Here is a 110,655-nt window from a genome sequence, read left to right on the forward strand (position 1 = left end):
CAAGGCGTAACCCATGTCCTCGGACTATTTTGTTACTGATGTCACCGACCGCTCAACACGTCCACACGTCTGTTTGGCTTCTTCCGAGCGCAGTTACCCGAGCTGTATTTCGGGCGGGACCTCTGGATTCATCAATGACGCGCCGCCGTCGGCGTAAATCACCTGTCCGGTAATCCAGCTGGCTTGCTCTGAACAAAAGAGCGTTGCAACGTTGCCGACATCTTCTGGCGTTCCCAAGCGTCCCATTGGAGTCCACCCGCGCGCGTGCCAATTCCTGATGAGATCTTGCACCTGCTGCGGCAGCGAGTTCAATACGCTGTCCTCGGTCCATCCAGGGCTGATCGCATTCACCGTGATGCCGCGTTTGGCAAGTGTCACCGCGAAGTAACGGACGAGAGATTCCACCGCCGCCTTGGCTGAACCCATGCCTACCCAGGGTTGCAGCCCGCCTGTGCGACTCCCCTGGGCGTAGGTGATAGCGAGGACTCTCCCTCCTTTACCCATGAGGGAAGCCGCCTCGCGAACCCCGACGAGAAACGCCTTCGCCTGCGAATCGAACGCCGCATCCCACTGTTCGAGCGTGATATCCATCGGCGGGTAGAAAAACGCAGCCGCCTCCGGCCGTGCGTTGCTGACGAAGATGTCGAGCTTACCGAATTCACTTTGAACCTTGCGGAACATCTGGCTGATCTGTTCTGGGCGCAACACATCGGCCTGGACTATCAGGCCATCGGCGCCAAGTCTCCGCACTTGAGCAAGCGTATCGACTGCAGCCGCCTCGTTCTGGTAGTAATGGATCGCGACCTTGACGCCGCTCGCCGCCAATTTCAGGGCGATTCCTCTGCCAATGCCACGGGAGCCCCCGGTGATCAGCGCATGTTTTCCGTTCAGAGACATATCGACCTCCTTGAGTTTGCGGTCTAACTAGAATGTATGGACTCCCCCCGTTTTGCAAGAAGATTGCCGTCGTGGCAAGCGAGGCGAGATTGCACCAATGTATCCGGCCTTTCGATGAGCATCGTGCCCTGGCCCTGATGGTAATCCGCACACCGGCGCCTCATTAGTAGATCGGTCTGTACTACGACCTTTCAAGTTATCAGGCTTGGCCGGCGTCGGTCTGACCCGTTTGCCGTTCAGTCAATCCTCTACGCAATCGCTGGTGGGGTATCCTCCGTTCGATTCGATGTTGGCCTGGCGGTTATACCGCCAAGCAATATTCCTGGTTACGCGCGAGCATCGCCCAGATGATGCGGGCATGCTTCGCGGCCAGGGCGACGGCCGCGACATTATTACAAGAACGCCGCTTGAGGGCTTCCACCCACCGACTCTTAACATCGGTTCGGTGGGCCGTGCGCAGCAGCGCCGAGCGGCTGCCGTGGATCAGGAGCGTGCGCAGATACACGTCGCCTCGTTTGCTCATCGATCCCAGGCGGGCCTTGCCGCCGGTGGAATGTTGCCGCGGGGTTAAGCCCAGCCAGGCGGCGAATTGCCGGCCGTTCCGGAAGCATTTCCCGTCATCGATGCTCGCCACGATCGCCGTGGCCGTCAGCGGGCCTATGCCTTCGAGTTTCATCAGACGCCGAGCGGGTTCGCTCTGAGCCGCCAACTGATCGACGTGCCGGTCGTAATCGGCGATCTGGCGGTCATGCTCGGTGAGCCGTGAGCGAAGTTCGGCAAAGACCGCGCGGGCGAGATCCGGCAGATTATTGTCGGCGTCCTCCAGGATGCGGGGCAGCTCCCGACGCAGCCGCACAATGCCCTGAGCCAGGACGATGCCGTATTCGGCGAGCAGGCCGCGAATCTGGTTCACCAGTGCCGTGCGCTCGGCGACGCGGAGCTGTCGTACGCGATGCACGGTCAGCACCGCCTGTTGCACCAGCGATTTAACCGGAACAAAGCGCATGTTCGGGCGTCCCGCTGCTTCACAGATGGCCTCGGCGTCGTTCTTGTCGTTCTTTTCGTTCTTCCGATACGGGCGCACAAACTGGGCAGCGATCAGACGCGCCTCGTGTCCCTGCTTGGACAACTCCCGTGCCCAATAATGCGCGCCGGCGCAGGCCTCCATGCCGATCCGACAGGGTTCAAGGTGTGCGAAGAACTCGATCACCTTGGCGCGGCTTAACTGTTTTTGCAGTACGGTCTTGCCGTGGCTGTCCACGCCGTGTACCTGAAACACGTTCTTGGCGAGGTCGATTCCGATTCGTGTCATTTTCATGGCTGACTCCTCCTTCTCGTTGAGTGGTTGAAACCACTTCCAATCTGGCACAGCACGATGCCGTTTGAGGAGGGGGAGTCCATTCCATTAGTAGACGACCTAAATGTCGGTTTGCAAAGCGACATAATACGGTGTTCCTTATCGCATAGTAATTTGGCCCCTTATGTTTCAAGTCCTTGGATATATTTAGTACGACCTAAAAGAAAATGACAAACCCGACATTATCGAATCATTCACTGCCAACATCAGTGTAAAAGGGTACTGACCCCTTTATTCGTTCGTGATCCACCATATCTCAGTCACAGCTTCCGGGCCTTGTTCGGCCATTCTCGTGAAAGCTAACGATTAAACTCACAGGCGCGCCGCTTTTTTGCGCGTCCTGTGGAGTGCATTATTATGCGGAATTCTTAGGATGCGTCCGTAATTTATTTCGTGTATTAATTGTCGATAGTTGTAATATTTCAATGCATATTCATCCTTAAATAATCAGATATGCTTTTAACTTCTGCGTCATTAAAGATTGGTTCAAAATATGTTATATATCCATTTAATTCACTTACAGATTTTACTTTTACATATTTGAATTTCTCTTTTGGTTTTTCATTAATCATGACGATTATATTTCTAATTGGTATTTGTTTATTTCCCCAGTGATGACTGTTCAAATTAATTTCCTTGTATTCTGATTCGCTATTTAATAAAACAAATAATGCATAGCTAGTTCTCATAATTTGTTTGATAGGCGATCTTAGATCAAGATTTTTAATTGATTCTTTGCTCCAATTTTTCGTTTCAAGAATAAAAATGCCAGAATTAGCAATTAATAAATGATCTATTTGAATGCTGCGTATTCTGTCATTTTCTTTTCTATTAAATATAGGAGGGTTAAGTTCTATTGAAAAATCATTGAATAAAACATAATTGTCGGATAGTTTTTGAAGTTCTTTTACAACCAAGCTTTCCCCGATTGCTCCAGCAATTAAAGTATATAGCCCTTCAACAACTTCCTTTGTAAAGGCCAACTCTTCATGGCTTGGTAAACTACGTTCTAAAATAATCTTTTCCTTGTTTTCTGAAAAATCATCTAGTTTTTGTTTAATATTAATAACTTGATGTTCTGCAACATATGTTTTCTTATGTATGATCTTTTCAAAATTCTTTTCTAGGCTCGATTTCTTTAATTTTAATATTGCAAGTTGTGGAAAAAAGAAAATTTTCTTAATTAAATTATTTTTACTTCTTTCTTCAATCAGGTTGATTTTGTCTTTTAGATTTTTTATTTTAGTATTGACTTTGTTTGTAATTTCGGCTTTTAAATTGTCGTAAACCTGTTGGTGCTTAATAAGGTCAGATTGCAGATCATTTATTTCCAAATCTAATGTATGTTCTATTTGTTTAGATATTACTTTCTTTTCAAAGTCATAGTTCTTTATAAAATTATCAATTTCACCAATTGAATTAAATCTTGTAATGCCGTTTTGATTTAATATTTCTTTTAATTTTTTAAGAGATTCTATTTGTCCATCAACTATAGTCATGATTAAAATATTAATGTAAGAGTTTATAAATTATCATTTATTAATATAAATATATGTCCTTATTGAGCGAAGGATAACCTAGTTTTTTGTGTGTGCTCGCATCAAGATGCTGCATAACTAGAATTAGACGACCTAAATGTCGGTTTGCAAAGCGACATAATGAAGTTGAGATCAGCTAGCTTGGCATCCTTCATACGTCCTCACCAGCTGTCTAAGGCCTTGTTGAGCCGCGCGGGGCACGACTATTAAACCTTGCGCCAGCGTTACACCGCGTCGGCTCGAATAAGAAGTTATGTTTTCGTTTCGCTAGGTTCTGAATCTGCTCTTGCCTCTTTATCTACGCGACTTTCAAATACGTACCAGCATCGCTCAACACAGGATATCCAATGATCCTTGTTCTTTACTTGCCCGGACGCTTCTTTGGCGTAGCTTATTACTTCACCTAATTTTCCAAAAAGGTAACCATCAATCTCCCCGCGAAGAGTCGAGGCCATGAACTCCAGCCGCTTGATTGGGTATTGTGCTTCCTTCTTCGTTGAGGCGTACATGACATCTTCAACGAGTTGTCTAAGTTCTTCCAATCTGTTCTTGTCCACGGTCATTTCCTTATAAAACATAACTAGAATTAGACGACCTAAATGTCGGTTTGCAAAGCGACATAGTACGGTTTTCCCTGTCGTATGCATTCAATGGAGTCTGAACCTATTGGTTTCATTGTGCAGCTGCAAGAATTGCGCGACGGCACGACTTGAGAAACCCGATTCTTTTCGCGTTGATCTGTTCCAGTGTTTGTAACAGCTGAGCATGCTCGATGGCATCTGCTTGTCTCCTCAACTCATCTGCCAAGGCTTGCTGCGGCGATGGTCGAAGTTTGGGATGTTTTGAATACTGCTCTTCCATAAACCTCTCATTCTGCTTAAGAATGTCTTTTGTTTTTTCATTCACCACCACCTGAGTGCTTCTAATTCTTTCTGGTAATTCCTCAAGATGCCGTACCTCGTTGTCTAGTAATTGAAGCTGTTTGACCCAAAATCGTTTACCCTGAATTATGGACTTTAGTCTTTGTATAGGTCCGGAAACCTCGCAGGAATCATTAATAGATAGTTCGCTTGCCGGCAGCAACGCGGCTATGGCTGTGGCGACAATACCGACAAGGAGGACTGCGATTGCTTTCCGTTTTCTATCGTGTAACAACTTTCTTAGCTCTGCGATCAAGATATGCGCCATTTGATTGCGCCTAACGATTGAAGTGAGCCGCGCCTGCGAAGCAGGTGTTGAGCCCGCCTGAAAGGCGGGCGTACTCGACTGATTTGTTATACGTCATCTTTCGATCACCTCAGATTGTTCTATAGCGTGCTCTATCGCGATTGCATCCCGAATAGTCTCTACAACACTGACTATCGTATTTGGGTAGTTGTTGCCTTCAGGATTATTTATCCAATAGAGAAATTCGTCAGCATGCTTACCAACGAACCCTTCTAATTGCGACATGATTTCTGAATGACGTAATGGCCTTTGGAGCTTCTTATCCCATATGTGACCAGCGACTTTGTTTCTAAAATTCTTCGCGCCTCTCTTACGTATCTCGGCGTTTAGCCGTTTCAGGTTCTCACGATGATTGTCCGGCACCAAACGTTGATAATGCTCCCAGAATTCCAATAGCTTACAGAAGGCTAGTGCTAGATGGGAAAAGCACATTTTCTGCACAGCGACCATCTGTTCGAGTCGGAAAGTACCTGACTTGTGTCTCTCTCGATACTCGATAAAAACGTTTGTTCCCGCAACAAGATCCGCTATTAAATCGTTCAGAACATCTACGGCGTCGATAGCAGTATCACGACTAACGCTCATATCTTTCCCATTGACGTATAACGCTCCGGTTGAGCGGCCGGGTTTTGCGCCGGGAAAACCGGTCCGCCTCGAACCGGTTGTTAGCCGTGTTTTGAAATGCCGGTCCCACTTGCGAGACTTCCTTCAAAGGCGTTGAAGTTCAGGTGCAGATGGTCTGAGTGTTTGCGCAACTCGACAAGCAAAGACTGACAAAACGACTTTATGTCAACCCTAGCACGCTTTACGGCTTCTACCGATAGGTAGGTGTCCCAATAATGCATGAACTGAAAATGAGTGCCGTCCTTCTTCCACTCGGCAACATACTGTGTTGCTACAACTTTTCCGTGCGAGACGATGTCTCGAAAATCTTCCAGATTCCTAATTCTTTGGTAAGGAGGCTCACCCTTTCGCCAGGAAAAATCGGGCAGTTTGGTAACGATTTTGTCCAGCTTCCCTTCTATGCCTTTGCCCTTGAAATGCTTCTTCTCATCCTTCCATAGTTCCGGAAGAAGTACGAAGCCGCAAAAGTTTACGAATGCTTCAAAAGCCATATAGCTTATTAACAGAGAAGGAAGAAGAAAATAAAACGATCCTTCAGTTTGCTTTTCTGCATGCTCAAGAAGCCGCGACGCGGACCGCCACAGATACTCGTGGGTGTATATCTCTTCCTCGATCGAACTCAGTTGTGGCAAGGCGAGCTCCTTGACGGCTAACTAGAATTAGACGACCTAAATGTCGCTTTGCAAAGCGACATAGTACGGTTTTCCCTGTCGTATGCATTCAATGGAGTCTGACCCTATTGATTCGTCTAGCAATACCTGTCGGTACGCGGCAGCATACGCCCGGATGCGACGTGGGTCACCGAGTTCTCCGCCTTCGGGTACCTCGCAGTGGGGCTCTACCCGTGCCCTAAGGGCAGCATACGTTTCCTGAAGCTCGACAACGTCACCACTTAGGTGACGATCAGCAAAGGCCTGAGCAACCTGGCTGAAGTCGACAGTCATGTTGTCATGCCCTAACGTCTCGGCTGTGCGGCGCCGGCCACTGTTGTTTCAGGAAACATGGCGTGCTGTCCCCGGCGTCCGCACGAGCCAGTAGTTAGCCGCTTTCTCACATCCGCCTGACGAGTGTGCGTACCCATGACATTGCAGTCTCGATTGCCCAATCCGTTTGCACAAGGGTAAGTTCTGGCATCGGCTCGGAACCTGGACCGTGACCAACCGAATTTCGAACCTTGCGAAAGTAGTCTTTCAGCATTTCTCCCTCCCAGACTGACAAATAACTGTCATTAGCTTTACTGACTAGGTTATCGACGTACTGTGCGGCCCCTGTCTCTGTGCCTCGAGTCCATCCCTTTGTGTCGGACACTATCTTTATGGCGCTTTCGAGTGCCTTTGCCGCAAAGATAGCGGGATCCTTGTCGTTAGAATCTCGACGATCCAGAGCCTCCTTCATATCAATATCTACGTTCTTCCAAAGTGGGTCTGCGACAAGAGCCCAAAATGGCTTTGCGATGTTCTGTTCTATTGTTTCATCCACCGCGAGTTGGATGAAACCGTTATGGTAGGTTAGCGGTGCACCTGCGCGGCGAAATCGTTCATTGAGCTCTGCGACTTGACCCTCGAAATTAGAATTTATTGTCGCGTTCCATGCTTTTATACCGTCTACTCTGCTTCCAGGAATCCGGAGCCCATTTCGCGGACCTGCATCACGCATTGCAGCTTCTTCTAAAGCCTTGGGCAGTTGAGCATTTGCTTGTGCGATCTCATCTCCTCGAAATCGCATCGCCAATTCTATGAAGCTGAGTCGCTCCTTAATGAATTGATCGGGATCGACCTGACCAGTGAAATTGGCATTCACGAACTGGCCGCACGCATGCTCCCAGGAGAACCAACCAGAGATGGGCACCTCGTGACCAAGATAGTTCTTCTGCGTATACGAGTAGTACCGCTGAGACAGTTCATTGATGCCCAATTCTCTTGCTAAGCGGTCATGTAATGCTTTCCACTTGATTTTGTTCGCTTCGGTCTCTTTACCTTCCGAGTCATAGTAAGGCAAGGCGTCCTTAACGATTCCGAAAGCTTGATTCAGTAGGCGTCTTTCGAGTTCTGTATACCCTGACCAGATAGGTCTGTCTAAGTAGCGGTGGGAAAAGATGTCTGTAAGCATGCTTTATCGTGATTCTGCGCGGCTAACGCCGAAGCTCAACCGCGTTTTCGCGCGCAGCGCAAAAACGTCGGTTGGAGCGCCTTGTTGGGCATTTTCATCTCGGTGTAATGCGCTGAATCCCTTCGGGCCCGACAAAGGGAGGAAGGAGTGCGCTGGCACTGGCGAGCTTTGGACTTCCCACCTTGACAGCGGGAGCGATTACTCCGCGCAGTTTCTCGTGAACCGAGCTGACACCGGAGAGAATGCCCTTGTAGTGGTTAAGTCTGTTCCCCCACATGGTTTGGTGGGTATGAACCTCTTTGTGAAATAGGGACTCAAGGTCCTGAAAGTGCTGCGCCACCTTTTTGATGTGAGCAATGTAAGTGCCGCCAGCTAAATACTCGTAGACCGCGCGAACAGCTACCTGTTTCTGTTCTCCCGAAACATTTAGCGCGTGAATAGCGAGGAGTCCTTCGCGAGCGGTGTGAATGAGAGGAAGAATTCCTTGTGGGCTTATCACTAAGACCTCACGTTCAACAAAATAGTACTGGCGCTTTGCAGGAAAGCGGTTTGTGACAAGGACGGCGAGATTCGCTTCGCGCTTAATACGTGCTTCGGCGGCTTGCAGGATGTTCTTGCTCTTCCACGTCTCTTCTTTCTTAACCTCATAGACAATTCGCCCTGCTCGCTGTCCCCGTGGCGCGCAAACGTCTTGAATGATGTCTCCGCCCTTTCCGACGTGCTCAAAACGATCTTCCCGGAAATGCTCTCGGAGAAATGCGAGAAGGGCACGTTCTTCTAGGAGGCCTTCCGTTTGGGCAGTCTCACCTCTACGTATCCGATCTTCGAGGACAGTAACTTTGTCGCGCAATCTTTTAGCTGTCGCTTGATACTTATGCAGTCGACCCTCCGCGCGTCGCCGTTCTTCCTCTCGAGCGCGTGCCGTTTTTGCACGTGCTCGAACCTGGATGTCGCGCACCCGCTGCCTTGCGCGAGAGACCTCCTCATCTGCGCGCTTCTGGGCTGCCTTCAGCTTCTCGATCTGCCGTTGGATGCCTCGATGCTCCTTCCATACTTTGGCGAAGCGCGCCGCACTCAATGGACTACCGCAAAGGGGGCAGGAATTAGTCATCAGTGCAGCTCCAGTCTGGAAATGCCCAACTAGAATTAGACGACCTAAATGTCGGTTTGCAAAGCGACATAATACGGTTTTCCCTGTCGCATAGTAATTTGGCCCCTTATGTTTCAAGACCTTGGATAAATTTAGTACGACCTAAAAGAAAATGACAAAGCCGACATCGGAAGTCATTCCGTCCGCACCTCAAGCGGCGAGTTGCTTGAGTTCCGCCGCGGCTTCTGCCATCGCCCGGATATCCCCCGCCCCTTCGCTGACAAAATAGGCGCGCTGAAAATATTCTTTGGCCTCATTGCGTTTCCCCTGCCGGGCAAAGCTGCGGCCCAGGCCCATCAAGTCGAGCGCAATCTTCTCGGCCGCGCCGTTTTCTGGCGTCGGCTTGATGGGCTGGTTATGCGCCGCTCTTCCAGCGACGTGGATTTCGACTACCATGCATTACCGCAATAACGACAATTGTCGCGTCCTCCAACCGAAAATAAACACTGAACGGAAAGCGATGAATGACAGCGCGTCTTGTGTTCCGATGAACGTCTGGGTACATCAGTGGGGTTTCTGCGATGCTCGTAAGCATCGTCAGCACTTCATCAAGGAACTCGTGCCCCAAACCTTGCCGCTGCTCCTCGTACCATGTTGCCGCATCCGCTAAGTCTTGCTCTGCTTCCGGCCGGAGCCGAACCTCAAGAGTCACAGCTTGCGCCGAATTTCCGTAATCGATTCGGTCGCCAAGCGACCACGGTTTCCATCGGTTTCGTAGGCGTCGAGGCGTCTGTCAAGCTCAGCCTTTTGTTCCTCGGTAAGTGGTAGCGCCTTCTGATCGGAGGCGATGCTATCCCACAATTCCTCGACGAGCTTAATGCGCTCATCGACTGGAAGTTTGCTCAGCTTCGTATTCATCGTGATGCCCTCAAAGTTCTTCTCCGCTAGTTTAGCCCAGTGAGCCTAAATCCGCACATAACGTTCGCCATAACCGGCAGTGAAAAGCGGGGCGACGAAGGCGCGCCGCTTTTCACTGTCCGCGTTCATGGCGTTGTTAGGGTGCGGTTGGATAACGCGCACGATGGTTCGCGGCCATGTTGAGAAGAACATCGAGGAGCGGTTGGCCAGCCATCTTGGCTTGTAATGATGCCGTCTTGCCATGCGTGGCAATGCCATAGGGAACGAGAATTTCGCTTGCAACAACTCCCTTGCCCGGCACTACCTCTAGCGCAAAGCCAACTGATTCGCCTTGTGCGTTTTTCCCACTACCTACAATAACGGTTGCCCCCGGATTTCTGGCTAACCCTGCTTCTTCGTAAGCATTGAACATAACGGAGCTAGAGCTGATGTTGTTTTTCAAGAACCAGGGATCGGCCTCATCGATCGCCGTGAACGACCTTACAGCTTTTGCCTTTGAGCGCATTGAAAAGAACAGCCAAAGTACCGCTACTATTGCTACACCCCACCAAAAGCCCGACATTGTTTCCTCCCACGATGTGACGCTGATTTGGGTTTTCTAACATCCGAAGTGCTGACGACAAACGCGAATGGCTTCCGCCAGAAACTCCTCTGAGATTGGAGCGCCATGGTTGTGCTCAATATCAATGCGATACCGGATGTAAGACTCAAGGCTAAGAGGATTTGGGATTCTTCCACTACCGATTGAGGACCGATGCGCTTCAATGCGTGCAAATATTTCAGACTCCGGGACGCCGTGTTTCTTGAGCGTAGCGAAGGTTTCCACGATAGTAGCAATGCCACTTTCAGGAAGCCCTGCCAGTTGCATCATTCCCAACCCATCGATCATGTTTTCGTTAAAACCCATTGCAGCCGCCATTGGGTCTTCGCGCACCCGCTGTTTCGCAAGACTTCGAACAAGATCATTCTTGCTTGGCCGCCCACCACCGAACAATGATTTCCACAATCCCATAAGAAGCCCTCCGAGCACCCTAACTAGAATTAGACGACCTAAATGTCGGTTTGCAAAGCGACATAATACGGTGTTCCTTGTCGTATAGTAATTTGGTCCCTTATGTTTCAAGACCTTGGAAAAATTTAGTACGGCCTAAAAGAAAATGATAAACCCGACATCGGAAATCATTCCGCCCTCATCTCAGGGGGCGAGTTTCTTGAGTTCCGCCGCGGCCTCACTCATGGCTTGGACATCCCCTACCCCCTCACTGACCAAGTAAGCGCGCTGAAAATATTCTTTGGCCTCGTTGCGCTTCCCCTGCCGGGCAAAGCTGCGGCCCAGGCCCATCAAGTCGAGCGCGATCTTCTCTGGCGCGCCGGTTTCCTTGTCGAGTTGCAGGGCGGCTGCATATGCCGCTTGCGCCGAGGCGTAATCGCCGGTTTGAAACGCCGCATCCGCGATCAGGCGTTGCGAATTGGCTTCTTCGGATTTGTTCCCAGCGCTGCGATTCAAGGCGAGCGCGCGCCGGGCCAGTTGCAAGCTTTCGTTTAGATTGGCCGGCAAGCTCATACGCGCTTTGAGATTGTAAATCCGGCCCTCGGCCGGACATCCCCGGCATAAGTCCAGCGCTTTACTCGCCCAGATGCGCGCGTTGGCGGCGTCGGCGTCATCGAGATAAAAACTCGCCTTGCGGTAGGCGGCTTCGGCACGCTGCTTGTCATCAAACGGCAGGCCGGGGCCGGAGAGAATCTGATCCAGTGCGGCGTGCGCGTCCGAGGGATTACCAAGCCGCCGGTACACCAGCGAAAGATTCATGAGTTCGCGCGCCACCCCCTCCTGATTTTCCACCGAGCGGTGAATCGCCAACGATTTTTGATATTCGTCCCGCGCGAGCGCAAATTCTCCCTGCCGAAACGCCGCTTCCCCGCGCTGGTTGTACTCAATCGCCGCTTCCTGCTGGGGCGTAAGCCTGGGCGCACTGCTGACGCATCCGGCCAACGCCAACGCAGCCGATATCACGGCCCACGACAGAATCCATCGCTTCATGGCAAAGTTCCCGCCTTATTTTTTCTTTTGGTTTTGACCTTCCGTATAACTGTCCACCGGCAACGTTTCCGATTTCGGCGCCTCAATGGCGCCGCTGATGGGCCAGGTCCGGCTGACGGAGTCGACGATTTTCTTGGCCCCCTCAACCGCCTCGCGGCCGCGTTTGGTTATCGCCGGCAGATCGGAGGCCGTAACCTTTTCCAGATTATCGAGCGCCCGGGTCGCGCTCAGGATCGCCGCATCCAACTTGCGCAACGTGGCCGGCACATCCGAGGCCGTGATTTTTTCGAGATTGTCGAAATTGTTCTTGGCGCTGACGAGCACGGCGTCCAGTTTCTGCTGTGTCGCCGGCAGCCCGGCCAGCAGCGTTTCGGCCCGCTGGGCGACGCGCTTTAAATCCTCGATCAGGGGGACAATCTCGGCGTAGAGTTCATCCACCACCTGTCCGAGCCCACGCTCCCGTTTGAACGCGATCTGCGTGTTGTCGGTGAGCGCGGCGGCGGTTTCCGTACCGGGCGAGATTTCAATGACGTTCGCACCGATTAAACCCTCCTTGAGCAAGCGCGCTTTCGAATCCGTCCTGACCCACTTCAGGTATTTTTTGTTAATGGCCAGCGTGACCTTGACCTTGGCCGCGTCGGTGAGTTCGAGTTTTTCAACTTTTCCAATGTTGAATCCGCTCAGCTTGACCGCCATCCCGTCGTTGATGTCCTGACCGCTCTCGGTAATGAAATTGAGATGGATTTTGGGCGAGAAGATATCGTGCTGATAACCGATGGATACGACCGTCAGCACTACGCCGAGGATGGCCACCAGGACGAACAGGCCGATTTTTTTCTCCAGTCCCTTAAAGCGCGGATCCTCGTTTTGCAAGATGGCCATGATTCCCTCGCGTCAATGGGTCAAGGTGATGGTCTGGTCGGTCGTCAGGCGCGCAGACACCGCGTCGTCGGCACACAAGTACAAGGAGATGCGACCGGGTTTTTTTCCGTGATATTCGCCCGTCACGCTCATGATTTGATCTGACGACTCGCGGTCCAGCCCCGTGAACAGCGAATCATATATCAGGATGTCCGGCTCCATCAGCATCGCCCGCACCAGCGCCACCGCCCGTTTCTCGTACATCGTCAACTGGTCCGGCAATTGTCCCATCTGCCGTCGCAGTCCCGCTTCCGTCATGCCGAGCTGCCGGAACAGATCAACCACCTTCCGCTCGGCTTGCGGGGCCGTGACGCCGCGGTGATACCAGGCCGGCAGCATCAGATTTTCCCAGGCCTTGAGATTGCTGATGAGTCCGCCGTCCGCCGGCACCACGCCGCTGCGCTCGAACAGCGTCAGGCGCTCGCTTTCTTCCAGCGCGTAGATATCCTGGCCATCCCATATCACGCTGCCCTTGGCCGGCCGACGCAATCCGGTGATCACGGAAAAAAATACATTTCTCCGCTCATCCGAATCGTAAATCGCCTTCGCGCGGGTGCCTGCGACCAGATCGAACGACAGATCCCGCATCGGGCCTTCAGTGACGTGATCGAAGGAGATCATGGGCTGGCGCTCGCGTCGTCAGACACTCATATGAAAAACACATACGAAATAATGCCATTCAGCAAAAAGACGGTGATCAGGTTGCGCATGACCGCGCCGGTCGCCGCGCGCGGCACCGCGGTGATCGAGCCCGCAGCGCGCAGCCCGTAATAACAGGACGTGATGGAGATCACCAGACCGAATACCAGCGCCTTGAACAGGGACACCGAGACTTCCGTCAGGCTCAACGTCGACAGGATGCCGGAGAGGCTCGTGACAAACGGCAAGTCGCCCGTGAGCGAAGCAAACGCGTATCCCGTCACGATGGCGGTCATCTGGAAATAAAAAGTCACCGCCACGACCGAGAGCGTGATCCCGACGACCCGCGGCACCACCAGATAATCTCCCGGCGAAATCCCCAGCAAGCGCAGACTGTTGACCTCGCCGCGGATGTTCATGTTCGCCAGTTCCGAGGCGGTGGCGGAACTGCTGCGGGCGATGATCACGATGGCGGACAGCAGCGGCCCGAGTTCGCGGACCACGGTCCAGAGCATGATCTTCGCCGTCAGCGCGATGTTCTGGCCCACGAGACTGGTGACCTGGGTGGTGATGACGATTCCGGAGAGCATCGCGATGGCCGTCACCGCGCCCAAGGCCTCGATGCCGGTGAAATAAATTTGTTTCTGGAGCACCAGGCGCACCGGCGGACGCGCGAGGGCGCGGAGGCGGCGCAGACAGTAGATAAACAATTCGCTGAAGCCCTGCCCGTAATCCGCGACGTTGAGCACTACCCTGCCGATCCGTCCCGGAATGATGGTCGCCAGACTCATAGGGGCGGGAGCTTTAGCAGGTTGTTAAAAAACTTCCTCTCCCTGTGGGAGAGGGCCGGGGTGAGGGTGCTCATATTTCATTTAGCATTTGTTTTTTAATATCCCCCTCATCCTAACCTTCTCCCGGAGGGAGAAGGAAAAAACTTTTTGTTAGACGCTGCCGGGGATCACCGGCGTGGGGGGTTTGACGTCGAGGTTTTGCGCGCGATGGCGCAGGGTTTGATCCATGAGCACGATCGCGAGCATCGCCTCGGCGATCGGCGTGGCGCGGATGCCGACGCAGGGATCGTGCCGGCCGAGGGTGGCGATATCCACGGCCTCGCCCTTGACGTTCACCGTCTGTCCCGGAAGGCGGATGCTGGAAGTCGGTTTGAGGGCAATGCTCACCAGGATGTCCTGCCCGGACGAAATGCCGCCGAGGATTCCGCCGGCGTTATTCGAGAGAAATCCCTTGGGAGTGATTTCATCGCGATGTTCCGTGCCCTTGTGCTCGACGGACCGAAATCCGGCGCCGATCTCAACGCCTTTGACCGCGTTGATGCTCATCATCGCGCTCGCGATGTCGGCATCGAGCCGGTCGAAGATAGGCTCGCCCAGACCCACGGGCACGCCGGTGGCGACTAGGTTGATCCGCGCGCCGATGGAATTGCCTTCCTTGCGCAAATCATCCATGTAGGCCTCGAGCACGGGTACTTTGGAGGCATCGGGACAGAAAAACGCGTTCCGTTCCACTTCACTCCAATCCTTGAGTTCCAGCTTGATCGGTCCCAACTGCGCGAGGTAACCGCGGATCGAGAGTCGATAGTGCTCACGCAGATATTTTTTGGCGATCGCGCCAGCGGCCACGCGCATCGCCGTCTCGCGCGCGGAGGCACGTCCGCCGCCGCGATGATCGCGCACGCCGTACTTCTGCAGATAGGTGTAATCGGCGTGGCCGGGACGGAAGCGATCCTGGATTTTGGAATAATCCTGCGGGCGCTGATCGGTATTCTCGATCAGCAACCCGATCGGCGTGCCGGTGGTCTTGCCTTCGAACACGCCCGATAGAATTTTGACCGCGTCCGATTCGCGCCGCTGCGTCGTATGCCGCGATTGGCCGGGTTTGCGACGATCGAGATCGGGTTGAATATCGGATTCGGACAATGCCAGACCGGGCGGACAACCATCGACGATGGCGACATAGGCCGGCCCGTGCGATTCGCCCGCCGTGGTGACGGTAAAAAGTTTGCCAAGGGTATTTCCGGACATGATGGCATGTTACCGGCAAACCCGTTGGCGAACAAACGCCGCACGGTCAATCAGCGCGATTTGGATTCCATCAGAATCCACGCGAAGCCGATCCCCACCATGAATGATTCCTTGTCTTTTACCAACGGGCTGTCAACGAAAGCGGCGCCCGACAGGTTGTCGTAGCGCGCGAACGCGCCGACCCAGTAGCGCGGATAGCGCCGGCTGGCGGTAATTGTCAGGCGGCTGCCGCTGTAACCGCCCTGGGCATCGAATGCCGGGCGCGTGGCGGTGGCGTGGACGGGATTAACTTCGTAGAAATAGTCGTGGTATTCCTCCGACGCGTACAACGGACCGCCGGCCACACCGACGTGCCAACCGCCGCCGAGACGGTCGACTTCGAAATTCAGGCTGGGGGCAAAAATCCATCCGATACTTTCAAAATTCGAGAAGTCGGTGGCGGCCGCCGCGCGCAACGGTAATCGCAGCGACCAGGTTCGATCGCGTGTCTCGTTGCGCGCGAGCAAAACATGCAGCGAGGGTCCGGCTTCGAAGGTCGGGTTGATATCCGGCATGTCCCGGCGTGCTTCGTTCTTCCCGCTGCGTGCCGGAGGCCCGACACTCAGGCTCAAATCGAGTTTTACGCGCTCGGTGGCAAACACATCCCCGTGCGCCCCTTCGCGGTCGATGTGCAGGAAATCGCCGTCATAGTGGAAATACGGGACGGGAATAATGTATCCGCGTTGTTGATCCGAACCGCGATAATCCGGGATGCTCAGCCCGCCGAGGCCCAGACCTATTTCCCAGCGCGGGGATTCACCGGCGCCGGCGGCGGACGCCAACAGGCAACCGATCATAACGGCCGAATTGAATAGTTGGCGCATTGGCATTCCTAATATATTCTTTGATGCATGGTAATCGGGCTTACTCCATAACACTACCCATGCGAAGCGCCGATATCCAGTCCGCGACCGCACGCCACGCAACGGGTGGCGCGCCCATTTTCACCAAGATTCTCCCGATCCTGCTTACTGCTTTTGCGCTGTTTGCCGGCACGGCGATTTCCGGCGCCCATGCCGAAAATCAAACCAGAGTCACGTCACCGGCGCCGGTCGCCCGGTCCGGCATCCCGTCCCAATTCACGCAAGGCGTGTTATGGAAAATATCGGCGCCGGGCGTCAAATCAAGCTACCTTTTCGGAACCATGCATTCCGACGATGCCCGCATCGCCGACTTGCCGCCGCCGGTCACCCGGGCGTTTGACGCCTCCGACCGTTTTGCCATGGAGGCATTGATCGATGCCGACGGACTGATCTACATGGCGCAAGCGATGTTCTTCAACGACGGCCGGACACTGGAACAAGTGATTGGCAAGGAACTGTTTGCGAAATCCGTGGAGGCCATGACGACCCATGGCGTTCCGACAGTGGCCGTGGAAAAACAGAAACCCTGGGCGGTGATGATGGCGCTTTCCATGCCACGGCCAAAAACCGGAGAATTTCTCGATTTAATCCTGGAACAGCGGGCCAAGCGCTTGAACAAACCAGTCGCCGGGCTTGAGACCATCGAGGAACAGGTGGCGGTATTCAACGATCTGCCGTTGCCGGATCAGGTCGTGCTGCTGAAAGAAACCGTGCGGTCCCATCCGCAATTTGAAACGGAAATCGAAAAGATGGTCATCGCCTACCTCGCCCGCGATCTGGTTGGATTGGAAAAAATCAGCGGGAAAAACAGTTTGGAAGATGACCGAGTCTTCCACACCGTGATGGACCGGCTGTTCACCCAACGCAACTACCGCATGGTGGAACGCATGCGACCGCTGCTCAAACAAGGCGGGAGTTTCATCGCCGTGGGAGTCGCGCATCTGACCGGGGAGCATGGTTTGTTGAATCTGGTGAAGCAAGCCGGGTATCGTGTCACACCAGTCTACTAGTCGACTAGGAAAATAGAAGGAGACGGTCATTCCCTCACGCAAGATCAAAAGCCGGAAACGGCGCCATAAACGGCCGGTGCGCCGGGCTACGTCCCTGAACTGGACGCGCATGTCCGACGCGCGTCTGCTCGATACACGACTGTGTGACTTGGGGCTTACGCTCACGGGCAGCAAGATTCGCAAAGAGCTTGAATCGCTGTGGCGGGATCTGGAAAACCGCGGCTTCGCTTTCCGGCCGCATTGCTGGCTGTCCGATTGCTGGTTTTGTCCGGATAACGTGCCGGGTTTCGCCATTCCCTTTTACCTGGTGCACCCTCGGCTCATGCGCCTGGAAAAGTCCTACATGCTGGAAATCGAGGGCAACAGCGCGGAGACGCGCATGAAATTGTTGCGTCACGAGACGGCACACGCGCTGGCAAACGCCTACCGCCTGTATCTCAAGCAAAGCTGGCGGCGGCGATTTGGCCGGGCCAGCAAGGCCTATCCGGAAAGTTACCTGCCGCGCCCCTACAGCCGCAATTACGTGCTGCACCTCGACAACTGGTATGCGCAAAGTCACCCGGCCGAGGACTGGGCCGAAACCTTCGCGGTGTGGCTCGACCCCAATTCGCGCTGGCGCGAGAAATACCGCGACTGGCCGGCGCTCAAGAAGCTCAATTACGTGGACACGCTGATGCGGGAGATCATCGGCCATACGCCGCCCGTTCGCAGTAAGAAACAGGTCGATTCCATCAACACGCTGCGCATCACCCTGCGCGAATATTTCGCGGAAAAGCAGACACGGCTGCAACAGGATCTGCCGCGTTTCCACGAACAGCAATTGCGCCAGATCTTTCCCGCCGCGATCAGCCGGAAAAACGAACGCGCGGCACATTTTGTCCGCCGGCTGCGACGCGAGGCTATCAACACCGTCGCTAAATGGACATCGGAATCGCGTTATCGCATCAATCTGACCATCGAAGACATGATCCATCGATGCGACGAGATGAATCTGCATGCCTCACGTGACAAGGAGGAAACGCGGGTCGCGCTCATCGCCTCGCTGGTCATGCTTTACATGGGTTCATTGCGCAGCGGGATGTCACGCCTCGCCATATGAAGAAACTGCGGGTCATGATGGTGGTGCACTACACGCTGGTGCCGCCGGATGACCTGCGCGACAAGTCCGATCCCCGGATGGAGAAGTTCCGCACCGAGTACGACGTCAAAAACGCTTTGATCAATCTCGGGCACGAAGTCCAGGTGGTGGGCGTCTACGACGATCTGGCGCCGATCCGCAAGACGAACGAGGGGTGGAAGCCCCACATCGCGTTCAACCTGCTGGAGGATTTCGCCGGCAACAGCGCCTTCGATTACTACGTCGTCAGTTACTTCGAGATGATGCGCATCCCCTACACCGGCTGTAATCCGCGCGGGCTACTGCTGGCGCGCGACAAGGCGCTGACCAAGATGATCCTCACCTATCACCGCATCAGTGGCCCGGATTTCGACGTATTCCGGCTCGGCCGGAAGATCAGCCGGCGGCGCAAGTTCACTTATCCCCTGATCGTAAAGTCTCTGACCGAGGAAGGCTCGGTGGGAATCGCCAAGGCCTCGTACGTCGAGAACGAAGACCAGTTGCGCGAACGCGTGGCGCTGATCCAAGACAAGCTGCATGGCGACGCCATCGCCGAGCAATATATCGACGGCCGCGAGTTATACGTCACCGTCCTCGGCAATACCAAGCTCGAGATCCTGCCGATTCGCGAACTGGTGTTCGACAATGTCGAGCCGGGGACACCGAAGATGGCGACCTACAAAGTAAAATGGGACGACAAGTACCGAGAACGCTGGGGCATCCACTACCAATTCGCCCGCAATCTCCCGGACGGCATGGAGCAGCGCATCGCCCACCTCTGCAAACGCGTCTATCACCTGCTGGACATGAATGGTTACGGTCGCGTCGACTTTCGTGTCGCAGCGGACGGCGAGCTCCACGTCCTGGAGGCCAATCCGAATCCCGGCATCGCCCGGGACGAGGATTGCAGCCAGTCCGCGATCAAATCGGGATTGAGCTATGAGGACTTTATCCAACGTATACTGCAACTGGGACTGACCTGGCGAACCACCGAGTAATAACTTTGTCCACGCCGACCCGAACCTGATCGGGTCCCGACCGTCACCGCGCTGAAAGTCCGGCTATCACGCCACCCGTGAAACCCGGTACACTGCACGCCGATTTTATGCATACAATTCACACGAATGTCACAATCTTACGTCGTTCCCGACAACGCCCGACGCACTCGCCTGTCCCGGCTTGATAGCCTGCTCCAAGAGCGAATCCTGATCCTGGACGGTGCCATGGGCACCATGATCCAGCGCTACAAGCTGGAGGAAAAAGATTATCGCGGCGAACGCTTCGCGAGCTGGGCGCACGAGCTGAAAGGGAACAACGACCTGCTGACGCTCACGCAACCCAAGATCATCCGCGACATCCACGCGGCCTATCTCGGCGCCGGCGCCGACATCCTCGAAACCAACACCTTCAATTCGCAATCCATCTCCATGGCGGATTACAAGCTGGAGGAACTCGCCTATGAATTGAACCGCGAGGGCGCGCGCCTGGCGCGCGCCACGGCCGATGAATACGAACGCCAGAACGCATCGCGCCCGCGTTTCGTGGCCGGGGTGCTCGGGCCGACCAATCGCACCGCCTCGTTGTCACCGGACGTGAACTTCCCGGAATTCCGCAACGTCAGTTTCGACGAGCTGGTCTCCGCCTACACCGAAGCCACGCGCGGACTGCTCGACGGCGGCGCCGATCTGCTGCTGGTCGAAACCGTGTTCGACACGCTGAACTGCAAGGCGGCGTTGTACGCGATCGACCGCTATTTCGTAGAACACGGAATACGGGTGCCGATCATGATCTCCGGCACCATCACCGATGCCAGCGGCCGCACCCTTTCGGGACAAACCACCGAGGCGTTCTGGAATTCCATCGCGCACGCGCGACCCTTGAGCGTGGGTTTGAATTGCGCCCTCGGCACCGCGCAATTGCGCCAGTACGTCGAGGAAATGGCGCGCGTCGCCAACGTACGCGTCAGCAGCCATCCCAACGCCGGACTGCCGAACGAATTCGGCGGTTACGACGACACGCCGGAATTCATGGCCGGCCAGATCAAGGAATGGGCCGAATCCGGCTTCATCAATATCGTGGGCGGTTGCTGCGGCACCACGCCGCCGCACATCAAGGCCATCGCCGACGCCGTGCGCGCCAGCCGTCCGCGCGCGCTGCCGGAAATCGAGCCACGGTGCCGGCTCGCGGGGCTGGAATCGCTCAACATCGGGCCGGAAAGCATTTTCGTGAACATCGGCGAACGCACCAACGTCACGGGATCGGCCGCGTTCAAGAAGCTCATTCTAAATAACGAATACGACAAGGCGCTCGACGTGGCGCGTCAGCAGGTGATCAACGGGGCCCAGATCATCGACGTCAACATGGACGAGGCGATGCTCGAAGGCGAGAAGGCCATGACGACCTTCCTGCATCTGATCGCCTCCGAGCCGGAAATTGCCCGCGTGCCGGTGATGATCGATTCGTCCAAGTGGACCGTGCTCGAGGCCGGGCTGAAATGCGTGCAGGGCAAACCGGTGGTGAATTCCATCAGCCTCAAGGAAGGCGAGGAAAAATTCATCGATCAGGCACGCACCGTACGCCGTTATGGCGCGGCGGTCGTGGTCATGGCTTTCGATGAAAAGGGCCAGGCGGATACGCGCGCGCGCAAAACCGAGATTTGCGCACGCTCGTACAAGATCCTCACGGAGCGGGCCAACATCCCGCCCCAGGACATCATATTCGACCCGAACGTCTTCGCGATCGGCACCGGCATCGAGGAGCACAACAATTACGCGGTGGACTACATCGAGGCCACGCGCGCGATCAAGAACAGCCTCCCGCACGCGCTGATCAGCGGCGGCGTGAGCAATGTGTCGTTCTCGTTTCGCGGCAATACCGCGGTGCGCGAGGCCATTCACTCGGTGTTTCTCTATCACGCCATCCAGGCGGGCATGGACATGGGCATCGTGAATGCCGGCCAACTCGCCGTCTACGCGGACATACCCGCGGAACTGCGCGAGCGGGTGGAAGACGTGGTGCTCAACCGCCGGCCCGATGCCACGGAACGACTGCTTGAAATCGCGCCCCAATTCGCCGGCGACGGCGGCCGGGTACAGACCCAGGATCTGAGCTGGCGCCAGGCGCCGGTCAAGGAGCGCCTGACGCATGCGCTGGTGCACGGCATCGACGAATACGTCGAGCAGGACACCGAGGAGACGCGCCGGATTTTCGATCGGCCGATCCAGGTGATCGAAGGCCCGCTCATGGACGGCATGAACGTGGTCGGCGACCTGTTCGGCTCCGGCAAGATGTTCCTGCCGCAGGTGGTGAAGAGCGCGCGCGTGATGAAAAAGGCCGTGGCCTATCTCATTCCGTACATCGAGGCGGAAAAGACCGCCGGCAGCCGCGCCAAGGGCAAAGTCCTCATGGCGACGGTCAAGGGCGACGTGCACGACATCGGCAAGAACATCGTCGGCGTGGTGCTGGCGTGCAATAACTACGAGGTCATCGATCTCGGCGTCATGGTGCCGGCGTCGAAGATCCTCGAAACCGCGAAACAGGAAAAGGTGGACATCATCGGGTTATCCGGCCTGATCACGCCCTCGCTCGAGGAAATGGCGCACGTGGCCAAAGAGATGCAGCGTGAACATTTCACGGTGCCACTGCTCATCGGCGGCGCCACGACTTCGCGCGTGCACACGGCGGTGAAGATCGCGCCGAATTACCCGCATCCGGTGGTGTGGGTCAAGGACGCCTCGCGCGGCGTGGGCGTGGTTTCAAATCTCCTGAGCGCCGACCTGAAAAAAGACTTCGTGGCAAGAATCCACGCCGAATACGACGAAGTCCGCACGCGCCACAAGGGCAAGCAGGCCAACGTGCGGATGCTGGGCCTGAGCGCCGCCCGCGCCAACAAATCCAAAATCGATTGGCCGGATTACGTCCCGCCGGTGCCACGCGTTTTGGGTATCCAGGCCTTTCCGAAATATGCCCTGGATGAACTGGTGCGCTATATCGACTGGACGCCGTTTTTTCAGACCTGGGAGCTCACCGGACGCTACCCGGAGATACTCAAGGATGAAACGGCGGGAACGGAGGCAACCACGCTTTTCAACGACGCCCAGTCCCTGCTCAAGCGCATCGTTCGGGAAAATCTGTTTACCGCCAACGGCGTGCTGGGCTTGTTCCCGGCCAACAGCGTGCACGACGATGATATTGAAGTGTACGCCGACGCGGCACGGACACGGGTTTTAACCACGCTGCACAGTTTGCGCCAGCAAGATGAAAAACCGCCGGGCCGTCCCAATCGCGCGCTCGCGGATTTTGTGGCGCCGAAGGAAACCGGCCTTAAGGATTTCGTCGGGGGATTTGCCGTCGGGATACACGGGGCCGAAGCGTTGGCGAAAAAATTCGAACAACAAAACGACGACTACAACGCCATCATGGTTAAAGCGCTCGCGGATCGTCTGGCGGAGGCGTTTGCCGAACGGCTGCACGAACGTTGCCGCAAGGAGTTCTGGGGATATGCCGCCGCGGAACAGCTCGATGTCGAGGCATTAATCCGTGAAGCCTATCAGGGCATTCGTCCGGCCCCCGGCTATCCGGCCTGCCCGGATCATACCGAAAAAGAACTGCTGTTCAGCCTGATCGATGCGACGAAAACCACGGAGATCAAGCTTACGGAAACCTACGCCATGTGGCCGGCGGCGGCGGTCAGCGGTTTCTATTTCTCCCATCCGGAGTCGCGGTATTTTGCCGTGGGGAAACTGGCCAAGGACCAGGTCGAGGACTACGCGCGGCGTAAGGATATGAAACTCGCCGTCATCGAGCGCTGGCTGTCGCCGAATCTCGGTTACGAACCGCAAGACTGATCGGCCTGGTTCCGTACCCACATCGAATTGGAGCACCCCCTTCAGGTGTTTCCCTGGCCGTAAGCGTGACTGATTTATCCGGCCGGAAATAATATTCCCATCCACGCCAAACACCGCGTGGATGGGAATGGTGAAGCTGGTACTCCGTCTACTGGATGTTCAGGATCTTCTCGGCTTTCCCGAGCGCATCCAGCGCCTCCTGATGCTTGCCCGCTTTGTGATGGGTCTCGCCCTCGGCACGCAGGCGCTTGACTTCGGACATCTGCGCGACGGTGATGTTGGGTTTGGCCGCGAGCGCAGCGTCAATTTTCTTCATCTCCTTGGGGCAATGGAACGCGAAGGCGTTGCCGGCCGCGAGCGCAAAAACCGTCGCGGCAACGAGTACACGAAGTTTCATGATGATCTCCTTAGTAATGATTAAAATTCGCGGAACAAACAGGTTCCGCATCCACGTAAACACCTGAGCAGGATATTTTATTCCCACCTTTTTCCTGCCGGAGTAAATAATGCGTCTGAAGGCGTTTCTCAGGCGCCGGGGGGTATATTTAAGAATCTGCTAAAACCGAACAATATCTACGTTATTTAACATGTAGCGAACCACCCGTTGCTGATAAACAACCGAAGACGCGCGCGATCCAGGGGTATCGGGTTATCTGCTTTGTCACGCTCTGAAAATCAGTTTGTTGTTCTCGACCCTGACGCGGTCACCCATTTTGACGTCCGGTGTAAAACATCAGGAACGCCTGGGTCGGGCTCTCGACGTGGCCCTGGCCACCCATGGATTGTCCGGCCAGGGATGCTTGGGGTAACGGCCCTTCAGTTCCTTTTTTACTTCCGGGTAGGTCCGTTCCCAGAATCCGCGCAGGTCTTGGGTGACCTGAATCGGGCGCCGCGCCGGCGAGAGCAGACTCAGGGTGACCGGTATTTTACCCTGTGCGACGCGCGGGGTTTCCGCAAGTCCGAACATTTCCTGAAGCTTGACCTTGAGCACCGGGGACTCGCCCGGAATATATTCCAAGCGCATGCGTGAACCGCTGGGGACGGTTAGATGCGTCGGCGCTTCCGCTTCCAGCCTCCGGGCCAGCTCCCATCCGAGCAGATTTATCAGGATGGCGTGCAGATCGAGGCGCGACAGATGTTCGCGGCGCGTCATGTCGTCCAGATACGGGCCGAGCCAGTCGTCCAGTGTCGCGAACAATGCCGTGTCTGAAACATCCGGCCAGTTTTCCTCCGGTAACCAGTGGCGCATCGAGAGGACGCGCGCCTGCCAATCGCGCGCCACGCGTGTCCACGGCAATCCCGCGATACCCATACGACGGATGCCTTCGATCATTGCCTCGCGCACATCGCTGACGCTGGTTTCGGTAATCGGCTTGCTGTCCAGTACCAACGCGCTGAAGCATTGTTCATGTCGCGAGGTCACCGCTTGCTGTTGCGGGTCCCAGCGCACCGATTCTTTGTTTTGAATGTGTGCTGCAAAATGCCGGCGCAGCTCGCTGATTGCCAGCGGTGCGGCCGTATAAATCATGCCTTCGGTTTCACCCGCGTCGAGGCTCGCCGCCACGAGGCATGGCTGTCGCAACCGGATCTCCGCCTCCGGCAACCGCGCGCCGCGCCCCGACGCCAGCAGGTAGCGACTGTCGCCCGGCGTTCGCGCCAGCGCCACCCGATCGGGATAAGCGAGCGCGAGCAGGAGCCCGACTTGGCTGGTATCGGTGGTTTGCACCGATTCGGGACAGGACATTATCCGCCGGAACTGCATGGCCACCTGATTCACCCGTGCGCAGGCGTTGACGTCGGCGTGGTGCGACTGGGCCCCCTGACGTCCATGAGCCCGGAATGCCCATAGCGACTCCAGTCGCTGGATAAAATCGGCGGAGCGCCTCGATTCGCCGGACAGGATTTCTCGTTCCGAGAGCAGCGCCGCAATATCGCAAGCCAGCGCCACCAACCCAAGATCCTTCGCCTTGAACAGCATGTGCGACAAGCGCGGATGCAGCGGCAGACTTACCATCGCGTTTCCGGTTTGCGTGATCAGCCCGTCGGTATCGAGCGCTTCGAGCTCGGTGAGCAACGCCCGCGCCTGGGTAAAGGCCGCGTCGGGCGGCGGATCGAGCCAGGCGAGCGCACCGGGTTCGCGTACCCCCCATGCCGCCAATTCCAGCGCCAGCGACGACAGGTCCGTGCTGCGGATTTCCGGCGGCAAATGCGGAATGAGCCCGTGTTGCGTCGTTTCGCTCCAGAGCCGGTAACAAATACCGGGGGACAGCCGGCCCGCACGGCCCGCCCGCTGCTCGCTGGAGGCGCGCGATAAGCGTATCGTGGTGAGCCGTGACAGGCCCGATTGGAGATTGAATTGAGGCACGCGCACATATCCCGAATCGACCACGATCCGGATACCTTCGATGGTCAGGCTGGTTTCCGCGATCGGAGTGGCTAGCACAATTTTGCGTCGCCCGGGAGCGGGTTGTATGGCGCGTTCCTGCAGTTCCCACGGCAGGTCGCCGTAAAGCGGACAGACATCCGCGTGTGAAGCTACTTTCGCGGTCAGCAATTCCTGGGTACGGCGGATTTCCCAGGCGCCGGCAAGAAATACCAGTACATCGCCTTCGTCGTTCTCAAGCGCCGTCATCACGGTGTCGCACACCAATTGTGGCAACGGACCGGCAGGTTCCCGCGTCAGATACCGGACTGCAACCGGGTGTAAGCGGCCCGCGCTGGTTATCACGGGAACATTTCCCAGCAGCTTCGACACCGAAGCGCCATCCAGCGTGGCGGACATGACAAGAATTTTCAGGTCTTCACGAACGATTTTCCGGCTGTCAAGGCAAAGCGCCATGGCCAGGTCGGCATGCAGATGCCGTTCATGAAATTCGTCGAAAATGACGAGACCCACATCCTTCAACTCGGGATCGGATTGTATGCGACGTGTCAAAATTCCCTCGGTCAGGACCTCGATGCGCGTCCGGTTGGATATCCTCGAATCAAAACGGATGCGGTATCCGACGGTTTCTCCCGGTTTCTCTCCGAGCAAATGCGCCATGCGCTGACAGGCCGCGCGCGCGGCAAGCCGGCGCGGTTCCAGCAACAGGATCGTGCGACCGGCAAGCCAGACTTCATTCAGCAACGACAGGGGAACATGGGTGGTTTTGCCGGCTCCGGGCGGTGCTTGAAGCACGGCGGATTTGTTTGTGGCCAGCGCGCGGCGCAGCAACGGCAAAACTTCGTCAACCGGGAGTTGCTCTCCGATCATGGCTAAGCGTTGAGAACCTTCAGGCCAGGGACGATGACACCGCCAGCGCGTGAGAATTACCGACTCTATACACGGGATTTCATGAATCCGTCAAGCGACTCCTGCTTGCACAGCCCTGGCATCAGATGAAATTGAACTTCGCTGGAGAAATCCGGTGTGGACCATTATCCTTTGCATATCCATGGAAGTCCTCCGCTCACTGCGAACCGTTGATGGCGCCACGCTCGGTTACCGACTTTACCGCGAGCCTGCCACAACCCGGCGGCTCATCGTGCTGCTGCACGGTGTGGCCAGCAACATGACCCGCTGGTCTGAATTCGTCGAACAGACGATTTTGACGAAAAGCTGGGATGTGCTGCGACCGGACCTGCGCGGTCACGGTGAATCCTTTTCCCGCGGCACGCTGAATCTGGAAATCTGGTGCAAGGACCTGCGGGACATACTCGACGCGGAAGGCTACGACCAGGCCCTGCTGATCGGCCACAGTCTCGGGGCCCAGGTGGCCATTCAGTTTGCGGCGCGCTATCCCGCGCGCGTCACGGCGCTCGCGATCATCGATCCGGTCTTTCACGTGGCCATGCGTGGCGGCTTGCGTGTCATGGCAAGATTGCGGTTTATTTTCCGGATACTGACCGAATGCATCCGTCTGCTGAACAAAATTGGCCTTCGACGGCGGACGATACCCGCGCGCGATTTGCAACAACTGGATCGAGAAACCAGGAAAAATCTCCTGGATACGGGAAAAAAACGGGAAATGGTCGAGCTTTACTCGTCACCGTGGCAAGATTTGAGATTTTTCCCGATTGCCAGTTATCTGAAAGAACTGCTGGAGATTACCCGTCCGCTGCCTGCGCTGGAAAAAATCAATGCCCCGATTCTGGCTTTACTCTCATCCGGCATCACTTACACCGATCCCGGGATCACGCGCAGGATACTTGACGGGCGCCCGCGGAGTGAAACCGTGACTGTCGCTGCCCACCACTGGCCGCTGACGGAAAATCCGGAGCAGGTCCGCTCGACGATTGAACAGTGGTGTGCACGGCTTCCGATTTAACGTTATTTACGCTCGCCGGACCAATTATATCCTTGCACGAAACCTTGCCGATCGAATTTGATCTGCAGTATTTTGAGGCGGGTATCGGATGAGACGGGCATTTGTCCCTCCCCGTAATAATAAATCCACTCATCAAAACGCCCGCCATTGGTATCCACCGCGATACCAGTTCCATTCGGCGGACCCAGCCAGCCGCGAACCTGCGCCTGCGTGGTCGTCCCACGCTGCACCTTCGATTCAAATGCACGCAGATCGAAATCCCGGCCAATTTGCACGGTACTGCAGGCCGCCAGCGTGATAAGCAACAGCGCGGATAAAGCTCCTACGCGTCGAAGCATGGATACATTCTCATTGGTGCGAATGGCGCTAAGCTACCGACAGCAACGCGATCCGTCAACAACAATACGCCGGGAAATTCGGTAAACCGCGGTAATGGGCCTTTTACGGATTGATGGCAACAAACAATTTTCGGCCTTGGCGATTCAGCAGCAGCAAGGTACTGTCCTGCTTCGAAAGCTTGCCGCTCAATTGCCTGAAATCGGCGATGTCACGCACCCGTTGACGGTTTATTTCGATGATGACGTCGCCTTCCCGTAAACCCGACTCTTGCGCGGCGCTACCCGGCTCCACGCCGCTGATGACGACGCCCGTCATACCGGCGGGCAATCCGAGTTGTTGCGCAATATCGGGTGTTAGATTGCGCACCTCGAGGCCCGCTAAGGCGGTTTCTTTGCTGCTTTCACCCGGTGATGTCTCGCCTTCCGCCTGCATCAGATCCTTGGGTTGCTCCGCGATTTTTACATCGATCGTCACGGGCTTCTTGTCCCGCAGCACGACAACCTTCACTTTTACACCAACCGGCGTTTGGGCGACGATATTTCTCAATATGCTCGGGCCATCGACCGTTTTGCCATTGAAGGCGGTGATGACGTCGCCGCTTTGAATTCCGGCCGCCGCGGCGGGGCTGTCCGGCAGCACTTCGCTCACCAGCGCCCCTTTGCTCTGCTTGATGCCGAACTGCTTTGCCAAGTCCGCCGTGACTTCTTGGATCGAGACACCGAGCCAGCCGCGCACCACCTTGCCGCTCTTGATCAGGCTGTCCATCACCGCCCGCGACATGTTGCTTGGCACGGCGAAACCGATGCCCATGTAACCTCCGGAACGCGAGAATATGGCGGTATTAATACCGACCAGTTGACCGCGCACATTCACGAGCGCGCCGCCTGAATTCCCGGGATTGATGGCGGCGTCGGTCTGAATGAAATCCTCGTAGTCGGCGATGCCGACATTGGCCCGCCCCACGGCACTGACGATACCCTGCGTGACGGTCTGGTTCAGCCCGAATGGGTTGCCGATGGCGAGTATGTATTCGCCCACCTCGAGTTTATCCGAATCGCCCCAGGGAATCGTCGGCAAATCTTTGGCGTTGATCTTGATGACGGCAATATCGCTCTTGGGATCGGTTCCCACGACCTTGCCGATAAATTCACGCTTGTCATTCAACAGAACCTTGATCTCGTCCGCTTTGGATATGACATGGTTGTTTGTGACGATATATCCGTCGGGCGAAACGATAACGCCGGAACCGAGGCTGGCCTCGCGCCGGTCACGCGGCATCTGGAAACGGCGAAAAAATTCATCTCCGAAGAACTGTCTGAAAAACGGATCATCCAAAAATGGCGAAGGCGCTCCGCCTGCGGGAGAGCGCACGACGCGCGTGGTGGATATATTCACCACCGCGGGCATGGCCATTTTGACGACCGGAACAAAATTCGGCGGCGCCGGGCCTGTCAGGGCCGGTATCGTAGTGGGTGCGGTCTGTGGCGTGCTGCTGTCGGCATTCGGCAACCAGCCGAGACCCGAGCTGAAGACGATGCCGACTATTACTCCGGAAACAAGGAAAACTCCGGCGATAATTCCGACTTTGAATGAGCGACGATCGAGAGACATGAAAATTACCCCAAGTTACAAGTTATGGTGTTTGTCGTTATCACCATGGACGGTTGAAATTCAATAAAGTTCAGCCGACGGCACGATCCGTCGACGCTGCCGGCTTTCCGGTCCTGCTTTTCTTGCGGAAAACCAATTCATCTCCGGCTACATCGGCCTGAATCACATCTTTCGGCCCGAACTTCCCGGACAGGATCTCCTGCGCCAGGGGATTTTCCACGTGGTTCTGGATGGCGCGTTTGAGCGGTCGCGCGCCGAACACCGGATCGAACCCCGCCTCGGCCAGTTTGTCCAGGGCGCGGGGGGTCAGTTCGAGTTCCATATCGCGCGCGCGCAGTCGTTCACGCAGGTACCGTACCTGCAGTTCGGCGATACGATGCAGCTGTTCGCGGCCGAGCGGATGGAATACCACGATATCGTCGATACGATTGACGAACTCCGGCCGGAAATGACTGCCGACAATTTGCATGACCGCGTTTTTCATCTGGTCGTAATTCTCCTCGCCCGCCAGTTCCTGGATCACGGTGGAGCCGAGGTTCGATGTCATGACGATCACCGTGTTCCTGAAATCGACGGTCCGCCCTTGCCCGTCGGTAAGGCGTCCGTCCTCCAGCACCTGCAGCAACACGTTGAATACGTCCGGGTGCGCCTTTTCGATCTCGTCGAACAGGATGACGGAATACGGTTTGCGCCGCACGGCTTCGGTAAGATATCCGCCCTCTTCGTAACCGACGTACCCCGGGGGTGCGCCGATAAGGCGCGCCACGGAATGCTTTTCCATGAACTCCGACATGTCGATGCGCACCATGGCCTCGTCGCTGTCGAACAGGAAACCGGCCAGCGCGCGCGTGAGTTCGGTCTTGCCCACGCCCGTCGGACCGAGGAACAGGAACGAACCGTACGGTCGGCGCGGATCGGACAAGCCCGCGCGCGAGCGGCGGATGGCATTCGCCACCACGCGGATGGCTTCGTCCTGGCCGATCACGCGGTTATGCAGCACTTCCTCCATGCGCAGCAGCTTTTCGCGCTCGCCTTCCATCATGCGTGACACCGGGATCCCGGTCCAGCGCGACACCACCTCGGCCACTTCGTTCTCGGTCACGGCGTTGCGCAGCAGTTTGCGCTCCTTGCCTTCGGCGGCCTGGGCGGCGGTCAGTTGTTTCTCGAGCTCGGGGATGCGCCCGTACTGCAATTCGGACATACGCGCGAGATCGCCCGCGCGTCGGGCGGTTTCAAACTCGAGCCGCGCCCGGTCGAGCGCTTCCTTGATTTGCTGGGCGCCATGCACCGCGGCCTTCTCGGATTTCCAGACTTCATCCAGATCCGAATATTCCTTTTCGAACTTTTTGATCTCGCCCTCAAGCGTGTCCAAACGCTGTCGCGAGGCTTCGTCGGTTTCCTTTTTCAGGGCTTCACGCTCGATCTTGAGCTGGATGAGTTTGCGATCGAGCCGATCCATGGATTCGGGTTTGGAATCGATCTCCATGCGGATGCGCGACGCCGCCTCGTCCACCAGGTCAATGGCCTTGTCCGGCAGTTGCCGGTCGGTGATGTAACGGTGCGACAGCGTGGTGGCGGCGACGATCGCCGGGTCGGTGATGTCGACCCCGTGATGCACTTCGTATTTTTCCTTCAGGCCGCGCAGGATGGCGACGGTGTCCTCCACCGTCGGTTCGTCCACCCGCACCTTCTGAAAACGGCGTTCGAGGGCGGCATCCTTTTCAATGTACTTACGGTACTCATCCAGCGTAGTAGCGCCAACGCAGTGCAGATCGCCACGCGCCAGCGCCGGCTTTAACATGTTGCCGGCGTCCATTGCGCCTTCGGCCTTGCCGGCGCCGACCATGGTGTGCAATTCATCGATGAATAAAATTATACGGCCTTCCTGCCTGGCAAGATCCTTCAACACCGATTTCAACCGCTCTTCGAATTCACCGCGGTATTTCGTCCCGGCAATCAGTGTACCCATGTCGAGCGCGAGCAACCGCTTGTCTTTAATTCCTTCGGGCACCTCGTGATTAATGATGCGCTGCGCAAGCCCTTCGACAATCGCGGTTTTGCCCACGCCGGGGTCGCCGATCAAAACCGGGTTGTTTTTCGTGCGCCGTTGCAGGATTTGAATGACACGGCGGATTTCTTCATCACGGCCGATGACCGGATCGAGTTTGCCCTGTTCGGCCCGTTCTGTGAGGTCGATGGTAAATCGTTCCAGTGCCTGGCGGCCCTCTTCGGCGCCTGGGTCGTCCACTTTCTGCCCGCCACGCAGGTTTTCGATCGCCTTCTCGATGCCATTTTTCGAAACTCCGGCTTCCTTGAGCAGGCGCCCGAAGTCGCCCTTGTCCTCGAGGGCCGCCAGCAGAAACAGTTCGCTGGAAATAAACCGATCACCGCGCTTTTGCGCGTATTTGTCGGTAAGGTTGAGCAACGCGGCGAGGTTATTGGAAACATGTACTTCGCCGCCGGCGTCCGCGACCGTGGGCAGGCGGTCAAGCGCCTGGGAAAGTTTCGTCCGCAGCGCATTGACGTTGACATCCGATTTCGCGAGGAGGCCGCGTGTCGTGCCGCCTTCCTGGTCAAGCAGCGCCGTCAGCAGATGCACCGGTTCGATGAACTGATGATCGCGCCCCAGCGCGAGGCTTTGTGCGTCAGCCAGTGCCTGCTGGAATTTGGTGGTTAGTTTTTCGAGTCGCATGCCACGCCGGTACTTTAGTCTATTAGGTCAATTCTGCTACTAAATTGGGGGGCACGCCATCCGTTTTCAAGTCTGCTTCAGGTAAAAACGCGGTTCTATAAGGATTGAATGCGACCAGTCACTGGTAATTTTGACCGGTTTACGTGGTATTAACGTTCGGATTCTGCGGCCGGTCCTCGTCATGCCACGCAAGGTTTTGATAATTGAAACCAGCTTCAATAGTTGGTTTGACGACGCGAAAATACGGCGATACATCGAAATCGCGCGGCGTGAACAGGCTGTAATGGCGGATGTGAAGGATTTCTTTCTCCGTATAGTGCAATTTGTCCGTTGCAAGCACCCGTTGGCGCTCGATGCGGGGCAGAATCGGATAATGCACGGATTGGAATGCCTGCGCGATCAACGTGGAACAAACCGCGCGCGTGGGATCACCGCTTCCAAACGCGATCATCCGGCGACGCCAAGTGACCGGAACCGGTGGCGTGGGGAGGAGGTAGCGCGCGAGGTCTACGACATTTTTCAAATCGTAGGCATGGCCGATCCGCTTAATCATAAAATCGACGATGCGATGCTGATCTTCCGCCGTTAAACCGACCGGCCGGCAGATGCGCGTATTGAACGCGGCATATTTTTTCAAATGGACGGCGATCACGCCGCTTTCCACATCCGCCTCGACTAATGTCGGGAATTCGTGATTGATGTCATCCCCTTTCAATGCATCACCCACAAACATGGCGGCATGTGACCAGGTCGATTGCGTCAGGTATTTGATCGCCGTGCTGATTCGGGTATTTCCATCGACAAGCAATATATCAGCCGGTTGCAGCACTGCCGCCAACACGGCTGGATTAACGACAGCATAGGGTTGATACCGGCGGATCGGCTGATTCAGATATCTCGCCAGCGCCCTGCCAACGGTTCGGACAATCCGGTTCATCGTGATCGCGCCACGTTTTCAAACGGAAAATTCACGTTGCAAAACTCATCTGATCAACTCACCAGCTGCTTAACGGCCCGGAGAAAGCGCACGGTTACCCTCCACTCGGTCAGAATGGCCAGTAAGGACTCTCCACAATACTTCGAGGCATTCAGCAACACTTAGTTTCTGGCAATCCATGGCTTCGTACTGTTGCACGCGCGCGTGGCTTCGCAGCAACAGGGCCGAGACCGTCAAACCCTGACCGCGCACCCCCGTCACCCGCACCGGCAATATCGGCACTCGGGTCATGCGTGACAGCAGGACAATACCCCGTTTGATCGGCGTGGGCGGTTGGTGATCAAGGTGAATCCGTCCTTGCGGAAACAGCGCCACCACCTCCCCCCGCGTGAGCGCCTCCCGCGCGGCATACAGGGCGGCGCGCGGATTCCGCGTGCGTTCGACGGGAATGCACCCCACGGCGCGGAACAGCCACCTGAGCCAAAACCGGTCGTATTGTTCCCGCGCAATCAAAAACCGCAACGGCCTGGAACAAGAGGCTATCAGCAGCAACGGGTCGAGTCCGGAGAGATGGTTACTCGCCACCAGAACACCGCCGGTCGGAGAAATCTTCAAGAGGTTGGGCTCAAGACGGTGAAAATGACGGCAGAAAATCCGGTTTAATCCATCCAGTCGGTTAAGCCAGCGCTTCCCCCAATCCGCACCGCTGGCGGCATCGCAAACTCGCAATAACCGGTGCCATAAAAAAACAAGGATGGCGCCCGTAATCAATATTGAAATTGCAACGGTTGTCATGGTCAAACCAGGCGAGTGAGGCATTAATCTCGATGTATTGCCACGGCACGGCCACGGCGCTCATCGACAGTGAACAGTAAAATAATACCGGCGACAAAAAACACACAGACAGACAGCAGCGCCTGACGATGGTTACCATGAGTAATAAATGTCACTATTCCGTAAACCAGCGGACCAATGACCGCGGCGAGTTTCCCGGCCAGGCCCCAAAGGCCGAAAAACTCGGCCGAGCGCTCCGGCGGCGAAAACTGGCCCACCAAGGCCCGGCCCGCCGACTGACTTGAACCGAGGGCGACTCCGACAAGGTTTGCCACCAACCAGAATGCCGCGCGGCTCTCGGTGAAAAATGCCAGCACCAGTGCCGCGATCCAGACCGTCAGCGTCACGATCAAGGTCCGTACCGAACCAAGCCGTTCCTGCACCAGACCGAAAAGCAGTGCGCCGGCCGCAGCCGTGACATTAACGACCAGTATCAGCGATATGATTTCCTGCATGCTGAAGCCCATGACCTGCTGCGCATAAATGGCGGCCAGCACCACCACCGAATTGATGCCGCAGTAGTAAACCGTCAGTGTAATCAGAAACCGGAAAAGATCTTGATAGCGGCGTGTATTGGAAAGCGTGTCGCGAACGCGCGTGAACCCCGCGCGGATGTAATTTTCTCCCGCCTTCAACGGCCGGGGCACGGCCCGCTCGCGCAGCCAGATAAAAGTGGGGAACGCCGCCAGTCCGAACATGATCGCCGTAATCCACATCGTGACCGGGACATACTGCGCCGCCGTATCTCCTTGAGACTGCGCCCAATGGATATAAAGCAGACAGATCCCAAGGACCAGCAAGCCGCCAAGATAACCGAGCGACCAACCGTAACCCGAAATACGCCCCATCTCGCTCTGGGAAGCAATTTCAGGAAGAAACGCGGCGATAAAATTTTCACCGCTGGCGAACATAAGGCTGGCGAGGATTACAAACACCATCCCGAGGGCGACGTCTCCCGGACCGACAAAACCCAGCATGGCGGTGAAAAATACGCAGCCAATCGTGGTAAACGCTAGAAACCGCTTTTTATGCGCGCCGCGGTCGGCGATGGCGCCCAACACCGGGGCGCTGACGAGCACCATGAAATTGGTAAGCGCCATGGCGATGGTCCACAGCAATGTCGCCATGCCGCCGGTATCCACCGCGTTGCCGGCAACCACGCCGACGAAATAGGCACTGAACACCGCTGTCAGCACAACCGTGGTATAGCCGGAGTTGGCAAAATCATACATCGCCCAGGCAAAGATTTCGTGCCGGGCAACCGTCAGATTACCGGGTCGGCGTAGCGTGTTGTCGGAGAAAGAGGGAATCACCCGTGGCTGATTATATTAAGACCGGTGCTCAGTCAAATCAGCATCGGGAGGACAGCATGGCAGTTTATCCGGAGGAGACCGACACGGGCGGCGATGTCTGGGCGGCCACGAAGTCATGCACGATTCGCATAACTTCGGCACAATAGGTGTGATTGACGCGGTAATAAACCTCTTTTCCCCGTTTTTCACAAAGCAGCAGTTCCGCGTTACGCAAGACCTTCAGATGATGCGAGACCGCAGGACGGCTGATTTTGAACAGCCGCGCAATGTCATTAACGCAAATTTCCTCACCGGGTTCGAATACCAGCAGGATCTGCTGGCGGGTGGTATCGCCCAATGCAAAAAAGAAGCGGGAAAAGCGCTCCCAGCCGGGAGGGAGACGGTCAGCGAACTTGGAATTCATGCGGCGGGCCGCCGGTATCCGTTCATGAATCAACCCCCGTTGACTCGCAACAATCGCGATGAGGATATCGGAAACTCGCGATATGTCAATATATTAGAACATAATGTTTTAGTATTGTTTAGTTATGCAGGATAGCCGAGTCATTTTTGTTCTCCGTAAAAGTACAAATACGGGTATCACTGTCAGACTGGCCAAATAACAAAAAACTTTATCGAAATGCATCCCGGCCCGATCGTTTGGACCGTGAGCATCCTGCTGACTCCCGTCTGAACCCGTGCCAGAGCTTGGCGGTGTTAAATCAACGAGCGTGAAAACGGCAACAAGAAATCAGTCGACGCGCAAAACAACCAAGTTGCTGTGATAATTGTCACATGGCGGAAATTCCCGCGTAATGAAATTAAAGCGGGATATTCTCATGGCGGTGCGTGATTTCAATCTTCCCGAGAGTTGAGTATAAAATGCCGCCTAAAGTCCAAAATGATACCGAGGCACCTGTCGTGGCTCCGCCGCGTCGGGAAATGGCAACCGGATAGTTTGGGAAGAGTCGATACAATAATATATTCTCACAAGGGGTCTACATGCATTTTGCGGCGTTGTTTGCGGTCTTGCTGATTGTGTGGGTTTTGCTCTCCGGACAATTCACATTCATGCATCTCGGTGCCGGAGTTTTATCCAGTATCTTTGTAACGTTTATCGCGCTCCGCAAAAAAATCTCCGAGAAAAACGGCATACCCCTGAAAATATTCCTAACGTTGTTCACGTATTGGCCGTGGTTATTGTACAAAATCATAATGGCCAATCTCGATGTGGCGTATCGTGTCTGGCATCCCCGGCTGCCCATCTCACCGAGATATGTAAAAGTGCCTTACACCACGAAGACAGATATCGGGACGGTAACCTACGCCAACTCGATTACCCTCACCCCCGGCACCATAACCGTGACAATCGACAAACGACATTTCCTGGTTCATGCGCTGACTGGAGAAAGCGCCCAGGAACTTCTTGACGGCGAGATGCATGAGCGCGTGAAAATTCTGGAGCGTCATCCATGATGTTTATTGCCGCTGGTGTTGCCATCCTGGTGGCGATATTTCTGTTCCTGTTACGAGCCCTGCTGGGTCCGACGACTTATGACCGGATACTCGCGCTTAATGCGATCGGGACAAAAACGGTCATTTTGGTTTCTTTGATGGGCTTTATCGGGGGGCGCCCGGATTTTCTCGATATCGCCTTGCTATATGCTCTGATGAATTTTATTGCCACAATCGCCATTCTCAAATTTGTCGAATACAAGCGCCTTGGATAAATCATGGATTTTACTTTAATCGTTACCGCTTTCTTCCTCTTTATGGGATGTTTCCTGGCCGTAACCGGCGGTATCGGCGTTCTGCGCATGCCGGACTTTTACACTCGTCTGCACCCGGCCGGTAAAAGCGACACACTCGCGCAAATATCCATTATGACAGGACTGATAATTTATTCCGGATTTACTCTGGTTAGCGCCAAGCTCATCCTGATAATGCTGTTCCTGCTGTTTACCGCGCCGACGGCGACTCACGCCGTCGCCAAGGCCGCACATGTGAGCGGGATAAAACCGTGGCAGTCAGGCGAACCAAGACGATGACCACGTATACATTAGACATCATCCTGCTCTTCCTGTTGGTCATTTCCGCGGTCGCCGCGATCTCGGTTCGCAGTTTGCTCGCCGCAAGCATGTTTCTGGCCATTTACAGTTTGCTGATGGCCCAGATTTGGGTTCACCTCCAAGCGGTTGACGTCGCCTTCACCGAAGCCGCCGTGGGCGCGGGCATCAGCACGGTCCTGCTGGTCGGGACGCTCGTATACATCAAAGCTGATGAAGTGCCGGCACCACTGGTCCACTGGCCGTCACTCGCGGCGGTTATGATCACGGGCGCCGTACTTATCTATGGAACACTCGATATGCCGCCGTTTGGAGATCCGACGGCACCGACAAACCTTCATGTCGCCCCCTATTATATCGCCCATTCCCTGGAGCAAACCCAGGTTCCGAATTTCGTTACCTCGGTGCTGGCGAGTTATCGCGGGTACGATACGTTGTTCGAGACAGCGGTTATTTTCACCGCCGGGATAAGTCTGATCCTGCTGCTTCGGCAGTCATCGAAACACAAGCGCAAGAAAAGATCATGAAAGAAAACCTTATTGTTCGTGAAGCGGCGCGGCTTTTAATTCCGTTCATCCTGCTTTTCGGTTTTTACGTCATCGCTCACGGTGAAATAAGCCCCGGGGGAGGGTTCCAGGGCGGAGTCATTCTGGCGTCCGCGTTTATCTTGTACACACTGGTATACGGCTCGAAGGATTCAGAACGGGTTTTGAGTTTCCGTGTGAGCGATCCGTTAGCGAGCCTTGGCGTATTGATTTATGCCGGTGTCGGGGTCGCAACCATGCTGCTGGGCGGGCTGTTTCTCGATTACAACGAATTGAACCCGGCCCACCCGCCGGCTGGACAGGCGCTGGGAATTTCCCTGGTCGAACTCGGAGTAGGAATTACCGTCTCGGCCGTAATGATTACCTTGTTTAATGAAATAACGCGCGCACTTCGCAAGTAAGAAAATGCAGTGGCTCGGACATTATAATTACTGGATTTACATCGCATTGATGATGATCGGCTTCTATGCCGTCATCGCCAAACCTAATCTCGTCAAAAAAGTCATCGGCCTGGGCCTGTTTCAGACGGCCGCATTCCTGCTGTACATCTCCATCGGCATGGTCGAAGGGGGGACAGCACCGATTGCCTGGGAGCACGCCATTCTGTATGTAAACCCCTTGCCGCACGTGTTGATATTGACCGCCATCGTGGTGGCCGTCAGCACCCTGGCGGTGGCATTGGCATTGTTGATCGCCATCAACAGGGCATACGGAACTGTTGAGTCAGATCAGATAGACGCGCAAAACATCAAATCCGGCCGATGATTGGTGACAACCTGCCTGTATTAATAGTGGTTGTGCCATTGCTGGCTGCCCTGGTGATTCCTTTGGTCAGAAAAGGAAATGTCGCCTGGTTCGTGGCAATGACGGCCTGTATCGCGGTATTCGCTGGCGCCATTGCATTGCTCGTTCGAGTAAGCGATCACGGCCCCATCAGCTATGCGTTGGGTAATTGGCCGCCACCCATCGGCATTGAGTATCGTGTAGACCGACTTAACTCATTCGTGCTGCTGATCGTATCCGGAATCAGCGTCGTGGTCACCCTATTTGCGCGCTTGAGCGTCGCGAAGGAAATCCCGGCTGATCGCATCCATTTTTTCTACAGCGCCTACCTCATGTGCATCACCGGTCTGCTCGGCATTACCATCACCGGTGACGCTTTCAATCTTTATGTCTTGCTCGAAATCTCCTCCCTGGCCACCTATACCCTGGTGGCGATGGGAACGCAACCCCACGCGTTGCGTGCCAGTTTCAATTATTTGGTGCTCGGCACGATTGGGGCGACCTTTCTCCTTATTGGCATCGGTCATCTTTACATGGCCACCGGTACGTTGAACATGCTCGATTTACAGCAGCGACTGCCTGATTTGATGGAAAGCCGCACGGTCCGATCGGGTTTCGCTTTCATCATTGTTGGCGCGAGTCTGAAATTGGCGTTGTTCCCGTTACACCTGTGGCTGCCGAATGCCTATACCCATGCGCCCTCTTCGGTAACCGCACTGCTGGCCGCCACCGCCACCAAGGTCGGGGCCTATATTCTGCTGCGCTTTCTGTTCACGATTTTTGGAATTGAATTCAGCTTCGGCACGTTACAAGCCGATAAAGTACTGCTGCTGGCGGCATCGGTTGCTGTCATCACGGGGTCTGTTATCGCCATACGCCAGGATAACATCAAGCGCATGCTCGCCTATTCCAGTATCGCGCAAATTGGTTATATCGCCCTCGGTATCGGATTGGCGTCCGTCACTGGCGTAACGGCCGGGATACTGCATCTGTTCAATCATGCCTTGATGAAGGGCGCCCTTTTTCTTGCCATCGGTTGTGTCGCCTACCGCGCGGGTCTGGTTAACATCGATTCAATCGCCGGCCTGGGTCGACGTATGCCGTGGACATTCGCCGCCTTCACGGCGGCGGGGTTGAGTCTTATCGGTATTCCATTAACTACCGGCTTCATCAGCAAGTGGTACCTGGTGCTCGCCGCTTTCGAAAAGGGCTGGTGGCCGATCGCCGTTCTCGTCTTAATCGGTTCATTGCTCGCGCTGGTCTACGTATGGCGCGTAGTCGAGTCGGCTTATTTTCGGCCGCTATTGAAAAGCGGGCGAAACATCAAAGAGGCACCGTTTCAGATGCTCGTACCTACATGGATCCTGGTACTGGCAAATATTTACTTTGGGATAAACACCGAACTCACGGTCGGCGCGGCGAATGAGTCGGCCATCATGCTGCTTGGGGCGATAACGGGTAACCCATGACACCCGATTCATTGATGATTCTGGCAACGGCGATACCGCTTGGCGGCGCCATTTTGATCGGCCTGAGCGGCCGGTGGCCCAATCTGCGTGAGGCGATAACGCTCACGACCGCGCTGGCGTTATTTGCCTGTGTCGCTGCGCTGGTTCCTGACGTCCTGGCCGGGGCACGGCCGAAATTGGAGATAGTCACGATTATGCCGGGACTGTTACTTTCGTTTGCCCTTGAACCGTTGGGAATGTTGTTTGCGATCGTTGCGTCTTTTCTCTGGATCATGAATTCCATTTACTCCATCGGTTACATGCGTGGAAACCGCGAATCGAATCAGACACGATTTTACGTTTACTTTGCCGTGGCGCTGTCCAGCACCATGGGTGTCGCCTTGTCCGGGAACTTGTTGACACTGTTTATTTTCTACGAGCTCCTGACGTTATCGACCTACCCGCTCGTTACCCATAAAGGCACTGACGAGGCGATTCGCGGTGGCCGGACTTACTTGGGTTTGCTGCTGACCACCTCGATCGGGTTTTTTCTGCTGGCCATCCTCTGGACCTGGAATCTCACCGGAACCCTTGAGTTCACGCCGGGTGGAATCCTGGCCGGACACGTCAACGACACCATGGTCGGTTTACTCCTGTTTCTGTACGTCTTCGGGATAGGAAAAGCCGCGCTGATGCCGCTGCATCGCTGGTTACCCGCAGCCATGGTGGCGCCCACACCGGTAAGCGCCCTGTTACATGCCGTGGCGGTGGTCAAGGCCGGGGTGTTCGCGGTCGTGAAAGTCATCGTCTATATCTTCGGCATCGATTTCTTGCGCGTTATTGAGAGCGACTGGCTCCTGTATATCGCCGGCGCGACCATTTTGATAGCTTCGCTCATTGCGCTGCGGCAGGACAATCTCAAGCTGAGGCTCGCGTATTCCACAGTGAGCCAGCTTTCCTATGTCATTCTGGCCGCGGCCATCCTGGCGCCGCTCTCGATCGTTGGAGCGGCGCTGCATATCGCCGTGCACGCCTTCGGCAAGATAACGTTGTTCTTCGCGGCCGGCTCGATCTATACCGCCAGCCATAAGATCCGCGTGAGCGAGCTGGACGGGATTGGCCGGCGCATGCCGTGGACCATGGGGGCGTTCGCGGTCGGCGCGCTCAGCATGATCGGCGTACCGCCGACGGCGGGGTTCGTGAGCAAATGGTACATCCTGCTGGCGGCCATGGAGACCGCCAACATGTTCGCGGTTGCCGTACTCATCGGGAGCACGCTGCTCACAGCCGCGTACTACCTGCCGATCGTTTATGCCGCCTTCTTCCGCAGTCCCGCGAAGGCTGGGCACGCCACGGCACATGGCGAGGCGCCGCTGTCGGTCGTGTTGGCAACGGTCGCCACCGCCATCCTGACGATATTGCTGTTCTGGTTTCCGGGGCTGCCGTTGCAACTGGCGGACGGGCTAACGGGAGGAAAACCATGATGCGGCGACTGCATTGGCTGGCGCGTCCCGGCAGTATTCGCAGGCTGTGGGTCGTGTTCATCGCGGTGCTGACGGCGACCGTGATCGCCGACCTCGTGATTCACCGGCATGCCTACTTCGTAACCGATGGCACGTTCGCCTTTTACGGTTGGTACGGGTTCGCGACCTGCGTGGGGCTGATCCTGATCGCGAAACTGCTTGGTGTAATGCTCAAGCGCAAGGATGATTACTATGATCAGCGCTGAGGTGGCATACCTTTTTCCTCCGGCTCTGATTTTGATTGTCGGCGCCCTCCTATTGCCAGCGGTGCGTGGTGTGGCACGCCACATCCTGGTCCTCGGGCTTCCGCTCGCCGCTCTGGCGATGATCTGGCGCGTGCCCGACGGGCCGGTGCTGTCCGCGCCGTTCCTCGATTACACCGTGGTTCCGCTCGCGGGCAGTAGCGTGGGCCGCCTGTTCGCCACCGTGTTCGCCCTCATGGCGTTCGCCGGCGGGTTGTTCGGCCTGAAACAATCGCGCCTGATCGAGCAGGTCGCGGCGCTGATCTACGCAGGCAGCGCCGTCGGCGTCGCGCTTTGCGGCGATCTGATCTCGTTGTTCGTTTACTGGGAGGTCATGGCGCTCGCCTCCACCGTGATCATCTGGTGCGCGGGAACGATCAATGCGTACCGCGCGAGCTTGCGTTACATCCTGATTCATTTGCTCGGCGGCGTGGTCCTCATGGCCGGCATCGTCGGTCATGTAGCCGATACCGGCTCCATTGCCTTCGTCGCCATGCAGCCCGACAGCACCGCGCACTGGCTGATACTGCTCGGGTTCCTGCTCAACGCCGGCGCGCCGCCGCTGTCGGCCTGGATACCCGATGCCTATCCCGAAGCCAGCCCGAGCGGCACCGTGTTCCTGTCGGCATTCACGACCAAGACGGCGGTGTTCGTGCTGTGGGTCGGCTTTCCCGGCGCGAGCGTACTAATTTACGTCGGGCTGTACATGATTTTCTACGGCATCATCTACGCGCTGCTCGAGAACGACATGCGCCGCATCCTCGCCTACAGCATCGTCAACCAGGTCGGCTTCATGGTTGCCGGCATCGGCGTTGGAACGGAGATGGCGCTCAATGGTGCTGCTGCTCACGCCTTTACCCATATTATCTACAAGGCGCTGCTGCTGATGTCCGCCGGAGCAGTGCTGTACATGACTGGCAAGCGCAAGTGCACTGATTTGGGTGGCTTGTTCCAGAACATGCCGGTCACCACCGTTTGTGGAATCATCGGCGCGTTGTCGATTTCAGCGTTTCCGTTGACATCGGGGTTCATCTCGAAAGCGATGATCTCACAGTCGGCCGCCGACGAACATCTGGTGATCACCTGGTTTCTGCTGGCCGCGGCGTCCGCCGGCGTATTTCTGCACGCGGGCATTAAGTTTCCCTGGTTCGTGTTCTTCCATAAGGATTCGGGGCTTCGACCGTCCGATCCGCCGCGTAACATGCAGTTGGCGATGCTGCTATTTTCATTCCTGTGCATCGGCATCGGGCTGTTCCCACAGTCCCTCTACGCGATTCTCCCATACGACGTTGACTACATTCCATACACGATGGATCACGTGGTATCGCATCTGCAATTGTTGCTGTTCGCCGGACTTGCCTTCTTCGTTCTGCTGCCGCAGATGCAGCGCACGCGCACGATTAGCCTCGATTTCGACTGGCTGTACCGGCGCGCGGGTTCTCTTCTAATTCACCGCGGAGATGCACTGCTGGTGTCTCTGTGCAGTGCATGGCATGCATCGGCAATGAGGCTTGGGCACAAACTATTCCCGGCACCCAACGCACGTAACACACTAAACCGTCCGAGGGCGGCGCGAAGCTCAATTGGAACGTTCGTCCTGCTAACGACGCTGATGCTGCTCGCCTACCTGATCCTCGATCTGTTCTAATACAGTGATTGTTGTCACGTGAGATGATCCTATGCAACGGGCGCTGCTCGACGAAATTCAGGAAACCGTACGCCGCGCGCTCGCGGAGGATATCGGTTCTGGCGACCTCACTGCCGGTCTGATCTCCACCGTAACGCGTATCAACGCGTGCGTTATGACACGTGAGGAAGCGGTCCTGTGCGGTCAAATGTGGTTCGACGAAGTATTTCACCAGATCGACGCGGCAATCAAGGTTCAGTGGCGCATGCACGACGGCGACTTAATTCAGGCCGGGCAGACAATATGCGACTTGGGTGGCCCGGCACGCGGTATTCTTACCGGCGAACGCACGGCGCTTAATTTTCTGCAACTGCTCTCCGCCACCGCCACGCGCACCCGTCAATACGTGGAAGCCGTTCGCGGAACCCAGGCTGTCATTCTCGATACGCGCAAAACCCTGCCTGGGTTGCGCAAAACTCAGAAGTACGCGGTTGTCTGCGGCGGCGGCCGGAATCACCGGCTTGGGCTTTATGACGGTATCCTGGTCAAGGAAAACCACATCGCCGCCGCGGGCTCCATTTCGGCGGCATTGCAGGCGGCGCGTTATTCCGCGCCGAAAGACATTGATGTCGAAATCGAAGTGGAAAGTATTTCTCGGTTGCGCGAGGCCTTGCGGGCCGGCGCGGATCACTTGCTGCTCGACAATTTTTCCCTAGAGGATCTCAGAAGCGCCGTCAAGGAAACGCGCGGCCGGGCGCGGCTGGAAGCTTCTGGCGGGATTACCCTGGCTAACATCCGCGCTGTCGCGGATTGCGGGGTCGATTACATCTCCGTCGGGGATATTACAAAAAACCTTGATGCGATAGACCTGTCTCTGCGTTTTTCTCCTGGCGCATGAAACAGAGAAAATAGGCGGGCGATATGCCGCGACAATTTATTCTTGCATCGCTGATTGCTGTATTAATCGCCTTCGCGGTTTACACCAGCCAGTCCCGGATGACGCTGGAAGCGAAAAACACGGGACCGCCATCCTCTGTCGCGACACTGACCAAGCAGGATGGCCGTTATCTATTCAATATCGTGCTGCATACCCCGGAAGAAATTGCCGGAATGCTGGCTCGTGCCGAGCAACTGGCGACCGCCGCCCCGGCGGGTAATCCGCGTGTAGGCATTGCATTGGTGCTGCACGGCCCTGAAATCGACATCTTCGCGAGAAGGAATTACGGAAAATTTCAACCGCTGGTGGATTTGGCGGCACGGCTTGATGCCGCGAACATCATCGATGTAAAGATGTGCGTCACCGAAATGCAACTGCGGGATATCGGGAAAGAGGATATTCCCGCTTTTATCGATCTCGTCCCCTTCGGACCGGATGAGGAAGAACGCTTGCGTCGCAGCGGTTATGTTTATTTATAGAATCTCCACGAGACAGAACGCGCGCGCGGGCAAAATGCCCTGATATGGCACCGCGTGCCGTGATCCGCGCTCAATCAGTGCAGCATGGCTTGCATGATTGAGATTACGCCAATACCGCATGCAATGAGCATGATTTGCTGCAACGTGGCGCTGAATTCAGGACGCTTGTGCAAGCCGGGAATGAGATCCGCGACCGAGATATAGATAAAACTGGACGCGGCGACGGCAAGCACGTACGGCACGAGCTGGTTCGCGAGTGACAGGGAAAAATATGCCACCACGCCGCCCATGACGGTCGTCAGACTGGTCAGGATGTTGTAAATCAAAGCCCGCGACCGGCTGTATCCGCTGTGGAGCAGAATGGCGAAATCCCCGAGTTCTTGCGGGATTTCGTGCGCGATCACGGCGATGCTCGTGACTACTCCCAGGCGGATGTCGGTAAGAAAAGCCGCGGCGATCAACACGCCATCCACCATATTATGAATGCCGTCTCCGATCAGAATGAGATTTCCCGTCGCCTTTCTGCGCACATCGTCCATGTCCGGCAGAGGCAAGCCTTTTGATTCCGTTCCACCTTCACCCGGAATGGCGGCGCTTCCATGGACATCGGTCGCTCCCGGCATCCCGCCTCCCGCGACATTAGTGCTTCCATGCACGTCACAATCGTCGATGTGGCAGTGCCGCCAGATCACCATTTTTTCAAGCAGGAAAAAAACCAAAATGCCGCACAACACCGTGAGCATGATCGTATGGGCGTCGATACCCGGCGTTTCAAACGCATGCGGAAGAATGGCGAGAAACGCCGCCCCGAGCAGGGTACCGATCGCGAAGCTGACCATGGGTGAGAGCAAACGGGCACGCAAGCGTTCCGGCAACAGCAAAAAGGCGGCGGCCGCAAGAACGCTGAGCACGCCGCCCAACACCGTGAAGGCGATGATCCAGAGAATCAGGGGGTTCACATTTCAGAAATTGCCTGGCAAAGAAGCGGTGATCATAGCCTAACGCTCGCTTTTATCCAGCCATATCAGTGCAGCCATCCGTCCACTAACGCCATCACGACGATGGGAGTAAAACAGGTTTTGCTCGCGAAACGCGCAGCGCAAACCCCCGTAAATTTCGCTGACTCCCTGGGCATGCAGGCGCTGCCGGGCGATGTCATACAAATCGGCAAGCCAGCGACCCCGGCGGTTGGGAACGGGCGTGAAAGCCCCCGCTAAATCCCTGTCAATGTCGACGAAGGTCTTTCGGACTTCATCACCCACTGCATATGCCGAAGGACCAATGGCCGGACCAAGCCAGGCGAGAAGATTGGCGGACGGCAACTGAAACTTCCGCAAACCTTCTTCAATTACCCCCGCCGCGAGCCCGCGCCAACCGGCATGCAGCAGGCCAATCCGCGTCGCACGCCGGTCACACAGAAATATCGGCAAACAGTCGGCGATGAGAACCGCGCAAACCACGCCTGCCGTGCTGGTGATGCAACCATCCGCCTCCTCGCCGGGACCGGCATCGAACGCGTCAATCACGCGACCGCCGTGTTTTTGATTGAGCCACAACGGCTCAGCGGGAAGCCTCAGAACTTCCCTCAACAGCGCGCGATTGCGCCGGACATTACCGGGCTCATCGCCGACACGATTGCTGAGATTAAACGAGGCGTAGGGACCGAAACTGAAACCGCCGTTGCGCGTCGTGGTTAGCGCTTTTACCTGCGCAGACGCCGGCCAGTCGGGAAATATGAATTCGAGGGTGTTGAGCACGGCAACCATAATATATCGATTACCTTTCCTCCTGCTGAAGTATTATCAACCAGAATAGCGAATGTGTCGCCGGTTGGCGCGTAGCTGTAAAATACACCGATATATCAGAGGGAATTGTTCCAGGCGACATAGGGTCATATCCAGTTGAAACTAATTGGAGCGTAGCCTCGAATCCCGCGTCAGCATCTCCATCAATTCACTCATGTCACGCGGAACCGAGGTAACCCATTGGGTCCGTTTTCCCGTTTCAGGATGAAGCAAAGACAGTTTCAGCGCATGCAGCGCCTGGCGCCTGAAGCGGTGCAGCGCATCCTTGAGTGCACCGCTGGCACCGGCCGGTATTTTGAGCCGTCCACCATACACGGGATCGCCTACCACGGGATAATGCAGGTGCGCCATATGGACGCGAATCTGGTGCGTACGCCCGGATTCAAGCTTTACCTGCACCAGCGTGTGCGCGCGGTATTTTTTCAGCACACGGTAATGACTCACCGCGGGTTTGCCGCGGCTGCTGACCGCCATGCGTACACGCTGTGTGCGATGCCGGCCAATCGGAGCATTGATCGTGCCGCCCGAGATCATCACTCCATTTACTATTGCCAGGTATACGCGTTCGACCGATCGTTCTTGAAGCTGCTTAATGAGTTTCTGGCGAACAGTCTCCTTTTTGGCAACCACCATCAATCCTGAAGTATCCTTATCCAACCGGTGAACGATTCCGGCACGCGGGAGTTCAGCCAGGCCGGGAACATGATTGAGCAGTGCATTCAGCAGGGTCCCGCTTGGGTTTCCCGCGCCCGGATGCACCACCAGTCCCGGCGGTTTGTCGATGACCAGGATATCCGGGTCTTCGTAAACGATCGCAAGGGGTATATCCTGAGCCATCCAACCGGCATCCGTCGGTGGCGGTACCTGAATCCGGATTAAATCACCCGCGATTGCCGCAGCGCGTGGTGAAAGAAGAGAAGACGGGCGTGACGCAGGCGACGGGATGCCGGCGGCGGTTGTCGGCGAATGCGAAACCTCCACACGACCTTCCCTGATCCATTTCTGCAGGCGTGATCGTGTTACCTCCGGGAACAGCCTGGCCAACGCTTTGTCGAGCCGCATGCCGGCAAATTCACGAGGAATCCGGGCTGTGAGTTCATTTTTCTTGTTCATGTCCGCCGCCGTCTATCCGGCAATGTAAAATCGGGTTAAGCTGGTCATGACTTTAAACTTTGTTTCGAGGTTAGCCAAATCATGCGCCGTGACGTTTTTTATATTGCTGTACTCTCCGTCATCGTAATTATCTCCGGTTGCGCCGGAATTACCGAAGATCCCACAAAAAAATGGTCTCAGGAGCGCTTCTACCGGGAGGCACGGGAAAAAATGATGGATGGGGCTTACGAAGATGCCATCAAGTACTTCGAAACTTTGGAGGCGCGCTTTCCCTACGGCCGCTACTCCGAACAGGCACAGCTTGAAATCGCTTATGCCTATTACAAATACGATGAACCGGCGCTGGCTATCGCCGCAGCAGACCGATTTATCCGCTTGCACCCCACCCATCCGAACGTGGATTACGCCTATTACCTCAAAGGCCTGGTGAATTTCCGCGGCGAGCGGGGTATCGTCAACTGGCTGCTCGGCAGCAGCGACGACCTCACCGATCGTGACCCGAAGTCGGCCCGCGAATCATACAATGCCTTCCGCGAAGTGGTGGATCGCTTTCCCAACAGCCGTTACGCGAAGGACGCGCAGCAACGCATGGCGTATCTGTACGATGCGCAGGCTAAATACGAAACCCAGGTGGCGCGTTTCTACTACGAACGGGATCTGCATGTCGCCGCCATTAACCGCAGTAAATACGCGTTGGAGAATTATCCGCGCACACCAGCGACAGAAGACGCGCTTGGCATCATGGCGTTGTCTTACCAAAAGATGGGTATTACCCAGTTATACGACGACACCCTGCGAATACTGAAAAAGAACTTCCCGCAAAGTCATTATCTCAAAACACTGCGCGCATCCGCGGATTAGTGAACGACCGACTGTGGATTTTCCGTGAACAACGCGACCGCGCGTTCGCGCCCATTTTTTTGACTGAGATAGCGGAACACTGTCGGATTGAGTGTGCCGAGGGACACCTCGGAGAACAACGGAAATATTAAAAATGTGGCAGCTGGCCTTGGCAACAGCCGGTATGCAACGACCATTTGCGAGAACGCCCCGGCCGACGTGGACAACCGCCGCGTATTCAAATCGCGTCAGGGCCCTGTTCACCGGTGCGAATGCGGATCACCTGCTCTATGTCGGTGACAAATATTTTCCCGTCGCCGATCTTTCCGGTACGCGCGGCGTTGGATATGGCCTCAATACACCGGTCCAGCATATTATCGGCCACAACGAGTTCAATTCTCACCTTGGGCAGGAAATCGACAACATACTCGGCCCCGCGGTAGAGTTCCGTATGGCCTTTTTGCCTACCGAAGCCTTTCACTTCGGTCACGGTTAAACCGCTCACACCCGATTCCGTTAAAGCTTCGCGGACATCATCGAGCTTGAAGGGTTTTATGATTGCTTCGATTTTTTTCATTTCTGAAACCTCAGGTTAAGTCACAAATGCCTGTTTAGAATTAGATACCGCCCCGGTCGGAACCGTCCTGTTTGGTTGTGCTTCCGTTTCTGAATCCGGATGTAATGGGGTAACGCCGGTCTCGACCAAAAGCACGCGGCGTGATGCGCACGCCGGGCGCGGCTTGCCGGCGCTTGTATTCATTGCTATCGACCAAACGGATCACTTCGTGCACGGTTTTTTCGTCAAATCCCGCCGCAATAATATCATCCGCCGAGTGGTCTAGCTCCACATAACGTTCCAGAATCGGGTCCAGCACCGGATAGGGTGGCAGGTTATCCGTGTCCTTTTGGTTCGGCGCCAGTTCCGCCGTGGGTGGGCGTTCAAATACTCGGCGAGGAATAACGTCCTGTAGCGCATTGCGGTATTCGGCAAGACGGTAAACCAGCGTTTTGGGTACATCCTTGATGGCGGAAAACCCTCCCGCCATGTCGCCGTAGAGCGTGGCATAGCCGACCGACATTTCGCTTTTATTGCCCGTTGTCAAAAGCATTTTACGTGTTTTATTGGAAATCGCCATCAGCAAGTTCCCGCGGATCCGCGCCTGGATATTTTCCTCGGTAGCGTCCCGTTTCAATCCCCTGAACTCCACTTCGAGCGCACGTAAAAAAGATTCGAACAGGTTATCGATGGGGATTAAACTGAATTTCACGCCCAACGTATTTGCCTGCGCACGCGCATCTTCGAGGCTCATCGGCGAAGTGTACTGTGAAGGCATCATAACGGCCTCGACACATGTTGCGCCGATGGCGTCCACGGCAATGCACAGCGTAAGCGCTGAATCAATTCCCCCCGAAAGTCCGACGATTGCCCTGGTGAAACCGTTCTTTCCAATATAGTCGCGGACACCGAGCACCAGCGCGGAATACACGCTCGCTTCCTCGGAAAGATCGGGCGTGATCCGTCCGGGGACGGGATTGGGCTGATCGCCCGTTTCTATTTCCACCAGATATAATCCTTCCTCGAACGCAGGTGCGCGCTGGGTCATGTTACCCCGCCCATCCACCACAAATGAATTACCGTCAAACACCAATTCATCCTGACCACCGACCAGATTCAGATACAGGATCGGCACGGAATTCGCTTGTGCTCGGAGGGCGACAATGCCGAATCGCTCCTTTCCCCTGTTTTTGTGATAGGGTGATGCATTCAAGTTGATCATGAGTTTTGCGCCCGCATTGGCCGCCTGTTCCACCGGACCCTGCTCCCACACGTCCTCGCAGATGGTGATGCCGACCGGCACATTGCCCAGTTCCATCACGCAGGAATCAACTCCCGCGGCGAAGTATCGCTTTTCATCGAATACACCGTAGTTGGGAAGACAATGCTTGAAATAGGTCGCTTCGATTTTCCCTCCACGCAGCAGTGACGCCGCGTTGTACAGTTTCCCGTATTGACGCTTGGGATATCCGACGAGCACGTCAATGCCGTGAATATTCTTGAGCATTTCTCCCAGGGCCAGTTCGACTCGCTCTGAAAGCTCGGGGCGCAATAGCAAATCTTCGGGAGGGTAACCGGTGAGGGCCAGTTCGGGAAAAACAACCAGATCTGCCTTGAGTTCGTCGCGCGCCTTTCCCGCCGCTGTGATCATCTTGGCGGCGTTGCCGTGGATATCACCCACCAGCAGGTTAAGTTGACCAAGTGCAATGCGTAGAAGCTGTCTCATCAATTTCCGCGATTCCGGCGACCAAGTAGCGCTATTGGCGAAAAAAGGCGTTGATAATTTTCCATTAATAGGAATAGCGTAAATATTACTCGGGTATGAATGCTTGACATTAAATCGAACAATAAATTTTTTAAACAGCGACAAATTGAGCGCAATTTAGCACATGATCCACCTCTGATCCCATGCGTAACACCAGGTCTCCATCGTGTTCAATTGTGCACCATGCCCGCCGCATATGCGCCGGACACAATACCGAAAGCAGCGTAAACGTGGGTGCCTGGAATGGCATGTGAAAGGTTACTGAAAGAGCCAATCCCGTAGGCTTCTATAACTAATCGTCCAGACCAGAACTCCCGCGTTGTTCGGTGTCGTGATTCACCAAAATGCCTATCAACTGAAAGGAACCCGAGATGTGTATCAAAGTCAACCGCCAGGCACGGTCTGTGCTCGCTTGTCTCTGTACCGTTGGGGGTGGTATCACCGGTTCGAGCGATAACACGATTTATACTTTTTTCCTCCAAGTTTAGAATGAATACATGCATGTCAGCGTTGTTGAATCCCTGGAGAATATTTCTCCCTCCGACTGGAATAAGCTCTCTGACGGATCAAATCCGTTTGTCCGTCATGAGTTTTTGTCAGCACTGGAATCGGCTGGTTGTGTCGGTGGAAAAACAGGCTGGGTACCACATCATCTCGTGATCCATGACAAGGGGCCTTTCACCGGCCGGCTGATCGGTGCCGCACCCGCGTATCTGAAAACACATTCCTACGGAGAATACGTATTCGACTGGGCATGGGCCGATGCCTACGAGCGATACGGGCACCAATACTATCCGAAATTGGTTATCAGTGTGCCATTCACGCCCGTGACGGGTCCTCGACTATTGGTTGCCGCCGATGCCGATAAATTGAAGGTCAAAAAAGGCTTGATAGAGGGCGCGGTTTCTCTCATGCAGAAATACGGAACCTCGTCACTGCATTGGCTCTTTATCACACGTGAAGATTCTGACCTGCTCGATGAGACCGGACACATGCTCCGCAGCGGATATCAGTTTCGCTGGAATAATCCCGGCTATCGCGATTTTGATGATTTTCTGTCCACTTTCACGGCGCAGAAACGCAAAAAAATAAAACGCGAGCGACGCCACGTGAAAGAAGCGAAAATATCCATGGAAGTGCTTACCGGTTCCGCGATCAGGAAACTCCACTGGGATACTTTCTACGAATTTTATCTTTCCACGGTTCATGCACACGGTGCGATTCCCTATCTCACACGCGAATTTTTCCTTAAGCTGGGTGACGCCATGCGCGATTCAATCGTTCTGGTACTCGCGCGCCGCGTAACACACTATGTGGCCTGTGCGCTTTATTTTAGGGGCTCGGAAACACTGTACGGGCGTTACTGGGGATGCCGGGGCGACTATCATAGCCTGCATTTTGAGACCTGCTATTATGCCGCGATCGAATACGCCATTGCGCAGGGATTCAAACATATTGAGGCCGGCGCCCAGGGCGAACACAAGCTCGCGCGCGGTTTCGAACCGGTGATCACTCGCTCGGCACATCGTTTGGCGCATCCGCAGTTTCGGGATGCTGTCGAGAATTACCTCGCCCGGGAACGTTTAAACGTTTCCGCTTACGTGGACGAATTAAATGAGCATGCGCCTTTTAGAAGGATAATAGCCGCTGAGGAATAGCGTCACATGTTCATCCTGCAACCCGGTACCGCTGACCTGCGTTTTCCGCCGGTGGAGCTGGCGTCGCCCGAAGGATTGCTTGCCGTGGGCGGAGATCTAGGGGCTGAGCGCCTGCTCGAAGCCTATCGTCACGGGATATTTCCCTGGTTCAACGCGGGACAGCCAATTCTGTGGTGGTCGCCGGACCCGCGCGTGGTCTTGTTTCCCGCGAAATTGCATGTCTCTCACAGCCTGCGTAAAACCTTGCGTCAGAAAAGCTTTGAAGTGACGCTCGACTCGGCATTCCGCGATGTCATTCAAGGCTGCGCGCATCCGCGACGCAAGTATCCCGGTGGCGGGACATGGATCACACCGGAGATGATCGAAGCTTATTGCGTTTTGCATGAGCGGAGACTGGCTCATTCCGTGGAAACCTGGCGGGAAGGAAAATTGGTCGGCGGGCTGTATGGTGTGGCGCTGGGAAATGCCTTTTTTGGTGAGTCCATGTTCAGCCAGAAGGCGGATGCATCCAAAGTGGCATTTGCGCATCTCGTGCGGCAACTCGATGACTGGGGATATGACTTTATCGATTGCCAGCTGCCTTCAAATCATCTTTTTAAATTGGGTGCCGAGGAAATACGCCGGCGTGATTTCATGTCACGCCTGGAGGCGGCGCTCCAGCGCCCTAATCGATCGGGACGCTGGTGCTTTGATACAAATGTGGTAAAACCTTAGCGTCGACCACCAGCCTTTATGCCATGACAACCCGTCACAATCCGCCGGAAATATTCCTGTCCATGCCGCATCCGTGCAGCTATCTCCCCGGACGTACGGCGACTTCGCTTTTTCTTGATCCCCGACAACCGCTCAATAGCCAGCAATACGCCGGTTTCATGCGCCTGGGTTTTCGTCGCAGTGGCGACCTTATCTACCGCCCGCATTGCCGGGAGTGCCGCGCCTGCATTCCGGTTCGTATCCCGGTAGATCGTTTTCATCCCGATCGCGGGCAGCGGCGTGTCTGGAGACGGAATCAGGATTTATCCATGGTGTCGCATCCCCCGATCTATAACCAGGAGCATTTCGATCTGTATCAGCGTTATCAAGCCATGCGCCACCCCGGCGGCGGCATGGATGACCCCGATCCCCAGAAATACATCAACTTCCTCGGTTCAAGAAGCATTCGCACTGTTTTCTATGAAATGAGACACCTGGATAAACTTCTGGGTGTGGCCGTGACCGATGTCCTTCCGGACGGACTCTCGGCGGTATATACCTTTTTTGATCCGGCAGAAAAGCGCCGCTCTCTCGGTTCATACGCCGTGTTATGGCAGATTGAACTCGCCAGGCAACAGCGATTCCCATGGTTGTACCTTGGCTACTGGATCAAGGATTGCCGGAAAATGGCCTACAAAGGCAATTACCACCCGCTAGAAATTTTGCAAGACGGCCTGTGGATCGAAGCACAATCCGCCCATAAGGGAACAGGCGCATAATCTGCTGTACCCGTCATGGCACGCTCGTTGCGACCTGCCAACTGGACGCCGGCACATCCGCAAGACCGCAACCAGATGCTCGATTTTCTATGCCGGCTTTGCGTGACATGATCGTCCGGCAAATCTGACGTCAGCCTCACCGCGAACGGGTAGGTCTCTCCAGCCTATCGTTTTGGTTATCGCCTTGAGAGGAAGGTCTTCAAGGCGCTTTACGCACACACCGGACTACGGCATGATACGCTGCCAATAATTGATCCGGCACGAATGCTATTGAAACGAAGGCAACCTATGCAAATGGCTTACTTTGGTTTTCGTGGTGCCGGATCAATAATTAAAACTCTTAAGATTGCCTGTTATTGCGGCGGCAAGGCGTCTTATAATCAAGTCCCGATCCTGTTTATCGGGGTCGGCAATTCAGATGGATTTATGCCGCCGCAATAACGGCATAGGACGGCGTGTGGCGAAAGAAGAGCATATTGAAATGGAGGGAACCATCACCGAAACCCTTCCCAACACCCTGTTTCGGGTCAAGCTCGACAACGGACACATCGTGACCGCCCACATTTCCGGAAAAATGCGCAAGAACTATATCCGCATACTCACCGGCGACCGGGTCACGGTTCAGCTCACGCCTTACGATCTCACCAAGGGCCGTATTACCTTCCGCGCCCGGTAGGCATCGTTAGAAAACCCCGCCGTAACGGCACAAGGCGCACAGCAGGTGACGTCGTAGCCGAGATAGGACGGAATCAGGCGGGTGTTTTATCGGTCGTCGGAATGAAGTCGAACTTCAGTTCGTCCTCTTTCGCCGTAATCTTGACGTGACCGCCCGAGGCCAGGCTGCCAAACAGTAACTCGTTCGCCAGTGACTTTTTGACCCGTTCCTGGATCAGTCGCGCCATCGGGCGTGCGCCCATGGACGGATCGTAACCGCGCTTGGCTAGCCAGGCGCGGGCGGCATTATCAAGTTCGACGGTGACATGCTTGTCCGCGAGTTGTGCCTCGAGCTCAAGAATAAACTTGTCTACCACATGCCCAATGGTCGTTTCATCGAGCGGCTTGAACTGGATGATCGCGTCCAGGCGATTGCGGAATTCAGGCGTGAACAGGCGTTTGATCTCCTGCATCTCGTCGCCAAGATGATCCTGCTTGGTGAAACCGATACTCGAACGGCTTAAACGATCAGCCCCGGCGTTGGTGGTCATCACCAGGATTACGTTGCGAAAGTCGGCCTTGCGACCGTTGTTATCCGTCAGCGTCCCGTGATCCATGACCTGCAACAGCAGGTTGAAGACGTCCGGATGCGCCTTCTCGACCTCATCGAGCAGCAGTACCGAATGTGGATGCTTTACGATCGCCTCGGTCAGCAATCCGCCCTGGTCGAAGCCGACGTAACCGGGTGGCGCGCCGATCAGGCGTGAAACGGTGTGCCGCTCCATGTATTCCGACATATCAAAACGGATGAGTTCCAGCCCCAGGATCCGCGCCAGCTGGCGCGTCACCTCGGTCTTGCCGACGCCCGTGGGACCCGAAAAGAGATAGGAGCCGACCGGTTTTTCCGGATGCCCCAGCCCGGAGCGCGACATTTTGATCGCGGCCGATAGCGCTTCAATCGCCTCATCCTGCCCGAACACCACCATCTTGAGATCGCGCACGAGCGTCTTCAGCGCCTCGCGGTCGGATGTCGATACGGTCTTGGGCGGAATGCGCGCCATCTTGGCGACAATTTCCTCGATGTCATGCACGCCGATTGTCTTTTTTCTCCGGCTCGGCGGGAGCAGATGCTGACCGGCGCCGGCCTCGTCGATGACATCGATCGCCTTGTCCGGCAGGTGCCGGTCATTGATATAACGGTTCGCCAATTCCACTGCGCTGCGCAGCGCCTGTAATGTGTAGCGTACGCCATGATGGCGCTCGAAGCGGTTCTTCAGGCCGCGGAGAATTTCCACGGTTTCCTCCACAGACGGTTCAGTGACATCGATCTTCTGGAATCGGCGCGAAAGCGCCCGGTCTTTCTCGAAGATATTGCGGTATTCCTGGTATGTAGTCGAACCGATGCACTTGAGATCGCCGGAAGCAAGAACCGGTTTCAGAAGATTCGATGCGTCCATGGCGCCGCCCGATGCCGCGCCCGCCCCGATGATGGTGTGGATTTCGTCAATGAATAATACCGCGTTGTCCTGCTTCTTCAGTTGATGTAATACCGCCTTCAACCGCTTTTCAAAATCGCCGCGATACTTGGTACCGGCGAGCAACGAACCCATGTCGAGCGCATAAATCGTGCTTTGTGCCAGCACGTCAGGAACTTCGCTGTCGACAATTTTCTTCGCGAGGCCCTCGGCAATGGCGGTTTTGCCCACGCCGGCTTCACCGACAAACAGCGGATTGTTCTTGCGGCGGCGGCACAGCACCTGGATGGTACGTTCCACCTCCCGGCTGCGCCCGATCAATGGATCGATTTTTCCGGCCCTGGCCTGTTCGTTGAGATTGATGCAGAACACATCCAGCGGGCTACGCTCCGCAGACGCGCCCTCCTCGCTTTCTTCCTGAGCCGGCAGCTCATTCTGACTCTCACCAGGCACTTTCGAAATGCCGTGCGATACGAAATTGACGATATCGAACCGACTGATGTTCTGCTTGTGCAGGAAATACACGGCGTGCGATTCCTTCTCGCCAAAAATCGCGATCAAAACGTTCGCGCCGGTTACTTCCTTCTTGCCCACGCCCTGAACGTGCAACACGGCACGCTGAATCACGCGTTGAAAACCAATGGTAGGCTGGGTGTCAATCTTGCTGCCGGAGGCCAGCTTGGGTACGTTCTCCTCGAGAAAAGCATTGAGGCTGCGCCGGAGTTCCTCGATGTTTCCGCCACAGGCGCGCAGCACGCGAGCCGCTGATGGATTATCGAGCAATGCCGCCAGCAGATGCTCCACGGTGATGAATTCGTGGCGCTTTTCGCGCGCGTTCTGGAACGCATTGTTTAAAGAAAACTCAAGCTCTTGGGACAACATACCACCGCCTCCGGGCATAGGCCCCTCAAATAGATAACTCCCTCTTGAAAAATATTCCCTTATTCAGGCTCCATGGTGCACTGCAGGGGATGCTGGTGTTCCTGGGCGAATGCCAGCACCTGCCTAACTTTGGTCTCCGCTATCTCTCGAGTATAGATCCCGCAGACCCCGATTCCCTTCTGGTGCACATGTAACATGATGCGGGTTGCGTCTTCGCGATTCTTGGCAAAAAAACGTTCCAAAATAATCACGACGAACTCCATAGGAGTATAGTCGTCGTTCAGCAAGATGACTTTATAAAGCTGCGGCTTCTGAAGCTTGGGCTTTACTTCCTGAACGACGGGACCTTCAAGATAATGCTGGGGTTTATCGCTCATGGGTCATATTCTATAGATTACACCATAATTTTTTCGGGGCATCCTCAATCCAACCCCGAGAAACAAGTACATTGTGCGACTGATAATCCAAAATTCAACCCCTGCGATTGTGGCATGAATTTTGAGGCCAATATGCCATTTTTTCTATTCCCCGCCTTGTTGCCGCATCACCATGACCTAGCTTGACTTGATCAAAAAAAGAAGGATGATGGCAAGGTCGCGCCTCTTATGCAGTATTAACCGGGGCACGGTCCATCGGCAACCAGAAAGACAGCGGTTTGCTGCCGCGACAGGAGGGGAATGTATGCCACTAGGTACCGTCAAGTGGTTTAACGCCAGCAAAGGGTATGGGTTCATTACACCCAGCGATGGCGGAGACGACGTCTTCGCACATTATTCCGCCATCGAAATGGAAGGATACAAAACCCTGAAAGAGGGGCAACAAGTAGAGTTCGAAGTCCAGGAAGGTCCCAAGGGCCCCCAGGCTTCCCACATACGTTCCCTAATCAAGTAAGCGGCGTTATTTTTCCACGAAGTCCATTCCAAGACCCGGCCTTTGCCGGGTTTTCTTTGTTTATATCATACTTGATTCAGGCAGACGGCGAATAATGGAAATCTAACAACCAGCATTGGATCGGCAACGACTTCCGTCTGCAACAGTTTCTGTGTTAAAAATGCCGGATAACGGCTTCACCAAATTCAGAACTGCTCACCTGTTTCGCGCCGGTCATGGCGCGGGCAAAATCGTAAGTCACCGTCTTGGCGGCGATCGCGCCATTCATGCCTTTAATAATAAGTTCGGCAGCCTCGGTCCAGCCCATGTGACGGAGCATCATTTCCGCCGATAGAATCAGCGAACCGGGATTGGCCATGTTTTTTCCGGCATATTTGGGTGCCGTGCCATGTGTGGCCTCGAACATGGCGACACGGTCAGACAAATTCGCGCCGGGTGCTATGCCAATGCCGCCCACCTGCGCCGCCAAGGCATCGGAAATATAATCGCCGTTAAGATTGAGGGTCGCGATAATGCTGTATTCATCCGGTCGCAGCAAGATCTGCTGCAGGAAGGCATCGACAATGACATCTTTGATAACGATCTCCCGTCCGCTACGCGGGTTCTTAAATCGGCACCAGGGTCCATCATCAATAAGTTGTGCGCCGAACTCACGTATGGCGAGCTCATAGCTCCAGTTTTTAAAGCCCCCTTCCGTGAACTTCATGATATTGCCCTTGTGCACCAACGTAATCGAGGTACGATCATTGGCAATGGCGTATTGGATCGCGCGACGCACAAGCCGCTCCGTCCCTTCGCGCGAAACCGGCTTGATACCGATGGCCGAAGTTCCCGGAAACCGGATATTCTTCACGCCCAACTCGCGCTGCAGAAAGGTAATCAGCTTTTGCGCTTCTGGCGAACCGGCCATCCACTCGATACCGGCATAGATGTCTTCCGAGTTTTCCCGAAAGATAACCATGTCGATCTTTTCCGGTTCTTTCACCGGGCTAGGCACACCCTTGAAATAGCGCACGGGACGCATGCAAACGTAAAGATCGAGCTCCTGACGGAGGGTCACATTCAGCGAACGAAAACCTCCGCCCACCGGTGTGGTAAGCGGACCCTTGATCGAGACGACATAGTCCCGGATGGCGTGTAAAGTTTCATCCGGCAACCAGGCGTTGTTCCCGTAAATGTTAACCGCCTTTTCGCCTGCATACACCTCCATCCATGCTACGGAACGCTTACCGCCGTAAGCCTTTTTGACGGCTGCGTCCACCACCTGGCGCATCGGCGGCGTGACATCCACGCCGATGCCATCGCCTTCGATATAGGGAATGATGGGTCGATCGGGAACATTTAATGAAAAGTCTGTATTAACAGTAATTTTTTCGCCGACGGGAACGGTGATACGGGTATTGGACATGAAAACTCCGGAGTGGGTAAAATTCGCGCGCCGATTCTATCATTAAATCATTCGCTTCCGCAGCATCGGAGCGGGGTCGTTATGTCGGCACGTCATGCCTGGTGATGCGTTGCGACATATCCACCGTTAATGATGGGGTGGCCATAGCCATTTACCCAAATCTTGATGAGACTTATTTTATTCAACAAACCTTACAGCGTTCTCACGCAATTCACGGACAGAAAAAGCCGACCAACCTTGTCGGATTACATCCCATTGTCGGGTGTCTATCCCGCAGGCCGGCTTGACCGAGACAGCGAAGGATTGCTGTTGCTTACGAACGATGGAAAACTCCAACAGCAATTCTCGAACCCGCGCTACAAACTCCCAAAAACCTATTGGGTCCAGGTAGAGGGCGAACCGGATGACACTGCCGTGGAGCAATTGCAGTGTGGCGTGATTTTGGATGGAAAGAAAACTCGGCCGGCGGAAATTCGGCGTATTGCCGAACCCTCGCTGTGGCCACGCAATCCGCCGATCCGCTTTCGCCGTTCCATACCCACCTCTTGGCTCGAAATCACCCTCACAGAAGGCCGGAACCGCCAGGTGCGTCGCATGACTGCCGCCGCAGGTTTCCCTACCCTGCGCCTGGTGCGCCGTGCCGTTGGCCCGTTCACGATAGACGGGCTCGCGTCCGGTGAATGGTGTGAAGCCGCTTCCCAAGTCTGATAAGGTTAAATCATGATCTGGAAACCAAATGTGGTGGTCGCGGCCGTCGTTGATCGTGCCGGAAAATTCCTGCTGATTGAGGAACGGGTCGAAGGTCGGCTGGTGCTTAATCAGCCGGCCGGGCATCTCGATGAAGGCGAGACTCTGATGGCTGCCGTGGTGCGCGAAACACTGGAAGAAACCGGTTGGCATTTCTCCCCGGAGGCATTGCTTGGCATCTACCGCTGGCGGCACCCGACAAAAAGTACTACTTATTTACGGTTCGCATTCATCGGATCTGTCTCGCGCCATGATTCCGGGCGAACGCTTGATCGAGGCATCACGCGGACATTGTGGCTGACCCCGGACGAAATCCACGCCGCGCGTGATCGGCACCGGAGCCCGCAAGTCGAGCTTTGCGTCAAGGATTATATCTCCGGACAGCGATACTCTCTGGAACTGCTCAAGGAGCTAGCCGGTTTGAACGCTCGCCCCTCAAGCCGTCGCGCCCGTTCATGACAATGAAAATTGTGGTCGGCATTTCCGGTGGTGTGGACTCTGCGGTTGCCGCGCTGCTGCTGAAGCGGGCCGGACATGAAGTCACGGGTCTGTTCATGAAGAATTGGGAAGAAGACGATACCGCAGATTACTGCAGTGCGGCGGAAGACCTGGGGATGGCCAGCTCGGTCTGTGACCGGTTAGGAATACCTCTCAAGACGGTAAATTTTGCCACCGAATACTGGGATCGCGTGTTCAGTTATTTCCTCACCGAGTATCGCGCAGGCCGCACTCCCAATCCGGACGTATTATGCAACAAGGAAATCAAATTCAAGGCATTTCTCGAACACGCACGCGTGCTTGACGCCGATTACATCGCCACCGGCCATTACGCGCGCGTCACCCATCAGGATGGCCGATACCACCTGCTCAAGGCGCGTGATGTAAACAAGGACCAGTCTTATTTTCTCCACTTGCTGGGACAGGAAGCCCTTGCACAGACGCTGTTTCCAATTGGTAACCTGACTAAAGCAGAAGTGCGGCAATTGGCGAAGCAGGAAGGCTTGGCTAATTTCGATCGGCCTGACTCAACAGGGATTTGTTTCATCGGCGAACGGAATTTCAAATCATTTCTCGCTCGCTATTTGGCCGCGCAACCCGGCGAGCTGCGTACACTCGCTGGGACGCTCAAAGGCCACCATGACGGCGTAATTTATTACACCATCGGTCAGCGCCACGGTCTGGGCATCGGTGGACAGGGCGAAGCGTGGTACGTGGTCGGCAAAGATGTCTCACGTAATATTCTTTATGTTGGGCAGGGCGAACAGAATCCGGCGCTGTACAGTGAAGCATTGATCTCCGGTGTTCCGCACTGGATTGGCGGCGCTTTACCGAACCGTTTAGAAAAACTATATGCCAAAACCAGATACCGTCAGCCGGATCAAAGTTGCACCGTCGCTCTGCTCGATATGGGTCTGCGAGTATCCTTCGATATGGCGCAACGCGCCATCGCGCCCGGTCAGTCGGTTGTCTTTTACGACGGCGAAGAATGTCTGGGCGGCGGAATCATTGAACAAGCGTTGGCGCTTTCACAAACTCGCGATGCGCCTTTGGCGTACCATTGAACCGGCATTTTCCCTAATAATCTGGTAAAATGCGTCGTCCCCCGGGGACCATACACCATCGCAGGCACGCATGAATAAACCGACCAAGCCCGATGCACTGCCGTTAAGTCCACTGACTGTCCTCTCGCCCCTCGACGGGCGCTACGAATCCAAAGTCGCCCCACTCCGTCCACTATTCAGTGAATACGCTCTGTTCAAACGGCGAGTTTTTGTCGAAATACACTGGCTGCTCACGCTCGGCCAAGAGAAGAGAATCAAGGAAGTTGCGCCCTTTTCTCCCCAATCAAAAAAAATTCTGGAGGGAATCGCCACGAATTTCTCAATCAAGGACGCGCAACGCGTCAAGGACATCGAGTCCAGGATCAATCACGACGTCAAAGCGATTGAGTATTTTCTGAAGGAAAAAACGAGTGGCAACGAGGAAATCAGCCGTTCGGCTGAATTCATTCACTTCGCCTGCACTTCTGAGGACATCAACAATCTGGCTTACGGATTACTGTTAAAGGAATGCAGGGAGTGCATACTGCTCGATGGCGCGGACAAACTGATCGCCGTCATTTCCGATTTGGCCACCCGTTACGCCGACCAACCCATGCTCGCGCGCACCCATGGCCAGCCCGCTTCACCTACAACGCTGGGCAAGGAATTAGCAAATGTGGCATATCGTTTAAAGCGCGTCCGTCAGCAGATTGCGGCCGTACCGATTCTGGGGAAAATTAACGGGGCCGTGGGTAATTACAACGCGCATCTGGCCGCTTATCCGGAAGTGGACTGGCCGACCCTGGGAAAATCCTTCGTCGAAAGGTTGGGACTTGCCTGGAATCCCTACACCACCCAGATCGAGCCGCACGACTACGTTGCCGAGCTGCTCGACGCGGAATCGCGTTTCAACACGATTTTAATCGATTTCAACCGGGATATTTGGGGCTATATCTCAATCGGGTATTTCAAACAGAGGGCCGTGAAGGGCGAAATCGGCTCGTCAACCATGCCGCACAAGGTTAATCCAATCGATTTTGAAAATGCTGAGGGCAACCTTGGTCTGGCCAATGCCCTGTTTCGCCACCTCGCGGAGAAACTTCCCATCTCACGTTTTCAGCGCGACCTCACCGATTCCACGGTAATGCGCAATCTGGGTGTTGCCTTCGGCTACATGTTGCTTGCGTGGGAATCGTGCCTTAAAGGCATCTCTAAGCTCGAGGCAAATCCTGACCGCATGCGTCAGGACCTTGATGAGAATTGGGAGGTTCTGGCCGAGGCGATACAGACCGTCATGCGCCGTTACGGCCTGGAACAGGCCTATGAGACACTGAAGGACCTCACTCGCGGAAAAGGCGGTACTACACAAAAGCACATGCAGGATTTTATTCGGACACTCGACCTGCCGGCTGACGCAAAAAAACACCTGCTTGCGTTAACTCCGGCCACCTATACGGGAAATGCCGCGACGCAGGCCAGAAATCTGGGCAGAACCAAAGTTTAAGATTGGTATTTTATTTTTCCCTTAGCCTTTTCTTTCCTGTGCCAATTACACGTTGTGGACTATATATATCTTGATGGCTGCAAGAATTTCCATCGAAAAGACAATTCATGGTTGACATGGAAACCGCAAAAAATCCATCCATCGAAGAAAAATCAACCACTCAAAGACGGATAATCAAAGACCGACATGAGGTTGGCGAAATCCTGGCTGGGTTGATTGAAAACGCAAGACGCGAAATTGTTATTTTCGCTCCACAGCTGGATGGCGCCCTATTCAACACGTCTCGTTTTGCGCGCGCCTTGGCCAGCTTCGTGGCCCGGCATCGTCACAATCTGGCGCGCATCGTGGTGGAAGATGCGGAACAGTCAATACGTGATAACGATCGCCTCGTTTTGCTGTTCCGTCGTTTAAGTGATTTCATTCATATGCATCAAGTCTCGGATGAACATATCGGCATTCGCGAAATGTTCGTCGTCGTGGATCACCGCAGCTACCTGTATCAGGAAGATACGTCAAAACACGAATGTATTTCGCATCTCAATGACGCCCATCAGGCTGCAATGCTCGCGCGACGCTTCAATGAATTGTGGGATCGAAGCGAGCCCATTCAGTCACTTCGTTCGGCGGGACTCTAGTACCGATGACGACGAAGTTGCTTCGTTTTCCCCGGCTATTTCTATTGTGCTTTTCGGTTCTGGTAGCGTCAGGCTGCGGACATGTCCCCTCAGATACATCATCGTCCACGTTCGGAAACCGCGCAGCCGACAAGGCGCTTACCATGGTCGGAAAACCATACCGATACGGCGGTAATACACCGGATGGTTTCGATTGCAGCGGATTGGTGCAGTACAGTTACAGGCGTGTCGGTGTGAAACTTCCACACGGTACACAAAGTTTGCGGCGTATATCACATCCCGTTGCACGCAATAATTTGCGTCGCGGAGATCTGATTTTCTTCACCCAGGAAGGAAAAAAATCATCCCACGTCGCGCTGTATATCGGAGATGACCGCTTCGTTCACGCACCCTCAAGCGGAAAGAACGTTCATATAGCCGATTTCAATGATCGCTACTGGCGCCGCCATTTCTCGGAGGCGCGGCGCTTTGATTTGGATTAATATGCCTCGCCGCCGGTCAAACATCAGATTGCTGCTTATCGGTCTTGCCGGCCTCCTGACAGCGATCAATGCTTTCTCAGATGAAGCACGCATCATTCAATTGAAACACCGCACGGCGGGGGAAATCATCCCGCTGATTCAGCCGATCCTGGGACCGTACGATGCAGTGACTGGTGCCGATTATCGTTTAATCATTCGAACATCAGAGGCAACTATCAGGGAAATTGAGCGCATTCTGGCCCAGGTGGATGTCACCCGGTGGCAGCTTCAAATCACGATAGAACAATTACCGGCGGAAAAACGCACCCAGAACAATCAATACGTCTCCGGGAGAGCAAGAATCGGTGACCAGACGCGTATTGTTCTGCCGGATAAACCGGCGAAGGAAAATGGTGTTGTAATAACAAAAGATGATCTGCGTTATTCAGCCACCAAAAGTACACAAACATCAAGCAATAACAATACGCAAACTGTTATGACGCTGGATGGACAACGCGCCTATATTCGTATCGGCCAGTCGGTTCAGCATGTGAAACGTTTTCTTGCCAACAGTCACCAAGGTGCGGCGATTGCGCAAGAGGTTGGATTCCAGAACATAATCAGCGGTTTTGAAGTGCTGCCACGCATGCGCGGGGAACATGTACGAATCGAAATTACACCCCGGCTTTCCACGCTTGAAAATCCAGAAACGGGGCTGGTGAATTTTCAGGACTTGACCACGACCGTGGAAGCAAAACTGGGGGAATGGATTGATTTGGGCGCTATTCTCGGAAGCAGAAGTGAAGTTCATCGCGCCATCCTGGAAAGTGGGACCGCACAATCCAGTGAGTACCGGATTGTCTGGCTCAAGATTGAATGATTATCACAGGCGATGAAATTCCGTTGCGATCCTGTAGAAATCGCTTCGCAAAAAAACATAAGGCTAATCTCTTCACCAAGATTCTTCCGGTCGTAAACTGATCATTTGCATCTCAGGAAAAAAGGAGAAAATATATCGGCCTAGTTCGTCGCGATATACAACACGATAATCAGCAAGAGAAGTATTAAACCGGCAAGCCTGCCCGGATAAACATCAACATTATTGTAGATTGAATTGATTATCCGCCTTGATATATATCAAGTCTGTAATTCGGCCATCGTATATCCAGAACATTCATTAACCTGGCAGACATCCCTCTATTCTATCGAACACGAAGAATGAGGCTGAAAAGACAGACCGCGGGTTGACTGCGTCAGGCAAACATTGCACAAAAAAAAGAAGCCATCTGTCGGACGGCTAACCCCATATGTCGTCACTTTATCGCGTAGGTACAGGTATCAGACCTATACTTTTTTCAGACCTTAACCTCCGCCAAAACAAACAAATGGACAGGGAAGTACCATGACATCGAGAAGTATATTTCAAAAGGTGTGTCCCAGTTGCATGGCCACTGTATCGTTGGATACCGATATGTGCGCCTGTGGTCACCAATTTGATCAAGACGACACGGACACTTCGCTTTCGTCGGAAGAGATACGTTTGAAGGCGGAGGAACTCTACGAAAATTACCTTGCAGCACGGGCAGAACAGGCTGCAAACGCCATCAGGGCTGCGCAGGCCGAATTCACGCGCGACCCGACAAACGAGGAAAAATCCAACCGCGTTACCTCGGCGATTCACGAGGCACAAGCCGCCCAGACGGCATTGGCCATGCAGTCTTCCCAAATTGCCGAATTGAAAAAAGTCTTATCGACCGTTAAACAGCCTATAAGCACCGCCCCCGCCACCCGCGGTGAGAAAAAACCGTCGCTATCTGCATCGGATCTTGTCAATGCAGAACCTGTGCAACGGCCCCTGAAAAGAAAAATGCTTGCAACAGAAAGTCCCCGTGCGCCCCTCAACGGCATGCGCCGGTCACATCAGCCTGTTGTCCAGCTGAAATCAAATCCGATTACGACACCGGTCAGCATACCGAAAGGACAGGCACCCGTACCCGCGCAGACTGCAATACCCAACTACGTTTTCCGTCAGGCACAAGCAGCCAAGGCAGAAAAAATTCTTCGCGCGGCAAATAAAACGAAACCGGATCCCACAAACGTGCAAAAGAATGCACCGGGGTCCATTCCAGAACCCAAAGTAACTGTGCAGGTTTTCTCAGCGACAAAAATTGCGCCCAGATTATATGTTTTGGAAAATAAAAAAGAATGCCCCAACTGCACAGCCAGTGTTGATTCGAAAACTATACGCTGTCGATGCGGTTATGAGTTTTCATCCAGCGAACAACTTATTCCGCCGCTTTCCTTAAGCGAGGAAGATCGGGCAGAATTTTCCAAGTTGTTCAGATAGCGGCGCGTGCGTTGCCGCGCTGATGATTTTGTCTTGGCGCCGTGCGGGGATAATCAGCAGAAAGAGATATCTTCTTTAATTGTCGATCCAAGGTAAGCAAATAAAAAATCATAATCAGCGTGGCCGTCCGAGTTTGAATCGTTCCCCCCGGAAACTCAGAACAACTCCGTCAGGGACAATCTCTTCAACCGAAATATCGCTCTCGATATGGTCACCCTTGTGATATTCCCGGTTGTTAATGAATAGAATTCTCTGCGATTCCTGCGGCGAATACACGTGAATGGTCACTGCCAAGCGAGGCAATGCGCGTTGAAATTCCGTGGGCATTTGCTGCAATAGCGGCGTGTCAACCGAACCCAGAGAGATTGGCGGTAAAGAATTCATTTGTTGATTTGAATTTACCGCCACGGCTTTTCCATCTGGTTTGATCACCATGGCTTTTTGCCGTGCTACAGCAACGGTGGGAGCAGTAACCTTGGCTTCCTCCGCCAGATCGCGAACCTGGGAAGTGCTAGTGGCAGGTTTGTCCGGAGGCACGAATCGGGGGATATCATTTTTTAATGAAACACCTGCTGGCTGAGCAACAGCTTCGCTGGTGAGCGTCTCCGGGAGTGAAACTAGCGTCTGATCCGGCGTGTTCCGCCAGAAGAGAAAAACAATGGTCGTTACACCCATCAGCATAATAATTCCCGCCGTGAACCACAAGCCGTTGTCCGACAACGACGGAGAAATTCTATGTACGCTGCCGCGGGAGATCGTCACAGAACCGCGCCGTCTTGCCTGATGGGATTTTTTTAACGCGTCAAGGATATACGACATGCTCACTGCGCCTTCACAAGGACAGATTCCGTATCAAGCATGGGTGACTTTTCCGGTAGGTAGCCGTGTAATTGCGCGATTGTGACACGTCCGGCGATGCCATCCTCCGCGAGCCGGTAGTAACTCTGGAATTCTTTCAATTGGTATTCAAGCTCCTCGTCAAAAAGATCACTCGGTTGAGCTTGAATCGGTTCCCTACGGTAGCGCGCCAAGGCGTCGCGCAACCAGACTACCGTTTCTCGTTGATCTCCGATCCGCAATGTTTCATGCTCCGGCGCACGCGGTTTCCAAAGAATAAAATATTTTCCAAACCACAGGCGCCCTACCTCGTTTATGGCAACTTCTTGTCGATGATCACCCATTTCCAGCAATACCGAGTCACCCGTCATAGACGCCACGAGCACATGGTGTTTTTGGCCGGCCACATCCCGCAGCTCAATAACTGCAGGACGATTGTAAATGCGAAGGTTGTTCCATGTCCCGGTTTGATATAAGCAGTGCAATCCGGCATACAAGGCACGCTCGCAACCGGTTGTCCCGGCCAAGGCGGTATAGTCGAGTCCCCAGAGATCAAACAGCCTTTGCATGGCCGACTCGGTATCCGTGGCCACCGCGGGATCGGCAATTTTCATCTCCAATGAAACCTTGGGGGCTTGATTAGGGACAGCCGACTTCTGGTCACTAAGTGAAGTAATAGGAATCGAGCCAGAATTACTTTTAAGATCAGCAGTAGTCGTATTTTGCGGACCAAGCAGAGAAGACTCTTTTGCTGTCGACTGGGGCGACGCTAAGGCAATAGCAACCTTGTCACCGGGTGAAATGGAGTTAAACAACGTCGGCATCTGCCAACCCGCCACGATTAGCAACAATGCCGCGGCTGATGCCGGTACAAGCGCCCGAAAAAGCAACCGCGTGCCGGTAAGCTTGCCAATCCCAACCTCCGCTGCCGCGCGTCGCACGACCGAAGGATCTACCACTGTTTTATTGCGCACATAGCATCCGAGCAACGCTCGATCGCAGATGATATTGATCAATCTTGGTATGCCTCCGGACAAGGCGTAAACACGTTCCATGGAGGTTCTGTTGAATAACAGGGATTTCGCTCCGGCAACACGGCACCGATGGAAGATATATTCGAAGGTTTCCTTTCGAGTGAGCGCTTCAAGGTGACAACGCGCCGTAATCCGCTGAGAGAGCTGCCGTAAATCCCGCTGCGCCAGCAGGCTGGAAAGTTCCGGTTGGCCGATGAGAATAATTTGCAGCAATTTCTGTTTTGTCGTTTCAAGGTTAGTCAGCAACCGGATCTGTTCCAGAACTTCTCGGTTTAGGTTTTGCGCTTCATCAATAATTAGTACTGTTCGCCTGCCGCGCGCGTGTGTCTGAAGGAGGTGGGCATTTAGCAAGTCGATTAATTGTTTGAGGCTAGACCGCTCTCCGGAGTGCCGGATGCGCAGTTCATCGCAAATGGACGCGACAAATTCGTGTACACTTAGCACCGGATACAGGACCAGCGCGACATCCAGCTCCTTGGGTACGCGTTCCATCAGTGTGCGAATAAGTAACGTCTTACCCGTGCCCACTTCACCGGTAAGTTGCACAAACCCGCCGTTCTCACTTAACCCGTATTGCAGATGAGCAAATGCTTCCTGATGACTGCGGCTCAAGTATAAATAATGGGGATCCGGCGGGATGGAAAACGGATTTTCATGCAGGCCGAAATACCGTATATACATAACTCGACCACTCCTCTAGCCTGATTGGTACTGTAAATTCGTTGCATCCATGGCGATGCCATTATTAATTTTCATCATTCGTTCTGGATATCTTTATTCTGTTCATTTCTAGAGCTATTTCTTCTGTCTTGGCGCTATACGATACCACTTTTCGTAATTAATTTGACTGTGTGCCATCGCAGGCATCCTGAGCATTCTGAATCCAGGCATATAAGGCCGAAAATAGTCAAGAATTTCATACAGCTGACCTGTACCGAGCAATATGGATTATTTAAGTCCGATCTACTCTAGTCAACAATACGACAATTTAAGTGCCGGTGTCCCGCGTTTATCCGGAATCAAATCCGCTGGTCGGACAGCTCAGGATATCGTGAACTGCACATACCCAACTCGAGGATGAAGCGCAAAGGGAATCCGGAGTTAGGAACAGCTTCCGGAAGTCGTGAGGTTCGCGTGTGAAACGAACAGATGATGTCTATTGAAGTTCGAATTAGCTAAATTGTCGTCATTGACGTCTTGTGGGCTCGATATTCCTGTCGGTAGGAACTTTTGCCGCCTGAACAATTTTGCGCAGGTCCGCGAGTTGTGTTTGCAAGGCCTTGATGGCCTCCGCCAGTTCCGCGGAATCAGCAGATACTTCGCTATGGACTGGTTTTATCGGATCCATCTTTGCGCCACGCCATGCTTCACTCATGCGACCCTCCTTGTACGACTTGCCGACAAACCCGAGGATTTCGATTTATCGTTTCCCTACGCCCGGTAAAGATGAACTGGACGCGAGCATCTATTAGGGCGGAAAACCGGGGGAATTACAAGTATAGACACGCAACGGCGTAGGTTTTATTTTGGCTCCGCCAACCAGACGGCCGTCATGCACAAGCCGATAATCTGCAGAAACCAGCCGCTGCTTTGTAAATCAGGCGCATCATCCAGGTATGTCTGTCTTTCGCGACAGGTGTGTGTTTTTTACCAAAATAATTACACGGTAACTTTGCTGCCTTGCGCTATAGATGTCCCATCATTCCTTGAACACACATTTGCGATAAATATCCTTGAACATGCCGTCCGGATCATATTTTTTCTTCAGCCGGTCATACACGGGCTTATTATAGATTTTCCAAAACTGATCTGGAGAAAAATAAGCGTCTGAATACAGCGATTTCATTCCACCCAATGAGATTACTTTTTCCTCGATCATACGATTGTAGAATCCCGGTGCTAGATTTTGTCGTCCACGTATCACATCCCAGAAACCAAAATTAATATAAAGTTTTTTCGGATCCATCCGATAAAGATCGTAAGCAACATTAGGGTTGTACGCGCGTGTAGGACATATCCAAATCGGCATAAATTTAATCTTATCGTGATAAAACGACAAGAATTCGTGCGCATGATCGACTGGTATTTCCACGTCCTGGATCACAGATTCGGCGTGCATGCCGAGCAACTTGTCAAGAACCTGTGACAGCTTCCAACGGCTGTTCCATCGCATGATCTTTGTATATGTGATCGAGTTTAATCTCGACCGGCCGTAAACCCGGCGAATGATTGGATTCTGGGCGTACAGATTTTTCGAACACCAGAACCAGTCTGTATCCCACCTCCAAATGTAATCTTCAGTTGTCAGAAAATCTTCGGAACGTTCGAGCAGAGATTTATAATAGATTTTTTTATAAGTATAGTCGCTGGTATAGGGCGCATCATCTGTAAACTGACCGATTGTCAATACCATCCTGTTCCTGTCGAACACAACCCCATCAATGAAGTCGATTTCCTTATCGTCACAATAGCGCGATAAATCCGCGAAATAGACTTGAGGATCGGAGTATTGCAGATGAGTCAGTTTTACGAATTGTTTCACCGAAACCACCATGGCTTTGAGCTTCAAAGCGTATCCCAACGTTCCATAAGAATTAGGAAACCCATAAAACAGGTCGCGATGCTCGTTATCCGGCGTGCACAAAACTGTCCGGCCATCGCTCAGGAGGATCTCCATCTCCCGCACTGTTTCGTGTACCAGACCGTAGCGGAAGGAAGACGATTCAATCCCGCAACCCGCGGTGGCCCCTCCGATCGTTATGGACTTAAGTTGCGGCACCACGGCAGGAAGCGCATTATTTTTGAGGCATTCTGCTACAAGTTTTACGTATGTCGTCATCCCTTCGACTTCGACAACGCCGTTGGCGACATCAACAGATAGTACGTCATTGAAATCCCGGACATCCAGCGTTCGCGCGGGAACTTGCCCGCGGTCACGAAACAAATTGGAGGTCGTTTTACCGAGACGAATGCCCTCTCCACGGTACACGCGTAGATTCTGCGTTAAACGCTGCTTCTTGGCTTCATACGCGTGGCTCATTGACCCTCAACTGAAAAATAATTCAAAGTGTAACCGATACCTTCGCTGCAGCGCACAGGCGTTCAGCAAGGGTGGCGTTGTTACTGATCAGGCAATATTTTGCCTCCGGGGCATGAAACTAACTGCATATTTCGCGGCCGTTTCGATGAATACGTTTACTTCCTTGCAGGCACTTGCCGGGAAGCACCGTTACAGCTTTTGAGAGGAAACGCCGGTGGAAATGTGTCGATTTGCCGAGGTGAAAATAGTCATCACGGAAACAGGTAAAAGTTAAGCGCGTTGCGGCTAGTGCCAGAATCGGGTTTGCTGCCACGGGACAGCCGCAGGTCGATCCTAAATTCATGTATAACCACGAATATTACAGCTGACCCATATCATAGGATTTAACTTATCAGGCGATAAATTTACGGGGAAAATAGGCGAATAACCCTTCCATCGGCTCGTATTTCCCGATCATCTCTGAAAACGTCATGTTGACAGCGAATTGAAATTCGGAGTCTATACTTTAAAAGCACCATATTTTAGGGAAGACTGCTCGGATCAGGATATCACATGGCCGGATACAACATTTACCAAAAACCCTGTCCGGAATGCAGCGCCGTCGTGCCTAACGATACCGCGCGTTGCAGCTGTGGACACCAGTTCGAAAACGATACCCATGATTCACAACATTCCGATGAGCAGGCATTGCAAGAAGAAGAGCTGTTTGCGGCCTATTTAGCTGCACGTATCGATCAAATCGTGGCAGCCGTTGAAGCAGCTCGCGCCGAATTAACAAGCGATACTCTCGATCTGCGAAAAACTGAACACCTGCTTCAGTCTGTTCAAGAAGCCCTCTCTTTGCGTGATGAAAGAGATGCGCAAATGGCGAAGATTGCGGTGATTCGTGAAACTATTCAGGCCTCGAATGAACAGCTGACTCCGGCAACACCGGACGGCACCGTCCAAACCAGCGAACCGACTGAAAAATTCAAGACACAGCAGGCTGAAAAAGCGGAAAAAATTATCGAAGCTTACAATAACACCGAAACCAAGGAATGCATGCATTGCAAAACCGTACTGCCTGTGACGTCCGTTTTGTGTTGTTGCGGTTATATTTTTTCCCGACACGAACTCATGCTTCCCCGAGCGGTGGACTCTACCATGCGCGGAGAATTGTATCGCCCGAAATAATAATAGGATTAAGAACTGTACAAAAGATTTACCAAGGCGGTATAGGTATTGTTATCGTAGTTCCCGAACCTCAGGGCCAGTCCTTCGCTGTTCAAGCGCACAACTTCCGCAGGTAACCGATATAAGTCAGATTGTCCATGTTCTTTCAGCAGGATCACGGCTTCAATTGGCGTGCCCGGTAAAAACTCTTCGTTTGACATTTCCAACAAAGCACCGTTCAGGCTGAGGTCGCGAATTTTCCAGCGCTTGGAATAAGTTAGATCGTGATTAATAAGGACATTGAGTGAAATTCGTTTCCTGATACTGGCGCGCTTTTCCGTATCCAATATTCTCTCCCCGGGAACTTGCGTGTCGACGAAGAATACCCTTCCCAAGCCGCTAAAATATCAATAAATATACAAAAGTGGAAAATTATTACGGGCTTTCATGGCTATTTTAGCCATTCCAGGCCGTGTTATGCCACCAATCCTCGGCTGGAAAGTGCCTTTCAAGGCGTGATAAAAACTGATTATAGCTGGAAAGCGAATCTTAAGGGATTACTAATTTATCAAACGGAGGCATTCGGATCCTGGCCCAAGGATCTCTTGATATATCTCCCGGTGGTCATCGCCACACGAGGCAAGCTGAAATAATTATTCTTCAGCGCTTGTCAAAGACACTTAACTGGTCGGTAGTGCGGCGTCCTGCAGTTGCTCGACGGGGAGATTTGCTTGGTTCCCAGCGTACTTCTTTCCGTCGATCCGCTATGAAGCGACGCGACATTTTACGGCGCTCAGTGCCTTTATAAACCGACCTGCCTGTGCCATTTTGGTTAGTCATGATTCTCGCTTCCAGTCGGGTTTTCGACAGCAGTTACCCGATTGTTTAACTTAACTGGGATATTATAGATGCAGAAAATATGCCAGCCGCTGCCCCATCCGAATAAAGGATTTTCATTAGCCAAGAAAATATGCCCATTCATGGACGGGTCAAGACTCTTGACTCAAAGGCGTAATCCGTATTTCCCGTGCCTTTGTTCGGTACCTTTCGGCAGCTATTTCATAATGGCCCTGGGAAAAATGGGGCAAACTCCGGGGCGCCACCTGTTATATAACTATTTGAATTACAAAGGTCATTAATTCTCCCTCGTCCAAGCCTGGATGCGCGGGATCGTTATTCCAAAATTGGCACGTTCAATGCATCTAAAACTGTCGGGGAGCGTATCGTTTTCGCATTGGATGTGATGAGCGGCTCTCCAAGATTGCTAATAAAGGACAAGTAAATACTGAATTTTGTGGAGACCATCAATATGCTAAGCGTGATTTTGCAAACTTTGGTGATGTTGGGACAGGCACTGGCTATCGCGGCCGTGATTTACGGGATCTATCTCGCCATCAACGCCAGCTCGTATGCTGCCAGTGACGTTGAGGCTAAATCTCAGATAAAAGTGTCAGAGAGTGATGACAGGGCCGACAACGTAACCACCCTGACTCCGGGGCACAATTCTACGAAATCTGTATCGTACAGAAGGGTTGCGTAATCCGGCAGAGTGCGGTTTCTCGGTTCATTCGTCGAGAATTCAATTCTCCCGCGGAGTATTATTTACGCACTGGGAATAAAGTATTTCAAGGAAGATCGTCGACTTGCCGGAAAGCCGGACTCACCTGGGCCAGGCACTATGGAAAATTTCACCGTGGCAACGTGATACGATACTGTCGACGAGTCAACCAAGCGGCGTCATTCATCTGTAACACAGCCTTCTGATGCGGTCTTGACGCACTTGATGTATTTATAAAGCGCTCCACGCGCCGCCTTGTATGGCGGCATCTTCCAATCCGTTTTACGCTTTGCCATTTCAGCGTCACTGACTGCGACGCTTAATTCATTTTTTGCGGCATCCATCGTAATGACGTCCCCATTGCGAACCAGCCCGATGGGCCCGCCCTCCTGCGCTTCCGGCACCACGTGGCCGATGATAAATCCGTGCGACCCACCCGAGAACCGACCATCGGTGATCAGGGCTACGTCTTTCCCCAATCCCGCTCCCATGATCGCCGAAGTCGGGGTCAACATCTCCGGCATCCCGGGTCCGCCCTTCGGACCTTCATAGCGGATCACCACCACATCGCCCTTCTTGATATCACCTCGCTCGAGGCCCCGCAGCATATCCTCTTCGCATTCGAAGATCCGTGCCGGACCGGAAAACCGCATCCCTTCCTTGCCGGTGAGTTTGGCGACGGATCCTCCCGGCGCCAGATTGCCTCTGAGTATCTGGATATGGCCGGTCGGCTTGATTGGTTTTTCAAGCGGCATGATTACATCCTGACCGGCCTTTAGCCCGGGAAGACGCGCCAGATTTTCCTCGATGGTTTTTCCGGTAACGGTAAGACACTCTCCGTGCAGCAAGCCCTTGCCAAGCAAATACTTCATCACACCGGGCGTACCGCCGACACGGTGCAGGTCTTCCATCACGTATTTTCCGGAAGGTTTGAGATCCGCAAGAAATGGAACACGATTGCTCATATTCTGGAAATCATCGATGGTCAGCGGAACATCAACCGCGCGGGCCATGGCGATGAGATGCAACACGGCGTTGGTGGAGCCGCCCAGCGCCATTACGATCGTCATGGCGTTTTCAAACGCCTTGCGAGTCATGATATCGCGCGGCTTGATGTCGTTTTCGAGCAAGTGACGAATGGCCTTCCCGGCATTGAGGCATTCATCCAGCTTGCCCGGTTCGACCGCAGGTGTGGACGAGCTGTACGGAAGTGACATTCCGAGTGCTTCGATGGCGCTCGCCATGGTATTTGCGGTGTACATGCCTCCGCAGGCCCCGGCTCCGGGACAGGCATGCTGCACGATATCCATGCGCGTTGCTTCGTCGATCTTTCCGGCGATGAATTCGCCGTAGCTCTGAAACGCGGAAATAATATCGAGGGTCTCCCGATGTCGGCTGTATCCGGGTTTGATGGTGCCGCCGTAAACCATGATCGCCGGGCGGTTCAACCGGGCCATGGCGATGAGACACCCGGGCATGTTTTTGTCGCATCCGGGCAGCGTGATCAGCGCGTCGTACCACTGCGCGCTTACGACCGTTTCAATCGAATCGGCAATGAGGTCGCGTGACTGCAAAGAATAACTCATGCCTTCCGTGCCCATGGAAATGCCATCGCTGACGCCAATGGTATTGAAGCGCAGGCCCACCATACCGGCGGCACTCACACCCTCCTTCACTTTGGCGGCAAGATCGTTCAGATGCATATTGCAGGTGTTACCTTCCCACCACATCGAAGCAATACCGACCTCGGCACGGCTCATGTCGTCTTGCGTAAGCCCGGCGCCGTAGAGCATGGCCTGGGAGGCGCCCATGGACTTGGGCTCGGTTACACGGGAACTGTAGCGGTTTAACTTCTTGGACATACCTTTTCTCCAGATCAGGGGCCGATGACGGACTCTGCCGCGCGATGGCCGGAAACTTCATTCTATTTGAAAGTTTCTACATGAACAAAATACTGTCAGAACTGGTATTCGATACCAGTGCGGCAGATTACATCGGATTGATCGACAAATTGTGGCGGGTGGCTGTCATGCGTTATTTCCAGTGAGAAACTCAGTTCAAGCCGGTCGGTCAACTTGACCTGAAGCGAGGCCTGTTCCAATGCAAGAAAATCCTGGAAATCACCGGTGGCTGGCTGGTAATACGTGGCGCTGCCCAAGCGGACGGTTTCATTCAACCGGTACTTCACAACGACATAAAAATTTCCGCGTAACAGCGTATCTACCCCGGCATTGGTTGCCCCTGGGCTTGCGTCGAGCTCTTCGCGCGGGAAAAAGCCTCCAACGCCGGTAACTGCAGCAACTCTGTCATCTTCCGTCTTATATATTACCTGGCGCAAAGTGCCCCCCCAGCAGGCCGCGAAAGGACAGGCGGGTAAATTCATTTTGTTCAGCTTGCCCAAAGGCCTCCCGCGCCCGACGTTCGGTGATTTTGCGAACATGACGCGCATGCAAAAAACTCTTATTGGTATCCCGTATCCCACTGGTCTTCCCGGAGTCGTGGTTGAACACGATAAAATTCGTGACCGGGTTTTCATGCCACTATAGGCTGGTTCCTACGCTTATGCTGGTGGCGGTTTTTTCGGTAATGCCGGATTGGTCGGTAATGGCCAAAGCGAACTGTCCGCTGAACCCGGGTTCCGGTTCCTTGATGCGGTTATCTTCAATAGTGACGATCGCTAAAGCGGGGTTTCATCATACAAGATATCAAAGCAATCACCACGTCATAGCGCTATTGACCCTTCGTTTCGCTGAACAGATGAACTCGTCCTGCACGATTCATCCCAGACTGGACCCGGGTTCTAATTCAGGTAAGGCGATTATTATTTGTTTTTTGTACAAGCGTCATGACGCGCTCCGAATATTTGGCGTAATAGAATACTGATCTTACCGTAAACCGACCGCTATCCTAATTCGGAAATGTGAAATTCGGCTGTGCCATGGTTGTGCCAAACAGGCCTCTGAATCATAATGCGCCGTCCTTTCTTCAGATCATGACCGCACCGCACTTCCAGGATTTCGATCACGGGATCAGCCTTATAGACGGCGATTATCAGCGCCGAGGGCTCGCGGCTATTTATCTTATTGTCGAGGGAAATCGGGCAGCGTTGATCGACACCGGTACCAGCCTGTCGGTGCCCGGAGTGATACGCGTGTTACGCGCCAAACGGATTCCACTTGAAAACGTCGATTTCGTCATTCCAACCCATGTACACCTTGACCATGCCGGCGGTGCGGGGGCCATGATGCGGAATTTTCCCAATGCCCGTCTCGTGGTTCATCCGCGCGGGGCGCGCCACATGATCGATCCAAGCAGACTTATTGCCGGAGTTACTGAAGTTTACGGAACTGAGTGGGTGGCAAGGTACTTCGGTGACATCCTACCGGTGGCTGCAGAGCGCGTCGTCGAGGCGCCCGATCATTTCACACTGGATTTCAATGGACGCGAATTGCTGTTTCTCGACACACCCGGACATGCACGCCACCACTTTGTGGTTGTCGACAATCAGTCTAGCGGAATCTTTGCCGGCGACACTTTTGGTGTCTCGTACCGCGAGTTTGACACGCTGAGAGGGGCGTTTATCCTTCCCGCCACGCCACCGGTGCAGTTCGATCCTCCGGCGCATCATGCCACCATCGACCGGCTGGCGGGTCTTCGCCCACGACGGATCTTCCTGACCCATTTCGGTTATGTCTCAGAAGTTGACCGTTTAGCCCGGGATATGCACGAGTTACTGGATGCCTACGTTGAACTCGCCAACCAGGTCAGGGAGGCGGGAGCCGCTCGCATCGGACAGCTCATACAGGGTCAGCGCGATATTCTATATCCCCGCCTCGCGCAGCACGGTTGCAAACTCGATGAGAACCAGATTGAAATGTTGCTGGCGGGCGACTTGAAAATAAACGCTCAAGGCCTGGCCTTTTGGCTCGATCACGATTCATCACGGAAAAATTGACTTTTTGATATACCTTGAGCAAAAAACCCGCGTGGGGTTCAATAAGGGCTTGGCGGAATTGGCATTCAGCACCGACTTGCTGTTTGAAGGGAAATAAAAAAATTTTCACCGGGTCAGGCGCTCACCAGCTGACCCGAATAATTCACGTGAGGTTGCTATGACAAGCAAATACCAAGCTACATACCTCCGTTCGCTTGCCGATCCCGAAAATTTCTGGGACGAGGCCGCGCATTCCCTCCATTGGCACAAAAAATGGGAGCGCGTCATGGACGATACGCGACAACCTTTCTATCGGTGGTTTCCCGGCGGTCTCTTCAACACGTGCTACAACGCCGTGGACCGTCATGTTGAAAACGGACGCGCCGACCAGCCGGCGTTGATTTATGACAGCCCGGTCACTCAAACCATAAAGACCTTCAGTTACCGGCAATTGCGCGATGAAGTCGCGCGCTTCGCCGGAATGCTCACCAGCCAGGGGATCGCCAAGGGAGACCGGGTCATTATCTACATGCCGATGGTCCCGGAGGCCGTCATCGCCATGCTCGGCTGCGCACGCATCGGTGCGATACACTCGGTCGTGTTTGGCGGTTTTGCCGCCCCTGAATTGGCCAAGCGCATCGACGATGCCGAACCCAAAATGATCGTTTCGGCTTCTTGCGGTATCGAACCCAACCGTGTCGTCGAATACAAACCACTGCTCGACGAGGCAATCCGCCTCGCGGCTCACAGACCGCAACGTTGCATCATCCTGCAACGACCCGAGGCCCGGGCGGCACTTATCCCCGGTCGTGATGTCGACTGGAACGAAGCCATGGCGGGGGCCAGGCCGGTTGACTGCCTCCCGGTTGCCTCGACCGATCCGCTGTATATTCTCTATACCTCCGGCTCCACCGGCGTGCCAAAAGGCGTGGTGCGCGACAACGGCGGTCATGCCGTGGCACTCGCATGGAGCATGCGGCATGTTTACGGTGTCGATCCCGGCGAGGTGTACTGGGCGGCATCGGATATCGGCTGGGTGGTCGGCCACTCTTATATTGTCTATGGGCCACTCCTGCATGGTTGCACCACCGTTCTTTATGAAGGTAAACCGGTGGGCACGCCCGACCCGGGCGCCTTCTGGCGTGTTATTTCCCAACACAAGGTTTCGACGCTATTCACCGCACCGACTGCCTTCCGTGCCATCAAGCGCGACGATCCAAATGGCGCCCATATTCATAAATACGACCGGACAGGGTTCCGCACGCTGTTTCTCGCGGGCGAGCGCTGCGATCCTGACACGCTGCATTGGGCGGAAAACCATCTCGGTGTTCCGGTGATCGATCACTGGTGGCAAACTGAAACCGGCTGGGCGATCTCCGCCAACTGTATCGGTATTGAAAAATTGCCCGTCAAGCCCGGTTCAGCCACCAAACCTGTCCCCGGATACAACGTGCAGGTACTCGACAATCACGGCAAACCCGTCAGTGACGGAAATATCGGCAGCATCGTCATCAAATTGCCCCTGCCGCCCGGCAGCTTGCCGACCATGTGGAACAACGACGCCGGATATAAAAAATACTATCTCGATCCCTTTCCCGGCTATTACCTCACGGGCGATGCCGGTTACATGGACAGTGACGGGTATCTCTGGATCATGAGTCGCACCGACGACATTATCAACGTCGCCGGTCACCGGCTTTCAACCGGCGCCATGGAAGAAGTCCTGGCTTCGCATCCCGACGTGGCCGAGTGCGCCGTGATCGGCGCCGCGGATGAATTAAAAGGGGAATCGCCGGTCGGGCTCATCGTGCTGAAAGCCGGTGTGACCCGTGCTCACAACGTCATCACGCAAGAGGTGGTGCAGCGCGTGCGTGAAAAGATCGGACCGGTCGCCGCATTCAAGCACGCGGTCGTGGTGAAACGCCTGCCGAAAACGCGATCGGGCAAGGTCCTGCGCGGAACCATGCGGAAAATCGCCGACGGCCAGCCATACCAAGTACCGCCGACCATAGACGATCCGGCCATATTGGGAGAGATCGCGGAGTCATTCCGTACTATCGGTTATCCACACAAGCAGGACTGACAAGGCCAATCATGACTGACAACCAAAGCCCCGGGGCCCGTCTGCGCGCAGCTATACGCCAGGAAAAACCGCTGCAGATCGTGGGAACAATAAATGCCTATTCCGCATTGCTGGCACAACGCGCCGGGTTCCGCGCCTTGTATCTCTCGGGTGCGGGTGTGGCCAACGCCTCTTACGGATTGCCCGATCTCGGCATGACTACCTTGGACAATGTGCTCGAGGACGTGGGCCGGATCACCGCCGTTACGCGGCTGCCGTTGCTGGTCGATGCCGACACCGGTTTCGGCGGCGCCTTCAACATCGCGCGCACCGTGCGCCGCATGACTCGCGCAGGCGCCGCCGCGATTCATATCGAGGATCAGGTGCAAGCCAAACGCTGCGGGCACCGCCCCGGCAAGGCTCTCGTCAGCCAGGAAGAAATGGCCGACCGGATCAAGGCCGCCGTCGACGCGCGCGATGACAAGGATTTCGCGATCATGGCACGAACCGATGCGCTGGCGATCGAGGGTCTTGGACCGGCCATCGAGCGCGCCGTGTGCTATCGCGACGCCGGCGCCGACATGATTTTTGCCGAGGCCGTGACGGAGCTTGATCAATACAAAAAATTCACGGCTGGGGTGGGTGTGCCGGTATTGGCCAACATCACCGAATTCGGAAAAACACCTCTGTATTCCGTGGAAGAATTGCGCGCCTCCGGCGTGGGACTCGTGCTGTACCCGTTATCCGCCTTTCGCGCCGCCGCCAAGGCGGAACTGGCTGTCTACCAGACGATTCGGCGGGAGGGGACGCAGAAGAACGTGCTCGATGCCATGCAGACGCGATCCGAATTGTACGAGCTGCTCGGATACAACGCTTACGAACGCAAACTCGATGAACTATTCGCCAAAGAGAAACCATCATGAGCAATGAAATCGCTGACGCCGCAGCAATGAAACCGAAAAAATCCGTGGCACTTTCCGGCGTGCCAGCCGGCACTACCGCGCTTTGTTCCGTGGGCCGCAGCGGAAATGACCTGCATTATCGCGGCTACAACATCCTTGATTTTGCCGAACAGGCTGAATTCGAGGAGATTGCGTTTCTGCTCGTGCATGAAAGGCTTCCTGCCGCCGGGGAACTGGCGGCCTACAAGCGCAAACTCAAATCGCTGCGCGGGCTGCCAATGAATGTCAGAACGGTGCTGGAAAACATCCCGCGCACGGCACACCCGATGGATGTTCTGCGCACCGGTTGCGCGGCGCTGGGAACCGTATTACCCGAAGATGACGAACATACTACGGAGGGCGCGTGTGACATCGCCGACCGGCTTATGGCCGCGTTCGGCTCCATGCTGCTCTACTGGTATCACTTCGCGCGGGACGGCGAACGAATTGAAACGGAAACCGATGACGATTCCATCGGAGCGCATTTTCTGCACCTGCTGCACGGCCGCCGGCCATCGGCTGAATGGGAACGGGCGATGCACATATCGCTGATCCTGTACGCCGAACATGAATTCAACGCCTCGACGTTCACCGCCCGTGTCATTGCCGGAACCGGCTCGGACATGTATTCCTGCATTACCGGTGCGATTGGCGCGCTCCGCGGCCCCAAGCACGGCGGCGCCAACGAGGTAGCGTTCGATGTGCAGCGCCGGTATTCCAGCGCCGATGAAGCCGAGGCCGACATCAGGCGACGGCTGGCCAACAAGGAAATTATTATCGGCTTCGGCCATCCGGTATACACCATCGGAGATCCGCGCAATCAGATCATCAAAAAGCTGGCGCACGATTTGTGCACCGACCGCGATGGACATCGGCTATTCGAAATTGCCGAACGCATCGAGACGGTAATGTGGAATGAAAAGAAAATGTTTCCCAATCTCGACTGGTTTTCAGCCGTGAGTTACCACCTGATGCGTATCCCGACCGCGCTGTTCACGCCCATCTTCGTGATCTCGCGCACCTCCGGGTGGTCGGCGCACGTCATTGAACAGCGTCAGGATGGCAAAATCATTCGTCCCAGCGCCGTCTACGTGGGGCCGGAACCCCGTCCCTACGTACCGCTTTCACAGCGGCGGTGAAATCATCTCCTCGCCGCAGCAATCGTTGAATTTGTCCAGATGACCTCACCGCGCGCTGATGCCAACGTCCGCCCCGCGCCCGATCCGGAGTTGGTCGCGATCGCGGATTATGTTGCCGACTACCGGATTGACAGCCGTGAAGCCTGCGACACCGCGCGCTACTGCCTGATGGACAGTCTCGGCTGTGCCTTGCTGGCATTGCGTTTCCCTGAGTGCGTCCGCCATCTGGGTCCGATCGTGCCCGGAACCACGGTTCCCAACGGCGCACGTGTTCCCGGCACTCGGTATGAACTCGACCCGGTCAAGGCCGCGTTCGATATCGGCACGCTCATCCGCTGGCTTGATTTCAACGACACCTGGCTCGCGGCCGAATGGGGCCATCCGTCCGATAACCTCGGCGCCATCCTGGCCTGTGCGGATTTTCTGAGCCGTGCGCGGCTGTCCTCAAGACAAAAATCGCTGACCATGCGTGAGGTACTGACATACATGATCAAGGCGCACGAGATTCAGGGGGTGATGGCGCTGGAAAACAGCTTTAACCGCGTCGGGCTCGATCACGTTGTGCTGGTCAAGGTTGCCTCCACGGCGGTGGTCACGCACATGCTGGGGGGCACCAAACCACAAATCATGGACGCCCTGTCACAAGCGTGGGTGGACGGGCAGGCGCTCAGAACCTATCGCCACGCACCGAACACGGGACCGCGCAAATCCTGGGCGGCGGGTGACGCCACGAGCCGTGCGGTGCGGCTTGCCCTGATCACGCTCAAGGGAGAATCCGGATATCCCAGCGCCCTTACCGCCAAAACCTGGGGTTTTTACGATGTGGCTTTCAAGGGCCAGCGTTTCAAGTTCCAGCGTCCCTACACCTCATACGTCATGGAGCACGTGCTGTTCAAGATTGCCTACCCCGCCGAATTTCACGCCCAAACGGCGGTGGAATGCGCGGTGATACTGCATCCGCTGGTTAAGAATCGCCTGGATGAAATTGAACGGATCTTGATCACCACGCACGAATCGGCCATTCGCATCATCAGCAAGACCGGGCCGCTCTATAACTACGCCGATCGCGATCATTGCCTGCAGTACATGGTCGCGATCGGACTTATCCATGGCCATCTGACTGCCGAGCAGTATGAGGATCGGGCAGCAGCCGACACGCGCGTTGATCGGCTGCGCGCGAGGATGGACGTGGTCGAAGACGAACGCTACAGCCGCGATTACCACGACCCGGGCAAGCGCTCCATTGCCAACGCCATTCAGGTCTTCTTCAATGACGGCGGCTACACGGACAAAATCGAGATCGAGTATCCGATCGGCCACCGGCGTCGGCGATCAGACGGAATGCCGCTGCTCATCGAGAAATTTCGCGCCAGTCTCGACACCCGTTTCCCTGAAGCACAATCGAAAAGAATCCTCGATCTCTGCCTCAACCACGACCAATTGGTGGCAACACCGGTGCCTGAGTTTATAGAAATGTTCGTGGCATAGACCGGCTACTTCGCGTGCAGCGCCTTGGCTGCTTTATTCACGTCCTCGGCCTTGACCCACAAAATAGCTCCGAAGCGTCCGCCGCCGGCCCCGACAGCATCCACGGCCGTGACATTGATTTTTGCCTTGGAGAGTTTTGACAGCACATTGGCCAGAGCGCCTCGTTGATCGTTCCCGCGGATCACGAAGCCGGCTTTTCTTTTGCTCACCCTTAATTTCATCCGACGGGCAGCAGCCAGAAAAGCGGATGGATTAACGGGAATGAAATCCACCTGCGAGCGTCGGCCGTTGGGAAATCCGGTAAAGGCGTGCAGGTTAACGCCTGCTTTGGCCAAAGACGTTAAAATCCGTGACGCCTCGCCTGTCCGATTGGGAATTTGCATCGCGAAGTAACTGACTTTCGTTGCGGTAGTGGCCATATTCATCCTCCTGATGTCATGCCTGAAATCTGATCCCGACAACATGATAACGCAACGTCGGCAACGCATACAGGTCAACGGAAGGTTGACGGAAAAAAACATTAATTCGATTTTGGTGATTCGGCTTTTGTTGCTGAATTTTTCATTTGCTTGTCACGGCCTCGCCATAACCGATGAATATCACGATCCAAGCTGGATTATGGCGGTTAATCTGGGGTAGAATCTCGCAACAATTTCCTCTCCGCACGTTCTTTCCGCATTGTCTCCAGGGCGCCTGGCGACAAGGACAAGGCTGTAACTGGATGCCCCTGCGGCGAAGTAACGCGCTAGCTTTCAAAAGTAAGCCAGATACCGCAGTTAAAATCGGCGGTTTCCAGCGCAGAAAACAATCTCCAGACGTCCGGTTATCTTGTCTAAAGGAGATAAAGATGGCGAAAAATCCGATATTCGATCCACCGGTATACATGGCAAGCCAAAACGTTGTCTGCTTCCCCTGCCACAACGTCTGCAGAATCGCGCCCGCGGAAAACAGCGGGATGCGTCCAGGGTAACGGCCATGCGCGCGTTGCACGAGCAGTCAAGTCTTGCCGATTTCTTCAGGCAACTTCGAACAGCGCCACGACGCGCGCTGATGCTTGATTACGACGGTACGCTCGCCCCGTTCCAAGTCCAAACGGATGCAGCCGTACCCTACGCGGGCGTGCGTGAAATTATCGACGCCATCATGGAATCCGGGCGCACCCGCGTGGTGATCATCACCGGGCGTTGGACACGAGATCTCAATCCGCTACTCGGCCTCAAGAATACCCCGGAAATCTGGGGCTCGCACGGGTGGGAACAACTCAAACCCAATGGGGAGTATGTCATCGCCCGCATGGATGAAAACGCTCTGCGGCACCTGGTTGAAGCGGATACCTGGACGGCTGAAATTGAGGCACAGGGCGGGCGTTGTGAAATGAAACCGGGTGGTCTCGCTATCCACTGGCGTGGATTGGAGCCCGGGAAGGCTGCCGAAATTCGCAATATTGTTTTCCAGAACTGGCGAATCCAGGAAATGCACGACAATCTCGTGTGGCACGACTTCGACGGCGGTATCGAGCTGCGCGTTCCGGGTCGCCACAAGGGATATGTGGTGGAATCCATTTTGTCCGAAATGGACCGCGATACCGCCGCCGCCTATCTGGGTGACGATGCCACGGACGAAGACGCCTTCAAGGCCATTCGAGGCAAGGGCATCAGTGTGCTGGTTCGACCACATTTCCGGCCCACATGCGCCGATTTCTGGCTTCAGCCGCCGCGAGAGCTGCTTGAGTTTCTCAGGCAGTGGCACGATGCCAGCGGAGGAACACGATGAATTTCCTGGAAGAAATTTTTTTCGGAAACCCGTTATACGATTGGCTTGTCGCCGCAGTAATAGTTGTTGCGCTGGTTCTGAGTCTTCAATTTGTCAAGCGATTGCTCATCCGCCGTTTGACCAAGCTGGCGGGCAAAACCGCCACGCGTCTCGATGATTTCATTGTTGATATTCTTAGTCATACCCGATATCTATTCCTGTTCATCCTCGCGCTCTACCTCGGTTTGCAGTACCTGGAACTGCCTCCAAAACCGACCCGGTATATAACACATTTCACAATCATCGTTATGCTGGTACAGGTCGCGTTGTGGGGGAATCGCGGAATTGTCCTCTGGCTAAGCGATTATCTCAAAAGACACAAGGAATCCGACGCCGCCAGCGCTACAACGATGGCGGTGATGGGATTCATCGCCCGGGTAGTGCTCTGGTCGGTACTCGTGCTGATGATTCTCGACAACCTCGGGTTCAACATCACTGCGTTGGTGGCCAGCCTGGGCATCGGAGGTATTGCCGTCGCGCTCGCCGTTCAAAACATTCTCGGTGACTTATTCGCGTCGCTCTCTATCGCCCTGGACAAACCTTTCGTGATCGGCGATTTCATCATTGTCGATGATATCCTGGGCACGGTGGAATACATTGGTCTTAAAACGACTCGCCTGCGGAGTTTAGGCGGGGAGCAGATCGTTTTTTCCAACGCTGAACTGTTAAAAAGCCGAATACGCAATTATAAGCGCATGTTCGAGCGCCGCGTCGTGTTCGGGTTCGGAATTGTTTATCAGACTCCACACGAAAAACTGGTCAGGATCCCGGGAATGATCCGGGAGATCATTGAGACGCAGGAAAAAACCCGCTTCGATCGCGCGCACTTCAAGGGCTACGGCGATTCATCCCTCGATTTCGAGGTTGTCTATTATGTCCTGCATCCGGATTACAACCTCTACATGGACATTCAGCAAGCCGTTAATTTGGGCATCTTTAAGATATTCGCGCAGGAAGGTATCGATTTCGCTTACCCGACGCGCACGATCTATGTTAACCGGAGTGATTCGTCATCCCCCGGGGTCGAGGCTGACTTAAGATGAAGAACGGCCGGCATGCGGGACTTGTCGTCGCTTCAAATCGTCTGCCGGTTGCATTAATCCGCAATCCGGATGGCAGTGTCCGTATCGAACCCGGGAGCGGTGGGCTGATCACGGCGTTGCTGCCGGTATTGCGAGATCGCGGTGGCACATGGGTGGGTTGGCCGGGAATCAGCGGTGACTTATCCAAATTCGGTTCGCTACTGGAAGAAGCGAACCGAAAATCAGGCTACCAATTAAAAGCGGTTCCGCTGACGGAAGAAGAATGGCGCAAGTTCTACCACGGATTTTCCAACGAGGTCGTCTGGCCTCTGTTTCACGATCTCCAGTCGCTCTGTTACTTCGATCCCAGTTACTGGCGCGTGTATCAAAACGTAAACCGGCATTATGCGGAGGTCCTCGCGCAAAATAGAACCGAGGGCGATTTTATCTGGGTCCATGACTACCATCTTATGAGCGTTGCCATGGAATTGAGGCGCCTGGGTATCAATGCGAAAACGGCTTTTTTTCTTCACATTCCCTTCCCGCCACTGGATATATTTGTCAAGCTCCCGTGGCGGTTTCAACTGCTGCGTGCGCTGGTTGAATACGATTTGATCGGTTTTCAAACGTTGCGCGATCAACGAAACTTTATTCAGTGCGTCCGTACGCTTTTGCATGATGTCGCTGTGCATGGAAAGGGACGTCTGCTGACACTTCGCGAGACTGGGCGCGATGTCAAGGTTGGAAGCTTCCCGATCAGCATTGACTACAACGCCTACGTCAAGGGCGCCACCACCAAGGAAGTAGCCGACAAAGTGGCGGATCTTTACAAGCAATTGCCCAATCGCCAGCTGATTCTGGGGATCGATCGGCTGGATTACACCAAGGGAATCCCGCAGCGGCTGGAAGCGTTCCGCAATGCCCTCGAACGTTATCCCGAATTGCACGAACGCGTTACGCTGATACAGGTGGTCGTCCCGAGCCGCGAGGATATTCCCCAATACTACGAACTCAAGACACGAATCGAGCGGCTCGTGGGGGAGATCAACGGCCAGTTCACGAAGCCCGGTGGCTGGGTGCCGATTCATTATGTATTTCGCAGCCTGGACCAATCCGACCTGCTCGCTTATTACCGTGCGGCGCAAATCGCGCTGATCACGCCCCTAAAAGACGGGATGAACCTGGTCGCCAAGGAATATTGTGCGTGCAGCATCGAGGAAGACTGCGCGCTGATACTTTCCGAGTTCGCCGGTGCGGCGGCCCAATTGCAGCGCGGGGCCTTGCTGGTAAATCCTTATGACATCGAGGGAGTGGCCGATGCGATCTACCGCGCCTTCAGCATGGACATTACCGAGCGTCGCGCGCGCATGCGCCGCCTGCGCCGGTCGATCCGCGAGCAGGATATTTTCTGGTGGGTCGATTCCTTTCTGCACGCCGCCATCGCCAAGGATTTGAACGCCTTCCCGCTTCCCGAGGATTATATCCCGCAAAGTGAAATTGGCGGTATGTCGCTGTGATTGCGTCAGATATCAGCGAGGCAGCAGCTGACCCTATGCCTGTATCAATTCCGCCTGAAGCGTTGGCACCGCCGCAGTATTGGATTGTTCTACATGCGCCATCATGGTTTCCTGATAGACAGGCGATCGGGTTATCATGGCAGTCGTGAATTATGGCCACCGGCGCCTTGTATAAATTCATTCGCCCTTTGCTCTTTTGGCTTCCCGCCGAAACCAGCCATTCCCTGACAGTCGCCACGTTGCGGCTTTTATATCGTTTCCCCGCAGCCGGTACTTGCCTGCGGTTTGCCTTGTTACGCCGTTTGCCGGATCTTCCCATCTCCGTCATGGGATTGCATTTCCCCAATCCGGTCGGATTGGCCGCAGGACTTGACAAAAACGGCGAGTGCATCCGACCGCTGGCCGATTTCGGGTTTGGTTTCATCGAAATCGGGACGGTCACGCCGCGCCCGCAACCGGGGAATCCTGCCCCGAGGATGTTTCGTCTGGCGAACCATGCGGCACTGATCAATCGTTTGGGTTTTAACAACGTAGGCGTGTACCGAATGATCACCAATCTCGCCAAATCGGGTAAGGCAGGTCTGATCGGCATCAACATCGGAAAAAATCGCGACACGCCGCTCGAACGTGCCGTGGATGATTATCTGTCAATGCTGCAGGCGGTATATCTCCATGCCGATTACGTCACGGTCAACATTTCTTCACCGAACACCACGGGATTGCGTGATTTGCAAAACGAGGAAAATCTGCATGAACTGCTGCGGGCCTTGAAAGCCGAACAGGCGATTCTAGCGGCGAAATACGGTCGATATGTTCCAATTGCAATCAAGGTCGCGCCTGACCTTGATGATGACCAGGCGAGAATCATCGCCGTGCAGGTTCTAGAGCACAAATTTGACGCGGTGGTCGCGACCAACACCACGATAACCCGTCCAGGTCTCGCACATGAGCCATTGGCGTCACAGACGGGTGGCCTCAGCGGACGGCCGCTCAAGCGGCTTTCCACGGATATCATTCGCAAGCTTTACTCCCACCTTCAGGGCAAGGCGCCGATCATCGGTGTGGGAGGGATCGAAAATGCGGAAGACGCCTGGGAGAAGCTTGTTGCCGGCGCAGACCTGATCCAACTTTACACGGCCTTGATCTACGAAGGCCCCTGTATTGTCAATAAGATCGTACGCGGTCTGGCCAAATACGTCAGCGATTCGGGCTGTGAAACATTACACCAGGCCGTGATACGGGCCAGGAAGGCGTAAGTGAATATCTGCTTCACCTGCCGAATTAGGCACTCTCAAAATCAGGTTACATAAAACTACGCGACCTGCTCTTGAAAAGAGAAGAATTCCAGAAAATTTTCAGCCCTTGACGGCTTGCAACAAAACTTTGCACACGCGTTCGATGTGATCAAGTGGCATGGCCGGATAGATTGGCAGTGACAAGGTTTCACTCGTGGCCTGTTCGCAGACGGGCAGACTGCCCGGCTTGTAGCCAAGATGCCGGTAAACTTCCTGCAAATGCAGGCCCTGCGGATAACACAATGACGTGCCAATCTGATTGTCGGTAAGCGCCTGGCGCACGCGGTCACGGTTTGGAACGCGTATGGTGTAAAGGTTATAAACGTGCGTGCCGTAATTTGAAACCACGGGCGTCTTCACGGCCGTGCCATAAAAGCGCTTAGTGTATTCCGCCGCCACGGTCCGACGTCCCGCCAAATCATCCTTGATGCGCCGGAGCTTGATCCGCAGACCAGCCGCCTGTATCTCGTCGAGACGACTGTTGCAGCCGATTTCCGCGTGGATAAAAGGCTTGATGGCGCCATGATTGCGCAATCGGCGTATATGGTCGTTTAACTCATCGCTTTGGGTGGTGACCATGCCACCGTCGCCATAGCAGCCCAAAACCTTGGTTGGATAGAAACTGAAGCTGCCGGTATCACCGATGGATCCGACCATCCTTCCATCCGCGGCGGCACCAAATGCCTGGGCGCAATCTTCCACTACGGCCAGCCGGTGATCTTCGGCGATCTTCATGATCGCGTGCATATCGGATGGATGACCAAATAAATGAACTGGAAGAAGCGCGCGGGTTTTCGATGTTATTTTTTTCCGGACACTGGACGGGTCGAGGCAGAAATTTCCCGGCAAGATATCGGCAAACACCGGGGTGGCGCCCACCAGATCGACCGATTCAGAGCTGGCAAAAAAAGTAAACGGAGTCGTAATGACCTCATCGCCGTGACCTATCCCGAGTGCGCGCAAAGAAAGCACCAGCGAATCGGTGCCGTTCGCCACTGCGATGGCGTGCTTGACACCGACGTAGGCGGCAAATTCCTTTTCGAATTCGGTAACGTTAGGACCAAGAATAAAGCTTCCCTTCAATCCGGTGGCACGGATTGCCTCAAGCCATTCGACTTCAACATGCTTGTATTGGATGGAAAGGTCGATAAACGGGACAGGCTTTACACCGGCATGCATGCAGCGATTTTCTCCTTGACGAGCAAGGCCACGCGCAACGCTTCCAGCCCGACTCTTCCATTGACCAAAGGTGGCGCGCCCGTGCGCACCGATTTGACAAAATATTCAAGCTCGGTATCGAGCGGCGGACGGGGCTGAATATCCAGGTTTTCGGTCACAATCCGGGGCCATTTACCGCCTTTCGGGTCCGGTTCCGCGCGCACCATCTCGAATTTCTGATCGATATAATCGAGTCCGTAATAATGATCTTTACCAAAGACCCGGATGCGACGGAGTTTTTTATTCGATACGCGACTCGCCGTTACATTGGCGACAGCGGTATTTTCAAATTCGATGCGGGCATTGGCGATATCCACATGATCAGTCAGCACCTGAATGCCGGTTGCGGCAATATTGCGAATATTCGAATTGACGAGAGATAGTACGATATCTATGTCGTGAATCATGAGATCAGTCACCACATCGACGTCGGTCGCACGTTCGACGAATGGGCCCAGTCGATGAATCTCGATAAATCGGGGATTTTGCGCGCGTTCGGCGAGCGCCATGATACCCGCATTGAAACGCTCAAGATGTCCCACCTGGAAGATTACGCCGGCGCGTTCGGCGAGCTTCACCAATTCAAGCGATTCCTCATAGGTTGGAGCAATTGGTTTTTCCATAAGCATATGCACGCCACGCTCGAGGAATGGTTTCGCGACCTGGCAGTGATAAACCGTCGGTACCACGATGCTCACGGCGTCGACATTGTCGATCAGGTCACGCGCGTCAGTGTAGGCCCGGCAACCGTGCAATTCGGCTGTCTCTCTCGCCGCTTTTTCGTTTACATCCGCCACGCCCACAAGTTCGACACCCGGCATGCCGGCATAGATACGTGCGTGGAAACGACCGAGGTAACCGACGCCGGCTACGCCGACACGCAGCTTATCGACATTCTCTTCGGATTGCGTGTAGGTAGCGGCGGTCATTGGTTGGCTGGGATACGGAACCCTTCGGCCTGAAGGGGTGGATAAACCGTCCTTGTTTATTGACCGCTGGAATTATACCGAAAAAACATTTGTATGCCATGAATAGCGTCAGGATTTGAGTCGCCACGCACCCGAATCTACGAATACTTTGTAGAGCAAGGCATCGATTTTATTCGCCTTGGCCTCGGACGCGAGAATATCCAATGCCTGCTCTTGCGGCAGACCACGCTTGTAAGGCCGATCTCCGGCAGTCAGTGCGTCGTAAATGTCCGCGATGGTCATGATGCGCGACTGGACCGGAATCGATGCGCCGGAAAGTCCTCGCGGGTATCCGGACCCATCGAGCTTCTCATGATGGGCGAAGGCAATGACCGGCAAATTGGCCATATTCTTTGTCCATGGGATAAGACTTAAAAATGCATAGGTATGGCTGACATGCGATTCGATCTGCGTTCGCTCCTCGGCATTCAGGCTTCCCTTGGACAACGTGAGATCGGCAAATTCAAAATCGGTCAACAGCGGAATATCTTCGCCATCTTCGCCCGGAAAATGGAACCTGGTCACGGCATCGAGAACTATGCTGACCTTTGCGTGCGACACGGAAGGCTCATTCGCCATCAATACCTGCCGGAGATACTCGTCAAGTCGCTCCTGATCGGCGACGAGTTCACGCTCAATCTCGCGACAGCGTGAGGCATATTCACCGGTACCCGGTTGGGCTGTTTTAAGCAGATCCAGCATCCGCCGATAGGCTCGACGCTCGATGCTCGCCCGAGCGTAACGGAAACGCTGTTTCAGCAATTCCAGGCCATGTGGCTGCAGCTTTTTGGCCTTGACCAGCACATTCTCGCGCACACCCACCTTGCCGAAATCATGCAATAGTGCCGCGTAGCGGAGTTCGCGAAGTTGATCTTTCGTGAATTGGACGTCGCGCAGGCCGGGTTCATCGGTGCGATCGGTGGCAATCGCCGTGCGCTCGGTGAAATCCGCCACGCGAAAGGAATGACCGGCCGTGGTCGGATCCCGCGCCTCGATGGCCTGTACCGAGGCCATGATGAATCCCTCGAACAAGCGTTCGATATCGGCATAGAGCATGCTGTTTTCCAGTGCCACTCCGGCCTGCCCCGCGAGCGCCATGGCGATCGCGCGATCCTGCTCGTCAAACGGAAGCACATTGTTTTCAAAATCTTCCGGTCTTCGAAGAATGACGTCGGGGTAGTGCTTGCGGTTGATAAGCTGTAATACTCCGACCACTTCATCCGCCTTGTTGGTCAGTGGGACGGTTAGGAGCGATTTGGTACGGTAACCGATTGACCGATCCGAGGCCGGATTGAATTTGTAGGGCGCGTTCGGTGAAATAGCATAGGCGTCCGTCAACATCACCGCCTGGCCTTCGCGCGCGACGTATCCGGCGATACTGTAGTCACCGACAAGCGACTTTTGCGCGTCGGAGGTGGCGCCCGTCGAGGCATTCTGCCACAAGCGGAAGTAAAGCTTGCTATTGCCGTCACGCGTGTAAATGGAAGCGCCGTCGGCGCTGGTCAGATTGCGTGCTTGAGTCAGAATCAATTTGAGCAGGGTATCAAGATCTTTTTCCGATGCGAGCGCACGTCCGATCTCCAGGACATACTCCAGCATTTGCGTGGCGCGGTGCTCACCCTCCTGCCTGATCAGGGCGAATGCCGCCTTGATCGTGGCATACGCCGTTGCTCTCGGGCATCGCGGATCCAGCGCCCCCGCCACTTGTGGATGATCGAGCAGCGCCCGATCCGGTTTCTCACGGTTGCCGCCGATCCACAGAATCAAGGAAAATTGCGGATAAGAATCCGCATCCGCCTTGCGTCGAGAAAGAACCTCACGCGCCTGCTCCGGCGTAACGATCAGTACCGACCCCTCGGCATCTTTCCTGATATCCGCCAGTACCTTGAATGTGTGCAGACGCTCGGGAGCGACAAAGGCGAGCGCCACCTCTGCTTCGAGAATAGCTTCATGAGTAACCAGCAACGTGGGATGGATTACCGGCATGGGTTCGCAATATCATTGCGCGCATTTAATAAACACCCTACAGTGACTTGCGTTGTGGCGCAATATTCGCCGTCGAAACTTCCTACTGCAGAACACCGGACCGGCATGAAAAAAAGTATCCTGATAACGGGTTGCTCGTCGGGTATCGGCAAATGCCTCGCCCACGGCCTGAGGAATCGTGGTTACCGGATATACGCCACGGCGCGTCAGCCAGCAGACGTGGACGAACTCGCGGCGGATGGGTTTGAAAGCTTGCGGCTCGATTTGGATTCCTCAGAATCCATCCGTTACACCGTAAACGAAGTGCTTCAACGGACAGACAGCAAGCTTTACGCGCTCATCAATAACGGTGCCTACGGACAACCCAGCGCGGTTGAGGTTCTTTCGCGCGAAACACTGCGGGCCCAATTTGAAACTAGCGCCCAGTGCCCGAGGCGAATGCTCCTTCGGCAATGGGCGCAGATAGCCGCCATGAACCATGTTTCCTTGAGCGCTCCTGCCGCCGTCTCCGAAATAGCTGCGCCACGGGATCCGGCGGCTAGCGCCCAGTGCCCGAGGCGAATGTAGCGGCGCGCTCCCGAGGCGATAGCTCTTTCGGAGCGCGCCGCAAGACCGCTGCAAGGAAAACCGTCAACCGCGGGCCGCCACGCTGCGATCTCTGAAAGAGCTTACACCTTGGCTGGCAGCGGTCCTTCGGCAATGGGCGCAGTAGCCGCAATGAGCGATGTTTCCATGAGCGCTACTGCCGCCGTCTCCGAAATAGCTGCGCCTCGGGATCCGGCGGCTACCTGTTCGGCACGCAGGAACTGACCAACCTGGTGATTCCCGTCATGCGTGCCCAGGGCGAAGGGCGCATCATTCAAATGAACTCGATGCTCGGCATCGTCTGCGTGGCCTATCGTGGTGCCTACAACGCCAGCAAATACGCGCTTGAGGCCCTGTCCGACACCCTGCGCCTGGAACTGCGCCATGGCAATATACATGTCTCAATCATCGAACCGGGTCCGATCGAGAACCGCTTCCGCGCCAACGCCTACGCGGCTTTCAAGCGCAACATCGACCGCGAACACAGCGTGTATCGTGACTATTACGCGCGCGTGGAAAAACGCCTCGCAGTCCCCAAACCCATGCCTTTCACCCTGCCGCCGGAGGCGGTTCTGAAAAAAGTGATCCGCGCGCTGGAGGCGCGCCGCCCAAAAGCGCGCTATGGCGTTACTTTTCCCACGCATCTCTTCGCCGTGCTGCGGCGGGTGCTGCCGGTGCGCGTGCTCGACCAAATCCTCTCCGCCACCGGCAATGGGCGGGAGGCGTTGATTCGTGCCTCAGGAAGACCAGAAAGACCCGATGCACGGGAAAAAGGCGGAATTCGGCCACGCCAAACTCCCTCGACCGCGCAAACCGGCGATATGGCCCATTATTCCAGCCCTGCATGATTTAGTTGAGTATTGCAGTTGGACAAATTTCCACTAGATTTATGTTAAGTAGCGGCAACAGAACGGAAACAGGGGGCGCCATTGGCCCCCGCTCCATGCGCCTCTGACGGCCGGCGGAACCAAATGTTTTCTTGCAGGTTGTACCACCGATGATCTGAGTCACAAGCACCTAAATCAGTCACGGTAACCCGTGGTCAAGCAGTGCTGGTCACGTATAGCAGGCTGTCAGCGTCTGGATTATTCCCTCAAGAGATGACACCGGAAATGAAGCGAAAAATCGCGTTGACATTTTTCTTAGATACACCCGTATGTGATGTGATGCGCGACATGAGCGCCCGTCGGCGCAACCGGACCATGCCCACCGGGCACGCGCTCGGCATACCCACGGAAACCTTCAATCCCCTCTCAACCAGCCGGGCTCCCGCCGCCGGGAAAGGCTTTTTGTTTTCATCCACGATGGAAACTCCGGCATGACCGGCTTGGCAAAACTGCGCGACATGGGAGTATCGCTTATCGCGCTCGCCCCGATCCGCTGGGTGGCGCTGTTCCTCGTGTCGGCGGCGATTATCGCCACGGCGTCCAGCAGTTATCGCGAGATCGACAAGGAACTCACCACGGTGGCGCTGTTGCGCCGGGAAGCCGTCGCGCGGATCGCGGCAACCACGATGGCGGAGAAGTTCGGACGCGTCGTGGACGTCGCCATCTCTCTCGCCACTCGTGTCCGGTTCCGCGAACTCGTCAACCAGGAAAAGTGGGGCGAGGCGATCAAAATCATGCACGACATACCGCGGGATTTGCCGCACATCGAACGGCTGTTCCTCACCGATGCCAAGGGCACGCTCCAGGCGGACGTTCCGGCGTTGCCCGGCGTACGCGGCACCAATTTCGCGTACCGCGAATGGTATCAGGGAGTGAGCCGGGACTGGCAGCCCTATGTCTCGCCGGTATACACAAGAGCAGCTTCTCCACAAATCAACGTCTTCGCGGTTGCCGTGCCGGTCAAGAACGCAGGCGGCGTCGCGGGCATTCTGGTGCTGCAAATCCGGGTCGAGAGCCTGCTCGAATGGATCAACACCATCGACACCGGCCGCCAGGGCTTCGTCTATCTCGTCGACTCGAAGGGACAGGTGGCGTTCCACTCCAGACACCCGGACAGACCGGGAATCACCGACCTGTCGGGAACACCAATGGTGGACAAACTGCTGCGTGGAGAACATGGCGTGGAAACCGGGCTCGACCCGGTGGAAAACGAAGAAGCCATCGTGGCCTATGCGCCGGTGCCGGGCTACGGCTGGGGCGTCGTCTCGCAACAACCGCTCCATGCCTCGCTTGCCTTTGCCACGAAGGAAGCACAACTCCGCCGTCTGTTGACGGGCTATGGCTTCATCCTGGTGCTTTGCGTTCTGGCCATCTTCATGGCCTCGCGTATCGCCGGCGAACGCCGGCGGGCGGAGGACGATCGTCGGATGAAAGCCGAGCTCGAACGGCGCGTGGCTGAGCGGACCGCCCTGCTCGATGCCGCCAACAAGGAGCTCGAAGCCTTCAGCTATTCCGTATCGCATGACTTGCGCGCGCCGCTGCGCTCCATCGACGGTTTCGGCCAGGCTTTGCTCGAAGACTGCGCCAGTCGGCTGGACGATCAAGGCCGTCACTATCTGAACCGGATTCGCAGCTCCACCCAGCACATGGGACAACTCATCGACGACCTGCTCAAGCTGTCGCGCGCCACGCGCACGGAAATCCGCCGCGAGCCGGTGGACCTGACCCAATTGGCGCAGTCCGTAATCACCGGGCTGGAAATAGCTGAACCTGTCCGCAAAGTCGAGTGTCGCGTGCAGGCCGGCATGGTGGTGGATGGCGATCCACGCTTGCTGCGTATCGTCCTTGAGAATCTCATTGGCAACGCGTGGAAATTCACCAGCCGGACCGCGCAGGCACGGATCGATATGGCCTCGTTCCCGGATGGCGCGGACAACCGCGCCTATTACGTGCGCGACAACGGGGCGGGCTTCGACATGGCCTATGTCGACAAGTTGTTCGGGGTATTCCAGCGCCTGCACACCCCGGCCGAATTTCCCGGCACCGGGATCGGTTTGGCAACGGTACAACGCATCATCCACCGCCACGGCGGCCGCGCCTGGGCGGAGAGCGAGGAGGGCAAGGGGGCGAGTTTCTATTTCACCCTCGGCGCGTTTTCGCGGCCAACACCACAGGAGGAGCTATCATGAACATGAATGAACTGACCATATTATTGGTCGAAGACAATCCTGACGACGAGGAGCTGACCTTGCGTGCCCTGCGCCAAAATAACATCATGAACATGGTGGACGTTGCGCGCGACGGGGCGGAAGCGCTCGATTACCTGTTCTGCCAGGGCGCGCACAAGGCGCGCGACCCGTCGCAAAAACCGGCGATCGTCATGCTAGACCTCAAGCTGCCGAAGATTGACGGGTTGGAAGTCCTGCGGCGCATCCGTGCGGACGAGCGTACCCGCCTGATGCCGGTCGTGATCCTGACTTCGTCCAAGGAAGAACAGGACTTGCTCAAAAGCTACAGCCTGGGAGCCAACAGTTACATCCGCAAGCCGGTGGACTTCAACCAGTTTGTCACGACTGTCGGCCATCTCGGCCTTTACTGGCTGGTGCTGAACGAACCGCCGCCGAAATAACATGAAATTCATGCGTCCGAACGGGAGTCACGAGATGTCACGATCGCTGCACGCCTTAATTGTCGAGGACTCGGAGGACGACGCCCTGCTGCTCGTCCGGGAACTGCGCCAGGGCGGATACGAACCCACGTACGCCCGGGTCGAGACGCGCGAGGCCATGCGCGCTAAACTGAGGCAGAAGAACTGGGACATCATCTTCGCCGATTTCACCATGCCGCGGTTCGATGCCTTCGAGGCGTTGAAGCTGCTGCACGAAACCGACATCGACCTCCCCTTCATCATCGTCTCCGGCACCATTGGCGAGAACCGCGCGGTGACCGCCATGAAGGCCGGCGCGCACGACTATATCCTGAAAGGCAACCTGAAGCGGCTGGTGCCCGCGGTCGAGCGCGAGCTGCGCGAGGCGCGCATGCGTCAGGAACGCCGCCAGGCGGAAGCGGCCATCCATCACCTCGCCTACACCGACCCAGTCACCAACCTGCCGAACCGTGCCCTGTTCCGTGAACAGGTGCAACAGGCCGTGGAGACCGGTCAGCGGACGGGGCACCCCGTGGCGCTGCTGCTCATGGACCTCGAACGCTTTCGGGAGGTCAACAACACGCTCGGCCACCACCGCGGCGACCACCTGCTGCAACAGGTGGGGCAGCGCCTGCGCAGCGCGCTGTTCGATACCGACGTCGTCGCGCGACTCGGCGGCGACGAGTTCGGCATCCTGTTGCAGCGGCTGGCGGCAACCGACGACGTGCGACACGTCATCAAGAAGCTCCAGAACTGCCTGGAAGCGCCGTTCATCATTGACAGAATTCCGATCGCCGTCGAGGCCAGCGTCGGCGTGTCAATGATGCCCAACCACGCCGACGACGCGGACACGCTGCTGCAACGCGCGGACATCGCGATGTACCACGCCAAGCAGATGGCGACCGGCTATGCCGTCTACGCGCCGGAATACAATCGCCACAGTCCCGAGCGGCTCGGGCTCATGGCGGAGTTGCGCGACGCGATCGAGGGCGACCAGCTCCTGCTCCATTTCCAGCCGAAGGTGGAGATTGACACCGGCCGCATCGTCGGCACCGAAGCGCTGGTGCGCTGGCAGCACCCGAACTCTTTGGCGTTGCTCATGCCCGACAAATTTATCCTCGCTGCGGAGCAAACCGGGCTCATCGGCCCGCTGACCCGCTGGGTGCTGATCGACGCGCTGAGCCAGTGGCAGGGCGCGCGCCACCAGGGTATTCATCTGCTGGTGAGCGTGAACCTCTCGGCGCGCTTATTACACGACCCGCGGCTACCGGAATTAGTCGAGAATGCGCTCAAGACAACCGGCGCCGAACCGGAGCAGTTGATGCTGGAAATCACCGAGAGCGCCATCGTTCTCGACCCAAAACGCGCCGAGGAGACCCTTGTGGCGCTGAGCCGCATGGGCGTATCGCTGTCCATCGATGACTTCGGCACCGGCTACACCTCACTCGCCAGCATCAAGCGCCTGCCCGTCAACGAGATAAAAATAGACAAATCGTTCATTGCCGGTATCCTCACGGATGAAAAAGACGCGATGATCGTGCGCTCGGTGATCGAGCTCGGTCACAATCTCGGTCTCACCGTCGTCGCCGAAGGTGTGGAAACCAAGGAAGTGTACGATTTCCTTGCCTCACTTGACTGTGACGAAGCCCAAGGCTACTTCATATGCCGGCCGCAAGCTTGCGAATCGCTGACAAGCTGGTTCTCAGCTTCCCCCTGGAAAATCGTACCGACCGATTAATCCAGCAGGTGCGTCACCAATCCGTCGGCCAGCTTGGGTTCGAACCAGGTGGATTTGGGCGGCATCACCTGTCCGGCATCGGCGACCGCCATCAGATCCGTTATCGATGTGGGATAAAGCGAAAAAGCGCAAGCCATCTCTCCGAAATCCACCCGCCGCTCAAGTTCCTTCAGCCCCCGAATTCCACCCACGAAATCGACACGCTGGTCGCCCCGTTGATCCTTGATGCCGAGCAACGGTGACAACAGATTATCTTGCAGCAGACTCACATCGAGCCGTTTCACCGGATCGTGCGCCGGAATGAATTCGGGCTTGATGTCCAAGCGATACCACCGGTTTTCCAGATAAAGCCCGAACTCACCGGCACGCACGGGTGTTACCGCAAATGTTTCCCGCTTTACAGTGAAAGTTGATTCTAATCTCTCGATAAATTCATTCTGAGACAGACCGTTCAAGTCCTTCACGACGCGGTTATAATCCAGGATTTTCACCTGGTCGTCGGGAAAGATCACGACCAGAAAATAATTGTAGGCCTCATCTCCGTGATGCTTCGGATTGGCGGCACGCCGGGAAGCGGCCACACGGGACGCCGCGGCGGAACGATGATGCCCATCGGCAATATATAAATTCTCCATCCCCTCGAATGCCGCGCTGATGGCATTCCGCTTCCGGGAGTCGCGCATTATCCACAATGTATGTTGCACACCGTCATCGGCAGTGATATTCACATCCGGTGCTTGACGCATGACGCTTTCAACGATCGTGTCCACCGTGGCGCGGTGCCTGTACGTCAAGAAAACGGGTCCGGTCTGCGCGTTAATTGCGGCAATTTGACGTACGCGGTCGTCTTCCTTGTCCGGATGGGTGAATTCATGTTTATGGATGCGATTGACATCGTAATCATGGATCGAAGCCGCGGCCACGATTCCGGTCTGATAATGCGTTCCCATTATCAGGCGATAGACATAATAGTAAGCATCGGCATCGCGCTGTAGTATTCCCTCCTTGATCATCCTGGAAAAATTTTCCTTTCCCTTGGCATACACGGCATCCACATAAGGATCGGCGCCTTCCGGCAGATCAATTTCGGGTTTTGAGACATGCAAAAAACTCCATGGATTTCCGCTGGCACGTATGCGCGCCTCGGTGGAGCTCAACACGTCATACGGTGGCGCAATCACTTCGGCGGCACGGCCGGAAGCGGGGCGCAAACCGGCAAACGGTCGTATCAATGGCATCTCAGCTCCTGTAAAGAAAAAAAGAGCCGCACATTCAAAACTACTTAACATTAGAAATCAAATTGTTTAACGAGAAGCATGTGTGGCGCAGCCCGGGGCGCTGGGCTAGCATACGCGCCGGTTTATTATTCCTGCGAATGTCTGTCGATGTCGAAAACTTGCCGGAACTATCTCCCTCCTGAATGGGCGCCGCAAAGCGGTGTGATGTTGACCTGGCCGCATTCCCATGGCGATTGGGCCGGCCAATTGCACCTGGTTGAGCCGGTATTTGTCGAGATCGCGCATCAGATCGGTCGCCGAGAAAAAGTACTGATCAGCTGTTATGACGGCACGCACTGCCAGCACGTTGCCAATTTACTGGTCAGAGGCGGTGTCGACATGGCGCGCGTTCTCCTGCGTATTGCGCCGTCAAACGATTCTTGGGCGCGTGACCACGGGCCACTCACGGTTGTTTGCCAAAATGAACCGCTGATGCTCGATTTCGGTTTCAACGGCTGGGGCGGCAAGTACGGATACCTGCTCGACGATGAGCTCACGCGCAGGCTGAATGTCATGGATACTTTCGGAGCGACACCGCTGCAAACCGTGAAACTCATACTTGAAGGCGGTTCAATCGAGGTGGATGGATCGGGTACCCTGCTGACTACCAAACGTTGCCTGCTCGCCCCCACGCGCAATCCGGGATATTCCCGTGAAAAACTGGAAAAAGAACTGAAAGAGCTGCTGGGTATCGGTCGCGTTCTGTGGTTGGGTCACGGTTATCTGGCGGGAGACGACACCGACAGTCACATAGACGCGCTCGCGCGCTATTGCGACCCCCATACCATCGCCTACGTGGAATGCCATGATCCTGAAGACGAACATTATCCGGAAATGAAAGCCATGGAAGCAGAATTGAAAAATTTCCGGGCAGCTGACGGCCAACCTTACCGTCTTATGCCCTTACCCTGGCCTCGCGCCAAACTCGACGACGACGGAAACCGCTTGCCCGCGACTTACGCGAATTTTCTCATTATCAATGGGGCAGTGCTGGTTCCCACGTACGATGATCCCGCTGACGAGGCGGCACTGGAGCGGCTTAAGCAGTGTTTTCCCGACCGCGAAATCGTCGCCATTAACTGCCTGCCGCTCATTCATCAGTTTGGCAGCCTGCACTGTGTCACCATGCAACTCCCGCTCGGCACGCTACCTTAGCTAGCGACAAGCGCGGTGTGACCGCCGCGTTTTGATCGCTGGTCGTGAGACAACGTCAGTCAAGCATGATTTATCCGACTATTTTCCGGGTATTGCTCCCGGCATCGGTAGATCGATGGTTGGCATCGGGAGCAGCATGGCGGTGATCGCCGCCATGACGACAAATATCACGATGGCACAAATAATCACTACCACGGTATACGTGAGCCCCTTCTCTTGGGGTGCCTGCATGAGAACCGGGAGTCCCCGGTACAGCAGATAGAAACTGTACAACCCGAATAATCCTAGAATGGCAAGTCCGGGTACCAGAGAAAAAACTCCCACCACCCATGCGGCGGTGCTGGAATAGGCGGTTACTTTCAGTGCCTGGTCCATATTCTTCTGCCCGGAAAATGCCGGTGCGAGGCCATCCACGATCAGGGCAAGGATATAAACACCAGCCAGAGACAAGACAAAAGACAGAATTCCGTGCGTCAAGACAGAAAGAAAGGGTAAGCGGATGGTGCCTGCCAGCGGAATGTTCATCCCGAATACGGACATGCCGATGACGCCGCACACGGGCCCGATCAACGCGAGTGGAATGATATAACCGGTATACAACCCGCCGACCGTGATCGTTTCCTTGTCGATTACCCCCCATTCCTCGCCTGGACGAAATAGAATATTTTTTACCCGTTCGAAGATATTCATGTTTTTTTCCTCGTTTATCATTTGTAATTGGAATCAGCAGCGGGAATATTGCATTAGAAACCTTTCTTTTGAAAGCGGCTATCACGCCTGAATACAAAATACTTGCTAATCAGGTTCTTTCGGGCATGTTACTATTGGTGAATGATTTCAAACCTTAAAATCGGCTTGGTCCAGCAATCTTGCTCCGAACACCGTGACAACAACCTGACTGCCTCGCTGACCGGAATCCGCGAAGCAGCGCGACTTGGCGCACAACTGGTACTCCTGCAGGAGCTGCATACCGGGGTCTATTTCTGCCAAACCGAAGACACCGGGCGTTTTGACCAGTCTGAATCCATTCCGGGTCCTACGACTGACGCTTTGGCAAAAATCGCCAAAGAACTGTCCATGGTAGTCGTCGGGTCGGTATTTGAGCGACGGGCACCGGGTGTACACCATAACACCGCTGTTGTCCTGGATGCCGATGGAACCTTGAAAGGGCGGTACCGTAAAATGCATATACCGGATGATCCCGGTTACTGCGAAAAATTCTATTTCACCCCGGGCGATCAGGGTTTCCTGCCCATCGGTACGTCTGTTGGAATGCTCGGAGTGCTGGTCTGCTGGGACCAGTGGTATCCAGAAGCGGCGCGTTTGATGGCGATGCATGGAGCGGAATTATTGCTGTATCCAACCGCCATCGGTTGGGATCCACGCGATAACGATTTGGAAAAAAATCATCAGCGCGAAGCCTGGATTACCATCCAGCGCGCCCATGCCATCGCTAATGGCCTGCCGCTTATCACGTGCAATCGCACCGGCTTTGAACCCGATCCTTCCGGACATTCCCCGGGAATACAATTCTGGGGCTCGAGTTTCATTGCCGGTCCGCAGGGAGAATTCCTGGCCCAGGCCTCGATAGACAAACCTGAAATACTGGTCGCGAATATCAGCCGACAACGTTCCGAGGACATCCGCCGCACCTGGCCCTTTTTCCGCGACCGGCGCATTGATGCCTACCAGGACTTGCTCAAACGTTACGGAAAATAAATCCGTCCAAAAGTTAAGCGCCTAACGCTTCTCAACTTCGCTCTCGGTACCAGATTAACCTTAACGAATGCCTAAGCCCATCCTGATCAGATCCGCTGCGGAACTGCTCGAAAGCATTCTCGCCGGAAATATGCCCGCCGATCGGAAAATGGACAGCTATTTCCGCATGCACCGGAACATGGGTGTGCGTGATCGGGGTTTTGTTGCCGAAACGGTTTATGGTTGCCTGCGCGAGCGGCGCCTGCTTGAACACGTCGCCGCCGGTTCCTTTGCGCTGGACCTGGTGGCTGCCTACCTGTTGGCACACAGCTACAGCGCCCGGGCGCTTGAAGAATCGGGATTCCGGGGTAACGCCCGCGAAATGGCCGAGCGTCTACGTGCACTCGACAAAAATAAATTGCCCTTTGTTGTGCAGGGAAATTTCCCCGATTGGTTGGCAGAACGACTGCTCGCTCAATTCAGTGAATCCGAAGCGCTGTCCTTGGCTCACGCCCTGAATCAGCCAGCACCGATCGATATCCGTGTCAATACACTCAAGGCGGAACGGGAGAAAGTCCGGGAATACTTGGCGCGTGACGGTTTCATATTCGAGCCAACGCCTTATTCGCCTGTCGGTCTGCGTCGCCAAGACCGAACTCCGCTATTTCATACGAAAAGCTTCAAGGACGGCTTATTCGAGGTTCAGGATGAAGGAAGCCAACTGGTATCGATGCTGCTGGAACCGATGCGGCAAGACATGGTCGTTGATTTCTGCGCCGGTTCAGGCGGTAAAACCCTGCATCTCGGCGCACTCATGGCCAACCGGGGCAGCGTGTATGCCTTCGAGATTTCGCCAAAACGACTTGAAAAACTAAAGCCGCGGCTCAAACGCTCCGGGCTCAACAACGTGCGTACCGTTGTTATCAGCCATGAACGGGACGCGCGTGTACAGCGGTTGAAGTCAAAAATCGATCGCGTGCTTGTGGATGTCCCGTGTTCGGGCACCGGAACATTACGGCGCAATCCGGATATCAAGTGGCGTGAAATTAATTTGCCGGAGCTTACTGAAAAACAGAAAAGGATCCTTGCGGCGGCGGCCGAACTTGTTAAGCCCGGCGGCAGGCTGGTATACGCCACATGCAGCCTGCTACACGAGGAAAACGACGAGATCGTCGACGGGTTCCTGACAACGCATCCCGAGTTCCGTATTTTACCGGTGGGAGAGATTCTGTCTCGGCGACATATACCGCTGGCTGCGGATGGCCCGGCGTTGCGGCTTTACCCGCATCAGCAACAAACCGACGGTTTTTATGCCATGGCACTGGAGCGGAATCCTGAATAACGGTTGCCAGTGGCGTGATCGGTAAACAACCGATGCGAGCTATCGTTCAACTCAAAATCCAAAGTGGCCTTTGGGAGAATTGCATCGCACCCAACTCAGGTAGATGCACCTGAAAATAAAGAGCCCCGTGTAAGACGGGGCCAGGAGAATTTTATAGCGTTTATCTAAAACAATCAGCGGGGAACAACGCGTGTGGCCTGTTTGCCTTTCGGTCCTTGAGTATGTTCAAACTCAACTTGCTGTCCTTCGTTCAGGCTCTTGTAACCATCCCCTTCTATGGTGGAAAAATGAACAAATACATCTTCACTTCCGTCGCTTGGGGTAATAAAACCATAACCCTTTGCGTTATTGAACCACTTCACAGTACCCGTCTGCATACATACCTCTTTTTTTAAGATAGCCAATACCGCTCTCGCCTAAACGTCCTGGTTTGAGCGCGGAAACATCCTACGTGAACTTTCCCGTCAAAACAATGCTGATATGGGTGAAAACACGCGCAGAATGGATAGAATGGAGGGTAATCTTGGGGTAAACGGGTAAGTCAGTCAGCCATAATATTGTTTTTATCCAAGACCGAAGTGCATTCAACAAACAATACTAATCTTCATGCCTCCTTGCCCTTTGTCGCTTCAGGGCGGCACGGTGCTTCTTGGAGGCCAGCCGTCGTTCCACCGAAGCCCGGCTGACACGGGTAGCCTTGCGTGGCTTGGGAACACGATTGAGCAAGCGCAATTTTTCGATAAGCCGCCTGAACGCGATTTCACGGTTCCGGATTTGTGAGCGGTTTTCCGTGGCCGTTACCACCACGCCCGAAGGCAGATGCGTCAACCGCACCGCGGACTCGGTGCGATTGACATGCTGTCCACCGGGACCGGAAGCGCGGTATGTATCCAGACGTACCTCCCGAGCCAAATGGTCGCGATCGAGCTTATAGGGTGGAGGTATGCTGGCTTGCCGCCTCATGACTGTTTAATTTTAACACCGTGAACGACGTTTTAATTGCTAAAATGCACCGACAATAGCCGAAGCGGCATAAGCAAGGAAAAGCATCATGATCGTTATTCTTAAACCTGACATGGGCGAATCGAACCCCGAATACCGGCACATTCTTGATTACCTGGCGAACAAACCGAACATCAAAACACGAGTTCATCAGGAGATCGGAACACTACAAACGCTCACGGAAATCTATCTGATCGGGGACACGGCATCCCTCGATAAAACCGAGATAGAAAGCCTGGCCGGAGTAGATCGCGTGGTACGCGTCTCGGAAGAATATCGCATTTTGGGTCGTCATCGCGACGAAAAACGACAGACCGGTTTTGAATACAATGGAGTGAAATTTACCCAGGATAACCTTATCGTTTTTGCCGGACTGTGCGCCGTCGACACGCCGCAACACGTCGAGATGATGCTGAAGGCACTTCGTGACTATGGTCAAGTCTGTACCCGGATGGGTGCTTATAAACCACGCACTAACCCGTATTCCTTTCAAGGGCATGGAAAAAAATGTTTACCCTGGGTCTTCGATCTTGCCGGTAAATACGGAATCAAGGTTATCGCCATGGAGATTACCCACGATTCCCATCTCGATGAAATTCACGCGGCATTGGAGCAGGCCGGTAAACCCACCGGCGTCATGATTCAGATCGGCACACGCAATACGCAGAATTTCGAGCTGCTCAAAATTGTCGGGCGGCAGCGCGAATTTCCGGCATTACTGAAGCGCGGATTCGGAATTACACTTGAAGAATCTTTGAATGCCGCCGAGTATCTCGCCAGTGAAGGAAACCGGAATATCGTTTTCGGTCTTCGTGGCATGAAGACCAATATGGGCGATCCGCACCGCAATTTCGTGGATTTCTCGCATGTACCCGTAATCAAGCGTCTCACGCGCATGCCGGTGTGCATAGATCCTTCACACTCCGTCGGAACGCGTGACGCTGCCCCGGATGGAATACTGGACATATTTCATGTAACGGCTCAGGGTGTTATTGCGGGTGCCGACATGGTACTCGTTGATTTCCATCCGGAACCGGCCACGGCTTTGGTGGATGGTCCCCAGGCACTGCGACTCGAAGAACTGCCTTACTTCCTGGAGGATGTGGCGATCGCGCGTGAAGCCTATGAAAAGCGATGCGCCCTCTCAAAGAAAGCCATCGGGAAAGATTAGAACGTGATTGTTGCCGGCTGCGAATTTATATCCGTCGCGTCAAATCAGTGTCAAGTCGATCAATACGCCACGCCGTAAACGACATCAAAAATGACGCGCGACTTCCTGTCCATCAGGACGATATCCCGGCCGACCCTCACACGCACGTAGGTCGATGGAAATTTTCGCAGTTCCTTCTCCAGTTCATACGGCAAGGGTTCGCCTTGAAGTCCGGGCGGCAACTCGTCACGCTTGGCCAAGCCAGGCGGAAGATTGCCATTGCGCTTGGCCAGTCCCGGCGGCATTCCTTTCTGCCGTCGGGAGTTGTTCTTGTAAAAACTCTCGATGACGGCGCGGTCACGGCTGTCGATGCGAACATTGACAACACCGCTATCGTCCCTGATCACGACCTGTCCGGATGTTGCCGAATAAGAGGCGCAACCACCCAGCATCAAACCCGCCATGAAAACGAATACGGATCTGTACATCGGGATACTCCTTGGGTTCAGTTAACCCAAGTATAGATTATCCTCCGTCAGAACCAGATTTATTTCTTGGCGGGATAATGCCTCAGCGGCTTGCCGACGTATAGCTGTCGCGGCCGGTCGATGCCGTGGGATTCCTCCTGCAGTTCAAGCCAATGACTGACCCAGCCGGCCGTGCGCGCGAGAGCGAATACCGCGGTAAACATGTTCACCGGGAAACCCATGGCGCGCAGCATGATTCCGGAATAGAAATCCACATTCGGATAAAGTTTCCGCTCGATGAAGTACTCGTCTTTGATAGCAATTTCCTCGAGGCGAATGGCGATCTCGAGCATTGGATCATCCTTACCGAGATGTGCCAGAACTTTTTTTGCCTGCTCCTGAATAACACGCGAGCGTGGATCGAAATTCTTGTAGATGCGGTGGCCGAAACCCATCAGGCGGAAGGAATCGTTTTTATCCTTTGCCCGGGTGACAGCTTTGGGAATATTTTCAACTGTGCCGATATCATTTAGCATCTTTAATACGGCTTCATTTGCGCCACCGTGTGCCGGGCCCCAAAGCGAAGCAATTCCAGCCGCTATGCAGGCGAAAGGATTCGCGCCGCTGGAAGCCGCCAGGCGTACGGTCGAAGTAGACGCGTTTTGTTCATGGTCTGCATGCAGAATAAGAATAACGTCGAACGCCCGCGCCAGTACCGGATCAACGGTATATTCCATTACGGGGGAACCGAACATCATTTGCAGGAAATTCGAGGCATAATCGAGTTTGTTATTCGGATAGCGCTGCGGGCGCCCGATGGAATAGGTATAGCTGGCCGCGGCAATCATCGGCATCTTTCCAATCAGCCGCACGGCCGCAAGGTAGCGGCTGTCGGCATCGCTGATATCCATGACGTCGTGATAAAAAGCCGAAAGCGCCCCCACGACACCGACCATTATCGCCATGGGATGCGCATCTCGACGGAAACCGCGATAAAAAGTCATGATCTGTTCATGCAGCAGATTGTGCTGGTGCAGGAGATCCTGAAATTCTTTCAATGATTTTGCATCCGGCAATTCTCCACGCATCAGGAGATAGGCCACTTCGATAAAATTGGAAGAATCCGCCAGCTCCTCGATGGGATAACCGCGGTATAACAACACACCATTGTCACCGTCTACGAAAGTGATAGCGCTTTTACACGAGGCTGTGGAGCGGAAACCGGGGTCAAAAGCCAGCAAACTGTGGCGCGAATACAGAGTTTGGATATCCACGGCGCTGGGACCCAGATTTCCATCGAGTACCGGCAGACTGTTATCATTGGATACGTCTGAGATCACGGCATTGATATATTTAAGTGTCATGATTTCTACTCGCTTAATTTATGAAAAATCTTCGGGTTAACCATCTGTCATCTGGCAGTCAATCATCTTGTCAAATCTGTCCTGTCATGTCATCAGGACCTTTCGCAAATCCACTGAAGTACTGACTCCTGCAAGGTTTCGCCTGTCATGGTTTCCGCCCTTGGGTGATTATACAGGCATACAACGACTCCGCTTCTTCCCGGATGATCATGCACGATGCCCGCGAACGTACGTACATCACGCAGGCTCCCGTTTTAAGATGCACACGGCCTTCAAAAGAAGTATTATTGAAGCGTTTACGCAACGTTCCGCACAGCGATGATGGGGAGCGGTGATACGGACTTCGGCATGAAGGGTCGGAGCCAGGCGGTAAGCAACAGCTCCCCCATGGGGCGCGCGGAGATGGGTTCTTTGCGCGACAGTCCGGTCTCGGTTCGCGAGAAAAATAACCTTGATCGAGGACAAGATCGCCGCTGGCACTTGTCAGTCCCTCGGCGCGCAGCATGCGCAGATATGCGATACGGTGGCGCCACCGTATCCGGCCGGCAGCCAACACACGCCCAAAAGAAATAGCGTGATGGCTTTTCGTCTCAACACCGAAACCGAATCATCCATTTTTTTTCCACCAATTGGCAATTACTTCCCCGACCCGCGGATTTACGAGATAACCGTAGGAACGGTGCACGTTAAGACCCTGATCGTTTCGGAAATAATTGAAAATACCCTCGTGGATGTCGGTTATGGACGTGACAAGGCCCAGATCGAGCATTTCCCGGTAATCATCACGCAAGATCGGATCGAGCGCCGTCAGATCCCCCTGAGAGGCCAGATTGACCCAATGTCGGATGTTGTGAGGATAGCGTTTCAACCCTGTTGCTTTCGCGCCCCGCAAACGTTCTTGCGTGAATTTCATCCCCAGAGGGCTGCCAAGTGTCAGAAACAGATCGATATAACCTGAGATTTTCTCAAAATGCGACATCTCCCATAAAGCATCATATGCGATGACAGAACCCATGCTGTGACCAATAAGAAGAATTCGCTCGCCGTTGGCAAACATCTGGCGCAGGGGAACCTTGAGGATTTCGCGCACTTGTTCGCCGATTCCGCCTTCATTACTGAAATAACGGGCGGTTTCCTGAATCGTGCTCTTGACCGCCGGGTCCGGCAGCAGCGGAATTAGAAAATTAAACAGGTCCGCCAAGGTATAAAGCAGCCAGGCAAACCGCTGCCGGATTGACACAGCTTTCCGCACATCTTCCTTCGCAGGACCTGACTGCTTCAGCAGCGCTTCAATCCACGGCAGATCCTCTTCCACCGGTTTGTAGCTCCGATAATAAAGCCGGTTCCATGCCATAAGCATGAAAGTATCAGACTCTTTCTCGATAGCTTGGGCCACGGAGGGATCAGCTTGCTCGACGCCCCGCAGCAGGCAACGCAGCAGCAGCCGGCTATGATTTTCCGGCGCTGGCTTGGGATTTTTCCCGGGGACAAAGATGATGCGGTTGGCCATTTCCAGGAGGTAACTCACGGACACGTCGGGCTAACTATAATCCGCATAACCGTCAAGATACCAGACGCGCCAGGATAGGATACTTAGAACCTATCTTGCTCTGTTGAAAACCTAACCAAACCTGCTATTCCAATGCTA

Annotated in this window: 107 protein-coding genes and 1 pseudogene; 53 read left to right on the forward strand and 55 right to left on the reverse strand. The window is 54.8% G+C overall.

The window, feature by feature from the left end; translation table 11 throughout:
• Positions 1 to 93: 93 nt before the first annotated feature.
• From WD823_RS07245 to WD823_RS07340, 20 genes are all read right to left on the reverse strand, one after another.
• Positions 94 to 897: an SDR family oxidoreductase gene (locus WD823_RS07245; RefSeq protein WP_368428820.1), complete on the reverse strand. Its 804-nt coding sequence runs from the start codon at positions 895 to 897 to the stop codon at positions 94 to 96.
• A gap of 301 nt (positions 898 to 1,198) precedes the next feature.
• Positions 1,199 to 2,215 (reverse strand): IS110 family transposase, encoded by a 1,017-nt coding sequence (locus WD823_RS07250; RefSeq protein WP_368428821.1) that lies wholly within the window; start codon positions 2,213 to 2,215, stop codon positions 1,199 to 1,201.
• A 461-nt stretch (positions 2,216 to 2,676) separates the two neighbouring features.
• Positions 2,677 to 3,753 carry an NERD domain-containing protein gene (locus tag WD823_RS07255; protein ID WP_368428822.1) on the reverse strand — a complete coding sequence of 359 codons (1,077 nt, stop codon included), beginning with the start codon at positions 3,751 to 3,753 and terminating at the stop codon, positions 2,677 to 2,679.
• Positions 3,754 to 4,043: 290 nt separating this feature from the next.
• Positions 4,044 to 4,349, reverse strand: a complete 306-nt coding sequence (locus WD823_RS07260) for a hypothetical protein (protein WP_368428823.1) — start codon at positions 4,347 to 4,349, stop codon at positions 4,044 to 4,046.
• 115 nt (positions 4,350 to 4,464) lie between these two features.
• Positions 4,465 to 4,980 (reverse strand): hypothetical protein, encoded by a 516-nt coding sequence (locus WD823_RS07265; protein WP_368428824.1) that lies wholly within the window; start codon positions 4,978 to 4,980, stop codon positions 4,465 to 4,467.
• Positions 4,981 to 5,073: 93 nt separating this feature from the next.
• Positions 5,074 to 5,604 (reverse strand): hypothetical protein, encoded by a 531-nt coding sequence (locus tag WD823_RS07270; protein WP_368428825.1) that lies wholly within the window; start codon positions 5,602 to 5,604, stop codon positions 5,074 to 5,076.
• A gap of 80 nt (positions 5,605 to 5,684) precedes the next feature.
• Entirely contained in the window at positions 5,685 to 6,275 is a 591-nt protein-coding gene (locus tag WD823_RS07275) for a hypothetical protein (RefSeq protein ID WP_368428826.1), read from the reverse strand.
• 418 nt (positions 6,276 to 6,693) lie between these two features.
• A complete protein-coding gene (locus tag WD823_RS07280; RefSeq protein WP_368428827.1) occupies positions 6,694 to 7,752 on the reverse strand; it encodes an AbiJ-NTD4 domain-containing protein in 1,059 nt (352 codons plus the stop codon).
• A 94-nt stretch (positions 7,753 to 7,846) separates the two neighbouring features.
• Entirely contained in the window at positions 7,847 to 8,863 is a 1,017-nt protein-coding gene (locus tag WD823_RS07285) for a DUF2130 domain-containing protein (RefSeq protein ID WP_368428828.1), read from the reverse strand.
• A 189-nt stretch (positions 8,864 to 9,052) separates the two neighbouring features.
• Entirely contained in the window at positions 9,053 to 9,298 is a 246-nt protein-coding gene (locus WD823_RS07290) for a hypothetical protein (RefSeq protein WP_368428829.1), read from the reverse strand.
• Positions 9,258 to 9,554 (reverse strand): type II toxin-antitoxin system RelE/ParE family toxin, encoded by a 297-nt coding sequence (locus WD823_RS07295; protein ID WP_368428830.1) that lies wholly within the window; start codon positions 9,552 to 9,554, stop codon positions 9,258 to 9,260. Before WD823_RS07295 ends, WD823_RS07290 begins: the two co-directional genes overlap by 41 nt.
• Positions 9,551 to 9,760 carry an addiction module protein gene (locus WD823_RS07300; RefSeq protein WP_368428831.1) on the reverse strand — a complete coding sequence of 70 codons (210 nt, stop codon included), beginning with the start codon at positions 9,758 to 9,760 and terminating at the stop codon, positions 9,551 to 9,553. The genes WD823_RS07295 and WD823_RS07300 overlap by 4 nt, the downstream gene beginning before the upstream one ends.
• A 136-nt stretch (positions 9,761 to 9,896) precedes the next feature.
• A complete protein-coding gene (locus tag WD823_RS07305) occupies positions 9,897 to 10,322 on the reverse strand; it encodes a hypothetical protein (protein ID WP_368428832.1) in 426 nt (141 codons plus the stop codon).
• Positions 10,323 to 10,358: 36 nt separating this feature from the next.
• Positions 10,359 to 10,772 (reverse strand): hypothetical protein, encoded by a 414-nt coding sequence (locus WD823_RS07310; RefSeq protein ID WP_368428833.1) that lies wholly within the window; start codon positions 10,770 to 10,772, stop codon positions 10,359 to 10,361.
• Positions 10,773 to 10,955: 183 nt separating this feature from the next.
• Complete coding sequence (locus WD823_RS07315; RefSeq protein ID WP_368428834.1) at positions 10,956 to 11,801, reverse strand: tetratricopeptide repeat protein; 846 nt, start codon at positions 11,799 to 11,801, stop codon at positions 10,956 to 10,958.
• Between the two features lie 15 nt (positions 11,802 to 11,816).
• Entirely contained in the window at positions 11,817 to 12,683 is an 867-nt protein-coding gene (locus tag WD823_RS07320) for an MlaD family protein (RefSeq protein WP_368428835.1), read from the reverse strand.
• Positions 12,684 to 12,695: 12 nt separating this feature from the next.
• Positions 12,696 to 13,343: an ATP-binding cassette domain-containing protein gene (locus WD823_RS07325; RefSeq protein ID WP_368428836.1), complete on the reverse strand. Its 648-nt coding sequence runs from the start codon at positions 13,341 to 13,343 to the stop codon at positions 12,696 to 12,698.
• Between the two features lie 26 nt (positions 13,344 to 13,369).
• Entirely contained in the window at positions 13,370 to 14,152 is a 783-nt protein-coding gene (locus WD823_RS07330; protein WP_368428837.1) for an ABC transporter permease, read from the reverse strand.
• A gap of 150 nt (positions 14,153 to 14,302) precedes the next feature.
• Positions 14,303 to 15,400, reverse strand: coding sequence for a chorismate synthase (gene aroC, locus WD823_RS07335; RefSeq protein WP_368428838.1), 1,098 nt, complete (start codon positions 15,398 to 15,400; stop codon positions 14,303 to 14,305).
• Positions 15,401 to 15,450: 50 nt separating this feature from the next.
• Complete coding sequence (locus WD823_RS07340; RefSeq protein WP_368428839.1) at positions 15,451 to 16,263, reverse strand: MipA/OmpV family protein; 813 nt, start codon at positions 16,261 to 16,263, stop codon at positions 15,451 to 15,453.
• Between the two features lie 59 nt (positions 16,264 to 16,322).
• Here WD823_RS07340 and WD823_RS07345 point away from each other — a divergent pair, with 59 nt between their 5' ends.
• The 4 genes from WD823_RS07345 (at position 16,323) to metH (ending at position 23,276) form a co-directional block, all read left to right on the forward strand.
• On the forward strand, positions 16,323 to 17,312 hold the full coding sequence (locus tag WD823_RS07345) for a TraB/GumN family protein (RefSeq protein ID WP_368428840.1): 990 nt from the start codon (positions 16,323 to 16,325) through the stop codon (positions 17,310 to 17,312).
• Positions 17,313 to 17,421: 109 nt separating this feature from the next.
• Positions 17,422 to 18,411, forward strand: a complete 990-nt coding sequence (locus WD823_RS07350; RefSeq protein WP_368428841.1) for a putative zinc-binding metallopeptidase — start codon at positions 17,422 to 17,424, stop codon at positions 18,409 to 18,411.
• Positions 18,408 to 19,427 (forward strand): ATP-grasp domain-containing protein, encoded by a 1,020-nt coding sequence (locus WD823_RS07355; RefSeq protein ID WP_368428842.1) that lies wholly within the window; start codon positions 18,408 to 18,410, stop codon positions 19,425 to 19,427. Before WD823_RS07350 ends, WD823_RS07355 begins: the two co-directional genes overlap by 4 nt.
• Before the next feature lie 126 nt (positions 19,428 to 19,553).
• The gene (gene metH / locus WD823_RS07360; RefSeq protein ID WP_368428843.1) at positions 19,554 to 23,276 is read left to right on the forward strand and encodes a methionine synthase; all 3,723 of its coding nucleotides are present in this window, start codon (positions 19,554 to 19,556) and stop codon (positions 23,274 to 23,276) included.
• A gap of 148 nt (positions 23,277 to 23,424) precedes the next feature.
• Here metH and WD823_RS07365 read toward each other — a convergent pair whose 3' ends face one another.
• Positions 23,425 to 23,673, reverse strand: a complete 249-nt coding sequence (locus tag WD823_RS07365; protein ID WP_368428844.1) for a hypothetical protein — start codon at positions 23,671 to 23,673, stop codon at positions 23,425 to 23,427.
• A gap of 336 nt (positions 23,674 to 24,009) precedes the next feature.
• Positions 24,010 to 26,529 (reverse strand): ATP-dependent helicase HrpB, encoded by a 2,520-nt coding sequence (hrpB, locus tag WD823_RS07370; protein WP_368428845.1) that lies wholly within the window; start codon positions 26,527 to 26,529, stop codon positions 24,010 to 24,012.
• A gap of 181 nt (positions 26,530 to 26,710) precedes the next feature.
• On the opposite strand from hrpB, the gene WD823_RS07375 reads away from it, so the two are divergent.
• Positions 26,711 to 27,583, forward strand: coding sequence for an alpha/beta fold hydrolase (locus WD823_RS07375; RefSeq protein ID WP_368428846.1), 873 nt, complete (start codon positions 26,711 to 26,713; stop codon positions 27,581 to 27,583).
• A 2-nt stretch (positions 27,584 to 27,585) separates the two neighbouring features.
• Here WD823_RS07375 and WD823_RS07380 read toward each other — a convergent pair whose 3' ends face one another.
• The 7 genes from WD823_RS07380 to WD823_RS07410 all read right to left on the reverse strand — a co-directional run bounded on the left by WD823_RS07380 (position 27,586) and on the right by WD823_RS07410 (position 35,712).
• A complete protein-coding gene (locus WD823_RS07380; RefSeq protein ID WP_368428847.1) occupies positions 27,586 to 27,921 on the reverse strand; it encodes a hypothetical protein in 336 nt (111 codons plus the stop codon).
• Positions 27,922 to 28,024: 103 nt separating this feature from the next.
• Entirely contained in the window at positions 28,025 to 29,533 is a 1,509-nt protein-coding gene (locus WD823_RS07385; RefSeq protein WP_368428848.1) for a DegQ family serine endoprotease, read from the reverse strand.
• Positions 29,534 to 29,603: 70 nt separating this feature from the next.
• Entirely contained in the window at positions 29,604 to 32,225 is a 2,622-nt protein-coding gene (clpB, locus tag WD823_RS07390) for an ATP-dependent chaperone ClpB (protein ID WP_368428849.1), read from the reverse strand.
• A gap of 139 nt (positions 32,226 to 32,364) precedes the next feature.
• Positions 32,365 to 33,162, reverse strand: coding sequence for a YiiX/YebB-like N1pC/P60 family cysteine hydrolase (locus tag WD823_RS07395; protein ID WP_368428850.1), 798 nt, complete (start codon positions 33,160 to 33,162; stop codon positions 32,365 to 32,367).
• Between the two features lie 69 nt (positions 33,163 to 33,231).
• On the reverse strand, positions 33,232 to 33,957 hold the full coding sequence (locus tag WD823_RS07400; RefSeq protein WP_368428851.1) for a lysophospholipid acyltransferase family protein: 726 nt from the start codon (positions 33,955 to 33,957) through the stop codon (positions 33,232 to 33,234).
• Positions 33,958 to 33,980: 23 nt separating this feature from the next.
• Positions 33,981 to 35,309 carry an MFS transporter gene (locus tag WD823_RS07405; RefSeq protein WP_368428852.1) on the reverse strand — a complete coding sequence of 443 codons (1,329 nt, stop codon included), beginning with the start codon at positions 35,307 to 35,309 and terminating at the stop codon, positions 33,981 to 33,983.
• Positions 35,310 to 35,373: 64 nt separating this feature from the next.
• A complete protein-coding gene (locus tag WD823_RS07410) occupies positions 35,374 to 35,712 on the reverse strand; it encodes an ArsR/SmtB family transcription factor (RefSeq protein ID WP_368428853.1) in 339 nt (112 codons plus the stop codon).
• Between the two features lie 578 nt (positions 35,713 to 36,290).
• Between WD823_RS07410 and WD823_RS07415 the strand changes: the two genes are divergently transcribed.
• Genes WD823_RS07415 through WD823_RS07470 form a run of 12 tightly spaced genes read left to right on the forward strand, consistent with a single transcriptional unit; the run spans position 36,291 to position 44,938 of the window.
• Positions 36,291 to 36,764 carry a Na+/H+ antiporter subunit E gene (locus WD823_RS07415; RefSeq protein ID WP_368428854.1) on the forward strand — a complete coding sequence of 158 codons (474 nt, stop codon included), beginning with the start codon at positions 36,291 to 36,293 and terminating at the stop codon, positions 36,762 to 36,764.
• Complete coding sequence (locus WD823_RS07420) at positions 36,761 to 37,018, forward strand: monovalent cation/H+ antiporter complex subunit F (protein WP_368428855.1); 258 nt, start codon at positions 36,761 to 36,763, stop codon at positions 37,016 to 37,018. Before WD823_RS07415 ends, WD823_RS07420 begins: the two co-directional genes overlap by 4 nt.
• A gap of 3 nt (positions 37,019 to 37,021) precedes the next feature.
• Positions 37,022 to 37,336 carry a monovalent cation/H(+) antiporter subunit G gene (mnhG, locus tag WD823_RS07425; RefSeq protein WP_368428856.1) on the forward strand — a complete coding sequence of 105 codons (315 nt, stop codon included), beginning with the start codon at positions 37,022 to 37,024 and terminating at the stop codon, positions 37,334 to 37,336.
• Positions 37,309 to 37,881, forward strand: coding sequence for a DUF4040 domain-containing protein (locus tag WD823_RS07430; protein ID WP_368428857.1), 573 nt, complete (start codon positions 37,309 to 37,311; stop codon positions 37,879 to 37,881). The genes mnhG and WD823_RS07430 overlap by 28 nt, the downstream gene beginning before the upstream one ends.
• Positions 37,878 to 38,300 (forward strand): Na(+)/H(+) antiporter subunit B, encoded by a 423-nt coding sequence (locus WD823_RS07435; RefSeq protein ID WP_368428858.1) that lies wholly within the window; start codon positions 37,878 to 37,880, stop codon positions 38,298 to 38,300. The genes WD823_RS07430 and WD823_RS07435 overlap by 4 nt, the downstream gene beginning before the upstream one ends.
• 4 nt (positions 38,301 to 38,304) lie before the next feature.
• Positions 38,305 to 38,664 carry a cation:proton antiporter subunit C gene (locus WD823_RS07440; protein ID WP_368428859.1) on the forward strand — a complete coding sequence of 120 codons (360 nt, stop codon included), beginning with the start codon at positions 38,305 to 38,307 and terminating at the stop codon, positions 38,662 to 38,664.
• Positions 38,661 to 40,151 (forward strand): monovalent cation/H+ antiporter subunit D family protein, encoded by a 1,491-nt coding sequence (locus tag WD823_RS07445; RefSeq protein WP_368428860.1) that lies wholly within the window; start codon positions 38,661 to 38,663, stop codon positions 40,149 to 40,151. The genes WD823_RS07440 and WD823_RS07445 overlap by 4 nt, the downstream gene beginning before the upstream one ends.
• Positions 40,148 to 41,614, forward strand: coding sequence for a monovalent cation/H+ antiporter subunit D family protein (locus WD823_RS07450; protein ID WP_368428861.1), 1,467 nt, complete (start codon positions 40,148 to 40,150; stop codon positions 41,612 to 41,614). The genes WD823_RS07445 and WD823_RS07450 overlap by 4 nt, the downstream gene beginning before the upstream one ends.
• A complete protein-coding gene (locus WD823_RS07455; protein WP_368428862.1) occupies positions 41,611 to 41,859 on the forward strand; it encodes a hypothetical protein in 249 nt (82 codons plus the stop codon). Before WD823_RS07450 ends, WD823_RS07455 begins: the two co-directional genes overlap by 4 nt.
• Positions 41,846 to 43,543: a Na(+)/H(+) antiporter subunit D gene (locus WD823_RS07460; protein WP_368428863.1), complete on the forward strand. Its 1,698-nt coding sequence runs from the start codon at positions 41,846 to 41,848 to the stop codon at positions 43,541 to 43,543. The genes WD823_RS07455 and WD823_RS07460 overlap by 14 nt, the downstream gene beginning before the upstream one ends.
• Before the next feature lie 31 nt (positions 43,544 to 43,574).
• On the forward strand, positions 43,575 to 44,420 hold the full coding sequence (gene nadC / locus WD823_RS07465) for a carboxylating nicotinate-nucleotide diphosphorylase (RefSeq protein WP_368428864.1): 846 nt from the start codon (positions 43,575 to 43,577) through the stop codon (positions 44,418 to 44,420).
• A 23-nt stretch (positions 44,421 to 44,443) separates the two neighbouring features.
• On the forward strand, positions 44,444 to 44,938 hold the full coding sequence (locus tag WD823_RS07470; protein ID WP_368428865.1) for a hypothetical protein: 495 nt from the start codon (positions 44,444 to 44,446) through the stop codon (positions 44,936 to 44,938).
• A gap of 74 nt (positions 44,939 to 45,012) precedes the next feature.
• Here WD823_RS07470 and WD823_RS07475 read toward each other — a convergent pair whose 3' ends face one another.
• From WD823_RS07475 to rluD, 3 genes are all read right to left on the reverse strand, one after another.
• Positions 45,013 to 45,897 carry a ZIP family metal transporter gene (locus tag WD823_RS07475; RefSeq protein ID WP_368428866.1) on the reverse strand — a complete coding sequence of 295 codons (885 nt, stop codon included), beginning with the start codon at positions 45,895 to 45,897 and terminating at the stop codon, positions 45,013 to 45,015.
• Positions 45,898 to 45,936: 39 nt separating this feature from the next.
• Positions 45,937 to 46,704, reverse strand: coding sequence for a peptidoglycan editing factor PgeF (pgeF, locus tag WD823_RS07480; protein ID WP_368428867.1), 768 nt, complete (start codon positions 46,702 to 46,704; stop codon positions 45,937 to 45,939).
• A gap of 141 nt (positions 46,705 to 46,845) precedes the next feature.
• The gene (gene rluD, locus WD823_RS07485; RefSeq protein WP_368428868.1) at positions 46,846 to 47,856 is read right to left on the reverse strand and encodes a 23S rRNA pseudouridine(1911/1915/1917) synthase RluD; all 1,011 of its coding nucleotides are present in this window, start codon (positions 47,854 to 47,856) and stop codon (positions 46,846 to 46,848) included.
• An 81-nt stretch (positions 47,857 to 47,937) separates the two neighbouring features.
• Here rluD and WD823_RS07490 point away from each other — a divergent pair, with 81 nt between their 5' ends.
• A complete protein-coding gene (locus WD823_RS07490) occupies positions 47,938 to 48,717 on the forward strand; it encodes an outer membrane protein assembly factor BamD (protein ID WP_368428869.1) in 780 nt (259 codons plus the stop codon).
• 217 nt (positions 48,718 to 48,934) lie between these two features.
• Here WD823_RS07490 and WD823_RS07495 read toward each other — a convergent pair whose 3' ends face one another.
• Positions 48,935 to 49,273: a P-II family nitrogen regulator gene (locus tag WD823_RS07495; protein ID WP_368428870.1), complete on the reverse strand. Its 339-nt coding sequence runs from the start codon at positions 49,271 to 49,273 to the stop codon at positions 48,935 to 48,937.
• A gap of 40 nt (positions 49,274 to 49,313) precedes the next feature.
• Positions 49,314 to 50,978 carry an NAD+ synthase gene (locus WD823_RS07500; RefSeq protein WP_368428871.1) on the reverse strand — a complete coding sequence of 555 codons (1,665 nt, stop codon included), beginning with the start codon at positions 50,976 to 50,978 and terminating at the stop codon, positions 49,314 to 49,316.
• Positions 50,979 to 51,514: 536 nt separating this feature from the next.
• Here WD823_RS07500 and WD823_RS07505 point away from each other — a divergent pair.
• The 5 genes from WD823_RS07505 (at position 51,515) to infA (ending at position 54,823) form a co-directional block, all read left to right on the forward strand.
• Entirely contained in the window at positions 51,515 to 52,675 is a 1,161-nt protein-coding gene (locus WD823_RS07505) for a GNAT family N-acetyltransferase (RefSeq protein ID WP_368428872.1), read from the forward strand.
• Between the two features lie 6 nt (positions 52,676 to 52,681).
• Positions 52,682 to 53,389, forward strand: coding sequence for a leucyl/phenylalanyl-tRNA--protein transferase (aat, locus tag WD823_RS07510; protein WP_368428873.1), 708 nt, complete (start codon positions 52,682 to 52,684; stop codon positions 53,387 to 53,389).
• 23 nt (positions 53,390 to 53,412) lie between these two features.
• A complete protein-coding gene (locus tag WD823_RS07515; RefSeq protein WP_368428874.1) occupies positions 53,413 to 54,147 on the forward strand; it encodes an arginyltransferase in 735 nt (244 codons plus the stop codon).
• Positions 54,148 to 54,435: 288 nt separating this feature from the next.
• Positions 54,436 to 54,588: a hypothetical protein gene (locus WD823_RS07520; RefSeq protein WP_368428875.1), complete on the forward strand. Its 153-nt coding sequence runs from the start codon at positions 54,436 to 54,438 to the stop codon at positions 54,586 to 54,588.
• A gap of 16 nt (positions 54,589 to 54,604) precedes the next feature.
• Positions 54,605 to 54,823: a translation initiation factor IF-1 gene (gene infA / locus WD823_RS07525; protein WP_296673385.1), complete on the forward strand. Its 219-nt coding sequence runs from the start codon at positions 54,605 to 54,607 to the stop codon at positions 54,821 to 54,823.
• 73 nt (positions 54,824 to 54,896) lie between these two features.
• Here the strand turns inward: infA and clpA are convergent, their stop codons facing one another.
• On the reverse strand, positions 54,897 to 57,158 hold the full coding sequence (clpA, locus tag WD823_RS07530; RefSeq protein ID WP_368428922.1) for an ATP-dependent Clp protease ATP-binding subunit ClpA: 2,262 nt from the start codon (positions 57,156 to 57,158) through the stop codon (positions 54,897 to 54,899).
• A gap of 59 nt (positions 57,159 to 57,217) precedes the next feature.
• Positions 57,218 to 57,535, reverse strand: coding sequence for an ATP-dependent Clp protease adapter ClpS (clpS, locus tag WD823_RS07535; protein WP_368428876.1), 318 nt, complete (start codon positions 57,533 to 57,535; stop codon positions 57,218 to 57,220).
• 304 nt (positions 57,536 to 57,839) lie between these two features.
• Here clpS and WD823_RS07540 point away from each other — a divergent pair, with 304 nt between their 5' ends.
• On the forward strand, positions 57,840 to 58,049 hold the full coding sequence (locus tag WD823_RS07540; protein ID WP_368428877.1) for a cold-shock protein: 210 nt from the start codon (positions 57,840 to 57,842) through the stop codon (positions 58,047 to 58,049).
• Between the two features lie 154 nt (positions 58,050 to 58,203).
• On the opposite strand, the gene icd is transcribed toward WD823_RS07540, so the two are convergent.
• On the reverse strand, positions 58,204 to 59,457 hold the full coding sequence (icd, locus tag WD823_RS07545) for an NADP-dependent isocitrate dehydrogenase (RefSeq protein ID WP_368428878.1): 1,254 nt from the start codon (positions 59,455 to 59,457) through the stop codon (positions 58,204 to 58,206).
• 165 nt (positions 59,458 to 59,622) lie between these two features.
• Here icd and WD823_RS07550 point away from each other — a divergent pair, with 165 nt between their 5' ends.
• The 8 genes from WD823_RS07550 (at position 59,623) to WD823_RS07585 (ending at position 66,692) form a co-directional block, all read left to right on the forward strand.
• Entirely contained in the window at positions 59,623 to 60,165 is a 543-nt protein-coding gene (locus tag WD823_RS07550) for a pseudouridine synthase (RefSeq protein WP_368428923.1), read from the forward strand.
• Positions 60,166 to 60,177: 12 nt separating this feature from the next.
• The gene (locus WD823_RS07555) at positions 60,178 to 60,663 is read left to right on the forward strand and encodes an NUDIX hydrolase (protein WP_368428879.1); all 486 of its coding nucleotides are present in this window, start codon (positions 60,178 to 60,180) and stop codon (positions 60,661 to 60,663) included.
• A 2-nt stretch (positions 60,664 to 60,665) separates the two neighbouring features.
• Entirely contained in the window at positions 60,666 to 61,766 is a 1,101-nt protein-coding gene (mnmA, locus tag WD823_RS07560) for a tRNA 2-thiouridine(34) synthase MnmA (RefSeq protein ID WP_368428924.1), read from the forward strand.
• A gap of 97 nt (positions 61,767 to 61,863) precedes the next feature.
• Positions 61,864 to 63,249, forward strand: coding sequence for an adenylosuccinate lyase (gene purB / locus WD823_RS07565; protein WP_368428925.1), 1,386 nt, complete (start codon positions 61,864 to 61,866; stop codon positions 63,247 to 63,249).
• A 116-nt stretch (positions 63,250 to 63,365) separates the two neighbouring features.
• A complete protein-coding gene (locus WD823_RS07570) occupies positions 63,366 to 63,884 on the forward strand; it encodes a hypothetical protein (RefSeq protein ID WP_368428880.1) in 519 nt (172 codons plus the stop codon).
• 143 nt (positions 63,885 to 64,027) lie between these two features.
• Entirely contained in the window at positions 64,028 to 64,366 is a 339-nt protein-coding gene (locus tag WD823_RS07575; protein WP_368428881.1) for a C40 family peptidase, read from the forward strand.
• Positions 64,311 to 65,225: a hypothetical protein gene (locus WD823_RS07580; RefSeq protein WP_368428882.1), complete on the forward strand. Its 915-nt coding sequence runs from the start codon at positions 64,311 to 64,313 to the stop codon at positions 65,223 to 65,225. Before WD823_RS07575 ends, WD823_RS07580 begins: the two co-directional genes overlap by 56 nt.
• Before the next feature lie 522 nt (positions 65,226 to 65,747).
• Positions 65,748 to 66,692 carry a zinc ribbon domain-containing protein gene (locus tag WD823_RS07585; RefSeq protein ID WP_368428883.1) on the forward strand — a complete coding sequence of 315 codons (945 nt, stop codon included), beginning with the start codon at positions 65,748 to 65,750 and terminating at the stop codon, positions 66,690 to 66,692.
• Positions 66,693 to 66,806: 114 nt separating this feature from the next.
• On the opposite strand, the gene WD823_RS07590 is transcribed toward WD823_RS07585, so the two are convergent.
• The 4 genes from WD823_RS07590 to WD823_RS07605 form a co-directional block, all read right to left on the reverse strand.
• On the reverse strand, positions 66,807 to 67,511 hold the full coding sequence (locus tag WD823_RS07590) for a general secretion pathway protein GspB (RefSeq protein WP_368428884.1): 705 nt from the start codon (positions 67,509 to 67,511) through the stop codon (positions 66,807 to 66,809).
• Between the two features lie 2 nt (positions 67,512 to 67,513).
• Positions 67,514 to 69,244: an AAA family ATPase gene (locus WD823_RS07595; RefSeq protein WP_368428885.1), complete on the reverse strand. Its 1,731-nt coding sequence runs from the start codon at positions 69,242 to 69,244 to the stop codon at positions 67,514 to 67,516.
• 505 nt (positions 69,245 to 69,749) lie between these two features.
• Positions 69,750 to 69,938 (reverse strand): hypothetical protein, encoded by a 189-nt coding sequence (locus WD823_RS07600; protein WP_368428886.1) that lies wholly within the window; start codon positions 69,936 to 69,938, stop codon positions 69,750 to 69,752.
• A 324-nt stretch (positions 69,939 to 70,262) separates the two neighbouring features.
• Positions 70,263 to 71,603 carry an FAD-dependent oxidoreductase gene (locus tag WD823_RS07605; RefSeq protein WP_368428887.1) on the reverse strand — a complete coding sequence of 447 codons (1,341 nt, stop codon included), beginning with the start codon at positions 71,601 to 71,603 and terminating at the stop codon, positions 70,263 to 70,265.
• Between the two features lie 552 nt (positions 71,604 to 72,155).
• On the opposite strand from WD823_RS07605, the gene WD823_RS07610 reads away from it, so the two are divergent.
• On the forward strand, positions 72,156 to 72,776 hold the full coding sequence (locus tag WD823_RS07610) for a hypothetical protein (protein ID WP_368428888.1): 621 nt from the start codon (positions 72,156 to 72,158) through the stop codon (positions 72,774 to 72,776).
• Between the two features lie 8 nt (positions 72,777 to 72,784).
• On the opposite strand, the gene WD823_RS07615 is transcribed toward WD823_RS07610, so the two are convergent.
• On the reverse strand, positions 72,785 to 73,102 hold the full coding sequence (locus WD823_RS07615) for a PilZ domain-containing protein (RefSeq protein ID WP_368428889.1): 318 nt from the start codon (positions 73,100 to 73,102) through the stop codon (positions 72,785 to 72,787).
• A gap of 947 nt (positions 73,103 to 74,049) precedes the next feature.
• Between WD823_RS07615 and WD823_RS07620 the strand changes: the two genes are divergently transcribed.
• Positions 74,050 to 74,295: a hypothetical protein gene (locus tag WD823_RS07620; protein WP_368428890.1), complete on the forward strand. Its 246-nt coding sequence runs from the start codon at positions 74,050 to 74,052 to the stop codon at positions 74,293 to 74,295.
• Between the two features lie 197 nt (positions 74,296 to 74,492).
• On the opposite strand, the gene ilvD is transcribed toward WD823_RS07620, so the two are convergent.
• Positions 74,493 to 76,175 carry a dihydroxy-acid dehydratase gene (gene ilvD / locus WD823_RS07625; RefSeq protein ID WP_368428891.1) on the reverse strand — a complete coding sequence of 561 codons (1,683 nt, stop codon included), beginning with the start codon at positions 76,173 to 76,175 and terminating at the stop codon, positions 74,493 to 74,495.
• A gap of 95 nt (positions 76,176 to 76,270) precedes the next feature.
• Positions 76,271 to 76,696, reverse strand: coding sequence for a DUF481 domain-containing protein (locus WD823_RS07630; RefSeq protein WP_368428892.1), 426 nt, complete (start codon positions 76,694 to 76,696; stop codon positions 76,271 to 76,273).
• 609 nt (positions 76,697 to 77,305) lie between these two features.
• On the opposite strand from WD823_RS07630, the gene WD823_RS07635 reads away from it, so the two are divergent.
• The 5 genes from WD823_RS07635 to WD823_RS07655 all read left to right on the forward strand — a co-directional run bounded on the left by WD823_RS07635 (position 77,306) and on the right by WD823_RS07655 (position 83,877).
• Entirely contained in the window at positions 77,306 to 78,268 is a 963-nt protein-coding gene (locus WD823_RS07635) for an MBL fold metallo-hydrolase (protein ID WP_368428893.1), read from the forward strand.
• 157 nt (positions 78,269 to 78,425) lie between these two features.
• Positions 78,426 to 80,330, forward strand: coding sequence for a propionyl-CoA synthetase (locus WD823_RS07640; RefSeq protein ID WP_368428894.1), 1,905 nt, complete (start codon positions 78,426 to 78,428; stop codon positions 80,328 to 80,330).
• Between the two features lie 11 nt (positions 80,331 to 80,341).
• Positions 80,342 to 81,232: a methylisocitrate lyase gene (gene prpB, locus WD823_RS07645; RefSeq protein ID WP_368428895.1), complete on the forward strand. Its 891-nt coding sequence runs from the start codon at positions 80,342 to 80,344 to the stop codon at positions 81,230 to 81,232.
• Positions 81,229 to 82,389, forward strand: a complete 1,161-nt coding sequence (gene prpC, locus WD823_RS07650) for a 2-methylcitrate synthase (RefSeq protein ID WP_368428896.1) — start codon at positions 81,229 to 81,231, stop codon at positions 82,387 to 82,389. Before prpB ends, prpC begins: the two co-directional genes overlap by 4 nt.
• Before the next feature lie 39 nt (positions 82,390 to 82,428).
• Complete coding sequence (locus tag WD823_RS07655) at positions 82,429 to 83,877, forward strand: bifunctional 2-methylcitrate dehydratase/aconitate hydratase (RefSeq protein ID WP_368428897.1); 1,449 nt, start codon at positions 82,429 to 82,431, stop codon at positions 83,875 to 83,877.
• Positions 83,878 to 83,882: 5 nt separating this feature from the next.
• Here the strand turns inward: WD823_RS07655 and WD823_RS07660 are convergent, their stop codons facing one another.
• Entirely contained in the window at positions 83,883 to 84,296 is a 414-nt protein-coding gene (locus WD823_RS07660; RefSeq protein WP_368428898.1) for a hypothetical protein, read from the reverse strand.
• A gap of 556 nt (positions 84,297 to 84,852) precedes the next feature.
• On the opposite strand from WD823_RS07660, the gene otsB reads away from it, so the two are divergent.
• The 4 genes from otsB (at position 84,853) to WD823_RS07680 (ending at position 89,484) form a co-directional block, all read left to right on the forward strand.
• Positions 84,853 to 85,650, forward strand: a complete 798-nt coding sequence (gene otsB / locus WD823_RS07665; protein WP_368428899.1) for a trehalose-phosphatase — start codon at positions 84,853 to 84,855, stop codon at positions 85,648 to 85,650.
• Entirely contained in the window at positions 85,647 to 86,732 is a 1,086-nt protein-coding gene (locus WD823_RS07670) for a mechanosensitive ion channel family protein (protein WP_368428900.1), read from the forward strand. Before otsB ends, WD823_RS07670 begins: the two co-directional genes overlap by 4 nt.
• On the forward strand, positions 86,729 to 88,228 hold the full coding sequence (locus WD823_RS07675; RefSeq protein WP_368428901.1) for a trehalose-6-phosphate synthase: 1,500 nt from the start codon (positions 86,729 to 86,731) through the stop codon (positions 88,226 to 88,228). The genes WD823_RS07670 and WD823_RS07675 overlap by 4 nt, the downstream gene beginning before the upstream one ends.
• A gap of 152 nt (positions 88,229 to 88,380) precedes the next feature.
• Positions 88,381 to 89,484: a quinone-dependent dihydroorotate dehydrogenase gene (locus WD823_RS07680; RefSeq protein WP_368428902.1), complete on the forward strand. Its 1,104-nt coding sequence runs from the start codon at positions 88,381 to 88,383 to the stop codon at positions 89,482 to 89,484.
• Between the two features lie 99 nt (positions 89,485 to 89,583).
• Here the strand turns inward: WD823_RS07680 and WD823_RS07685 are convergent, their stop codons facing one another.
• From WD823_RS07685 to WD823_RS07695, 3 genes are all read right to left on the reverse strand, one after another.
• Positions 89,584 to 90,702, reverse strand: a complete 1,119-nt coding sequence (locus WD823_RS07685) for a DegT/DnrJ/EryC1/StrS family aminotransferase (protein ID WP_368428903.1) — start codon at positions 90,700 to 90,702, stop codon at positions 89,584 to 89,586.
• A complete protein-coding gene (locus tag WD823_RS07690; RefSeq protein ID WP_368428904.1) occupies positions 90,687 to 91,670 on the reverse strand; it encodes a Gfo/Idh/MocA family oxidoreductase in 984 nt (327 codons plus the stop codon). The genes WD823_RS07685 and WD823_RS07690 overlap by 16 nt, the downstream gene beginning before the upstream one ends.
• Positions 91,671 to 91,778: 108 nt before the next feature.
• On the reverse strand, positions 91,779 to 93,695 hold the full coding sequence (locus tag WD823_RS07695; RefSeq protein ID WP_368428905.1) for an HD domain-containing phosphohydrolase: 1,917 nt from the start codon (positions 93,693 to 93,695) through the stop codon (positions 91,779 to 91,781).
• A gap of 105 nt (positions 93,696 to 93,800) precedes the next feature.
• Here WD823_RS07695 and WD823_RS07700 point away from each other — a divergent pair, with 105 nt between their 5' ends.
• From WD823_RS07700 to WD823_RS07725, 6 genes and pseudogenes are all read left to right on the forward strand, one after another.
• The gene (locus WD823_RS07700; protein ID WP_368428906.1) at positions 93,801 to 94,262 is read left to right on the forward strand and encodes an SDR family NAD(P)-dependent oxidoreductase; all 462 of its coding nucleotides are present in this window, start codon (positions 93,801 to 93,803) and stop codon (positions 94,260 to 94,262) included.
• Positions 94,263 to 94,483: 221 nt separating this feature from the next.
• A pseudogene (locus WD823_RS07705) lies at positions 94,484 to 94,984 on the forward strand (SDR family NAD(P)-dependent oxidoreductase); the annotation flags it as partial.
• A 396-nt stretch (positions 94,985 to 95,380) separates the two neighbouring features.
• Complete coding sequence (locus WD823_RS07710; RefSeq protein ID WP_368428907.1) at positions 95,381 to 95,602, forward strand: hypothetical protein; 222 nt, start codon at positions 95,381 to 95,383, stop codon at positions 95,600 to 95,602.
• A complete protein-coding gene (locus tag WD823_RS07715; RefSeq protein ID WP_368428908.1) occupies positions 95,599 to 97,356 on the forward strand; it encodes a cache domain-containing protein in 1,758 nt (585 codons plus the stop codon). Before WD823_RS07710 ends, WD823_RS07715 begins: the two co-directional genes overlap by 4 nt.
• Positions 97,357 to 97,358: 2 nt before the next feature.
• Positions 97,359 to 97,796 (forward strand): response regulator, encoded by a 438-nt coding sequence (locus WD823_RS07720; protein ID WP_368428909.1) that lies wholly within the window; start codon positions 97,359 to 97,361, stop codon positions 97,794 to 97,796.
• Positions 97,797 to 97,830: 34 nt separating this feature from the next.
• On the forward strand, positions 97,831 to 99,552 hold the full coding sequence (locus WD823_RS07725) for a putative bifunctional diguanylate cyclase/phosphodiesterase (protein ID WP_368428910.1): 1,722 nt from the start codon (positions 97,831 to 97,833) through the stop codon (positions 99,550 to 99,552).
• Here WD823_RS07725 and WD823_RS07730 read toward each other — a convergent pair.
• A complete protein-coding gene (locus WD823_RS07730) occupies positions 99,549 to 100,790 on the reverse strand; it encodes a DUF1015 domain-containing protein (RefSeq protein ID WP_368428911.1) in 1,242 nt (413 codons plus the stop codon). The two genes, WD823_RS07725 and WD823_RS07730, sit on opposite strands and share 4 nt — an antisense overlap.
• 147 nt (positions 100,791 to 100,937) lie before the next feature.
• Between WD823_RS07730 and WD823_RS07735 the strand changes: the two genes are divergently transcribed.
• Positions 100,938 to 101,984: an agmatine/peptidylarginine deiminase gene (locus WD823_RS07735; RefSeq protein ID WP_368428912.1), complete on the forward strand. Its 1,047-nt coding sequence runs from the start codon at positions 100,938 to 100,940 to the stop codon at positions 101,982 to 101,984.
• Positions 101,985 to 102,062: 78 nt separating this feature from the next.
• On the opposite strand, the gene WD823_RS07740 is transcribed toward WD823_RS07735, so the two are convergent.
• Positions 102,063 to 102,674, reverse strand: a complete 612-nt coding sequence (locus tag WD823_RS07740; protein WP_368428913.1) for a Yip1 family protein — start codon at positions 102,672 to 102,674, stop codon at positions 102,063 to 102,065.
• 141 nt (positions 102,675 to 102,815) lie between these two features.
• Between WD823_RS07740 and WD823_RS07745 the strand changes: the two genes are divergently transcribed.
• Positions 102,816 to 103,703 carry a carbon-nitrogen hydrolase gene (locus WD823_RS07745; protein WP_368428914.1) on the forward strand — a complete coding sequence of 296 codons (888 nt, stop codon included), beginning with the start codon at positions 102,816 to 102,818 and terminating at the stop codon, positions 103,701 to 103,703.
• A 67-nt stretch (positions 103,704 to 103,770) separates the two neighbouring features.
• Complete coding sequence (locus WD823_RS07750) at positions 103,771 to 105,024, forward strand: RsmB/NOP family class I SAM-dependent RNA methyltransferase (RefSeq protein ID WP_368428915.1); 1,254 nt, start codon at positions 103,771 to 103,773, stop codon at positions 105,022 to 105,024.
• A 173-nt stretch (positions 105,025 to 105,197) separates the two neighbouring features.
• Here WD823_RS07750 and WD823_RS07755 read toward each other — a convergent pair whose 3' ends face one another.
• Positions 105,198 to 105,401, reverse strand: a complete 204-nt coding sequence (locus WD823_RS07755; RefSeq protein ID WP_368428916.1) for a cold-shock protein — start codon at positions 105,399 to 105,401, stop codon at positions 105,198 to 105,200.
• A 220-nt stretch (positions 105,402 to 105,621) separates the two neighbouring features.
• A complete protein-coding gene (locus tag WD823_RS07760; RefSeq protein WP_368428917.1) occupies positions 105,622 to 105,987 on the reverse strand; it encodes a peptide chain release factor-like protein in 366 nt (121 codons plus the stop codon).
• 88 nt (positions 105,988 to 106,075) lie between these two features.
• On the opposite strand from WD823_RS07760, the gene WD823_RS07765 reads away from it, so the two are divergent.
• Positions 106,076 to 107,197, forward strand: coding sequence for a 3-deoxy-7-phosphoheptulonate synthase (locus tag WD823_RS07765; RefSeq protein WP_368428918.1), 1,122 nt, complete (start codon positions 106,076 to 106,078; stop codon positions 107,195 to 107,197).
• 59 nt (positions 107,198 to 107,256) lie between these two features.
• On the opposite strand, the gene WD823_RS07770 is transcribed toward WD823_RS07765, so the two are convergent.
• From WD823_RS07770 to WD823_RS07780, 3 genes are all read right to left on the reverse strand, one after another.
• A complete protein-coding gene (locus tag WD823_RS07770) occupies positions 107,257 to 107,664 on the reverse strand; it encodes a hypothetical protein (RefSeq protein ID WP_368428919.1) in 408 nt (135 codons plus the stop codon).
• A 59-nt stretch (positions 107,665 to 107,723) separates the two neighbouring features.
• Positions 107,724 to 109,007 (reverse strand): citrate synthase, encoded by a 1,284-nt coding sequence (locus WD823_RS07775; RefSeq protein ID WP_368428920.1) that lies wholly within the window; start codon positions 109,005 to 109,007, stop codon positions 107,724 to 107,726.
• Between the two features lie 607 nt (positions 109,008 to 109,614).
• The gene (locus WD823_RS07780; RefSeq protein ID WP_368428921.1) at positions 109,615 to 110,535 is read right to left on the reverse strand and encodes a hypothetical protein; all 921 of its coding nucleotides are present in this window, start codon (positions 110,533 to 110,535) and stop codon (positions 109,615 to 109,617) included.
• Positions 110,536 to 110,655: the final 120 nt, after the last annotated feature.

Origin of the sequence: Sulfuricaulis sp. (assembly GCF_040901545.1) — a bacterium.
Lineage (GTDB): Bacteria > Pseudomonadota > Gammaproteobacteria > Acidiferrobacterales > Sulfurifustaceae > Sulfuricaulis.

Bases quoted from the DNA above. Each gene is read 5' to 3' on its own strand.
- WD823_RS07380 (WP_368428847.1), bottom strand. From the start codon at position 27,921: ATGCTTCGACGCGTAGGAGCTTTATCCGCGCTGTTGCTTATCACGCTG.
- WD823_RS07330 (WP_368428837.1), bottom strand. From the start codon at position 14,152: ATGAGTCTGGCGACCATCATTCCGGGACGGATCGGCAGGGTAGTGCTC.
- WD823_RS07500 (WP_368428871.1), bottom strand. From the start codon at position 50,978: ATGAGACAGCTTCTACGCATTGCACTTGGTCAACTTAACCTGCTGGTG.
- WD823_RS07720 (WP_368428909.1), top strand. From the start codon at position 97,359: ATGAATGAACTGACCATATTATTGGTCGAAGACAATCCTGACGACGAG.
- WD823_RS07725 (WP_368428910.1), top strand. From the start codon at position 97,831: ATGTCACGATCGCTGCACGCCTTAATTGTCGAGGACTCGGAGGACGAC.
- clpS (WP_368428876.1), bottom strand. From the start codon at position 57,535: ATGAGCGATAAACCCCAGCATTATCTTGAAGGTCCCGTCGTTCAGGAA.
- hrpB (WP_368428845.1), bottom strand. From the start codon at position 26,529: ATGATCGGAGAGCAACTCCCGGTTGACGAAGTTTTGCCGTTGCTGCGC.
- WD823_RS07640 (WP_368428894.1), top strand. From the start codon at position 78,426: ATGACAAGCAAATACCAAGCTACATACCTCCGTTCGCTTGCCGATCCC.
- WD823_RS07270 (WP_368428825.1), bottom strand. From the start codon at position 5,604: ATGAGCGTTAGTCGTGATACTGCTATCGACGCCGTAGATGTTCTGAAC.
- WD823_RS07300 (WP_368428831.1), bottom strand. From the start codon at position 9,760: ATGAATACGAAGCTGAGCAAACTTCCAGTCGATGAGCGCATTAAGCTC.
- WD823_RS07685 (WP_368428903.1), bottom strand. From the start codon at position 90,702: ATGCATGCCGGTGTAAAGCCTGTCCCGTTTATCGACCTTTCCATCCAA.
- WD823_RS07630 (WP_368428892.1), bottom strand. From the start codon at position 76,696: ATGAATTTACCCGCCTGTCCTTTCGCGGCCTGCTGGGGGGGCACTTTG.
- WD823_RS07590 (WP_368428884.1), bottom strand. From the start codon at position 67,511: ATGTCGTATATCCTTGACGCGTTAAAAAAATCCCATCAGGCAAGACGG.
- mnhG (WP_368428856.1), top strand. From the start codon at position 37,022: ATGGATTTTACTTTAATCGTTACCGCTTTCTTCCTCTTTATGGGATGT.
- prpC (WP_368428896.1), top strand. From the start codon at position 81,229: ATGAGCAATGAAATCGCTGACGCCGCAGCAATGAAACCGAAAAAATCC.
- WD823_RS07375 (WP_368428846.1), top strand. From the start codon at position 26,711: ATGGAAGTCCTCCGCTCACTGCGAACCGTTGATGGCGCCACGCTCGGT.
- nadC (WP_368428864.1), top strand. From the start codon at position 43,575: ATGCAACGGGCGCTGCTCGACGAAATTCAGGAAACCGTACGCCGCGCG.
- WD823_RS07505 (WP_368428872.1), top strand. From the start codon at position 51,515: ATGCATGTCAGCGTTGTTGAATCCCTGGAGAATATTTCTCCCTCCGAC.
- WD823_RS07410 (WP_368428853.1), bottom strand. From the start codon at position 35,712: ATGAATTCCAAGTTCGCTGACCGTCTCCCTCCCGGCTGGGAGCGCTTT.
- metH (WP_368428843.1), top strand. From the start codon at position 19,554: ATGTCACAATCTTACGTCGTTCCCGACAACGCCCGACGCACTCGCCTG.
- WD823_RS07610 (WP_368428888.1), top strand. From the start codon at position 72,156: ATGGCCGGATACAACATTTACCAAAAACCCTGTCCGGAATGCAGCGCC.
- WD823_RS07735 (WP_368428912.1), top strand. From the start codon at position 100,938: ATGTCGAAAACTTGCCGGAACTATCTCCCTCCTGAATGGGCGCCGCAA.
- WD823_RS07585 (WP_368428883.1), top strand. From the start codon at position 65,748: ATGACATCGAGAAGTATATTTCAAAAGGTGTGTCCCAGTTGCATGGCC.
- clpA (WP_368428922.1), bottom strand. From the start codon at position 57,158: ATGTTGTCCCAAGAGCTTGAGTTTTCTTTAAACAATGCGTTCCAGAAC.
- WD823_RS07455 (WP_368428862.1), top strand. From the start codon at position 41,611: ATGATGCGGCGACTGCATTGGCTGGCGCGTCCCGGCAGTATTCGCAGG.
- WD823_RS07400 (WP_368428851.1), bottom strand. From the start codon at position 33,957: ATGACAACCGTTGCAATTTCAATATTGATTACGGGCGCCATCCTTGTT.
- prpB (WP_368428895.1), top strand. From the start codon at position 80,342: ATGACTGACAACCAAAGCCCCGGGGCCCGTCTGCGCGCAGCTATACGC.
- WD823_RS07540 (WP_368428877.1), top strand. From the start codon at position 57,840: ATGCCACTAGGTACCGTCAAGTGGTTTAACGCCAGCAAAGGGTATGGG.
- WD823_RS07715 (WP_368428908.1), top strand. From the start codon at position 95,599: ATGACCGGCTTGGCAAAACTGCGCGACATGGGAGTATCGCTTATCGCG.
- WD823_RS07755 (WP_368428916.1), bottom strand. From the start codon at position 105,401: ATGCAGACGGGTACTGTGAAGTGGTTCAATAACGCAAAGGGTTATGGT.
- WD823_RS07255 (WP_368428822.1), bottom strand. From the start codon at position 3,753: ATGACTATAGTTGATGGACAAATAGAATCTCTTAAAAAATTAAAAGAA.
- WD823_RS07250 (WP_368428821.1), bottom strand. From the start codon at position 2,215: ATGAAAATGACACGAATCGGAATCGACCTCGCCAAGAACGTGTTTCAG.
- WD823_RS07660 (WP_368428898.1), bottom strand. From the start codon at position 84,296: ATGGCCACTACCGCAACGAAAGTCAGTTACTTCGCGATGCAAATTCCC.
- aroC (WP_368428838.1), bottom strand. From the start codon at position 15,400: ATGTCCGGAAATACCCTTGGCAAACTTTTTACCGTCACCACGGCGGGC.
- WD823_RS07395 (WP_368428850.1), bottom strand. From the start codon at position 33,162: ATGAACCGGATTGTCCGAACCGTTGGCAGGGCGCTGGCGAGATATCTG.
- WD823_RS07355 (WP_368428842.1), top strand. From the start codon at position 18,408: ATGAAGAAACTGCGGGTCATGATGGTGGTGCACTACACGCTGGTGCCG.
- WD823_RS07600 (WP_368428886.1), bottom strand. From the start codon at position 69,938: ATGAGTGAAGCATGGCGTGGCGCAAAGATGGATCCGATAAAACCAGTC.
- WD823_RS07760 (WP_368428917.1), bottom strand. From the start codon at position 105,987: ATGAGGCGGCAAGCCAGCATACCTCCACCCTATAAGCTCGATCGCGAC.
- WD823_RS07305 (WP_368428832.1), bottom strand. From the start codon at position 10,322: ATGTCGGGCTTTTGGTGGGGTGTAGCAATAGTAGCGGTACTTTGGCTG.
- WD823_RS07245 (WP_368428820.1), bottom strand. From the start codon at position 897: ATGTCTCTGAACGGAAAACATGCGCTGATCACCGGGGGCTCCCGTGGC.
- WD823_RS07520 (WP_368428875.1), top strand. From the start codon at position 54,436: ATGCAAATGGCTTACTTTGGTTTTCGTGGTGCCGGATCAATAATTAAA.
- WD823_RS07470 (WP_368428865.1), top strand. From the start codon at position 44,444: ATGCCGCGACAATTTATTCTTGCATCGCTGATTGCTGTATTAATCGCC.
- WD823_RS07315 (WP_368428834.1), bottom strand. From the start codon at position 11,801: ATGAAGCGATGGATTCTGTCGTGGGCCGTGATATCGGCTGCGTTGGCG.
- WD823_RS07580 (WP_368428882.1), top strand. From the start codon at position 64,311: ATGATCGCTACTGGCGCCGCCATTTCTCGGAGGCGCGGCGCTTTGATT.
- WD823_RS07420 (WP_368428855.1), top strand. From the start codon at position 36,761: ATGATGTTTATTGCCGCTGGTGTTGCCATCCTGGTGGCGATATTTCTG.
- WD823_RS07655 (WP_368428897.1), top strand. From the start codon at position 82,429: ATGACCTCACCGCGCGCTGATGCCAACGTCCGCCCCGCGCCCGATCCG.
- WD823_RS07730 (WP_368428911.1), bottom strand. From the start codon at position 100,790: ATGCCATTGATACGACCGTTTGCCGGTTTGCGCCCCGCTTCCGGCCGT.
- WD823_RS07445 (WP_368428860.1), top strand. From the start codon at position 38,661: ATGATTGGTGACAACCTGCCTGTATTAATAGTGGTTGTGCCATTGCTG.
- mnmA (WP_368428924.1), top strand. From the start codon at position 60,666: ATGAAAATTGTGGTCGGCATTTCCGGTGGTGTGGACTCTGCGGTTGCC.
- WD823_RS07290 (WP_368428829.1), bottom strand. From the start codon at position 9,298: ATGGTAGTCGAAATCCACGTCGCTGGAAGAGCGGCGCATAACCAGCCC.
- WD823_RS07635 (WP_368428893.1), top strand. From the start codon at position 77,306: ATGACCGCACCGCACTTCCAGGATTTCGATCACGGGATCAGCCTTATA.
- WD823_RS07675 (WP_368428901.1), top strand. From the start codon at position 86,729: ATGAAGAACGGCCGGCATGCGGGACTTGTCGTCGCTTCAAATCGTCTG.
- WD823_RS07770 (WP_368428919.1), bottom strand. From the start codon at position 107,664: ATGTACAGATCCGTATTCGTTTTCATGGCGGGTTTGATGCTGGGTGGT.
- WD823_RS07765 (WP_368428918.1), top strand. From the start codon at position 106,076: ATGATCGTTATTCTTAAACCTGACATGGGCGAATCGAACCCCGAATAC.
- WD823_RS07695 (WP_368428905.1), bottom strand. From the start codon at position 93,695: ATGCCGGTAATCCATCCCACGTTGCTGGTTACTCATGAAGCTATTCTC.
- WD823_RS07350 (WP_368428841.1), top strand. From the start codon at position 17,422: ATGTCCGACGCGCGTCTGCTCGATACACGACTGTGTGACTTGGGGCTT.
- WD823_RS07325 (WP_368428836.1), bottom strand. From the start codon at position 13,343: ATGATCTCCTTCGATCACGTCACTGAAGGCCCGATGCGGGATCTGTCG.
- WD823_RS07385 (WP_368428848.1), bottom strand. From the start codon at position 29,533: ATGTCTCTCGATCGTCGCTCATTCAAAGTCGGAATTATCGCCGGAGTT.
- pgeF (WP_368428867.1), bottom strand. From the start codon at position 46,704: ATGGTTGCCGTGCTCAACACCCTCGAATTCATATTTCCCGACTGGCCG.
- WD823_RS07595 (WP_368428885.1), bottom strand. From the start codon at position 69,244: ATGTATATACGGTATTTCGGCCTGCATGAAAATCCGTTTTCCATCCCG.
- WD823_RS07605 (WP_368428887.1), bottom strand. From the start codon at position 71,603: ATGAGCCACGCGTATGAAGCCAAGAAGCAGCGTTTAACGCAGAATCTA.
- WD823_RS07575 (WP_368428881.1), top strand. From the start codon at position 64,028: ATGGTCGGAAAACCATACCGATACGGCGGTAATACACCGGATGGTTTC.
- WD823_RS07495 (WP_368428870.1), bottom strand. From the start codon at position 49,273: ATGAAAAAAATCGAAGCAATCATAAAACCCTTCAAGCTCGATGATGTC.
- WD823_RS07555 (WP_368428879.1), top strand. From the start codon at position 60,178: ATGATCTGGAAACCAAATGTGGTGGTCGCGGCCGTCGTTGATCGTGCC.
- WD823_RS07490 (WP_368428869.1), top strand. From the start codon at position 47,938: ATGCGCCGTGACGTTTTTTATATTGCTGTACTCTCCGTCATCGTAATT.
- icd (WP_368428878.1), bottom strand. From the start codon at position 59,457: ATGTCCAATACCCGTATCACCGTTCCCGTCGGCGAAAAAATTACTGTT.
- WD823_RS07265 (WP_368428824.1), bottom strand. From the start codon at position 4,980: ATGGCGCATATCTTGATCGCAGAGCTAAGAAAGTTGTTACACGATAGA.
- WD823_RS07365 (WP_368428844.1), bottom strand. From the start codon at position 23,673: ATGAAACTTCGTGTACTCGTTGCCGCGACGGTTTTTGCGCTCGCGGCC.
- WD823_RS07670 (WP_368428900.1), top strand. From the start codon at position 85,647: ATGAATTTCCTGGAAGAAATTTTTTTCGGAAACCCGTTATACGATTGG.
- WD823_RS07310 (WP_368428833.1), bottom strand. From the start codon at position 10,772: ATGGGATTGTGGAAATCATTGTTCGGTGGTGGGCGGCCAAGCAAGAAT.
- WD823_RS07435 (WP_368428858.1), top strand. From the start codon at position 37,878: ATGAAAGAAAACCTTATTGTTCGTGAAGCGGCGCGGCTTTTAATTCCG.
- WD823_RS07745 (WP_368428914.1), top strand. From the start codon at position 102,816: ATGATTTCAAACCTTAAAATCGGCTTGGTCCAGCAATCTTGCTCCGAA.
- WD823_RS07345 (WP_368428840.1), top strand. From the start codon at position 16,323: ATGCGAAGCGCCGATATCCAGTCCGCGACCGCACGCCACGCAACGGGT.
- WD823_RS07550 (WP_368428923.1), top strand. From the start codon at position 59,623: ATGAGACTTATTTTATTCAACAAACCTTACAGCGTTCTCACGCAATTC.
- aat (WP_368428873.1), top strand. From the start codon at position 52,682: ATGTTCATCCTGCAACCCGGTACCGCTGACCTGCGTTTTCCGCCGGTG.
- WD823_RS07710 (WP_368428907.1), top strand. From the start codon at position 95,381: ATGACACCGGAAATGAAGCGAAAAATCGCGTTGACATTTTTCTTAGAT.
- WD823_RS07320 (WP_368428835.1), bottom strand. From the start codon at position 12,683: ATGGCCATCTTGCAAAACGAGGATCCGCGCTTTAAGGGACTGGAGAAA.
- otsB (WP_368428899.1), top strand. From the start codon at position 84,853: ATGCGCGCGTTGCACGAGCAGTCAAGTCTTGCCGATTTCTTCAGGCAA.
- WD823_RS07415 (WP_368428854.1), top strand. From the start codon at position 36,291: ATGCATTTTGCGGCGTTGTTTGCGGTCTTGCTGATTGTGTGGGTTTTG.
- WD823_RS07570 (WP_368428880.1), top strand. From the start codon at position 63,366: ATGGAAACCGCAAAAAATCCATCCATCGAAGAAAAATCAACCACTCAA.
- WD823_RS07700 (WP_368428906.1), top strand. From the start codon at position 93,801: ATGAAAAAAAGTATCCTGATAACGGGTTGCTCGTCGGGTATCGGCAAA.
- clpB (WP_368428849.1), bottom strand. From the start codon at position 32,225: ATGCGACTCGAAAAACTAACCACCAAATTCCAGCAGGCACTGGCTGAC.
- WD823_RS07775 (WP_368428920.1), bottom strand. From the start codon at position 109,007: ATGACACTTAAATATATCAATGCCGTGATCTCAGACGTATCCAATGAT.
- WD823_RS07450 (WP_368428861.1), top strand. From the start codon at position 40,148: ATGACACCCGATTCATTGATGATTCTGGCAACGGCGATACCGCTTGGC.
- WD823_RS07280 (WP_368428827.1), bottom strand. From the start codon at position 7,752: ATGCTTACAGACATCTTTTCCCACCGCTACTTAGACAGACCTATCTGG.
- WD823_RS07440 (WP_368428859.1), top strand. From the start codon at position 38,305: ATGCAGTGGCTCGGACATTATAATTACTGGATTTACATCGCATTGATG.
- WD823_RS07285 (WP_368428828.1), bottom strand. From the start codon at position 8,863: ATGACTAATTCCTGCCCCCTTTGCGGTAGTCCATTGAGTGCGGCGCGC.
- ilvD (WP_368428891.1), bottom strand. From the start codon at position 76,175: ATGTCCAAGAAGTTAAACCGCTACAGTTCCCGTGTAACCGAGCCCAAG.
- WD823_RS07740 (WP_368428913.1), bottom strand. From the start codon at position 102,674: ATGAATATCTTCGAACGGGTAAAAAATATTCTATTTCGTCCAGGCGAG.
- WD823_RS07340 (WP_368428839.1), bottom strand. From the start codon at position 16,263: ATGCGCCAACTATTCAATTCGGCCGTTATGATCGGTTGCCTGTTGGCG.
- rluD (WP_368428868.1), bottom strand. From the start codon at position 47,856: ATGAACAAGAAAAATGAACTCACAGCCCGGATTCCTCGTGAATTTGCC.
- WD823_RS07690 (WP_368428904.1), bottom strand. From the start codon at position 91,670: ATGACCGCCGCTACCTACACGCAATCCGAAGAGAATGTCGATAAGCTG.
- WD823_RS07750 (WP_368428915.1), top strand. From the start codon at position 103,771: ATGCCTAAGCCCATCCTGATCAGATCCGCTGCGGAACTGCTCGAAAGC.
- WD823_RS07515 (WP_368428874.1), top strand. From the start codon at position 53,413: ATGACAACCCGTCACAATCCGCCGGAAATATTCCTGTCCATGCCGCAT.
- WD823_RS07680 (WP_368428902.1), top strand. From the start codon at position 88,381: ATGGCCACCGGCGCCTTGTATAAATTCATTCGCCCTTTGCTCTTTTGG.
- WD823_RS07460 (WP_368428863.1), top strand. From the start codon at position 41,846: ATGATCAGCGCTGAGGTGGCATACCTTTTTCCTCCGGCTCTGATTTTG.